93 protein-coding genes and 4 tRNA genes (1 of these 97 cut by a window edge) are annotated in these 91456 nt (G+C 59.8%); 77 read left to right on the top strand and 20 right to left on the bottom strand.

The features are described 5' to 3' along the window. Window positions 1-177: 177 nt before the first annotated feature. From birA to bfr, 50 genes are all read left to right on the top strand, one after another. On the top strand, window positions 178-1134 hold the full coding sequence (gene birA / locus JMN22_RS10590; RefSeq protein ID WP_198796650.1) for a bifunctional biotin--[acetyl-CoA-carboxylase] ligase/biotin operon repressor BirA: 957 nt from the start codon (window positions 178-180) through the stop codon (window positions 1132-1134). Next, window positions 1124-1873: a pantothenate kinase gene (locus tag JMN22_RS10585; RefSeq protein ID WP_198796651.1), complete on the top strand. Its 750-nt coding sequence runs from the start codon at window positions 1124-1126 to the stop codon at window positions 1871-1873. The genes birA and JMN22_RS10585 overlap by 11 nt, the downstream gene beginning before the upstream one ends. A gap of 7 nt (window positions 1874-1880) precedes the next feature. Continuing rightward, window positions 1881-2336, top strand: a complete 456-nt coding sequence (locus tag JMN22_RS10580) for a hypothetical protein (RefSeq protein WP_198796652.1) — start codon at window positions 1881-1883, stop codon at window positions 2334-2336. Between the two features lie 142 nt (window positions 2337-2478). Further along, window positions 2479-2563 (top strand) — tRNA-Tyr (locus JMN22_RS10575). 24 nt (window positions 2564-2587) lie between these two features. Further along, window positions 2588-2661 (top strand) — tRNA-Gly (locus JMN22_RS10570). A gap of 26 nt (window positions 2662-2687) precedes the next feature. Then, a tRNA-Thr gene (locus JMN22_RS10565) sits at window positions 2688-2763 on the top strand. A gap of 84 nt (window positions 2764-2847) precedes the next feature. Further along, entirely contained in the window at window positions 2848-4041 is a 1194-nt protein-coding gene (tuf, locus tag JMN22_RS10560; RefSeq protein WP_003186103.1) for an elongation factor Tu, read from the top strand. 53 nt (window positions 4042-4094) lie between these two features. After that, window positions 4095-4170 (top strand) — tRNA-Trp (locus JMN22_RS10555). A 45-nt stretch (window positions 4171-4215) separates the two neighbouring features. Next, the gene (gene secE / locus JMN22_RS10550; protein WP_024776457.1) at window positions 4216-4584 is read left to right on the top strand and encodes a preprotein translocase subunit SecE; all 369 of its coding nucleotides are present in this window, start codon (window positions 4216-4218) and stop codon (window positions 4582-4584) included. 9 nt (window positions 4585-4593) lie between these two features. Next, a complete protein-coding gene (gene nusG / locus JMN22_RS10545) occupies window positions 4594-5127 on the top strand; it encodes a transcription termination/antitermination protein NusG (RefSeq protein ID WP_010443972.1) in 534 nt (177 codons plus the stop codon). A 117-nt stretch (window positions 5128-5244) separates the two neighbouring features. Beyond that, a complete protein-coding gene (gene rplK, locus JMN22_RS10540; RefSeq protein ID WP_003176435.1) occupies window positions 5245-5676 on the top strand; it encodes a 50S ribosomal protein L11 in 432 nt (143 codons plus the stop codon). Continuing rightward, window positions 5676-6371 carry a 50S ribosomal protein L1 gene (gene rplA, locus JMN22_RS10535; RefSeq protein ID WP_030138521.1) on the top strand — a complete coding sequence of 232 codons (696 nt, stop codon included), beginning with the start codon at window positions 5676-5678 and terminating at the stop codon, window positions 6369-6371. The genes rplK and rplA overlap by 1 nt, the downstream gene beginning before the upstream one ends. A 198-nt stretch (window positions 6372-6569) precedes the next feature. After that, the gene (gene rplJ / locus JMN22_RS10530) at window positions 6570-7070 is read left to right on the top strand and encodes a 50S ribosomal protein L10 (protein ID WP_030138520.1); all 501 of its coding nucleotides are present in this window, start codon (window positions 6570-6572) and stop codon (window positions 7068-7070) included. Between the two features lie 78 nt (window positions 7071-7148). Next, window positions 7149-7514, top strand: a complete 366-nt coding sequence (gene rplL, locus JMN22_RS10525) for a 50S ribosomal protein L7/L12 (protein WP_030138519.1) — start codon at window positions 7149-7151, stop codon at window positions 7512-7514. A gap of 220 nt (window positions 7515-7734) precedes the next feature. Further along, on the top strand, window positions 7735-11808 hold the full coding sequence (rpoB, locus tag JMN22_RS10520) for a DNA-directed RNA polymerase subunit beta (RefSeq protein ID WP_198796653.1): 4074 nt from the start codon (window positions 7735-7737) through the stop codon (window positions 11806-11808). A gap of 64 nt (window positions 11809-11872) precedes the next feature. Next, the gene (gene rpoC / locus JMN22_RS10515) at window positions 11873-16072 is read left to right on the top strand and encodes a DNA-directed RNA polymerase subunit beta' (RefSeq protein WP_181288390.1); all 4200 of its coding nucleotides are present in this window, start codon (window positions 11873-11875) and stop codon (window positions 16070-16072) included. A 216-nt stretch (window positions 16073-16288) separates the two neighbouring features. Further along, the gene (gene rpsL, locus JMN22_RS10510) at window positions 16289-16660 is read left to right on the top strand and encodes a 30S ribosomal protein S12 (protein WP_003186084.1); all 372 of its coding nucleotides are present in this window, start codon (window positions 16289-16291) and stop codon (window positions 16658-16660) included. A gap of 102 nt (window positions 16661-16762) precedes the next feature. Further along, entirely contained in the window at window positions 16763-17233 is a 471-nt protein-coding gene (rpsG, locus tag JMN22_RS10505; RefSeq protein WP_003186074.1) for a 30S ribosomal protein S7, read from the top strand. A gap of 30 nt (window positions 17234-17263) precedes the next feature. Then, entirely contained in the window at window positions 17264-19369 is a 2106-nt protein-coding gene (fusA, locus tag JMN22_RS10500; protein ID WP_030138516.1) for an elongation factor G, read from the top strand. 31 nt (window positions 19370-19400) lie between these two features. Beyond that, window positions 19401-20594, top strand: a complete 1194-nt coding sequence (gene tuf, locus JMN22_RS10495) for an elongation factor Tu (protein ID WP_003186103.1) — start codon at window positions 19401-19403, stop codon at window positions 20592-20594. Between the two features lie 155 nt (window positions 20595-20749). Continuing rightward, window positions 20750-21061 (top strand): 30S ribosomal protein S10, encoded by a 312-nt coding sequence (rpsJ, locus tag JMN22_RS10490; protein ID WP_003186070.1) that lies wholly within the window; start codon window positions 20750-20752, stop codon window positions 21059-21061. Window positions 21062-21141: 80 nt separating this feature from the next. Further along, the gene (gene rplC, locus JMN22_RS10485; protein ID WP_003186059.1) at window positions 21142-21777 is read left to right on the top strand and encodes a 50S ribosomal protein L3; all 636 of its coding nucleotides are present in this window, start codon (window positions 21142-21144) and stop codon (window positions 21775-21777) included. Between the two features lie 12 nt (window positions 21778-21789). Continuing rightward, complete coding sequence (rplD, locus tag JMN22_RS10480; protein ID WP_003186057.1) at window positions 21790-22392, top strand: 50S ribosomal protein L4; 603 nt, start codon at window positions 21790-21792, stop codon at window positions 22390-22392. Next, on the top strand, window positions 22389-22688 hold the full coding sequence (gene rplW, locus JMN22_RS10475) for a 50S ribosomal protein L23 (RefSeq protein ID WP_002555488.1): 300 nt from the start codon (window positions 22389-22391) through the stop codon (window positions 22686-22688). The genes rplD and rplW overlap by 4 nt, the downstream gene beginning before the upstream one ends. 14 nt (window positions 22689-22702) lie before the next feature. Further along, window positions 22703-23527: a 50S ribosomal protein L2 gene (rplB, locus tag JMN22_RS10470; protein WP_003186055.1), complete on the top strand. Its 825-nt coding sequence runs from the start codon at window positions 22703-22705 to the stop codon at window positions 23525-23527. A gap of 16 nt (window positions 23528-23543) precedes the next feature. After that, a complete protein-coding gene (gene rpsS, locus JMN22_RS10465) occupies window positions 23544-23819 on the top strand; it encodes a 30S ribosomal protein S19 (protein ID WP_002555486.1) in 276 nt (91 codons plus the stop codon). A gap of 11 nt (window positions 23820-23830) precedes the next feature. Next, window positions 23831-24163 carry a 50S ribosomal protein L22 gene (rplV, locus tag JMN22_RS10460; RefSeq protein ID WP_003103908.1) on the top strand — a complete coding sequence of 111 codons (333 nt, stop codon included), beginning with the start codon at window positions 23831-23833 and terminating at the stop codon, window positions 24161-24163. Window positions 24164-24176: 13 nt separating this feature from the next. Beyond that, complete coding sequence (rpsC, locus tag JMN22_RS10455; protein ID WP_003176422.1) at window positions 24177-24863, top strand: 30S ribosomal protein S3; 687 nt, start codon at window positions 24177-24179, stop codon at window positions 24861-24863. 12 nt (window positions 24864-24875) lie between these two features. Continuing rightward, entirely contained in the window at window positions 24876-25289 is a 414-nt protein-coding gene (rplP, locus tag JMN22_RS10450; protein WP_003186052.1) for a 50S ribosomal protein L16, read from the top strand. Next, window positions 25289-25480: a 50S ribosomal protein L29 gene (rpmC, locus tag JMN22_RS10445; RefSeq protein ID WP_002555481.1), complete on the top strand. Its 192-nt coding sequence runs from the start codon at window positions 25289-25291 to the stop codon at window positions 25478-25480. The genes rplP and rpmC overlap by 1 nt, the downstream gene beginning before the upstream one ends. A 2-nt stretch (window positions 25481-25482) precedes the next feature. Continuing rightward, on the top strand, window positions 25483-25749 hold the full coding sequence (gene rpsQ / locus JMN22_RS10440) for a 30S ribosomal protein S17 (protein WP_003194644.1): 267 nt from the start codon (window positions 25483-25485) through the stop codon (window positions 25747-25749). Between the two features lie 23 nt (window positions 25750-25772). Beyond that, on the top strand, window positions 25773-26141 hold the full coding sequence (rplN, locus tag JMN22_RS10435) for a 50S ribosomal protein L14 (protein WP_002555479.1): 369 nt from the start codon (window positions 25773-25775) through the stop codon (window positions 26139-26141). Window positions 26142-26152: 11 nt separating this feature from the next. Continuing rightward, entirely contained in the window at window positions 26153-26467 is a 315-nt protein-coding gene (gene rplX / locus JMN22_RS10430; protein ID WP_003186046.1) for a 50S ribosomal protein L24, read from the top strand. Between the two features lie 20 nt (window positions 26468-26487). After that, entirely contained in the window at window positions 26488-27027 is a 540-nt protein-coding gene (gene rplE, locus JMN22_RS10425) for a 50S ribosomal protein L5 (RefSeq protein WP_030140492.1), read from the top strand. A 13-nt stretch (window positions 27028-27040) separates the two neighbouring features. Beyond that, complete coding sequence (gene rpsN, locus JMN22_RS10420; RefSeq protein WP_003186042.1) at window positions 27041-27346, top strand: 30S ribosomal protein S14; 306 nt, start codon at window positions 27041-27043, stop codon at window positions 27344-27346. Window positions 27347-27556: 210 nt separating this feature from the next. Then, window positions 27557-27949, top strand: coding sequence for a 30S ribosomal protein S8 (rpsH, locus tag JMN22_RS10415; protein WP_017848802.1), 393 nt, complete (start codon window positions 27557-27559; stop codon window positions 27947-27949). Window positions 27950-27961: 12 nt separating this feature from the next. Then, window positions 27962-28495, top strand: coding sequence for a 50S ribosomal protein L6 (gene rplF / locus JMN22_RS10410; RefSeq protein WP_003186039.1), 534 nt, complete (start codon window positions 27962-27964; stop codon window positions 28493-28495). A 10-nt stretch (window positions 28496-28505) separates the two neighbouring features. Then, the gene (gene rplR / locus JMN22_RS10405; RefSeq protein ID WP_003186037.1) at window positions 28506-28856 is read left to right on the top strand and encodes a 50S ribosomal protein L18; all 351 of its coding nucleotides are present in this window, start codon (window positions 28506-28508) and stop codon (window positions 28854-28856) included. Between the two features lie 3 nt (window positions 28857-28859). After that, window positions 28860-29360, top strand: a complete 501-nt coding sequence (gene rpsE, locus JMN22_RS10400; RefSeq protein ID WP_003186035.1) for a 30S ribosomal protein S5 — start codon at window positions 28860-28862, stop codon at window positions 29358-29360. 2 nt (window positions 29361-29362) lie between these two features. Beyond that, window positions 29363-29539, top strand: coding sequence for a 50S ribosomal protein L30 (gene rpmD / locus JMN22_RS10395; RefSeq protein ID WP_003186033.1), 177 nt, complete (start codon window positions 29363-29365; stop codon window positions 29537-29539). Window positions 29540-29542: 3 nt separating this feature from the next. Further along, entirely contained in the window at window positions 29543-29980 is a 438-nt protein-coding gene (gene rplO / locus JMN22_RS10390) for a 50S ribosomal protein L15 (protein ID WP_003186032.1), read from the top strand. Continuing rightward, window positions 29981-31309 carry a preprotein translocase subunit SecY gene (secY, locus tag JMN22_RS10385; RefSeq protein WP_030140491.1) on the top strand — a complete coding sequence of 443 codons (1329 nt, stop codon included), beginning with the start codon at window positions 29981-29983 and terminating at the stop codon, window positions 31307-31309. A 30-nt stretch (window positions 31310-31339) separates the two neighbouring features. Continuing rightward, complete coding sequence (rpmJ, locus tag JMN22_RS10380) at window positions 31340-31456, top strand: 50S ribosomal protein L36 (RefSeq protein ID WP_002555468.1); 117 nt, start codon at window positions 31340-31342, stop codon at window positions 31454-31456. Window positions 31457-31586: 130 nt separating this feature from the next. Continuing rightward, window positions 31587-31943 (top strand): 30S ribosomal protein S13, encoded by a 357-nt coding sequence (rpsM, locus tag JMN22_RS10375; RefSeq protein ID WP_003186020.1) that lies wholly within the window; start codon window positions 31587-31589, stop codon window positions 31941-31943. Window positions 31944-31973: 30 nt separating this feature from the next. Beyond that, complete coding sequence (gene rpsK / locus JMN22_RS10370) at window positions 31974-32363, top strand: 30S ribosomal protein S11 (RefSeq protein WP_002555466.1); 390 nt, start codon at window positions 31974-31976, stop codon at window positions 32361-32363. Window positions 32364-32381: 18 nt separating this feature from the next. Then, window positions 32382-33002, top strand: coding sequence for a 30S ribosomal protein S4 (gene rpsD / locus JMN22_RS10365; protein WP_003176404.1), 621 nt, complete (start codon window positions 32382-32384; stop codon window positions 33000-33002). 22 nt (window positions 33003-33024) lie between these two features. Then, window positions 33025-34026 (top strand): DNA-directed RNA polymerase subunit alpha, encoded by a 1002-nt coding sequence (locus tag JMN22_RS10360; protein WP_003186012.1) that lies wholly within the window; start codon window positions 33025-33027, stop codon window positions 34024-34026. Between the two features lie 42 nt (window positions 34027-34068). Then, window positions 34069-34455 (top strand): 50S ribosomal protein L17, encoded by a 387-nt coding sequence (rplQ, locus tag JMN22_RS10355; RefSeq protein ID WP_003176402.1) that lies wholly within the window; start codon window positions 34069-34071, stop codon window positions 34453-34455. A gap of 240 nt (window positions 34456-34695) precedes the next feature. Beyond that, window positions 34696-36144: a catalase gene (locus JMN22_RS10350; RefSeq protein ID WP_030140490.1), complete on the top strand. Its 1449-nt coding sequence runs from the start codon at window positions 34696-34698 to the stop codon at window positions 36142-36144. Window positions 36145-36302: 158 nt separating this feature from the next. Continuing rightward, window positions 36303-36767: a bacterioferritin gene (bfr, locus tag JMN22_RS10345; protein WP_003186005.1), complete on the top strand. Its 465-nt coding sequence runs from the start codon at window positions 36303-36305 to the stop codon at window positions 36765-36767. 96 nt (window positions 36768-36863) lie between these two features. On the opposite strand, the gene uvrA is transcribed toward bfr, so the two are convergent. Next, complete coding sequence (gene uvrA / locus JMN22_RS10340) at window positions 36864-39698, bottom strand: excinuclease ABC subunit UvrA (RefSeq protein WP_198796654.1); 2835 nt, start codon at window positions 39696-39698, stop codon at window positions 36864-36866. 169 nt (window positions 39699-39867) lie between these two features. On the opposite strand from uvrA, the gene JMN22_RS10335 reads away from it, so the two are divergent. Together JMN22_RS10335 and JMN22_RS10330 are read left to right on the top strand one after the other, a co-directional pair. Beyond that, window positions 39868-41265 (top strand): MFS transporter, encoded by a 1398-nt coding sequence (locus tag JMN22_RS10335; protein WP_030140488.1) that lies wholly within the window; start codon window positions 39868-39870, stop codon window positions 41263-41265. Window positions 41266-41274: 9 nt separating this feature from the next. Then, window positions 41275-41790 carry a single-stranded DNA-binding protein gene (locus JMN22_RS10330; protein WP_024778338.1) on the top strand — a complete coding sequence of 172 codons (516 nt, stop codon included), beginning with the start codon at window positions 41275-41277 and terminating at the stop codon, window positions 41788-41790. Between the two features lie 119 nt (window positions 41791-41909). On the opposite strand, the gene JMN22_RS10325 is transcribed toward JMN22_RS10330, so the two are convergent. Next, window positions 41910-42977, bottom strand: a complete 1068-nt coding sequence (locus JMN22_RS10325; RefSeq protein ID WP_030140487.1) for a LacI family DNA-binding transcriptional regulator — start codon at window positions 42975-42977, stop codon at window positions 41910-41912. Between the two features lie 211 nt (window positions 42978-43188). On the opposite strand from JMN22_RS10325, the gene JMN22_RS10320 reads away from it, so the two are divergent. Beyond that, entirely contained in the window at window positions 43189-44505 is a 1317-nt protein-coding gene (locus tag JMN22_RS10320; RefSeq protein ID WP_198796655.1) for an MFS transporter, read from the top strand. After that, window positions 44502-46889 carry a glycoside hydrolase family 31 protein gene (locus JMN22_RS10315; protein WP_198796656.1) on the top strand — a complete coding sequence of 796 codons (2388 nt, stop codon included), beginning with the start codon at window positions 44502-44504 and terminating at the stop codon, window positions 46887-46889. The genes JMN22_RS10320 and JMN22_RS10315 overlap by 4 nt, the downstream gene beginning before the upstream one ends. A gap of 64 nt (window positions 46890-46953) precedes the next feature. Here JMN22_RS10315 and JMN22_RS10310 read toward each other — a convergent pair whose 3' ends face one another. After that, the gene (locus JMN22_RS10310; RefSeq protein WP_198796657.1) at window positions 46954-47520 is read right to left on the bottom strand and encodes a cysteine hydrolase family protein; all 567 of its coding nucleotides are present in this window, start codon (window positions 47518-47520) and stop codon (window positions 46954-46956) included. 97 nt (window positions 47521-47617) lie between these two features. On the opposite strand from JMN22_RS10310, the gene JMN22_RS10305 reads away from it, so the two are divergent. The 3 genes from JMN22_RS10305 to JMN22_RS10295 all read left to right on the top strand — a co-directional run bounded on the left by JMN22_RS10305 (window position 47618) and on the right by JMN22_RS10295 (window position 50791). After that, window positions 47618-48613 carry a GlxA family transcriptional regulator gene (locus JMN22_RS10305; RefSeq protein WP_198796658.1) on the top strand — a complete coding sequence of 332 codons (996 nt, stop codon included), beginning with the start codon at window positions 47618-47620 and terminating at the stop codon, window positions 48611-48613. Window positions 48614-48933: 320 nt separating this feature from the next. After that, a complete protein-coding gene (locus JMN22_RS10300; protein WP_198796659.1) occupies window positions 48934-50043 on the top strand; it encodes a DUF3182 family protein in 1110 nt (369 codons plus the stop codon). Next, a complete protein-coding gene (locus tag JMN22_RS10295) occupies window positions 50033-50791 on the top strand; it encodes an alpha/beta hydrolase family protein (RefSeq protein WP_030140481.1) in 759 nt (252 codons plus the stop codon). Before JMN22_RS10300 ends, JMN22_RS10295 begins: the two co-directional genes overlap by 11 nt. 151 nt (window positions 50792-50942) lie before the next feature. Here JMN22_RS10295 and JMN22_RS10290 read toward each other — a convergent pair whose 3' ends face one another. From JMN22_RS10290 to JMN22_RS10275, 4 genes are read right to left on the bottom strand one after another with little or no spacing between them, the layout of a single operon-like run. Beyond that, the gene (locus JMN22_RS10290) at window positions 50943-51944 is read right to left on the bottom strand and encodes a lysylphosphatidylglycerol synthase domain-containing protein (RefSeq protein ID WP_030140480.1); all 1002 of its coding nucleotides are present in this window, start codon (window positions 51942-51944) and stop codon (window positions 50943-50945) included. Then, complete coding sequence (gene clsB / locus JMN22_RS10285) at window positions 51931-53229, bottom strand: cardiolipin synthase ClsB (RefSeq protein ID WP_198796660.1); 1299 nt, start codon at window positions 53227-53229, stop codon at window positions 51931-51933. The genes JMN22_RS10290 and clsB overlap by 14 nt, the downstream gene beginning before the upstream one ends. Continuing rightward, a complete protein-coding gene (locus JMN22_RS10280) occupies window positions 53226-54044 on the bottom strand; it encodes an endonuclease/exonuclease/phosphatase family protein (protein ID WP_030140478.1) in 819 nt (272 codons plus the stop codon). The genes clsB and JMN22_RS10280 overlap by 4 nt, the downstream gene beginning before the upstream one ends. Next, entirely contained in the window at window positions 54041-54967 is a 927-nt protein-coding gene (locus JMN22_RS10275; protein ID WP_030140477.1) for a DUF72 domain-containing protein, read from the bottom strand. Before JMN22_RS10275 ends, JMN22_RS10280 begins: the two co-directional genes overlap by 4 nt. A 354-nt stretch (window positions 54968-55321) precedes the next feature. On the opposite strand from JMN22_RS10275, the gene JMN22_RS10270 reads away from it, so the two are divergent. After that, complete coding sequence (locus tag JMN22_RS10270) at window positions 55322-57364, top strand: mechanosensitive ion channel family protein (RefSeq protein WP_437127686.1); 2043 nt, start codon at window positions 55322-55324, stop codon at window positions 57362-57364. A gap of 128 nt (window positions 57365-57492) precedes the next feature. Here the strand turns inward: JMN22_RS10270 and JMN22_RS10265 are convergent, their stop codons facing one another. Then, window positions 57493-61806, bottom strand: coding sequence for a DEAD/DEAH box helicase (locus tag JMN22_RS10265; RefSeq protein WP_198796662.1), 4314 nt, complete (start codon window positions 61804-61806; stop codon window positions 57493-57495). Between the two features lie 324 nt (window positions 61807-62130). Between JMN22_RS10265 and JMN22_RS10260 the strand changes: the two genes are divergently transcribed. Both JMN22_RS10260 and JMN22_RS10255 read left to right on the top strand, forming a co-directional pair. Continuing rightward, window positions 62131-63015, top strand: a complete 885-nt coding sequence (locus JMN22_RS10260) for a sugar nucleotide-binding protein (RefSeq protein WP_030140473.1) — start codon at window positions 62131-62133, stop codon at window positions 63013-63015. After that, window positions 63008-63937 (top strand): NAD-dependent epimerase/dehydratase family protein, encoded by a 930-nt coding sequence (locus tag JMN22_RS10255; RefSeq protein WP_198796663.1) that lies wholly within the window; start codon window positions 63008-63010, stop codon window positions 63935-63937. The genes JMN22_RS10260 and JMN22_RS10255 overlap by 8 nt, the downstream gene beginning before the upstream one ends. A gap of 223 nt (window positions 63938-64160) precedes the next feature. Here the strand turns inward: JMN22_RS10255 and JMN22_RS10250 are convergent, their stop codons facing one another. From JMN22_RS10250 to JMN22_RS10230, 5 genes are all read right to left on the bottom strand, one after another. After that, window positions 64161-64859, bottom strand: coding sequence for an OmpW/AlkL family protein (locus JMN22_RS10250; protein WP_198796664.1), 699 nt, complete (start codon window positions 64857-64859; stop codon window positions 64161-64163). Between the two features lie 185 nt (window positions 64860-65044). Next, entirely contained in the window at window positions 65045-65566 is a 522-nt protein-coding gene (locus JMN22_RS10245; RefSeq protein WP_198796665.1) for a DUF3299 domain-containing protein, read from the bottom strand. Between the two features lie 11 nt (window positions 65567-65577). Next, the gene (locus tag JMN22_RS10240; RefSeq protein WP_181288424.1) at window positions 65578-66843 is read right to left on the bottom strand and encodes an ABC transporter permease; all 1266 of its coding nucleotides are present in this window, start codon (window positions 66841-66843) and stop codon (window positions 65578-65580) included. A 1-nt stretch (window position 66844) separates the two neighbouring features. Next, the gene (locus JMN22_RS10235; RefSeq protein ID WP_198796666.1) at window positions 66845-67555 is read right to left on the bottom strand and encodes an ABC transporter ATP-binding protein; all 711 of its coding nucleotides are present in this window, start codon (window positions 67553-67555) and stop codon (window positions 66845-66847) included. Window positions 67556-67730: 175 nt separating this feature from the next. Then, on the bottom strand, window positions 67731-68321 hold the full coding sequence (locus JMN22_RS10230; RefSeq protein WP_198796667.1) for a DUF2796 domain-containing protein: 591 nt from the start codon (window positions 68319-68321) through the stop codon (window positions 67731-67733). Window positions 68322-68441: 120 nt separating this feature from the next. On the opposite strand from JMN22_RS10230, the gene JMN22_RS10225 reads away from it, so the two are divergent. Next, on the top strand, window positions 68442-68792 hold the full coding sequence (locus JMN22_RS10225; protein WP_198796668.1) for a hypothetical protein: 351 nt from the start codon (window positions 68442-68444) through the stop codon (window positions 68790-68792). A gap of 28 nt (window positions 68793-68820) precedes the next feature. On the opposite strand, the gene trxA is transcribed toward JMN22_RS10225, so the two are convergent. The 3 genes from trxA to JMN22_RS10210 form a co-directional block, all read right to left on the bottom strand. Continuing rightward, window positions 68821-69693 (bottom strand): thioredoxin, encoded by an 873-nt coding sequence (gene trxA, locus JMN22_RS10220; RefSeq protein ID WP_030140465.1) that lies wholly within the window; start codon window positions 69691-69693, stop codon window positions 68821-68823. A 186-nt stretch (window positions 69694-69879) separates the two neighbouring features. Then, entirely contained in the window at window positions 69880-70533 is a 654-nt protein-coding gene (locus JMN22_RS10215) for a class I SAM-dependent methyltransferase (protein WP_030140464.1), read from the bottom strand. Continuing rightward, the gene (locus tag JMN22_RS10210) at window positions 70530-70994 is read right to left on the bottom strand and encodes a YbaY family lipoprotein (RefSeq protein ID WP_030140463.1); all 465 of its coding nucleotides are present in this window, start codon (window positions 70992-70994) and stop codon (window positions 70530-70532) included. Before JMN22_RS10210 ends, JMN22_RS10215 begins: the two co-directional genes overlap by 4 nt. Before the next feature lie 127 nt (window positions 70995-71121). Between JMN22_RS10210 and nrdR the strand changes: the two genes are divergently transcribed. The 12 genes from nrdR (at window position 71122) to JMN22_RS10150 (ending at window position 80017) form a co-directional block, all read left to right on the top strand. Next, window positions 71122-71586, top strand: coding sequence for a transcriptional regulator NrdR (nrdR, locus tag JMN22_RS10205; protein ID WP_013694316.1), 465 nt, complete (start codon window positions 71122-71124; stop codon window positions 71584-71586). After that, window positions 71583-72716, top strand: a complete 1134-nt coding sequence (ribD, locus tag JMN22_RS10200) for a bifunctional diaminohydroxyphosphoribosylaminopyrimidine deaminase/5-amino-6-(5-phosphoribosylamino)uracil reductase RibD (RefSeq protein ID WP_030140462.1) — start codon at window positions 71583-71585, stop codon at window positions 72714-72716. Before nrdR ends, ribD begins: the two co-directional genes overlap by 4 nt. A gap of 46 nt (window positions 72717-72762) precedes the next feature. Continuing rightward, window positions 72763-73440 carry a riboflavin synthase gene (locus JMN22_RS10195; protein WP_030140461.1) on the top strand — a complete coding sequence of 226 codons (678 nt, stop codon included), beginning with the start codon at window positions 72763-72765 and terminating at the stop codon, window positions 73438-73440. A gap of 16 nt (window positions 73441-73456) precedes the next feature. Further along, complete coding sequence (gene ribBA, locus JMN22_RS10190; protein WP_030140460.1) at window positions 73457-74548, top strand: bifunctional 3,4-dihydroxy-2-butanone-4-phosphate synthase/GTP cyclohydrolase II; 1092 nt, start codon at window positions 73457-73459, stop codon at window positions 74546-74548. A 315-nt stretch (window positions 74549-74863) separates the two neighbouring features. Continuing rightward, window positions 74864-75340, top strand: coding sequence for a 6,7-dimethyl-8-ribityllumazine synthase (ribH, locus tag JMN22_RS10185; RefSeq protein WP_030140459.1), 477 nt, complete (start codon window positions 74864-74866; stop codon window positions 75338-75340). Then, a complete protein-coding gene (nusB, locus tag JMN22_RS10180; protein ID WP_198796669.1) occupies window positions 75337-75837 on the top strand; it encodes a transcription antitermination factor NusB in 501 nt (166 codons plus the stop codon). The genes ribH and nusB overlap by 4 nt, the downstream gene beginning before the upstream one ends. Before the next feature lie 16 nt (window positions 75838-75853). Next, on the top strand, window positions 75854-76819 hold the full coding sequence (gene thiL / locus JMN22_RS10175) for a thiamine-phosphate kinase (protein ID WP_198796670.1): 966 nt from the start codon (window positions 75854-75856) through the stop codon (window positions 76817-76819). Then, window positions 76816-77319: a phosphatidylglycerophosphatase A family protein gene (locus JMN22_RS10170; protein ID WP_030140455.1), complete on the top strand. Its 504-nt coding sequence runs from the start codon at window positions 76816-76818 to the stop codon at window positions 77317-77319. The genes thiL and JMN22_RS10170 overlap by 4 nt, the downstream gene beginning before the upstream one ends. Before the next feature lie 11 nt (window positions 77320-77330). After that, window positions 77331-78089 carry a substrate-binding periplasmic protein gene (locus tag JMN22_RS10165; RefSeq protein WP_198796671.1) on the top strand — a complete coding sequence of 253 codons (759 nt, stop codon included), beginning with the start codon at window positions 77331-77333 and terminating at the stop codon, window positions 78087-78089. Window positions 78090-78198: 109 nt separating this feature from the next. Next, on the top strand, window positions 78199-78816 hold the full coding sequence (gene ribA / locus JMN22_RS10160) for a GTP cyclohydrolase II (RefSeq protein ID WP_030140454.1): 618 nt from the start codon (window positions 78199-78201) through the stop codon (window positions 78814-78816). Then, complete coding sequence (locus tag JMN22_RS10155) at window positions 78813-79232, top strand: MFS transporter (RefSeq protein WP_198796672.1); 420 nt, start codon at window positions 78813-78815, stop codon at window positions 79230-79232. The genes ribA and JMN22_RS10155 overlap by 4 nt, the downstream gene beginning before the upstream one ends. Beyond that, a complete protein-coding gene (locus tag JMN22_RS10150; RefSeq protein WP_198796673.1) occupies window positions 79232-80017 on the top strand; it encodes a cobalamin-binding protein in 786 nt (261 codons plus the stop codon). Before JMN22_RS10155 ends, JMN22_RS10150 begins: the two co-directional genes overlap by 1 nt. A gap of 136 nt (window positions 80018-80153) precedes the next feature. Here JMN22_RS10150 and JMN22_RS10145 read toward each other — a convergent pair whose 3' ends face one another. The 4 genes from JMN22_RS10145 to JMN22_RS10130 all read right to left on the bottom strand — a co-directional run bounded on the left by JMN22_RS10145 (window position 80154) and on the right by JMN22_RS10130 (window position 85319). Then, window positions 80154-82034: a TonB-dependent receptor domain-containing protein gene (locus JMN22_RS10145; RefSeq protein WP_030140451.1), complete on the bottom strand. Its 1881-nt coding sequence runs from the start codon at window positions 82032-82034 to the stop codon at window positions 80154-80156. A gap of 146 nt (window positions 82035-82180) precedes the next feature. Continuing rightward, complete coding sequence (gene dxs / locus JMN22_RS10140; RefSeq protein WP_030140450.1) at window positions 82181-84079, bottom strand: 1-deoxy-D-xylulose-5-phosphate synthase; 1899 nt, start codon at window positions 84077-84079, stop codon at window positions 82181-82183. 113 nt (window positions 84080-84192) lie between these two features. After that, window positions 84193-85080 carry a (2E,6E)-farnesyl diphosphate synthase gene (gene ispA / locus JMN22_RS10135; RefSeq protein ID WP_198796674.1) on the bottom strand — a complete coding sequence of 296 codons (888 nt, stop codon included), beginning with the start codon at window positions 85078-85080 and terminating at the stop codon, window positions 84193-84195. Next, window positions 85077-85319 carry an exodeoxyribonuclease VII small subunit gene (locus JMN22_RS10130; RefSeq protein WP_198796675.1) on the bottom strand — a complete coding sequence of 81 codons (243 nt, stop codon included), beginning with the start codon at window positions 85317-85319 and terminating at the stop codon, window positions 85077-85079. Before JMN22_RS10130 ends, ispA begins: the two co-directional genes overlap by 4 nt. Window positions 85320-85792: 473 nt before the next feature. Between JMN22_RS10130 and JMN22_RS10125 the strand changes: the two genes are divergently transcribed. The 4 genes in view from JMN22_RS10125 to JMN22_RS10110 are tightly spaced (at most 32 nt apart) and all read left to right on the top strand, a layout consistent with a single transcriptional unit that may run on beyond the window. After that, a complete protein-coding gene (locus JMN22_RS10125; RefSeq protein ID WP_030140447.1) occupies window positions 85793-86581 on the top strand; it encodes a YfaP family protein in 789 nt (262 codons plus the stop codon). Window positions 86582-86613: 32 nt separating this feature from the next. Continuing rightward, complete coding sequence (locus JMN22_RS10120; RefSeq protein ID WP_198796676.1) at window positions 86614-88323, top strand: DUF2138 domain-containing protein; 1710 nt, start codon at window positions 86614-86616, stop codon at window positions 88321-88323. After that, window positions 88308-88967, top strand: coding sequence for a DUF1175 domain-containing protein (locus JMN22_RS10115; RefSeq protein ID WP_198796677.1), 660 nt, complete (start codon window positions 88308-88310; stop codon window positions 88965-88967). The genes JMN22_RS10120 and JMN22_RS10115 overlap by 16 nt, the downstream gene beginning before the upstream one ends. Then, on the top strand, window positions 88964-91456 hold the 5' portion of the coding sequence (locus JMN22_RS10110) for an alpha-2-macroglobulin family protein (protein WP_198796733.1). The gene runs 2076 nt beyond the window's last position; the window shows 2493 of its 4569 coding nt (coding positions 1-2493); it begins with the start codon at window positions 88964-88966; its stop codon lies off the right edge, out of view. Before JMN22_RS10115 ends, JMN22_RS10110 begins: the two co-directional genes overlap by 4 nt.

The raw sequence follows: 91456 nt of genomic DNA, 5'->3' as shown, positions 1-91456 counted from the left end.
GGTAGTGTGGGGTTTCCCCATGTGAGAGTAGGTCATCGTCAAGATTAAATTCCGAAACCCCTATCTGCTGACGCAGGTAGGGGTTTTGTTTTGCCCGCAGGAAAGTAATTTTGTGTTTCTATGCAACCGTCTTGCGCATGGCTATCATGCGGGCCTCATTATCAGGGCGCAGTCCGCATGCTCACGTTGCTAAAACTTCTGAAGGATGGCCGCTTTCATTCGGGGCAGGCGCTGGGTGTTGCGCTGGGCATCAGTCGCAGTGCTGTATGGAAGCAGTTGCAGCACTTGGAGGCGGATTTAGGATTGTCTGTTCATAAGGTCCGGGGTAAGGGGTATCAATTGGCTAACCCCCTATTGCTTTTGGACGCGGCAGAGATTTGCAAAAAAGGCCTTGGTGAATGGTCTGTCCATTTATTCGACTCTATCGACTCCACCAACGCCGAGGCGTTGCGTCTCATCGAGCGTGGTGGGGTGGCACCTTTCTTGGTCCTGGCTGAGCGACAGGTTGCGGGTCGCGGCCGTCGAGGTCGTAAGTGGGTCAGTCCGTTTGCTGAAAACCTCTATCACAGTCTGGTGTTGCGCATTGACGGCGGTATGCGGCAGCTCGAAGGGCTGAGCCTCGTCGTCGGGCTGGCGGTCATGCATGTCTTGCGTGATATGGGGATCGCAGGGGCGGGGCTGAAATGGCCCAATGATGTCTTGGTGGGTGAGAAAAAAATCGCCGGTATTTTGCTTGAATTGGTGGGAGATCCTGCAGACGTTTGCCATGTTGTCCTAGGTGTCGGGATTAACGTGAACATGCAATCGACTGACGAGGTCGACCAGCAATGGACTTCGATGTGTCTTGAGGCTGGCAGGAGTTACGATCGAAATGAGCTGGTGGCACGATTGGGTGCGAAGCTGCAGCGATATCTGGAGCTTCATCATGCGTCAGGATTTGCAGCGCTTCAGTCGGAGTGGGAGCAGTATCATCTTTGGCAGGGGCGAGCTGTATCTCTGATTGCGGGTGTTAATAAGGTCGACGGTATTGTGCTGGGCATTGATCATCAGGGTGCGTTGCGTTTGAAGGTAGATGGTGTGGAAAAGAACTTTAGCGGCGGTGAGCTCAGTTTGAGGTTGCGTGATGATTCTTGAGCTCGACTGCGGCAATAGCTTCATCAAGTGGCGCGTTCTTCGTCCTGACGGGGTGACGCCAGTCGAGGATGGCGTGGTCAGCTCCGATAGCGATCTGCTGGCGAGCCTGAGTGATGCCGAGAAATTCCAGCTCAAGAAATGTCGTCTTGTTAGTGTAAGGACCCAGGCGGAGACGGATTCGTTGGTCGCTTCGCTGGTTGAGTCGTTCGGGGTGTCGGTAGTTCTCGCGGTGCCTGCGCGGGAAATGGCGGGTGTGCGAAATGGCTACGAAGATTACGGGCGATTGGGGCTCGATCGATGGCTGGCCTTGCTTGGTGGGTTCCATCTCGCTTCGGGGGCATGCTTGGTCCTTGATTTTGGTACTGCTGTTACGGCTGACTTTGTGGCTGCGGATGGCGGACATCTCGGAGGGTTCATTTGCCCAGGTATGCCTTTGATGCGTAATCAATTGCGCACCCACACGCGTAAAATCCGCTATGACGATATAGCAGCCGAGCGCGCCCATGAGAGCCTCGCTCCAGGTCGTGCGACTGTCGAGGCGGTGGAGCGCGGTTGCATGTTGATGCTCAGAGGGTTTGTGCTGACTCAGCTTGAATTGGCGCGGCAATATTGGGGAAAGGATTTCGTAGTGTTTCTCACAGGGGGGGATGCCAATCTGGTATCCGGGGTTGTTCCCGATGCCAAGGTGGTTCCAGATCTCGTTTTTGTCGGTTTGGCGATGGCTTGTCCTTTGTCTTGAGGTTCCTATGCGGTGGCTGTTTCTACTATTGCTGGTTTTAAATGTCTTCTATTACGTCTGGCACCAGCAGGAAGCCCCGCTTCGCGCCAAGGATGTCACGCCGTTGAGTTTGTATCGCGGTTCGCAACAGGATATTCATCTCTTGAGCGAAACTGCTGATGCGCTTGTCAGGCGTGATTCAGGCAGGCCAGGTGAGGCCTCCAAAAACTGTGTCTACTTAGGTGGTTTTGTCCGTCCGGAGCTGGCCAGGCAGTTGGAGCAGCGTCTGGCTGCCTCAGGCATTGCAGGTCGTTCGGTAGCGCCGAGCTCGCCGAATGTTCCTGAGGGGGGTGGCTTCTGGGTCCAGGTTCCCCAGGAAAGCGCGGGAAAGGTAAATGAAACACTGCTTCAAAACCTTTCTAAAGAATTCAATGAGTTAAAACATAAAATAATGCCATGCGAAGGGGTTGCACCCGCAGGGTAGTTTGCATAGAATGGCGCCCGCTTCGCAGCGAAGACCTTTAAAGGTAAGCGATACGAAGCGACGTCAACGCAGCTAACCTCAGGTTTTTAATGAGAAAATGCTTGACAGAAGGCTGGCATGATATAGAATGCCGGCTCGCTTAGGAGGGGTTCCCGAGCGGCCAAAGGGATCAGACTGTAAATCTGACGTCTACGACTTCGAAGGTTCGAATCCTTCCCCCTCCACCATTTTTAGCGTGAGCTGCAAGCTCCGCGGGTATAGTTTAGTGGTAGAACCTCAGCCTTCCAAGCTGATGATGCGGGTTCGATTCCCGCTACCCGCTCCAAGTTTGCAGGTTGTGCAAAGTGTTTTGCTCTTGTAGCTCAGTTGGTAGAGCACACCCTTGGTAAGGGTGAGGTCAGCGGTTCAAATCCGCTCAAGAGCTCCATATAACAAGGCAGATATGAAAATATCTGCCTTTGTTTTAATGGCTTGTGTGACTCGCTAAATTCTTCTCCTAGGGGTGATTTCGATGGCTAAGGAAAAGTTCGAACGTAATAAGCCGCACGTCAACGTTGGCACCATTGGTCACGTCGACCACGGTAAAACCACGCTGACCGCTGCTCTGACCCGTGTCTGCTCCGAAGTTTTCGGTTCGGCCAAGGTTGACTTCGACAAGATCGACAGCGCCCCGGAAGAAAAAGCTCGCGGTATCACCATCAACACCGCTCACGTTGAATACGATTCGGCCGTGCGTCACTACGCACACGTTGACTGCCCAGGTCACGCCGACTACGTAAAAAACATGATCACCGGTGCTGCCCAGATGGACGGCGCGATCCTGGTTTGCTCGGCCGCCGATGGTCCGATGCCACAAACCCGTGAGCACATCCTGCTGTCCCGTCAGGTAGGCGTTCCGTACATCGTTGTCTTCCTGAACAAGGCTGACATGGTTGACGACGCTGAGCTGCTGGAACTGGTTGAGATGGAAGTGCGCGACCTGCTGAGCACTTACGACTTCCCAGGTGATGACACTCCAATCATCATCGGTTCGGCTCTGATGGCTCTGAACGGCCAAGACGACAACGAAATGGGCACCACTGCTGTCAAGAAGCTGGTGGAAACTCTGGACAGCTACATCCCAGAGCCAGAGCGTGCTATCGACAAGCCGTTCCTGATGCCAATCGAAGACGTATTCTCGATCTCCGGTCGCGGTACTGTTGTGACTGGTCGTGTTGAGCGTGGCATCGTCCGTATCCAGGAAGAAGTTGAGATCGTCGGTCTGCGCGACACTCAGAAAACTACCTGCACCGGCGTTGAAATGTTCCGCAAGCTGCTCGACGAAGGTCGTGCTGGCGAGAACTGCGGCGTGCTGCTGCGCGGCACCAAGCGTGACGACGTTGAGCGTGGCCAGGTTCTGGTCAAGCCAGGCACCGTCAAGCCGCACACCAAGTTCACCGCAGAAGTCTACGTTCTGAGCAAGGAAGAAGGCGGTCGTCACACTCCGTTCTTCAAAGGCTACCGTCCACAGTTCTACTTCCGTACAACTGACGTGACTGGTAACTGCGAGCTGCCAGAAGGCGTTGAAATGGTAATGCCAGGTGACAACATTCAGATGACTGTTACCTTGATCAAGACCATCGCAATGGAAGACGGCCTGCGTTTCGCTATCCGTGAAGGCGGTCGTACCGTCGGCGCCGGTGTCGTAGCCAAAGTCATCGAGTAAACAGTTGTAATGTCTTTTTCGGGCCGGCATAATGGTCGGCCTGATTTTGTTTTAGGTCAGTAGCTCAATTGGCAGAGCGACGGTCTCCAAAACCGTAGGTTGGGGGTTCGATTCCCTCCTGACCTGCCAGATTCACTCGGTGTGTCTGGCTTTCTTTTCACAGGATCTTCATAGATGACTCCTAAAGCTGAAGCTCAAGGCTCTCGCTTCGATCTGCTCAAGTGGCTAGTGGTAGTCGCTTTGGTAGTTGTTGGCGTTGTTGGCAATCAGTATTTTTCTGCTTCGCCGATCCTGTACCGCGTACTTGCATTGCTTGCTATTGCTGCTGTAGCTGCCTTTGTAGGCCTGCAGACAGCCAAGGGCAAGTCTTTCTTTGTACTCGCTAAGGAAGCTCGCACCGAGATTCGTAAAGTCGTATGGCCGACTCGCCAAGAAACCACGCAGACCACGTTGATCGTTGTGGCTGTTGTTCTGGTAATGGCGTTGCTGTTGTGGGGGCTCGATTCCCTGCTCGGCTGGCTTGTTTCCTTGATTGTTGGCTAAGGGTGTCCCGTGGCTAAGCGTTGGTACGTTGTGCATGCTTACTCGGGTTACGAGAAGCATGTTATGCGCTCGCTGATAGAGCGTGTGAAGCTGGCTGGCATGGAAGATGGCTTTGGCGAGATTCTGGTTCCCACTGAAGAAGTGGTTGAAATGCGTAATGGCCAGAAACGCAAAAGCGAACGCAAGTTCTTTCCGGGCTATGTGCTGGTACAGATGGATATGAACGAAGGGACTTGGCACTTGGTCAAGGATACCCCTCGTGTGATGGGCTTCATTGGCGGTACCGCCGACAAGCCTGCGCCGATCACCGATAAAGAGGCGGAAGCGATTCTGCGTCGCGTCGCTGATGGTAGCGACAAGCCGAAGCCGAAAACGTTGTTTGAGCCAGGTGAGGTTGTACGTGTCACCGACGGTCCATTCGCTGATTTCAACGGCACGGTTGAAGAAGTTAACTACGAAAAGAGCCGGATCCAAGTGGCAGTGCTCATTTTCGGTCGCTCTACTCCGGTAGAGCTGGAGTTCAGTCAGGTCGAAAAGGTCTGATCGAACAGGCATCCCAACCCCGCAGCCCAAGGCTGTGGGGTTTTGTCGTCACTGGGATAAACGCGCAAGCAACCGGGGAGCCTTTCGAGGCGTTCGAACCCGTAATTGGAGTGCCTCATGGCCAAGAAGATTACCGCTTACATCAAGCTGCAAGTGAAGGCCGCTCAGGCTAACCCAAGCCCACCTGTTGGTCCTGCTCTGGGTCAGCACGGCGTGAACATCATGGAATTCTGCAAGGCCTTCAACGCCCGTACTCAGGGTCTTGAGCCAGGTCTGCCGACTCCAGTGATCATCACTGTCTACAGCGACCGTAGCTTCACTTTCGAAACAAAAAGCACCCCTGCTTCTGTTCTGCTGAAGAAGGCTGCAGGTTTGACCAGCGGTTCCGCTCGTCCAAACACCGTTAAGGTTGGCACCGTTACCCGTGCTCAGCTGGAAGAAATCGCGAAAACCAAAAACGCGGATCTGACTGCAGCTGATATGGATGCAGCCGTGCGTACTATCGCCGGTTCTGCTCGTAGCATGGGCCTTAACGTGGAGGGTGTGTAATGGCTAAGCTGACCAAGCGTCAAAAGGCTATCGCCGGCAAAATCGAAGCAGGCAAGGCCTACAACTTTGTAGATGCCGCCGCTCTGCTGGCTGAGCTGTCGACTGTCAAGTTCAGCGAGTCGTTCGACGTTGCTGTGAACCTGGGCGTTGACCCACGTAAATCCGACCAGGTCGTACGTAGCGCTACCGTGCTGCCACACGGCACTGGCAAGACCGTTCGCGTTGCCGTGTTCACCCAGGGTCCAGCAGCTGAAGCTGCTCTGGCTGCTGGTGCTGATCGCGTAGGCATGGACGATCTGGCTGCTGAAATGAAAGGCGGCGACCTGAACTATGACGTCGTGATCGCATCCCCGGATGCCATGCGCGTTGTAGGCCAGCTGGGTCAGATCCTCGGTCCACGTGGCCTGATGCCTAACCCTAAAGTCGGCACCGTAACCCCAGACGTAGCCACCGCGGTCAAGAACGCCAAGGCTGGTCAGGTTCGTTATCGCACCGACAAAAACGGCATTATCCACACTTCCGTTGGCAAGATTGGCTTCGACGCCGTCAAGCTGAAGGAAAACGTTGAAGCCCTGATCGCCGATCTGAAGCGCATCAAGCCAGCTTCTTCGAAAGGTATCTACGTCAAGCGCGTTACCCTGAGCACCACTATGGGCCCAGGTCTGATCATTGATCAGAGCTCGCTCGACGCGTAAGACAAAGGTTGGCGCAAGCGATTGCGCCAGTCGACATATTGGGGTCCCTGCCTGGCGGGGGCTGTCCAAGACCGTAGGCGACGCAAGTCTTAAACCACAAGCCTACGCAGATGGTGCTCCCGGTTCCTTACCGAATCAGACACCAAAACGACATTCGGTTTCGATCGGATGAAACGGTAACAAGCAGGAGTTAAACCCGTGGCAATTAAACTCGAAGACAAGAAGGCCATCGTCGCTGAAGTCAACGAGGCTGCCAAAGCTGCTCTGTCCGCTGTCGTGGCTGATGCCCGTGGCGTAACAGTAGGCGCTATGACCGGACTCCGTAAAGAGGCTCGTGAAGCTGGCGTTTACGTACGTGTAGTACGTAACACCCTGCTCAAGCGCGCTGTTGCTGACACTGAATACAGTGTCCTTAACGACGTGTTCACCGGCCCGACCTTGATTGCGTTCTCCACCCAACATCCTGGCGCTGCTGCCCGTTTGTTCAAGGAATTCGCCAAAGGTCAGGACAAGTTCGAGATTAAGGCAGCTGCGTTCGAGGGCAAGTTCCTCGCAGCTAACCAGATCGACGTATTGGCGACTCTGCCGACCCGTGACGAAGCAATTTCCCAGCTGATGAGCGTGATGCAAGGCGCCACCAGCAAATTGGCTCGTACCCTGGCGGCACTGCGCGACCAGAAAGAAGCTGCCGCAGCCTAAGGCTCGACACCTCTTTTCGCGTTTTTTGTTTATTTCGATGGTCGCGTAGGCCGTCCCCCAATTCAGGAATTTAGTTTCATGACTATCTCTCAAAACGACATCCTCGAAGCCGTTGCCAACATGTCCGTAATGGAAGTTGTTGAGCTGATCAAAGCTTTCGAAGAAAAATTCGGTGTTACCGCTGCTGCTGCTTCCGCTGGTCCAGCTGTTGCTGCTGCCGTTGCTGAAGAGCAAACCGAATTCAACGTCATGCTGACCGAAGCTGGCGAGAAGAAAGTAAACGTGATCAAGGCAGTACGTGAACTGACCGGTCTGGGCCTGAAAGAAGCCAAGGCTGTAGTTGACGGCGCTCCTGCCATGGTTCTGGAAGCTGTTGCCAAAGACGCAGCTGACAAAGCCAAAGCAGTTCTGGAAGAAGCAGGCGCTAAAGTCGAGCTGAAGTAAGCATCGACTTTGCGTCTCCAGCCCGAGCGTTAAGCGACAGGCTGATGGCTGGTGGCTCTTGCCACCGGCCTTTTTCCGTTATTGGCAGCCGACTGGGTCGGTGCTGATCGCGAGCTGTAACCACCCGATGTGGTGGCGCAAACCATGGGGTTTGCACGATTTTCTGGCTGCTCCCGTCGGGAGGGGCCAAACAAGCAGGTGACCAAGCTGGGGAACGCTGATGGCTTACTCATATACTGAGAAAAAACGTATCCGCAAGGACTTTAGCAAGTTGCCGGACGTCATGGATGTGCCGTACCTCCTGGCCATCCAGCTGGATTCGTATCGTGAATTCTTGCAAGCGGGAGCGACTAAAGATCAGTTCCGCGACGTGGGCCTGCATGCGGCCTTCAAATCCGTTTTCCCGATCATCAGCTACTCCGGCAATGCTGCGCTGGAGTACGTCGGTTATCGCCTGGGCGAACCGGCATTTGATGTCAAAGAATGCGTATTGCGCGGTGTAACTTACGCCGTACCTTTGCGGGTAAAAGTGCGCCTGATCATTTTCGACAAAGAATCGTCGAACAAAGCGATCAAGGACATCAAAGAGCAAGAAGTCTACATGGGTGAGATCCCCCTGATGACTGAAAACGGTACCTTCGTAATCAACGGTACCGAGCGTGTAATCGTTTCCCAGCTGCACCGTTCTCCGGGCGTGTTCTTCGACCACGACCGTGGCAAGACGCACAGCTCCGGCAAACTGCTCTACTCCGCGCGCATCATTCCTTACCGCGGTTCGTGGTTGGATTTCGAGTTCGACCCGAAAGACTGCGTATTCGTGCGTATCGACCGTCGTCGCAAGCTGCCTGCATCGGTGCTGCTGCGCGCGCTCGGCTATACCACCGAGGAAGTACTGGACGCGTTCTACACCACCAACGTCTTCCATGTGCAAGGTGAAAACCTGAGCCTGGAGCTGGTGCCTCAGCGCCTGCGCGGTGAAATTGCGGTCCTCGATATCCAGGACGACAAGGGCAAGGTTATTGTCGAGCAAGGTCGTCGTATTACCGCTCGCCACATCAACCAGCTGGAAAAAGCCGGGATCAAAGAGCTGCAGGTGCCGATGGACTACGTCCTGGGTCGCACTTCGGCCAAGGTCATCGTGCATCCAGCCACTGGCGAGATCATCGCTGAGTGCAACACCGAGCTGACCGTCGAGATCCTGGCGAAAATCGTCAAGGCCCAGGTCGTTCGTATCGAGACCCTGTACACCAACGACATCGACTGCGGTCCGTTCATCTCCGACACGCTGAAGATCGACTCCACCGGCAACCAGTTGGAAGCCTTGGTCGAGATCTATCGCATGATGCGTCCTGGCGAGCCACCAACCAAGGATGCTGCCGAGACCCTGTTCAACAACCTGTTCTTCAGCCCTGAGCGCTATGACCTGTCTGCGGTCGGCCGGATGAAGTTCAACCGTCGTATCGGTCGTACCGAGATCGAAGGTTCGGGCGTGCTGAACAAGGATGACATCGTTGCGGTCCTCAAGACCTTGGTCGACATCCGTAACGGCAAGGGCATCGTCGATGACATCGACCACCTGGGTAACCGTCGTGTTCGCTGCGTAGGCGAAATGGCCGAGAACCAGTTCCGTGTTGGCCTGGTGCGCGTAGAGCGTGCGGTCAAGGAACGCCTGTCGATGGCTGAAAGCGAAGGCCTGATGCCACAAGACCTGATCAATGCCAAGCCTGTGGCTGCGGCGGTGAAGGAGTTCTTCGGTTCGAGCCAGCTGTCCCAGTTCATGGACCAGAACAACCCGCTGTCCGAGATCACCCACAAGCGTCGTGTCTCCGCACTCGGCCCAGGCGGTCTGACGCGTGAGCGTGCAGGCTTCGAAGTTCGTGACGTACACCCGACTCACTACGGTCGTGTATGCCCGATCGAAACGCCGGAAGGTCCGAACATCGGTCTGATCAACTCCCTGGCTGCCTATGCGCGCACCAACCAGTACGGCTTCCTTGAAAGCCCGTACCGCGTGGTGAAAGACGCCCTGGTTACCGACGAGATCGTTTTCCTGTCCGCCATCGAAGAAGCTGATCATGTGATCGCCCAGGCTTCTGCCACGATGAACGAGAAGAAAGTCCTGGTCGACGAGCTGGTAGCTGTTCGTCACTTGAACGAGTTCACCGTCAAGGCGCCGGAAGACGTCACCTTGATGGACGTATCGCCGAAGCAGGTAGTTTCGGTTGCAGCGTCGCTGATCCCGTTCCTCGAGCACGACGACGCCAACCGTGCGTTGATGGGTTCGAACATGCAGCGTCAGGCTGTACCTACCCTGCGTGCCGACAAGCCGCTGGTTGGTACTGGTATGGAGCGCAACGTTGCTCGCGACTCCGGCGTTTGCGTCGTGGCTCGTCGTGGCGGTGTGATCGACTCCGTCGACGCCAGCCGTATCGTGGTTCGTGTTGCCGATGACGAAGTTGAAACTGGCGAAGCCGGTGTCGACATCTACAACCTGACCAAATACACCCGCTCGAACCAGAACACCTGCATCAACCAGCGTCCGCTGGTGAGCAAGGGTGATCGGGTTCAGCGTAGCGACATCATGGCCGACGGCCCGTCCACCGATATGGGTGAACTGGCCTTGGGTCAGAACATGCGCATCGCGTTCATGGCATGGAACGGCTTCAACTTCGAAGACTCCATCTGCCTGTCCGAGCGTGTGGTTCAGGAAGACCGCTTCACCACGATCCACATCCAGGAACTGACCTGCGTGGCTCGTGACACCAAGCTTGGCCCAGAGGAAATCACTGCGGACATCCCGAACGTGGGTGAGGCTGCACTGAACAAGCTGGACGAAGCCGGTATCGTTTACGTAGGTGCTGAAGTAGGCGCGGGCGACATCCTGGTCGGCAAGGTCACTCCGAAAGGCGAGACCCAACTGACTCCGGAAGAAAAACTGCTGCGTGCGATCTTCGGTGAAAAAGCCAGCGACGTAAAAGACACCTCCCTGCGCGTGCCTACCGGCACCAAGGGTACGGTCATCGACGTACAGGTCTTCACCCGTGACGGCGTTGAGCGTGATGCTCGTGCACTGTCGATCGAGAAGACTCAGCTCGACGAGATCCGCAAGGACCTGAACGAAGAGTTCCGTATCGTTGAAGGCGCAACTTTCGAGCGTCTGCGCTCCGCCCTGGTCGGCCACAAAGCCGAAGGCGGCGCCGGCCTGAAGAAAGGTCAGGAAATCACCGACGAAGTCCTCGACGGTCTTGAGCATGGCCAGTGGTTCAAACTGCGCATGGCTGAAGATGCTCTGAACGAGCAGCTCGAGAAGGCCCAGGCCTACATCGTTGATCGCCGCCGTCTGCTGGACGACAAGTTCGAAGACAAGAAGCGCAAGCTGCAGCAGGGCGATGACCTGGCTCCAGGCGTGCTGAAAATCGTCAAGGTTTACCTGGCAATCCGTCGCCGCATCCAGCCGGGCGACAAGATGGCCGGTCGTCACGGTAACAAGGGTGTGGTCTCCGTGATCATGCCGGTTGAAGACATGCCGCACGATGCCAATGGCACCCCGGTCGATGTGGTCCTCAACCCGTTGGGCGTACCTTCGCGTATGAACGTTGGTCAGATCCTTGAAACCCACCTGGGCCTCGCGGCCAAGGGCTTGGGCGAGAAGATCAACCGCATGATCGAAGAGCAGCGCAAAGTCGCAGACCTGCGCAAGTTCCTGCACGAGATCTACAACGAGATCGGCGGGCGCAACGAAGAGCTGGACACCTTCTCCGACCAGGAAATCCTGGATCTGGCGAAGAACCTGCGCGGCGGCGTTCCGATGGCTACCCCGGTGTTCGATGGTGCCAAGGAAAGCGAAATCAAGGCCATGCTGAAACTGGCAGACCTGCCGGAAAGCGGCCAGATGCAGCTGTTCGACGGCCGTACCGGCAACAAGTTCGAGCGTCCGGTTACCGTTGGCTACATGTACATGCTGAAGCTGAACCACTTGGTAGACGACAAGATGCATGCTCGTTCTACCGGTTCTTACAGCCTGGTTACCCAGCAGCCGCTGGGTGGTAAGGCGCAGTTCGGTGGTCAGCGTTTCGGGGAGATGGAGGTCTGGGCACTGGAAGCATACGGTGCTGCATACACTCTGCAAGAAATGCTCACAGTGAAGTCGGACGATGTGAACGGCCGGACCAAGATGTACAAAAACATCGTGGACGGCGATCACCGTATGGAGCCGGGCATGCCCGAGTCCTTCAACGTGTTGATCAAGGAAATTCGTTCCCTCGGCATCGATATCGATCTGGAAACCGAATAACACGTGACGCGAATCGAGAGCGGGGCTGTCTTGCCCGCTCTCTGCTCCGCCAGGAGGAAAGGCCTTGAAAGACCTACTGAATTTGCTGAAAAACCAGGGTCAAGTCGAAGAGTTCGACGCCATCCGTATTGGATTGGCCTCGCCTGAGATGATCCGTTCGTGGTCGTTCGGTGAAGTTAAAAAGCCGGAAACCATCAACTACCGTACGTTCAAACCCGAGCGTGACGGCCTGTTCTGCGCCAAGATCTTTGGCCCGGTAAAGGATTACGAGTGCCTGTGCGGTAAGTACAAGCGCTTGAAGCATCGCGGCGTGATCTGCGAGAAGTGCGGCGTTGAAGTCGCGCTGGCAAAGGTTCGTCGTGAGCGCATGGCGCACATCGAACTGGCCTCGCCAGTTGCTCACATCTGGTTCCTGAAATCGCTGCCGTCCCGTATCGGCCTGCTGATGGACATGACCCTGCGTGATATCGAACGCGTTCTCTACTTCGAGAGCTATGTCGTTATCGATCCAGGCATGACCACCCTTGAAAAGGGCCAGCTGCTGAATGACGAACAGTACTTCGAAGCGCTGGAAGAGTTCGGCGACGATTTCGATGCCCGCATGGGTGCCGAAGCTGTCCGCGAACTGCTGCACGCGATCGACCTGGAGCACGAGATTGGTCGTCTGCGCGAAGAGATTCCGCAAACCAACTCCGAAACCAAGATCAAGAAGCTGTCCAAGCGTCTGAAGTTGATGGAAGCCTTCCAGGGTTCCGGCAACCTGCCAGAGTGGATGGTGCTGACCGTTCTGCCGGTTCTGCCGCCAGACCTGCGTCCACTGGTTCCGCTCGATGGCGGTCGCTTCGCGACTTCCGACCTCAACGATCTGTATCGTCGAGTGATCAACCGTAACAACCGCTTGAAGCGTCTGCTCGACCTGTCCGCTCCGGACATCATCGTGCGCAACGAAAAGCGTATGTTGCAGGAAGCGGTCGACGCACTGCTCGACAACGGTCGTCGTGGCCGGGCTATCACCGGTTCGAACAAGCGTCCTCTGAAATCCCTGGCTGACATGATCAAGGGTAAGCAAGGTCGTTTCCGTCAGAACTTGCTCGGTAAGCGTGTTGACTACTCCGGTCGTTCGGTAATTACCGTAGGCCCGACCCTGCGTCTGCATCAGTGCGGCCTGCCCAAGAAAATGGCGCTGGAGCTGTTCAAGCCGTTCATCTTCGGCAAGCTGGAAATGCGTGGTCTTGCGACCACCATCAAAGCCGCCAAGAAAATGGTCGAGCGCGAACTGCCAGAGGTCTGGGACGTTCTCGCCGAAGTGATTCGCGAACACCCAGTGCTGCTCAACCGTGCACCGACCCTTCACCGTCTGGGCATCCAGGCGTTTGAACCGGTACTGATCGAAGGCAAGGCTATCCAGCTGCACCCTCTGGTCTGTGCTGCGTACAACGCCGACTTCGACGGCGACCAGATGGCCGTGCACGTACCGCTGACGCTGGAAGCCCAGCTCGAAGCGCGTGCGTTGATGATGTCGACCAACAACATCCTGTCGCCAGCCAACGGTGAGCCAATCATCGTTCCGTCCCAGGACGTTGTATTGGGTCTGTACTACATGACTCGTGAAGCGATCAACGCCAAGGGCGAAGGTCGTGTGTTCGCGGATCTGCAGGAAGTCGACCGTGTGTTCCGTGCTGGCGAAGCCGCACTGCACGCCAAGATCAAGGTGCGGATCAATGAAACCGTAAACGATCGTGATGGCAACAGCGTGACCAACACTCGCATCGTCGACACCACTGTCGGTCGTGCGCTGTTGTTCCAGGTTGTGCCAAAAGGCTTGTCGTTCGATGTCGTCAACCTGCCGATGAAGAAAAAGGCGATCTCCAAGCTGATCAACCAGTGCTACCGCGTGGTTGGTCTGAAAGAGACCGTGATCTTCGCCGACCAGTTGATGTACACCGGTTTTGCCTATTCGACCATCTCCGGCGTTTCCATCGGTGTTAACGACTTCGTTATCCCTGATGAAAAAGCCCGCATCATCGGTGCTGCCACCGAAGAAGTGAAAGAGATCGAAAGCCAGTACGCGTCCGGCCTGGTAACCCAGGGCGAGAAGTACAACAAGGTAATCGACCTCTGGTCCAAGGCGAACGACGAAGTTTCCAAGGCGATGATGGCCAACCTCTCGAAAGAGAAAGTCATCGACCGCCACGGCAACGAAGTTGACCAGGAATCGTTCAACTCGATGTACATGATGGCCGACTCGGGTGCACGGGGTTCTGCTGCGCAGATCCGTCAGCTCGCCGGTATGCGTGGCCTGATGGCCAAGCCGGACGGCTCCATCATCGAGACGCCGATTACTGCGAACTTCCGTGAAGGTTTGAGCGTACTCCAGTACTTCATCTCCACTCACGGTGCTCGTAAGGGTCTCGCGGATACCGCGTTGAAAACCGCGAACTCCGGTTACCTGACTCGTCGTCTGGTAGACGTGGCGCAAGACTTGGTCGTGACCGAGATCGATTGCGGCACCGAGCACGGCCTGGTCATGACGCCGCACATTGAAGGCGGTGACGTTGTAGAGCCGTTGGGTGAGCGCGTATTGGGTCGTGTCATTGCCCGTGACGTATTCAAGCCAGGTACCGAGGACGTCATCGTTCCTGCCGGCACCCTGGTTGACGAAAAGTGGGTCGAATTCATCGAGCTCAACAGCATCGACGAAGTGATCGTGCGTTCGCCAATCAGCTGCGAAACCCGCTACGGCATCTGCGCCAAGTGCTACGGTCGCGACCTGGCTCGTGGTCACCAGGTGAACATCGGTGAAGCGGTCGGCGTTATTGCTGCCCAGTCCATCGGTGAGCCGGGTACCCAGCTGACCATGCGTACGTTCCACATCGGTGGTGCGGCAAGCCGGACCTCCGCAGCCGACAGCGTCCAGGTGAAGAATGGCGGTACCGTCCGCCTGCACAACCTGAAGCACGTTGAGCGAGTGGACGGCCACCTGGTGGCTGTGTCCCGTTCCGGTGAGCTGGCAATTGCCGACGACTTCGGTCGTGAGCGCGAGCGCTACAAGCTGCCGTACGGTGCTGTGATTTCGGTGAAGGAAGGTGACAAGGTCGACGCTGGTGCCATCGTGGCCAAGTGGGATCCGCACACTCACCCAATCGTTACCGAGATGAAAGGTACCGTGACCTACGTGGGCATGGAAGAAGGCATCACGATCAAGCGTCAGACTGACGAATTGACCGGTATGACCAACATCGAAGTACTCGACGCAAAAGATCGTCCAGCTGCGGGCAAGGACATCCGTCCAGCCGTGAAGATGGTCGACGACAACGGCAAGGATCTGTTGCTGCCAGGCACTGACGTAATCGCTCAGTACTTCCTGCCAGCCAACGCCCTGGTCGGTGTGGCGGACGGTGCGCGGATCGCGATCGGTGACGTAATCGCTCGTATCCCGCAGGAAACCTCGAAAACCCGTGACATCACCGGTGGTCTGCCGCGTGTTGCCGACTTGTTCGAAGCCCGTCGTCCGAAAGAAGCCTCGATCCTGGCTGAAGTCAGCGGCACCATCGCGTTCGGTAAAGAGACCAAGGGCAAGCGCCGCCTGGTTATCACCCCGAACGACGGTAGCGATCCGTACGAAGAGTTGATTCCGAAGTGGCGTCACCTGAACGTCTTCGAAGGCGAACAGGTAAACCGCGGCGAAGTTATCTCCGACGGTCCGAGCGATCCACACGACATCCTGCGTCTGCTGGGTGTGAGTGCGCTGGCCAAGTACATCGTGAACGAGATCCAGGACGTTTATCGTCTGCAAGGCGTGAAGATCAACGACAAGCACATCGAGACCATCCTGCGTCAGATGCTGCGTAAGGTCGAGATCGCTGAATCCGGCGACTCGAGTTTCATCAAGGGCGACCAGATGGAACTGACTCACGTGCTGGTGGAAAACGAGCGTCTGGCGACGGAAGACAAGTTCGTCTCCAAGTTCACTCGCGTGCTGCTGGGTATCACCAAGGCGTCGTTGTCCACCGAATCGTTCATCTCGGCGGCTTCCTTCCAGGAAACCACTCGCGTACTGACCGAAGCGGCGGTAACCGGCAAGCGCGATTACCTGCGCGGCCTGAAAGAAAACGTGGTCGTGGGTCGTCTGATCCCGGCCGGTACCGGTTTGGCTTATCACAGCGAGCGCAAGCGTCGCCGTGATGCAGACAAGCCGTTGCGCGTAAGCGCCAGTGAAGTGGAAGCTGCACTGACCGAAGCACTGAACTCGAGCGGTAACTGAGTTCGGCGTTGATTGAGTGCCTGGCCCTGGTCATCCCGTTCGGCGGATCGAGACAAATTGTCGAGATCTGGCGGGCGGGGAGGTCGGGGCCTTGCCTTGACTGGGGACAAGATCCTCTTTAGACTCTTGATCCCCTAAATTTGGCGGGAATTCGTTCCTGCCATTTTGCTTTTCTTGCAAGACAATAGCGTCGCAAGACAACAGTGGAGCTAGTAGATGGCAACTATCAACCAGCTGGTACGTCAGCCGCGTAAGCGTATCGTCGAGAAATCCGACGTGCCTGCGCTGCAGAACTGCCCGCAACGTCGTGGCGTATGCACCCGTGTGTATACCACCACGCCGAAAAAACCTAACTCGGCACTGCGTAAAGTATGCCGTGTGCGTCTGACCAACGGTTTCGAGGTTTCCTCGTACATCGGTGGTGAAGGCCACAACCTGCAAGAGCACAGCGTGGTGCTGATCCGCGGCGGTCGTGTAAAAGACTTGCCAGGTGTTCGTTACCACACCGTTCGCGGTTCTTTGGATACTTCCGGCGTTAAAGGTCGTAACCAGGGTCGTTCGAAGTACGGTACCAAGCGTCCGAAGTAATCGGTCGTTTTGCAGTTTTTCATTTTTATTGAGTCGATAAGAGTAAGGTCGGGCACGCATCTGCTGTCCCGGGCTAACCTGAAGACCGCTTGAGGGCTTATCATGCCAAGACGTCGCGTAGCAGCCAAACGTGAGATTCTGGACGATCCGAAATACGGAAGCCAGATTCTCGCCAAGTTCATGAACCACGTTATGGAAAGCGGCAAGAAAGCCGTTGCCGAGCGTATCGTTTATGGCGCACTGGACAAAGTTAAGGAACGCAAGAACAGCGATCCCCTGGAAATCTTCGAGAAAGCTCTCGACGCCATCGCTCCGCTGGTCGAAGTGAAGTCGCGCCGTGTAGGCGGTGCTACTTACCAGGTTCCGGTCGAAGTTCGTCCTTCCCGTCGTAACGCCCTGGCAATGCGCTGGCTGGTAGACTTCGCCCGCAAGCGCGGCGAGAAGTCCATGGCCCTGCGTTTGGCTGGTGAACTGTTGGACGCTGCTGAAGGTAAAGGTGCTGCAGTTAAGAAGCGTGAAGACGTGCACCGTATGGCTGAAGCCAACAAGGCTTTCTCGCACTACCGCTTCTAATTTTAGCGTCACTCAATTTGCGAGGGCTTTATGGCTCGTACTACACCGATTAACCGCTACCGTAACATCGGTATCGTTGCTCACGTGGATGCTGGTAAAACCACCACCACCGAGCGCGTCCTTTTTTACACCGGCAAAAGTCACAAAATGGGCGAGGTGCATGACGGCGCCGCGACCACAGACTGGATGGTTCAGGAGCAGGAGCGTGGTATTACCATTACTTCTGCTGCTATCACCGCCTTCTGGAAAGGTTCCGAGAAGCAGTACCCGCACGAGCATCGCTTCAACGTAATCGATACCCCGGGCCACGTAGACTTCACCATTGAAGTTGAGCGTTCCCTGCGTGTACTCGACGGCGCGGTCGTTGTGTTCTGTGGTACTTCTGGTGTTGAGCCTCAGTCGGAAACCGTATGGCGTCAGGCCAACAAATACGGCGTTCCACGTCTTGTTTACGTAAACAAGATGGACCGTGCTGGTGCCAACTTCCTGCGCGTGATCGGTCAGATCAAGCAGCGTCTGGGTCACACTCCGGTGCCTATCCAGCTCGCTATCGGTTCGGAAGACAACTTCCAGGGCCAGATCGACCTGATCAACATGCAGGCCGTGTACTGGAATGATGCCGACAAGGGCATGGTTCCTGTTCGCAAGGAAATTCCTGCCGAGCTGTTGGAAGAAGCCGAGCAATGGCGCAGCAACATGGTTGAGGCTGCAGCCGAAGCCAGCGAAGAGCTGATGAACAAGTACCTCGAGGGTGAAGAACTCACCAACGACGAAATCAAGGCCGCTCTGCGTCAGCGCACTATCGCTGGTGAGATCGTTCTGGCTGTTTGCGGTTCTTCCTTCAAGAACAAGGGTGTTCCCCTGGTTCTCGACGCTGTGATCGACTTCCTGCCTGCTCCAACCGACATTCCTGCTATCAAGGGTTCCAACCCTGATAACGAGGAAGAGGAAATGGAGCGTCACGCAAGTGATGACGAGCCGTTCGCGGCCTTGGCGTTCAAGATCGCTACCGACCCATTCGTGGGTACCTTGACCTTTGTTCGAGTTTACTCGGGCGTGTTGGCATCCGGCGACGGCGTGATCAACTCGGTAAAAGGCAAGAAAGAGCGCGTGGGTCGTATGGTGCAGATGCACGCAAACGCCCGTGAAGAAATCAAGGAAGTACGCGCTGGCGACATCGCGGCCTTGATCGGCATGAAGGACGTCACCACTGGTGAAACCTTGTGCAACGCTGACAAGCCAATCATCCTGGTTCGCATGGACTTCCCGGAGCCGGTTATTTCGGTTGCCGTTGAGCCTAAGACCAAGGATGACCAGGAAAAAATGGGTATCGCTCTGGGCAAGCTTGCTCAGGAAGACCCGTCTTTCCGCGTCAAGACTGATGAAGAGACTGGTCAGACGATCATCTCCGGCATGGGCGAGCTGCACCTGGACATCCTGGTTGACCGGATGCGCCGTGAGTTCAACGTCGAAGCCAACATCGGTAAGCCTCAGGTTTCCTATCGTGAGCGCATCACGAAGAGCTGTGAAATCGAAGGCAAGTTCGTTCGCCAGTCCGGCGGTCGTGGCCAGTTCGGTCACTGCTGGATCCGTTTTGCTCCTGCTGACGAAGGTCAGGAAGGTCTGCAATTCCTGAACGAAGTCGTAGGTGGTGTGGTTCCGAAGGAATACATCCCAGCGATCCAGAAGGGTATCGAAGAGCAGATGAAGAACGGCGTTGTTGCCGGCTATCCGCTGATCGGCCTGAAGGCGACCGTGTTCGACGGTTCTTACCACGACGTCGACTCCAACGAGATGGCGTTTAAGGTGGCTGCTTCCATGGCTACCAAGCAACTGGCCCAGAAGGGCGGTGGTGAGTTGCTTGAGCCTATCATGGCGGTAGAAGTCGTTACGCCTGAAGACTACATGGGTGATGTCATGGGCGACCTTAACCGTCGTCGTGGCATGATTCTGGGTATGGAAGATACGGTTTCCGGCAAGGTTATCCGCGCCGAGGTTCCGTTGGGTGAGATGTTCGGTTACGCAACCGACGTTCGCTCCATGTCTCAGGGTCGCGCAAGCTACTCTATGGAATTCAAAAAATACAATACAGCTCCGTCGCATATCGTCGAGACTGTTACCAAAAAGCAAGGCTGATCCAGCCCCTTTAAGCTAGGAGTTAATTGTCGTGGCTAAAGAAAAATTTGAACGGAACAAACCGCACGTCAACGTTGGCACCATCGGCCACGTTGACCACGGTAAAACTACCCTGACCGCTGCTCTGACCCGTGTCTGCTCCGAAGTTTTCGGTTCGGCCAAGGTTGACTTCGACAAGATCGACAGCGCCCCGGAAGAAAAAGCTCGCGGTATCACCATCAACACCGCTCACGTTGAATACGATTCGGCCGTGCGTCACTACGCACACGTTGACTGCCCAGGTCACGCCGACTACGTAAAAAACATGATCACCGGTGCTGCCCAGATGGACGGCGCGATCCTGGTTTGCTCGGCCGCCGATGGTCCGATGCCACAAACCCGTGAGCACATCCTGCTGTCCCGTCAGGTAGGCGTTCCGTACATCGTTGTCTTCCTGAACAAGGCTGACATGGTTGACGACGCTGAGCTGCTGGAACTGGTTGAGATGGAAGTGCGCGACCTGCTGAGCACTTACGACTTCCCAGGTGATGACACTCCAATCATCATCGGTTCGGCTCTGATGGCTCTGAACGGCCAAGACGACAACGAAATGGGCACCACTGCTGTCAAGAAGCTGGTGGAAACTCTGGACAGCTACATCCCAGAGCCAGAGCGTGCTATCGACAAGCCGTTCCTGATGCCAATCGAAGACGTATTCTCGATCTCCGGTCGCGGTACTGTTGTGACTGGTCGTGTTGAGCGTGGCATCGTCCGTATCCAGGAAGAAGTTGAGATCGTCGGTCTGCGCGACACTCAGAAAACTACCTGCACCGGCGTTGAAATGTTCCGCAAGCTGCTCGACGAAGGTCGTGCTGGCGAGAACTGCGGCGTGCTGCTGCGCGGCACCAAGCGTGACGACGTTGAGCGTGGCCAGGTTCTGGTCAAGCCAGGCACCGTCAAGCCGCACACCAAGTTCACCGCAGAAGTCTACGTTCTGAGCAAGGAAGAAGGCGGTCGTCACACTCCGTTCTTCAAAGGCTACCGTCCACAGTTCTACTTCCGTACAACTGACGTGACTGGTAACTGCGAGCTGCCAGAAGGCGTTGAAATGGTAATGCCAGGTGACAACATTCAGATGACTGTTACCCTGATCAAGACCATCGCAATGGAAGACGGCCTGCGTTTCGCTATCCGTGAAGGCGGTCGTACCGTCGGCGCCGGCGTCGTAGCCAAAGTCATCGAATAAGACTCTTTCAGAGTCGGTTCGATGGACAGGAAAGCCCCCGCTTAGCGGGGGCTTTTTTATTGGGTTGACACCTATCAGGGGCGTCTATAGAATTGCGCCTCCTTTTAACGGGCGTATTGCGCCCGGTGGGAATAGCAGCCGGAGTCTGAAATCCAATGCAAAATCAGCAAATCCGTATCAGGTTGAAGGCTTTTGACCATCGCCTGATCGACCAATCCACCCAGGAAATCGTGGAAACCGCGAAACGTACTGGTGCTCAAGTGCGTGGTCCAATTCCACTGCCTACCCGTAAAGAGCGGTTCACCGTTCTGGTCTCCCCGCACGTCAACAAAGACGCGCGTGACCAGTACGAGATCCGTACTCATAAGCGCGTTCTGGACATCGTCCAGCCAACGGATAAAACCGTTGATGCTCTTATGAAGCTCGATCTTGCGGCCGGTGTGGAAGTGCAGATCAGCCTCGGCTAAGACTCGGTCTTAGTCGTGTAACGCTCTGAAATGGGCGGCCATAGCGGGTGAAAGCCCCGTACACTCATGAGGTTTACAACATGACTATTGGTGTAGTCGGTCGTAAATGCGGTATGACCCGTATTTTCACCGAAGAAGGTGTCTCCATTCCGGTCACGGTCATTGAGATCGAGCCGAATCGCGTCACCCAGTTCAAAACTGAAGAGACCGATGGCTATCGTGCAGTGCAAGTCACTGTCGGCGAGCGTCGCGCTTCGCGTGTAACAGCAGCTCAGGCTGGCCACTTCGCCAAGGCGAACGTTGCCGCTGGTCGTACCGTAATGGAATTCCGCCTTGAAGAAGGCGAGTACCAGGCTGGCGATCTGATCAACGCTGAAATCTTCGCCGCTGGTCAACTGGTTGATGTAACCGGTCAGTCCAAGGGTAAAGGCTTCCAGGGTACGATCAAGCGTTGGAACTTCCGCGGGCAAGATAACACCCACGGTAACTCCGTATCCCACCGCGTTCCAGGCTCTATCGGCCAGTGCCAGACTCCTGGTCGTGTATTCAAGGGCAAGAAAATGTCCGGTCATATGGGCGCTGAGCGCGTGACCGTGCAGTCCCTCGAAGTAGTGCGCGTGGACGCTGAACGCAATCTGTTGTTGGTCAAGGGCGCTGTTCCTGGCGCTACTGGCGGCAACTTGGTTGTACGTCCAGCAGCCAAGGCTCGCGGTTAAGGGGAAGCTGACATGCAATTAAATGTAAATGACGCTCAAGCGATCGAAGTTTCCGAACTGACATTTGGCGGCGAATTCAACGAGACGCTGGTTCACCAAGCAGTCGTGGCCTACATGGCTGGCGGCCGTCAAGGTAGCAAGCAGCAAAAGACCCGTTCCGACGTTTCCGGTGGCGGTAAGCGCCCATGGCGTCAGAAAGGTACTGGCCGTGCTCGTGCCGGTACTATCCGTAGCCCAATCTGGCGTGGCGGCGGTACCACTTTCGCAGCTCGTCCTCAGGATCACTCCCAGAAGCTGAACAAGAAGATGTATCGCGCAGCAATGCGTTCCATCCTTGCTGAGCTGGTGCGTACTGATCGTCTGGTCGTGGTTCAGGACTTCGCTGTCGAAGCACCGAAAACCAAAGATCTGCTGAACAAGCTGAACGGCATGGGCCTGACTGACGTCCTGATCGTGTCTGACGCTGTTGATCAGAACCTGTACCTGGCTGCTCGCAACCTGCCACACGTCGACGTTCGTGACGTGCAAGGTTCCGATCCGGTCAGTCTGATCGCATACGACAAGGTGTTGATCACCGTGTCGGCCGTGAAGAAATTCGAGGAGCTGCTGGGATGAACCAGGAACGCGTATTTAAAGTTCTGCTTGGCCCGCACGTTTCCGAGAAGGCTACGGTTCTGGCAGACAAGAAAGGCCAGTTCGTTTTCAAGGTTGCGACCGACGCAACCAAGCTGGAAATCAAGAAGGCCGTCGAAAGCCTGTTCAGCGTGAAAGTAGAGCGCGTGACTACCCTGAACGTTCTGGGTAAAAGCAAGCGCACTGCTCGCGGTCTGGGCAAGCGTAATGACTGGAAGAAGGCAGTTATCTCCCTTCAGCCAGGCCAAGATCTCGATTTCAGCAGCAGTGCTGAGTAAGGAAGGGGTGCATCATGGCAATCGTTAAATGCAAACCGACTTCCCCTGGCCGCCGTTTTGTGGTCAAGGTGGTCAACCAGGAGCTGCATAAAGGCGCTCCTCACGCACCGCTGCTCGAGAAAAAATCGAAGTCTGGTGGTCGTAACAACAATGGCCGTATTACCACTCGTCACATCGGTGGTGGTCATAAGCAGCATTACCGTCTGGTCGACTTCCGTCGCAACGACAAGGATGGCATCGCTGCCACCGTCGAGCGTATCGAATACGATCCAAACCGTACTGCTCACATCGCTCTGCTGCTGTACGCAGATGGCGAGCGTCGCTACATCATCGCCCCTAAAGGCGTGAGCGCTGGCGACCAGCTGATCGCAGGTGCCCTGGCACCGATCAAGCCGGGCAACGCTCTGCAACTGCGTAACATTCCAGTTGGTAGCACCGTACACGGCATCGAATTGAAGCCAGGTAAAGGCGCACAGATCGCTCGTTCCGCTGGTGCTTCGGCTCAGCTGATCGCTCGTGAAGGTGTCTACGTGACCCTGCGTCTGCGTTCTGGTGAGATGCGTAAAGTACTGGCTGAATGCCGTGCGACCCTGGGCGAAGTCTCGAACTCCGAGCACAGCCTGCGTTCGTTGGGTAAAGCTGGTGCCAAGCGCTGGCGTGGCGTTCGCCCAACCGTTCGTGGTGTTGCCATGAACCCGGTTGACCACCCACATGGTGGTGGTGAAGGTCGTACCTCTGGTGGTCGTCATCCGGTATCGCCATGGGGCTTCCCGACTAAGGGCGCGAAGACTCGTGGTAATAAGCGTACCGACAAAATGATCGTCCGTCGTCGCAAGTAAATAGAGGGATACGACAGTGCCACGTTCTCTGAAAAAAGGTCCTTTTATTGATCTTCACCTACTGAAGAAGATCGAAGTGGCGGCGGAAAAGAACGATCGCAAACCAGTTAAGACCTGGTCGCGCCGTTCGATGATCCTGCCACAAATGGTCGGTCTGACCATTGCTGTACACAACGGTCGTCAACACGTCCCAGTTCTCGTTAACGAAGACATGGTCGGCCACAAACTGGGCGAGTTCGCCGGTACCCGCACTTATCGCGGGCACGTGGCAGACAAGAAAGCCAAGCGTTAAGGGGTTAGGAAATGGAAGTAGCCGCTAAGTTGTCGGGCGCTCGAATCTCCGCCCAGAAAGCCCGCTTGGTCGCCGACCAGATCCGCGGGAAGAAGGTGGGCGAAGCGCTCAACCTGTTGGCTTTCAGCAGTAAGAAAGCCGCCGAGATCATGAAAAAAGTGCTGGAGTCGGCCGTAGCCAACGCCGAGCATAACGAAGGCGCAGACGTTGATGACCTGAAGGTCAGCACCGTTTTCGTCAACGAAGGGCGTTCGCTGAAGCGCATCATGCCACGTGCCAAAGGCCGTGCTGATCGCATCGTCAAGCGGTCTTGCCATATCACTGTCAAGGTTGCTGACAAGTAACGGAGTCGAAGAGATGGGTCAGAAAGTACATCCCATTGGCATTCGCCTGGGAATCGTCAAGGAGCACACCTCCGTCTGGTACGCAGACGGTCGGACTTATGCGGACTACTTGTTCGCTGATCTGAAGGTGCGTGAGTATCTCCAAGACAAACTAAAAAGCGCGTCCGTCAGCCGTATCGATATCCATCGTCCGGCTCAGACTGCACGTATCACCATCCACACCGCTCGCCCAGGTATCGTTATCGGGAAGAAAGGTGAAGATGTTGAGAAACTGCGTCAGGACCTGACCAAGCAAATGGGTGTGCCTGTGCACATCAATATCGAAGAGATCCGCAAGCCGGAACTCGACGGTATGCTGGTTGCGCAGAGCGTAGCTCAGCAGCTGGAGCGTCGTGTAATGTTCCGTCGCGCTATGAAGCGCGCTGTACAGAACGCAATGCGCATTGGTGCCAAAGGCATCAAAATCCAAGTGAGCGGTCGTCTCGGCGGTGCTGAAATCGCACGTACTGAATGGTATCGCGAAGGTCGTGTGCCACTGCACACCCTGCGTGCCGACATCGACTATGCCAACTACGAAGCTCACACCACCTACGGTGTGATCGGTGTAAAGGTTTGGATCTTCAAAGGCGAAGTAATTGGTGGTCGCCAAGAAGAACTGAAGCCACAAGCACCAGCGCCTCGTAAAAAAGCTGCTAAGTAAGGGGTACGCCAAATGTTGCAACCAAAGCGTACGAAGTTCCGCAAGCAGATGACCGGTCACAACCGTGGCCTGGCATTGCGCGGTAGCAAAGTCAGCTTCGGCGAGTTCGCGCTGAAGTCTGTTGCTCGTGGTCGTCTCACCGCTCGTCAGATCGAGTCAGCGCGTCGTGCTCTGACCCGTCACGTAAAACGTGGCGGCAAGATCTGGATCCGTGTATTCCCGGACAAGCCTGTCACCAAGAAGCCACTCGAAGTTCGGATGGGTAAAGGTAAGGGTAACGTGGAGTACTGGGTTGCCCAGATTCAGCCAGGCAAAGTCCTGTATGAAATCGAGGGTGTTTCTGAAGAGCTGGCGCGTGAGGCTTTCGCCCTGGCTGCTGCAAAGCTGCCGCTCGCCACCTCCTTTGTTAAACGGACGGTGATGTGATGAAAGCGAATGAACTTCGTGAAAAATCCGCACAGCAGCTGAACGAGCAACTGCTCGGCCTGCTGCGCGACCAGTTCAATCTGCGCATGCAGAAAGCAACTGGCCAGTTGGGGCAGTCTCATCTGCTCTCGCAAGTTAAGCGTGACATCGCTCGCGTGAAAACTGTGCTCAACCAGCAGGCAGGTAAGTGATCATGGCTGAAGCCGAAAAAACTGTCCGTACGCTGACTGGCCGTGTTGTCAGCGACAAGATGGACAAAACCATCACCGTTCTGATCGAGCGTCGCGTTAAGCACCCGATCTACGGTAAATACGTTAAGCGTTCGACTAAGCTGCACGCGCACGACGAAACCAATCAGTGCCACATCGGCGACAAGGTCACTATTCGTGAAACTCGTCCGATGGCCAAGACCAAATCTTGGGCGCTGGTTGATGTTCTCGAACGCGCTGTGGAAGTCTAAGGGCTAGGGGTCGGAGAAATTATATGATTCAGACTCAATCCATGCTCGATGTGGCCGATAACAGCGGCGCTCGCCGCGTTATGTGCATCAAGGTGCTGGGTGGCTCCCATCGTCGTTACGCTGGTATCGGTGACATCATCAAAGTTACCGTCAAGGAAGCAATTCCTCGCGGTAAGGTGAAGAAAGGTCAAGTGATGACTGCTGTTGTAGTCCGCACTCGCCACGGTGTTCGTCGTGCTGACGGCTCCATCATCCGCTTTGATGGCAACGCTGCTGTTCTGTTGAACAACAAGCAAGAGCCAATCGGCACCCGTATCTTTGGGCCAGTGACCCGTGAACTTCGTACTGAGAAGTTCATGAAGATCGTCTCGCTCGCCCCAGAAGTGCTGTAAGGAGATCCGACATGCAAAAGATTCGTCGTGACGACGAGATCATCGTGATCGCCGGCAAAGACAAGGGTAAGCGCGGTAAGGTGCTGAAGGTTCTTGCTGACAACCGTCTGGTTGTTGGTGGTCTGAACCTGGTCAAGCGTCATACCAAGCCTAACCCGATGTCGGGCGTACAGGGCGGTATCGTCGAGAAAGAAGCGCCACTGCACGCTTCCAACGTCGCCATTTTCAACGGCGAAACCAACAAGGCTGACCGCGTTGGTTTCAAAGTAGAAGACGGTAAGAAAATTCGTGTCTTCAAGTCGACCCAAAAAGCGGTTGATGCTTGAACACTGCTAGGTAGAAGACCATGGCACGACTAAAAGAGATTTACCGGAAGGAAATCGCACCGAAACTTAAGGAAGAACTTAAGCTTTCGAACGTGATGGAAGTTCCGCGCGTTACCAAAATCACCCTGAACATGGGTCTGGGCGAAGCGATCGGCGACAAAAAAGTCATCGAGCACGCTGTTGCCGACCTGGAAAAGATCACCGGCCAGAAAGTCGTCGTGACCTACGCTCGGAAATCCATCGCTGGCTTTAAAGTCCGTGAAGGTTGGCCGATCGGCGTCAAGGTGACCCTGCGCCGTGAGCGTATGTACGAGTTCCTGGATCGTCTGCTGTCGATCTCCCTGCCTCGGGTTCGCGACTTCCGCGGCCTGAATGCCAAGTCCTTCGATGGTCGTGGCAACTACAGCATGGGCGTAAAAGAGCAGATCATTTTCCCGGAAATCGATTACGACAAGATCGATGCTCTCCGCGGTCTGGACATTACCCTGACCACCACTGCTCGGACGGATGAAGAAGGTCGCGCATTGCTGCGTGCTTTCAAATTCCCGTTCCGCAACTGATTGGAGTAGGACAATGGCCAAGAAGAGCATGAAGAACCGTGAGCTGAAGCGTCAGCTCACCGTTGCCAAGTACGCCACCAAGCGTGCAGCGCTGAAAGCTATCATCGTTGATCTGAACGCAAGTCCAGAAGCGCGTTGGGAAGCTACCGTAGCACTGCAGAAGCAGCCACGTGACGCGAGCGCTTCGCGCATGCGTAACCGCTGCCGCCTGACTGGTCGTCCGCACGGCGTGTACCGCAAGTTCGGCCTCGGCCGTAACATGCTGCGTCAAGCTGCTATGCGTGGTGACGTTCCAGGTCTGGTTAAAGCCAGCTGGTAAGCACTGTCAAAGTCACGATGTTCGGGGTCGCAAGATCCTGACCATCGGTGGCCTTGAACTTGAATCAAGCCCCTTTTGGGGCTTGATTCATTTCTGGGGTGTGTCTAGAATACCCGGCTCGCCTGAGCCCGTGTTTTTATTGCGCGGATGCGCTCGGCGACACGTACTAGCCGAAAGGCTAATTTTTTGTGTATTAGGAGCGTCTAGCCCATGAGTATGCAGGACCCGTTAGCGGACATGCTAACTCGTATCCGTAATGCCCAGATGGCTGAAAAGTCCGTCGTAAGCATGCCATCTTCTACTTTGAAGGTAGCTGTTGCCAAAGTCCTGAAGGACGAAGGTTACATTGCGGGTTATCAGATCAGCAGCGAAATCAAGCCTCTGCTGTCCATCGAGCTGAAGTACTTCGAAGGCCGTCCGGTCATCGAGGAAGTGAAGCGCGTTAGCCGTCCTGGCCTGCGTCAGTACAAGTCCGTTGAGGATCTGCCGAAAGTTCGTGGCGGCCTGGGCGTGTCTATCGTCTCCACCAACAAAGGTGTGATGACGGATCGTGCTGCGCGCGCTGCCGGTGTCGGCGGCGAAGTTCTTTGCACTGTGTTCTAAGGGGGGATAAGCATGTCACGCGTCGCTAAGAACCCCGTTAAGCTGCCAGCCGGTGTCGAAGTCAAATTCGCAGGCCAACAGCTTTCGGTGAAGGGTGCCAAGGGCACTCTGCAACTGAACATCCATTCGTCCGTTGAGATCGTTGAAGAAGCTGGTGAGCTGCGTTTCGCTGCTCGCAATGGCGATCAACAGACTCGCGCAATGGCTGGTACCACTCGTGCGTTGGTAAACAACATGGTCCAAGGCGTAAGCCAAGGCTTCGAGCGCAAGCTCCAGCTGGTCGGTGTTGGTTACAAAGCGCAAGCAAAAGGCACAGTGCTGAACCTGGCTCTTGGCTTCTCGCACCCAGTGGATTATGAACTGCCGGAAGGCATCACCGCTGAGACTCCTAGCCAGACCGATATCCTGATCAAGGGCATCGACAAGCAGCTGGTAGGTCAAGTGGCCGCCGAGATCCGCGACTTCCGTCCACCAGAGCCGTACAAAGGCAAGGGTGTGCGCTACGCGGACGAAGTCGTCCGTCGTAAAGAAGCCAAGAAGAAGTAGGGCATAGCAAATGACCGACAAAAAAGTTACTCGACTGCGTCGCGCTCGCAAAGCACGCCTGAAAATGCACGAACTCGAAGTCGTGCGTCTCTGCGTGTTCCGCTCGTCGCAGCACATCTACGCCCAGGTCATTTCGGCCGACGGCAACAAAGTCCTGGCAAGTGCCTCGACTTTGGATAAAGAACTGCGTGATGGTGCCACTGGCAACATCGACGCGGCCACTAAGGTTGGCCAGCTGGTCGCTACGCGTGCTAAAGCCGCTGGCGTCTCGCAGGTGGCTTTCGACCGCTCTGGCTTCAAGTACCACGGCCGCGTCAAGGCGCTGGCTGATGCTGCTCGTGAAGCTGGGCTGGAGTTCTAAGTTATGTCAAATAACGACCAAAAGCGCGACGAAGGCTACATCGAGAAGCTGGTTCAAGTTAACCGCGTAGCCAAAACCGTTAAAGGCGGCCGTATCTTCACTTTCACCGCGTTGACCGTGGTGGGTGATGGTAAGGGCCGTGTTGGCTTCGGCCGTGGCAAGTCGCGTGAAGTGCCTGCTGCGATCCAGAAGGCAATGGAAGCTGCTCGCCGCAACATGATCCAGGTTGATCTGAACGGCACCACTCTGCAGTACGCAATGAAGTCCGCCCATGGCGCTTCGAAGGTGTACATGCAGCCTGCTTCTGAAGGTACCGGTATCATCGCTGGCGGCGCTATGCGTGCTGTCCTCGAAGTTGCTGGCGTTCAGAACGTTCTGGCCAAGTGCTACGGCTCGACTAACCCTGTAAACGTGGTTCACGCCACTTTCAAGGGTTTGAAAGCAATGCAGTCTCCTGAATCCATTGCCGCCAAGCGTGGCAAAAGCGTCAAGGAGATCTTCTGATCATGGCTACCGTAAAAGTTACGCTGATCAAAAGCATGACCGGCCGCATCCCTAACCACAAACTGTGCGTTAAGGGTCTGGGTCTGCGTCGCATCGGTCACACTGTAGAAGTCCTGGATACTCCCGAGAATCGCGGGATGATCAACAAGGCTTACTACATGCTGCGTGTCGAGGGTTAATCGATGAAACTCAATGATCTGAGTCCAGCGCCGGGTTCCCGTCGCGAAAAGCATCGTCCGGGCCGTGGTATCGGTAGTGGTTTGGGCAAGACCGGTGGCCGTGGCCACAAAGGTCAGACCTCCCGCTCCGGTGGCACTATTGCTCCAGGCTTTGAAGGCGGTCAACAGCCGCTGCATCGTCGCCTGCCGAAGTTCGGTTTCGTTTCCCTGAAAGCCATGGACCGCGCAGAAGTGCGTCTGTCCGAACTGGCCAAAGTGGACGGCGACATCGTCACCGTGCAGTCCCTGAAGGATGCCAACGTGATCAACCAGAACGTACAGCGTGTGAAAATCATGCTGTCGGGCGAAGTTGCTCGTGCTGTCACCATCGGAAAGGGAATCGGCGCCACCAAAGGTGCGCGTGCGGCTATCGAAGCAGCTGGCGGCAAGTTCGAGGAATAAATGGCTAAGCAAGGTGCTCTCTCTGCGCTCGGCAAAGGCGGTATGTCTGAACTCTGGGCTCGTCTGCGTTTTCTGTTCCTGGCGATTATCGTCTACCGAATAGGCGCACACATCCCGGTTCCAGGTATCAACCCGGACCGACTCGCGGACCTGTTTCGACAGAATGAGGGGACCATTCTTAGCTTGTTCAACATGTTTTCCGGCGGCGCGCTGGAACGGATGAGCATTTTTGCATTGGGGATCATGCCGTACATCTCGGCATCGATCATCATGCAGTTGATGACCGCCGTCAGCCCGCAGCTGGAGCAGTTGAAGAAGGAAGGTGAAGCTGGCCGTCGCAAGATCAGCCAGTACACCCGCTACGGCACTGTCGTCCTCGCTCTCGTTCAAGCCATTGGCATGTCCATTGGCCTGGCTGGGCAGGGCGTATCGTTCACTGGTGACTTTAGCTTCCATTTCGTTGCGGTAACCACGTTTGTGGCGGGCGCAATGTTCATGATGTGGCTGGGTGAGCAGATTACTGAGCGTGGTGTTGGCAACGGTATCTCGATGTTGATTTTCGCAGGTATCGTCGCCGGTCTTCCGAGAGCAATCGGGCAGTCTTTCGAGTCTGCGCGTCAGGGCGATATCAACATTTTTGCCTTGGTTGCCATCGGTTTGCTGGCAGTAGCGATTATCGGTTTCGTGGTGTTCATTGAGCGTGGCCAGCGTCGTATTGCTGTTCACTACGCCAAGCGTCAGCAGGGCCGCAAGGTGTTTGCTGCGCAGACCAGCCACTTGCCGTTGAAGGTGAACATGGCCGGCGTTATCCCGGCCATTTTCGCGAGCAGCATCCTGCTGTTCCCGGCTTCGTTGGGTGCCTGGTTCGGCCAGTCTGAAGGTATGGGCTGGTTGCAGGACATCTCGCAGTCGATCGCTCCTGGTCAGCCGTTGAATATTCTGCTGTTTAGTGCAGGGATTATTTTCTTCTGCTTCTTCTATACGGCGTTGATGTTCAATCCGAAAGACGTAGCGGAAAACCTGAAGAAGTCCGGTGCCTTTATTCCGGGCATCCGTCCTGGTGAGCAGTCTGCGCGCTACATTGATGGCGTTCTGACTCGCTTGACCATGTTCGGTGCTCTTTACATGACGGCCGTCTGCCTGCTTCCCCAGTTCCTGGTGGTTGCGGCAAACGTACCGTTCTACCTTGGCGGGACCTCGTTGCTGATCGTGGTCGTGGTTGTGATGGACTTCATGTCCCAAGTACAATCGCACCTCGTTTCGCACCAGTACGAATCCCTGATGAAGAAAGCCAACCTGAAGGGCTACGGCAGCGGCATGTTGCGCTGAGTAGCGTCCATAAGGTTCGAGGAGTTGGTGATGAAAGTTCGTGCATCGGTGAAAAAGCTGTGCCGTAACTGCAAGATTATTCGCCGCGAAGGTGTTGTTCGGGTAATTTGCAGCGCGGAACCGCGTCACAAACAGCGCCAAGGCTGAGTGTGATTGTGCTTTAAGCCCGGCAGCTAGTGCGCTGCCGGGTTGATTATTTGTTATTACAGCGATATTATCTCGCGCCCTATTTCTTGGCTTCCGGGGCGTAGGTAGCTGTCAATTGGAGTCCCACTGAATGGCCCGTATTGCAGGCGTCAACATTCCAGATAACAAGCATACTGTTATCTCGCTGACCTACATCTATGGTGTTGGTCGCACTACTGCACAGAAAATTTGTGCAGTGACTGGGGTTAACCCAGCGGCAAAGATCAAGGATCTGAGCGACGAGCAAATTGAACAGCTGCGTGGCGAAGTGGCGAAGTTCACCACTGAAGGTGACCTGCGTCGCGAAATCAACATGAAAATCAAGCGCTTGATGGACCTCGGTTGCTATCGCGGTCTGCGTCATCGTCGTGGTCTGCCAGTACGCGGTCAGCGTACCAAGACCAACGCGCGTACCCGTAAAGGTCCGCGTAAGCCGATCCGCAAGTAATCGCCCCAGCGAATCGACAGGAATTTAATCATGGCAAAACCTGCTGCTCGTCCTCGTAAAAAAGTTAAAAAGACAGTGGTTGATGGCATCGCCCACATCCATGCTTCTTTTAACAACACCATCGTGACCATTACCGACCGTCAAGGTAACGCTCTTTCCTGGGCTACCTCCGGTGGTTCGGGTTTCCGCGGTTCCCGCAAGTCCACCCCGTTCGCTGCTCAAGTAGCTGCTGAGCGTGCTGGTCAAGCTGCGCTGGAATACGGCCTGAAAAACCTCGACGTCAACGTCAAAGGTCCAGGTCCAGGTCGTGAATCCGCAGTCCGCGCTTTGAACGGCTGTGGCTACAAGATCGCCAGCATCACCGACGTGACGCCAATCCCGCACAACGGGTGCCGTCCGCCGAAGAAGCGCCGCGTGTAATCCAGGAGATTGTAAAGAATGGCTCGTTACATTGGTCCAAAATGCAAACTCGCTCGTCGCGAAGGCACCGATCTCTTCCTGAAGAGCGGCGTGCGCGCGATCGAATCGAAGTGCAACATTGAAGCAGCACCTGGTATCCACGGCCAACGCCGCGGTCGCCAGTCCGACTACGGCACCCAACTGCGTGAAAAGCAGAAGGTCCGTCGTATCTATGGCGTTCTCGAGCGTCAATTCAGCGGCTACTACAAAGAAGCTGCTGGCAAGAAAGGCGCAACCGGCGAAAACCTGTTGCAACTGCTCGAATGCCGCCTGGACAACGTTGTATACCGTATGGGTTTCGGTTCTACTCGTGCCGAATCCCGTCAGCTGGTATCGCACAAGTCGATCAGCGTTAACGGCCAGACCGTAAACGTTCCGTCCTACCAGGTTCGCGCTGGTGACGTGGTTGCTGTTCGCGAGAAAGCAAAGAACCAACTTCGCATTGTCCAAGCTCTCGATCTGTGTGCCCAACGTGGCCGCGTAGAATGGGTAGAAGTAGACACTGAGAAGAAGTCGGGCGTTTTCAAGAACGTTCCTGCTCGCAGTGATCTGTCCGCCGACATCAACGAAAGCCTGATTGTCGAGCTCTACTCCAAGTAAGGGCTAGAAAATAGGTGCATCCATGCAGATTTCGGTAAATGAGTTCCTGACACCCCGCCATATTGATGTGCAGGTTGTCAGTCCAACCCGCGCCAAGATCACACTCGAGCCTCTCGAGCGTGGTTTCGGCCACACCCTGGGCAACGCGCTGCGCCGCATCCTGTTGTCCTCAATGCCCGGCTGTGCAGTAGTCGAGGCCGAGATTGACGGTGTGCTCCACGAGTACAGCGCCATCGAAGGTGTACAGGAAGACGTAATTGAAATCCTGTTGAACCTTAAAGGTCTGGCTATCAAGCTGCACGGTCGTGACGAAGTTACGCTGACCTTGTCGAAGAAGGGTTCGGGGGTGGTTACCGCTGCCGATATTCAGCTGGATCATGATGTCGAGATCGTTAACCCCGATCACGTAATCGCTAACCTGGCGTCTAACGGCGCCCTGAACATGAAGCTCACCGTAGCTCGTGGTCGTGGTTATGAACCGGCAGACTCGCGTCAGAGCGATGAAGACGAAAGCCGCAGCATCGGTCGCTTGCAGCTTGACTCTTCGTTCAGCCCGGTTCGCCGTATCGCATACGTGGTGGAAAACGCCCGTGTCGAACAGCGTACCAACCTGGACAAGCTGGTTATTGATCTGGAAACCAACGGTACCCTGGATCCTGAAGAGGCTATCCGCCGTGCTGCAACCATCCTGCAACAGCAGTTGGCTGCGTTCGTCGACCTCAAGGGTGACAGTGAGCCAGTGGTTGTCGAGCAGGAAGACGAGATCGATCCGATCCTGCTTCGCCCGGTTGACGATCTGGAACTGACTGTACGTTCGGCTAACTGCCTTAAGGCGGAAAACATCTACTACATCGGCGACCTGATTCAGCGTACCGAAGTAGAGCTGTTGAAGACTCCGAACCTTGGCAAGAAATCCTTGACTGAAATCAAGGACGTTCTGGCCTCCCGCGGTCTGTCCCTCGGCATGCGCCTCGACAACTGGCCGCCTGCAAGTCTTAAGAAGGACGACAAGGCGACTGCCTGATCGTCGTAATCACCGAACGTTGTGTTTGGTAAGGAATGAACCATGCGTCATCGTAAAAGTGGTCGTCACCTGAGCCGCACCAGCTCGCACCGCAAGGCCATGTTTCAAAACATGGCGGTGTCGCTGTTCGAGCACGAGCTGATCAAAACTACACTGCCGAAAGCCAAAGAACTGCGCCGCGTTGCCGAGCCGCTGATCACTCTGGCCAAGACAGACAGCCTGGCTAACCGCCGCCTGGCTTTCGACCGTACTCGTTCGAAAGCTATCGTTGGTAAGCTCTTCAACGACCTGGGCAAGCGTTACGCTACCCGTGAGGGTGGCTACCTGCGCATCCTCAAGTGCGGTTTCCGCGCTGGCGACAACGCGCCTATGGCGTACGTCGAGTTGGTTGATCGTGCTACTGCCGGCGAAGCTGTAAGCGCCGAGTAAGACGACAGTCTGCAACAAAGAACCGGGCCTAGTGCCCGGTTTTTTGTGTGCGTAAGAAAAACAGCTTATTCGTACAAGCTTCCATAGGGCCAAGGCGCCACTATTGCTGTTGGGGTTGTTGGTAGAGATTCTCTATTGATGCGCACAATTTAATAAATTTGTGGCCGTTACATTGTTGATCAATACTCCTCTCCAGCCGATTAGCCGGCAGTCCGAAGACCGACCTAGGAAGAATTGAGCATGAGCCAGATAAAAACGCTTACGACCGCCAGCGGCGCTCCTGTCGCCGATAACCAGAACTCTCGCTCCGCCGGCCCACGTGGCCCGCTGCTGCTCGATGATTTCCACCTGATCGAGAAGCTTGCTCATTTCAACCGCGAAAACATTCCCGAACGCCGCGTGCACGCGAAAGGGTCAGGTGCATACGGCACCTTCACCGTAACCCGTGATATCACCCAATACACCAGCGCGAAGCTGTTCGATTCGGTGGGCAAGCAGACGCCAACTTTCCTTCGCTTCTCCACCGTTGGCGGTGAGCGCGGCTCCGCTGACACCGAGCGCGATCCACGCGGTTTCGCCTTGAAGTTCTACACAGAAGAAGGCAACTGGGACATCGTTGGCAACAACACGCCTGTATTCTTCATCCGCGATCCGCTGAAATTTCCGGACTTCATCCACACGCAAAAACGCTTGCCGCAAAGCAATCTCAAAAGCGCGCAGATGATGTGGGATTTTTGGTCGCACTCTCCAGAGGCGCTGCACCAGATCACCATCCTGTTCTCTGACCGCGGCATTCCTGACGGCTACCGTCACATGCACGGCTTCGGCAGTCATACCTATAGCCTGATCAATGCCCAAGGTGAGCGTCACTGGGTGAAATGGCACTACAAGACCAAGCAGGGGATCAAGAACCTGGCACCGGCCGAGGCCGCTCGCCTGGCGGGTACCGACCCGGATTATGCCCAGCGCGACTTGTTCAACGCGATCGAGCGCGGTGATTTCCCGAAATGGAGCGTTTGCATCCAGATCATGACCGAGGCTCAGGCTGCGGGTCATTACGAGAACCCGTTCGATGTGACCAAGACCTGGTCACAGAAGGAATTCCCGCTGATCGAAGTCGGTGAGCTCGAACTCAATCGCAATCCGCTGAACTACTTTGCCGAGGTCGAGCAAGCGGCATTCGGGCCGAGCAACATGGTGCCGGGTGTGGGTCTTTCGCCTGATCGCATGCTGCAGGGCCGCGTATTTGCCTACGCCGATGCACACCGCTACCGCGTGGGTACCAATCACCAGCAATTGCCGGTGAATGCGCCGCGCAGCCCGGTCAATACCTACCAGCGTGACGGCGCGATGGCGTTCGGCAGCAATGGTGGCGCGGCTCCCAACTACGAGCCTAACAGCTATGTCGAAGCGCCGAAGCAGGCACCGCATTATGCGGAGCCGGCATTGGCCCTCAGCGGTGCGGCGGATCGTTATGATCACCGCGAAGACACTGACTACTACAGCCACGCTGGCGCGCTGTTCCGCTTGATGAGCGACGAGCAGAAAGCGCTGCTGATCAGCAACGTTGCTGGCGCGATGGGTGGCGTTTCGGCGGATGTGGTTGATCGCCAACTGCAGCATTTCTTCAAGGCAGACGCTGCTTACGGAGAAGGTATCGCAAAGGCGCTGGGCGTACAGCTTAACTAAGTCTAAACGAGAAGCAGAACCGCCCTCATTAGGGCGGTTTTTGCGTTATTTAACCTGCTTTTCTTGGATTTTCTTCACTTTTGTTGCGCTAGACGAGTGACCTTGCAGTCTGCTTGGTTCAAACTAGAGCCTTTCAAAGCTTGTGGAGATGTAGGGCGATGCAAGGTCACCCAGACGTAATCGATTACCTCAACACGTTGCTGACCGGCGAGCTGGCAGCCCGTGATCAATATTTCATCCATTCGCGGATGTACGAGGATTGGGGTTTTACCGAGCTCTACGAACGTATCAACCATGAGATGGAAGAAGAGGCACAGCACGCTGATGCGTTGATGCGCCGGATCCTTATGCTCGAAGGCACGCCGCGGATGCGCCCGGACGACCTGGACGTCGGGACCACCGTGCCCGACATGCTCGCCGCCGACCTTCGCCTGGAATACAAGGTTCGCGCCGCGCTGTGCAAAGGCATTGAGTTATGCGAGCAGCACAACGACTACGTGACCCGCGAGATCCTGCGTATCCAGCTCAACGATACCGAAGAAGATCATACCTACTGGCTGGAGAAGCAGTTGGGCCTGATCAAGCTGATCGGATTGGAAAACTACCTGCAGTCGCAGTTCTGATGTGGTCATTGTAGAAGCAAGCTCGCTCCTACAGGAAACGAACAAAAAGCCCCTGCCATCGATGAGATGACAGGGGCTTTTTTGTGCCAGGGAGAATCAGTCCCGATCACGCTCCAGCAGTGGCTTGAGGTAATACCCGGTGTGGGACTGCTTCATCTCCGCCACCTGCTCCGGCGTCCCTACGGCAATGATCTGGCCGCCCTTGGAACCGCCTTCCGGGCCCAGGTCCACCAGCCAGTCAGCGGTCTTGATCACGTCCAGGTTGTGTTCAATGACCACCACGGTGTTGCCGTGATCGCGAAGACGATGCAGTACATCGAGCAACTGCTGGATATCGGCGAAGTGCAAACCGGTGGTCGGCTCATCGAGGATATACAGCGTCTTGCCGGTATCGCGCTTGGACAGCTCGCGCGACAGCTTGACCCGCTGCGCCTCGCCGCCGGACAAGGTCGTTGCCGACTGCCCGAGCTTGATGTACGACAGCCCTACATCCATCAACGTCTGGAGTTTGCGCGCCAAAGCCGGTACCGCGTCGAAGAACACTCGGGCCTCTTCAATGGTCATCTCCAGGGTTTCGTGGATGTTCTTGCCCTTGTACTTGATCTCCAGGGTCTCGCGGTTGTAACGCTTGCTCTTGCACACGTCGCATGGCACGTAGATGTCAGGCAGGAAGTGCATTTCCACCTTGATCAGGCCATCGCCCTGGCAGGCCTCGCAGCGCCCACCCTTGACGTTGAACGAGAAACGCCCCGGGCCGTAACCCCGTGAGCGGGACTCCGGTACGCCGGCGAACAGTTCGCGGATCGGGGTGAACAGCCCGGTGTAGGTCGCCGGGTTGGAGCGCGGCGTACGACCGATCGGGCTTTGGTCGATGTCGACGACCTTGTCCAGATGCTCCAGGCCCTTGATGCTGTCGTGAGCGGCGGCTTCCAGGGTCGTGGCGCCGTTCAGGGCGGTGGCACTGAGCGGGAACAGCGTGTTGTTGATCAGCGTCGACTTGCCGGAACCTGACACGCCGGTGACACACGTGAGCAGGCCAATCGGGATCTCCAGGTCGACGTTGCGCAGGTTGTTGCCGCGGGCACCCTTGAGGGTCAGCGACAGTTTCTTGTTGCGTGGCGTGCGCTTGGCCGGAACCTTGATCTTCACCCGGCCCGACAGGTATTTGCCGGTCAGCGAGTCGGGATGCGCCATGACCTCGGCGGCAGTGCCCTGGGCGACAATGTGCCCACCGTGGACGCCCGCGCCCGGGCCGATGTCCACCACGTAATCCGCCAGGCGAATCGCGTCTTCGTCATGCTCTACGACGATGACTGTGTTGCCGATATCCCGCAGATGCTTCAGGGTCCCGAGCAGGCGGTCGTTATCCCGCTGGTGCAGGCCAATGGACGGTTCGTCGAGGATGTACATGACACCCACCAGGCCGGCGCCGATCTGGCTGGCAAGGCGGATACGCTGGGCTTCGCCGCCGGACAAGGTGTCTGCGCTGCGATCGAGGGTCAGGTAATCCAGCCCGACGTTCACCAGGAATTGCAGGCGCTCGCGGATTTCCTTGAGGATTTTGTCGGCGATTTCGCCACGACGACCGGTGAGTTTCAAGCCGCCGAAATAATCGGTGGCATCGCCAATCGGCAGGTTGGTCACCGCCGGCAGCGTCTTCTCGCCGACCCACACATGCCGCGCTTCTCGGCGCAAGCGGGTGCCGCGGCAATCGGGGCAGGGCTGGGTGCTGAGGAACTTGGCCAGTTCTTCGCGCACGCTGGCCGATTCGGTTTCGCGATAGCGCCGCTCCAGGTTCGGCACGACGCCTTCGAACGGATGCGAGCGCTTGACGATATCGCCACGGTCGTTCAGGTATTTGAAGTCGACATTCTGCGAGCCGCTGCCGTGCAGGATGAATTTCTGCTGGTCGGCGGGCAGCTCGCTGAACGGCTTGTCCAGGCTGAACTTGTAGTGGGCTGCCAGCGACCCAAGCATCTGGAAGTAGTAGACGTTGCGCCTGTCCCAGCCACGAATCGCGCCTTCGGCCAGGGTCAGTTCGCCATTGACCAGGCGCTTGGTGTCGAAGAACTGCTTGACCCCCAGGCCGTCGCAGGTCGGGCAGGCGCCAGCCGGGTTGTTGAAGGAGAACAGCTTGGGTTCCAGTTCGCTGATCGCATGGCCGCAGATCGGGCAGGCGAAGCGCGCGGAAAAGATCATCTCCTCGCCAGGCTCGTCGTCCATCGGCGCCACCAGGGCGATGCCGTCGGCCAGCTTCAACGCGGTCTCGAAGGACTCGGCCAGGCGTTGCTGGAGATCGGCGCGGACCTTGAAGCGGTCCACCACCACATCAATGGAATGCTTCTTCTGTTTATCCAGCTTCGGCAGCTCGTCGAGCTCGCACAATTTGCCGTTGACCCGCGCACGAACGAACCCCTGGGCGCGCAGCTCTTCGAAGACCATCAGGTGCTCGCCCTTGCGCTCGCGGATGACCGGCGCCAGGAGCATCAGCTTGCTGCCTTCGGGCTGGGCCAGCACGAGGTCGACCATCTGGCTGACGGTCTGGGCTTCCAGCGGAATGTCATGATCGGGGCAGCGGGGAACACCGACGCGCGCATAGAGCAGGCGAAGGTAGTCGTAGATCTCGGTGATCGTGCCGACCGTCGAACGGGGGTTGTGGGAGGTCGACTTCTGTTCGATGGAGATCGCCGGCGACAGGCCTTCGATGGTGTCGACGTCGGGTTTTTCCATCATCGACAGGAACTGCCGGGCGTAGGCCGACAGCGATTCGACATAGCGTCGCTGGCCTTCGGCGTACAAGGTGTCGAAAGCCAGCGATGATTTGCCGGATCCGGACAGGCCGGTGATGACGATCAGCTTGTCCCGTGGCAGGGTCAGGTCGATGTTCTTCAGGTTGTGGGTACGGGCCCCACGAATCAGGATCTTGTCCAAAAGTGGCCTCGCTCGGCGGGCGTCGAAAACGTAGGAGTATACGGGTAAATACTGGATGGATACACACTATCAAGTGCCATACATGAAGACTGCGCGGCAAACGGTCGCCATATACCCCCTCAATCGATGGGACTGGTAGAATCCCCGCCGGTTCACACGAGGTTTTTCCATGCACGATCCCCACAGCGAACGCATGAGTAGCGGCGAGACCCGCGCGGCAAGCGGCCTGGCCCTGGTGTTCGCCTTTCGCATGCTGGGCATGTTCATGGTGTTGCCGGTACTGGCGACCTATGGCATGGACCTGGCGGGCGCGACCCCGGCCCTCATCGGGCTGGCGATCGGCGCCTACGGCCTGACCCAGGCGATTTTCCAGATCCCTTTCGGGATCATTTCCGACCGTATCGGTCGACGTCCCGTCATTTACCTGGGGCTTATCGTGTTCGCCCTCGGCAGCGTGCTCGCGGCGAACGCGGACTCGATCTGGGGCGTGATCGCAGGACGGATCCTGCAAGGCGCCGGTGCTATTTCCGCCGCTGTCATGGCATTGCTGTCAGACCTGACCCGCGAACAGCATCGGACAAAAGCCATGGCGATGATCGGCATGACGATTGGTCTGTCGTTCGCTGTCGCCATGGTTGTAGGACCGTTGTTGACGCGGGCTTTCGGTTTGTCGGGCCTGTTCCTCGCGACCGGGGCCATGGCGCTGGTGGGTGTGCTGATCGTTGCGTTCATCGTGCCGCGTTCCACCGGGCCGTTGCAGCATCGCGAATCCGGCGTGGCCCGCCAGGCGCTGGTGCCGACACTCAAGCATCCCGACCTGCTGCGCCTGGACCTGGGCATCTTCGTACTCCACGCCATGCTGATGTCCAGCTTCGTGGCCCTGCCGCTGGCGCTGGTGGAAAAGGCCGGCCTGCCCAAGGAGCAGCATTGGTGGGTGTACCTGACGGCACTGGTTATTTCGTTCTTCGCGATGATTCCGTTCATCATCTATGGCGAAAAGCGACGCAAAATGAAACGAGTTTTACTCGGCGCCGTCGTGACGCTCATGCTCACTGAGCTATTCTTCTGGCAGTTCGGCGACAGCCTGCGGGCCTTGGTGATCGGCACGGTAGTGTTCTTCACTGCGTTCAACCTGCTCGAGGCGTCACTGCCGTCGTTGATCAGCAAGGTTTCTCCGGCGGGCGGCAAGGGCACGGCGATGGGGGTTTATTCCACCAGCCAGTTCCTGGGTTCGGCACTGGGCGGCATCCTCGGCGGCTGGTTGTTCCAGCATGGCGGTTTGTCGGTTGTGTTCCTGGGATGTGCCGCGCTGGCTGCACTTTGGTTGGCCTTTGCTGTTACCATGCGCGAACCTCCGTATGTGACGAGCCTGCGCTTGCCGTTGTCGCCCGAAGCCATCCGCGAAGCAGGCCTGGCCGAGCGCCTCAGGGCCGTCGTGGGAGTAACCGATGCAGTGGTGGTCGCCGACGAGGCGGCCGTGTATATCAAACTGGACACCGAATTATTGGATCGTGCGACGCTCGAGCGCCTGGTGAACAACCCGGCCCCGGCAGCGTGCGAAGCCTAGGAGAACGTTATGGCCCGTGGGGTTAACAAAGTCATATTGGTCGGTACTTGCGGCCAGGATCCAGAAGTTCGCTACCTGCCTAACGGCAACGCCGTGACCAACCTGAGCCTGGCGACCAGCGAACAATGGACCGACAAGCAAACCGGCCAGAAGGTCGAGAAGACCGAGTGGCACCGCGTGTCGATGTTCGGCAAAGTGGCTGAGATTGCCGGCGAATACCTGCGCAAGGGTTCGCAGGTCTACATCGAAGGCAAGCTGCAGACCCGCGAGTGGGAAAAGGACGGTATCAAGCGCTACACCACCGAAATCGTGGTCGACATGCAAGGCACCATGCAATTGCTCGGTGGCCGTCCGCAAGGCGACCAGCAGCAGGGTGGCAACAACTACCAGCAGTCGGCTCCGCGCCAGCAAGCGCCTCGCCCGCAGTCGGCGCCACAGCCACAACGCGAGCGCCCGGCCCCACAACAGGCCGCGCCGCAACCGGCTCCGGATTTCGACAGCTTTGACGACGATATTCCTTTCTAGGACTCAGTGGTATCAGTCGATGAGGCTCCTCGCTCACTGACACTTCAAGTTCGATAAAAAACCCTCTTCGCTGCAAAGCCAGGAGGGTTTTTTTCGCTCTGTGCAAAACCGCGAATCAATCAGTCATAAATAATCTTCTGATAGACCGGCGTCTGCTTGGCGCTGTGCTTGATGCGTCGCACTGAGCTGCCGGTGATGAGTTGGCCACCGAGAAGAAGATTGCCACAAGGCGATCGCGGTTCGAACAGCTGCTGCCTCAAGACCCTGATCGCTTCTGCGCCCAATTCATCGCGGGGCACGTGAAGGGTGGTGAGCGGGATGTCGTTGATGTCGGCCAGGTTGAACCCGTCCATGCTCATCACTGAAACATCCTGGGGAACCCTCAAGCCAGCATTCTGCAGCGCTTTAACGGCCCCGGCCGCCATGAAGTCACCCCCGGCCAGAATGGCAGTCGGTCGGTCGTCAGGTGCGCAGTTTTCCAAGAAGGTCGCTATCCGCGCCTCAGATTCAGCACTGCCGAAACCCTCGGCAACCATCAGGTGTTTTGCTTCGACAAATTCGAGATTTTGCTCCTTCCATGCATCACGAATTCCACGTATTCGCAGATCCATCGTGTACCGCCTGAGGCACTGGAGCGTCAGGACATTTCGGTGCCCCATTTGAAACAGATAATTGATCGAATAGTGGCCGATTAGAAAGTGGTCGGGCGATATCGAGGGCAGGCGCATGCTGCGATCGATGCAGTTGATCAGCACCGTCGGCTTGCTGAGGTCGGCCGCCAGTTGGTGTATGTGCGGATCATCGATACCAATCAGGATCGCCGCACCGGTGTCCTTCTGGTTCATCTTTTCCAGAAACAACAAGGCGTCGCTGTCGACCTCTTCAAGCTCGCAGTAGCGGACGCGAACGTCATGTTGCGCGACCGCCTGCGTGATGCCCTGGATGACTTTGTAATAGAAGATATCAGCGCGTACGTTGAAGGCCCGCGAGGGCGCGAAAATGGTCAGCCCGTTGAGCAGGAAGCGACCATTGGCGAGGTCTTCCAGCACGCCCTGCTGACGAGCCGCCGCCAATACTTTTTCTCTCGTGGCCGGACGGGTATTCGATTTGCCAGCAAGCACTCGCGACACCGTCGCGATGGACAGGCCCGTCTGTGCCGCGATTTCAGCAATGCGTAATTTCCCCATCGCGGCTTATCCATTGAGACAATTTATGTAAAGGCTTTCATAGCAGAAAAGGGCCACCAATCCTAGCGTCCTTGGGTTTCTGCCGAGCTGCGCTGGAGAGGAATGTAAATCCATACATGCTTGCTTCTGTACGAGCCATGAGCAGTGCCATAGCGTTCAAGCCTCAAATAAAAACAACACGCCGGAAAATCCGGCGACAGGCGAAGAATTGATGACTATCGATATCGAACGCAATGCTCGACTTTCGGCCAAGCTAAAATTCATCCCGCATCTGCGTTGGTGGATGCTGTCCCTGTTTTTGCTCGGCGTCACCGTCAACTATATAACCCGCAATTCCCTGGGCATCCTGGCGCCGGAACTAAAGACCACGTTCAGCATGTCGACTGAACAGTACTCGTGGGTGGTCGCCTCGTTTCAACTTGCCTATACCGTTTTCCAGCCCATCTGCGGCTGGCTGATCGATGCGATCGGGCTCAAGCTCGGCTTCGTGGTATGCGCCGTCGTATGGTCAGTGATGTGCCTGCTTCATGCCGGGGCTGCAAGTTGGGTCCATCTGGCGATCCTGCGTTTTTTCATGGGCGCTTCGGAGGCCGCGGCCACACCGGCCAATGCCAAGGCGATAGGGGACTGGTTTCCAAAAAAGGAACGACCTGTCGCTGCGGGCTGGGCGGGGGTTGGCTTTTCCCTGGGGGCGATGCTCGCGCCTCCCATCATCTACCTCGCCCATGTATCCCTGGGCTGGCAGGGCGCATTCCTGATTTCCGGGGGGATCGGCCTGATTTGGGCCGCCGTCTGGGCGTGGCTCTACCACGCCCCTGATATCCATCCGCGCTTATCGCCTGATGAGTTGCTGCATATCCAACAAGACGGCGAAAAAATCGGCCAGCAAATGCCATTTTTCAAGGCGTTGAAGAAGATCGGCCGGGACAAGCGATTCTACGGTATCGCGCTTCCTGCCTTCATGGCAGAGCCGGCATGGGCCGTCATGAGTTTCTGGGTGCCGCTGTATCTGGCCAACGAAAGAGGAATGGACCTCAAGCAAATCGTACTGTTTGCCTGGGTTCCGTTTCTGGCGGCGGATCTGGGCAGTATCGCCAGCGGTTATCTGTCACGCGCTTACCATCGTTTTTTCAAATGCACCCGGGTGAACTCGATCGTCGCCAGTTCAATCACCGGCGCGTTCCTGATGTTTTCGCTCGCCGTGATGACCCAGGTGAAAGACCCCTATGTTGCGATAGCGCTTATTTCGCTTGGCGGTTTTGGCCACCAGATTATTTCCTGCATGTTGAGCGCACTGGTCGTCGAAACGTTTGATCGGGATGAGCTGGCAACGGTGAACGGAATGCGAGGTTCATGCGCCTGGATTGCCAGCTTTCTTTTCTCGCTGATCATCGGTGTCAGCGTGGACAAGATAGGGTTCAACCCATTGTTCATTGCGATGGGGCTCTTTGATTTTATAGGTGCGTTTTTCATGATTTTGTTTATCGCGGACAGAACGTCCAAATCAAAAGCGGTGCGTGCACAATGAAGTCACTTAAAGTCTGGACGCTACAGGCCCAGGAAAAAGGCTACGTCGAGCTCCTGGTCGAGGGACGGCATCTCTTCAGAATCCATATCCTCGAAGACGGTTTGGCGCGTGTCCTGCTCATGCGGGCTGGCACGTTGGCACTGGATCGGACCTGGAGCATCGCGCCCCGGGAGGACGTTGCCTGGGAGGGCCGGGCCCGCGAGTCGTTGGCGGATTTCTCTTTGCCCACGTACCGGGTCGAAGAAGGTCAGGATCGGTTGGTACTCACGACCAAAAAACTACGCATCACGGTGCATCAACCGCTGTGGCTACAGTGGGAATACCATGATGGCCAGGACTGGAGGCCGTTGGTCTCGGATCGGCCCACCGGTGCTTATTTGCTTGATGCTCATGGTGAAGGCCTGGAGCATTACCAGCTTCGCGCGCCGGAACATCGCTATTACGGGCTCGGCGAAAAAACCGGCGATTTGAATCGCGCCGGCAAACGTTTTGAAATGCGTAACCTGGATGCAATGGGTTATGACGCTGCGAGCACCGACCCGCTGTACAAGCATATTCCCTTTGTCATCACGCACCAGGAGCACGCCAGCTTCGGGATGTTTTATGACAACCTGAACACCAGCCTGTTTGATCTGGGGAACGAGCTGGATAACTATCACCGACCCTATCGTCGGTACAAGGCGGATGCCGGTGACCTCGACTACTGGGTACTTGCAGGCCCCCGCGTACTGGATGTGACGAAGGCTTTCGTTCGCCTGACCGGACGCACCTTGTTCCTGCCTAAATGGAGCCTGGGCTACAGCGGCTCAACCATGCGTTATACCGATGCCGATAATGCCCAGGAACAGTTGCTGGAGTTTCTTGATCTGTGCCGTCAGCACGATATTCCCTGTGACTCTTTTCAGCTGTCATCCGGGTACACCTCCATTGGCGAAAAACGCTATGTGTTCAACTGGAACCGTGAAAAGGTCCCGGACCCCAAGGCGCTTGCCCAGGCCTACCGTGATGCCGGCGTCAGGCTGATCGCCAACATAAAGCCATGCCTGCTTCAGGACCACCCGCGCTACGCCGAGGTCGCCCACCAAAAGATGTTCATCGGTGACTCTGAACACGACATGCCAGAGCGGTCGGTCTTCTGGGACGACGAAGGCTCTCATCTGGACTTCACCAACCCGGACGCTGTCGGTTGGTGGCAGTCAAATGTCACATCACAGCTACTGGAACTGGGCATTGAATGCACGTGGAACGATAACAATGAATTCGAAGTGTGGGACGGTGAGGCGCGCTGTCATGGCTTCGGGCGCGAGATAGCGATCAAACATATCCGGCCCGTCATGGCATTGCTGATGATGAGAGCGTCTTTAGAGGCACAACAGCGGTTTTCACCATCAGAACGGCCCTACCTTATTTCACGTTCAGGGTGTGCCGGCATGCAGCGCTATGTCCAGACCTGGAGCGGTGACAACCGGACCCACTGGAAAACACTTCGCTACAACACTCGCATGGGCCTTGGCATGAGCCTGTCGGGGTTGTACAACGTGGGCCACGATGTAGGTGGGTTCTCCGGCAACAAGCCGGATCCCGAGCTGTTTGTCCGTTGGGTCCAGAACGGTGTGATGCATCCACGCTTCACCATTCACTCCTGGAACGACGATGGCACGGTCAATGAGCCATGGATGCATCCTTCGGTCACCGATGCGGTCCGCGACGCGATCAGGCTCAGATACCGGTTGATGCCTTATTTCTACACCTTGCTGTGGCAAGCCAGTCACGAAGACGAGCCCATTCTGCGACCAACGTTTCTCGACCACGAGCATGACCCTCAAACGTTCAAGGAAAACGACGAGTTCCTTCTTGGCCGGGACGTCCTCGTCGCCAGCGTCGTAGAGCAAGGCGCACGCGAGCGCGAGGTATGGCTACCCCTGAATACGACAGGCTGGTGCGACTGGCACACCGGTGACTGGTACGAAGGCGGCCAATACGTTTCCCTGGATGCGCCGTTGGAACGTTTGCCCTTGTTGGTACGAGGGGGCGCTGCGATACCGACCGGTGAATGCCACAAGCTTAACGATCCCGCCCTTGATCGGCGTCGCGAGCTGGTGATTTTTCCCGCACCTTCAGGCACCTCCAGCGGCGTGTTATTTGAAGATGACGGCATCAGTCATGAGTGGAAAGATGGAGGCTGCCTGGTGATCCGATGGACCGTTGAATATGGTCCGGACTTCATTGATTTGACGATCGCTAAAACAGGGGATTTTCGTCCGGCGTGGGAACAGCTTGGGGTGGCCTTGAAGGTTGCGGATGGGAGAGCCTTGAGAGTCAATGGCCATGGTGGCTGCACGTTGACGCTGGTCGACATTCCGGAGCATAGGCCACTTCATTGATGCCCTGGTAAGTCTTGCCCTCCCGATCTGGGAGGGCAAGTAGCCCAATTTTGCTCGCTGTTTATCACTGCGCCTGCGCTTGGCTGTCGCTCAGAAACTCCTCTGCACTCACTACCTTCGCATAGGCAAACCCCAGCGCCGACATGAACGCGGCATGGACTTGTGCGGCCGGGACGACCACGCCGTTGAATTCAAGATCGCGAGTCGCGCACGCATCGTGAATCACCGTGACGCCGTAGCCCAGGTCTGCTGCCGCCCGCACGATGCCATCGATACACATATGGCTCATGCTACCGACCACCACCACCTGCTCAACGCCTTGCTGATCGAGGATCGCCTGCAGTTCGGTCTCGCGAAACGAATTGACGAAATGCTTGAGCACCACCGGCTCATCGGCACGGTTGAGCACCTTGGTATGCAATTGCGCGCCTTCGGAGCCTGGCGTGAAAAAGGGCGCTTCGTCGGAAGTGAATTCGTGGCGAATGTGCACCACCGGGTTTGTGGCCTGGCGAAACGCTTCGATCATTTTGGCGGCGTTTTCGGCTGCAGCCTCGACGCCGACCAATGGCCATTTTCCTTGGGGGAAGTAGTCGTTCTGGATATCGACTACGATGAGCGCTTGCTTGGACATGGGGACTTCCTCGGGTTGATTGCGGTGAAGCCAGTATTGGCCAAGCCCGGCGATGGGAGGATTGGCCGTAACGACAATAGGCGAGGTAAAACTGACAATGGCGCAGGAAAGGGCATTCGCTGAACTTGGCGTGCTGATGTATCCCGGCGCGCAATTGGCGGCGGTGCACGGCCTGACCGATCTGTTCACGGTCGCGGCCAGGATCGCAACCGAGCAGGCCAGTGTGCAGTTGCCGAGGCTGCGGGTGAGTCATTGGCGCACGGAAAACGGTGAGGCGCCGCTGCGGGTGTTCGACAGCGAGGACGCAGCGCCGGGCAAACTGATTGCCTTGCTGATCCCGCCCTCCATTGCCGGCTTCAATGAAAAGCTTGCCACGCCGGTCCTGATGGATTGGCTTCGGGCTCAGCATGCCGACGGCACCGTATTGGGCGGGGTTTGCGTGGGTTCGATCCTTCTGGCCGAAAGCGGCCTGCTCGACGGTCGCAGCGCCACCACCCACTGGACGTCGGCGAAGTCTTTCGCGGCGCGTTATCCGAAGATCAAGCTCAACGCCGACAAACCCATCGTCGATGACGGTGACCTGATCACCACGGCGGGGCTGATGGCCTGGTCGGAGCTCGGGCTGCGGCTGGTGGACCGTCTGCTCGGACCCAGCATCGCCACGCGCACGGCGAAATTCCTGGTGGTCGAGCACAGCGACAGCGCGAGTCAGTGCGGCAGCAATTTCGCGCCGATCCTGGGACACGGTGACGGCGCGATCCTCAAGGTGCAGCACTGGCTGCAGCGCAGCGGCGCGGTGGATGTCTCCCTCGGCGCAATGGCGGAGCAGGCCGGCCTGGAAGAACGCACCTTCCTGCGCCGGTTCCGTGCCGCCACCGGACTCAAGCCCACCGAATACTGCCAGCACCTGCGAGTCGGCAAGGCCCGGGAAATGCTGGAGTTCACCAACGGCACCATCGATCACATTGCCTGGACCGTGGGCTATCAGGACCCCGGTGCCTTTCGCTCGACCTTCAAGAAAATCACCGGGCTGGCGCCGAGTGATTACCGGGCGAGGTTTGGGGTAAGTCCGCCGAGCGCTTCCAAAGGCTGAAACCGACCCGTGGCGAGGGAGCTTGCTCCCGCTGGGTGCGCAGCGCCCCACAGAGAACTTACACCGCGGTGTGTCATTTTAATCGTTAGGGGCTGCTGCGCAGCCCAGCGGGATCAAGCTCCCTCGCCACAGAAAATCCGCAGTGGCGTCGTGCAATTTGCCGGATCCCCACTTCCCGTCGTGCAGAATGAAACAGGCCCCGTGCCACATCATCCGCCATCACCCCCGGTTCCTCGACCGTTCGTCCTCCGCCGTGCCGTTGGCCTGATCTCTGCAATCCTTATGGCTACGGCTATTGAGCGCAGTTTAAAGGACAACGCATGACGTCGATCCATCGTGACAAATTAGTAGTAGCTCACTCGGTCAATCCCCAGGCGCCGCTGCATGAAGTCGAAACCAATCGGGCGCTGGCGCGCTGGTTGGCGAATATCCTTGGCCTGGAATACGGTGGCAGCTACGATAACCAGCAACACGCCGGACGGGATCTGTACCTATTGCCCACGCAAACCCTGATCGGCGCGGAGGCTGCATTGCGCCTGGGCGTCAAGGGGCCGGATGATCTCTGGGGCGGTTACGTCGACCACGATTTCATCTGCACCAAGGCGATCGCCCATGGTCTGTTGAATAAGGACGCGGTTGCGCCGCAGGGCTGGTCGCCGCTGTTCGCCAAGCTGACCCGGGGCGTTGTACTCGACGGCGTCAGCGTGTTCTCCCTCAAGGATGCGCGCCAGGCCGCCGAGCATCTGCTTTACGCCGGACCGATTCGCTTCAAGCCAATCCATGCTTGCGCCGGACGTGGCCAGCGGGTCATCCGAAGCATCGCGCAATTCGACGAAATCGTCGCGGCGCCAGACGCCCAGGCGGTGTTCAGCGAGGGCATTGTGCTGGAGCAGAACCTCAATGAGATCAAGACCCAGAGCGTCGGCCAAAGCTTCATCAATGGCAGGGTCTTGAGCTACTGCGGCGTGCAACACCTGACCCATGACAACGAAGGGCAGGAGGTCTATGGCGGTTCCGACCTGCTGGTGGCCCAAGGTGGCTACATCGAGTTGCTCGGTCTGGAACTGCAAGACGATGTGCGCGAGGCGGTGCGTCTGGCCCAGGTGTTCGATGACGCCGCCAACCAGGCATTTCCGACGTTCTTTGCGTCGCGGCGCAATTACGACATCGCCCAAGGGACGGATACCGGTGGCCAGCCTCGCGGCGGCGTGCTGGAGCAATCCTGGCGTATGGGCGGTGCCAGCAGCGCGGAGCTCGCGGCACTGCAGGTGTTTGTCGAGGATCCTTCGGTCCGCGCGGTCCGGGTGTCCTCGGTCGAAACCTACACCGATCAGCCGCTGCCCCCCGGCGCGACGGAGGTTTATCGCGGCGAGGCAGAAAACGGTGACTTCCTACTCAAATACGTAACGGTTCAATCCTATGACGGCTAGAAGCGAAACCATCCAGATTGCCATCGATGATGAGCATATGAACGGGACCTTCCTGAGCCCAAAATCAAAGGTCCCCGGTGTGTTGTTCGTGCACGGTTGGGGCGGCAGCCAGGAACGTGATCTTGAACGGGCGAAGGGCATCGCCGGCCTGGGCTGCGTATGCCTGACCTTCGACTTGCGCGGGCACACGGGGGGCGCGGGAATTCCGTTGTCACGGGTTACGCGGGAGGACAACCTGCGGGACTTGCTGGCGGCCTATGACCGACTGCTGGCCCACCCCGGCCTGGACACATCGGCGATCGCGGTGGTCGGCACCAGCTACGGCGGTTACCTGGCCTCGATCCTGACGTCGTTGCGTCCGGTGCGCTGGCTGGCCTTGCGGGTTCCGGCGCTCTACCGGGACGAGCAGTGGCACACGCCCAAGCGTGACCTGGACAAGACCGACCTGCTGGATTATCGCAGCACCCTGGTCCACGCCGACACCAACCGGGCCTTGCAGGCCTGCTCGCAATTCACGGGCGATGTGCTGCTGGTGGAGTCCGAGACCGATGACCATGTGCCCCACGCCACCATCATGAGTTATCGAGCGGCGTGCCAGCAGACCCACTCGTTGACCCATCGGATCATCGACGGCGCCGACCATTCCCTGAGCGACCCCGTGTCACAACAGGCCTACACCTCGATCCTGGTGAGCTGGATCACGGAGATGGTGGTGGGCGAGCGGTTGAGCATTATTCAGGAGCGGTAGACATGTGGCGTTCAGGCGGGCCTCTTCGCGAGCAAGCCCGCTCCCACAAGAGACCTGTGTGAACCCGGGCTCAGACTCTCTGCGAATCCCTGTGGGAGCGGGCTTGCTCGCGAAGAGGCTAGCACAAGCACCTCGTGATTCAAGCAACCGCTCACTTGACCCCAGGCTTGACCCGCAACGCCTTGGCCTTCGCCTCGATCACCAGGTACATCACCACCGTGACCAACAGCGGCAGGATGAAATAGATCGCCCGGTAGGCAATCAACCCCGCGATCAAGCTGCCCCGTGACACCTCATGCTGCAACAGCGCGACAAACACCGCCTCCAGCACCCCGAGCCCGGCCGGAATGTGAGTAATCACGCCAGCAATGCTGCTGATCAACAGCACCCCGAGCACCACCGGGTATTCGAGTTTGCTCGGCAACAGCGTAAAGATCACCGCCGCCATCAGCGACCAGTTCAGCGCCCCCAATGCCAATTGCAACACGGCCATGCGCAGCGAAGGCAGGTTGATTTCCATGCCGCGCACCGTCCAGGCCCGGCGCTTGGAGAAACGGCAGGCCAGCAGATAGCCGGCGCTGATTAGCAATAGCAGCACTCCGACGCCTTGCAGCGCATCGCTGCTCAGTTTCCAGCCCGGAGGCATCGTCACCAGGCCACTACTGAACACCACGCCGGCCAAGGTCATATAGCCGAACCAGTTGGTGGCCAGGCTCAAGCCGAGAATCTTGGCGATATTGCCCGTGCTCACCCCCAGCCGCGAATACAGCCGATAGCGCATGGCGATGCCGCCGACCCAGGCGCTGAGGTTGAGGTTGAACGCGTAACTGATGACCCCCACTGGCAATATTTGCCGCCAACCGAGTTTTTGCCGGATGTAAGTGCGCCCGATCAGGTCGAAGCCGGCATAGGTGATGAAGCTGGCGATGGTCAGCGCGGCGGCGATCAGCAAAGTGCGCAGCTTGAAATCCGCCAGGGTCGTGAACACCTCGGACCAATCGATGCGCCGCGCCAGGGCGGTGAACAGCACGATCAGCAGCAGGAAAAAAGCCAGGGTCAGCGGGCGTTTCCAGCGACTCCAGCGCGACTTCGGCTTGGCCTGTTCCGGGGCTTGGGCATCTCTCGGCGCGGTGTGCGCTTCAGAGTGGTTCATGGGGTTCGCTCCGGACCGCCGTCGGCGGCGAAAAAGGTTTCAGACGCGGTTTATGGGCCGGCAACCATCCGGCCCAGGCCGGAAAATGACGCAGGAAGTGGAACACCATGAAACCGATGGTCATGCGCCACAGCCGCCCGCGACGGGCGTGATTTTCGGGCATGACGGTGCAGTGATTGCGGCTCAGGTGATCGAGCCGCTCGAACAGTTCGCGGTTGAACGCCCGGTCGCGGATCAGCACGTTGGCTTCCAGGTTCAGGGACAGGCTCAGCGGGTCGAGGTTGCTCGAACCGACCGTGCTCCAGTCTTCATCGACCAAGGCGACCTTGCCGTGCAGCGGCCGCTCGCAATACTCGTAGATCGTCACGCCGGCCTTGATCAGATAGTCATAGAGCATCCGCGCCGCGAGCTTGGCGATCATCATGTCCGGTTGCCCTTGCAGGATCAGCCGCACCTCCACGCCACGTCGCGCGGCGTTGCGGATCTCGCGCAGCAACCGATAACCGGGGAAGAAATACGCGTTGGCGATTACCACCCGACGCTGGGCGCTGCGCAGCACTTGCAGGTAGACCTCTTCGATGTCGGTCTGATGCTCGTGGTTATCGCGGTAGACCAGGCGCACCTGGCCGTCATGGTCGTTGAAGGCCAACTCGGTGCGGCGGCTGCGGCGACGTTGCCACCAATACTTGGCCCGGGCTGGCCGACCGCTTTGCAGCAGCGCGAAGTGATGGATATCCACCACCGCCGGACCTTTGATTTCCACTGAGTAATCCTGCTTGGCCTCGGGACCGAAGTCGCCCAGGTGGTCAGCGGAAAAGTTGATCCCGCCGATGAAAGCGATCACGCCGTCCACCACCACGATCTTGCGATGCAGGCGGCGGAACCAGTTGGTGCGGATGCCCAGGTGCCGGGGGGCCGGGTCGAACATTTGCAGGCGTATCCCGGCATCGCTCAACGAGGCGAGAAACGCCGTGCTCAGCTCACCGCAACCGAAACCGTCGAGGTTGACGGTGATGCGTACGCCGCGCTTGGCCGCATCGACCAATAAGTCCCGCAGTTCAAAGCCGACCTTGTCCTCGAACAGAATGAACGTCTCCAGGAGAATTTCTTCCTGGGCGCGGCGAATCGCTTCGAAAACCCGTGGGAAATATTCCTCGCCGTTTTCCAGCAGCGTGACGCGGTTGTTGCCGTGCCAGCCGTATTCGACGTCGGCCAGCGCCGGGTTGCGTTCGGTCGGCGGCACCTCGACCTTTTCCACCGTCGCCTTGTCCATCGTCGCGTTCATAACTCGATCTCCACCGACAGCGGTGCGTGGTCGGAAAGGTGCGACCAGGGACGTACATTCAGTACCTTGGCGTGATGGGCCTTGAGGTTGCGCACGTAGATGCGGTCCAGGCGCAGGATCGGCAGGCGCGCCGGAAAACTGCGGGCCGGCTTGCCCCACTGTTCGGCGAATACCTCCCGCAGGCCGCAGGGCGCGAGCAGGTCATTGGCCTTGCCACGCCAGTCGTTGAAGTCGCCGGCAACGATGACCGGTGCTTCGGGGGGCAATTCGCTCAAGCGTTGGCAAAGCAGCTTCAGTTGTTCGACGCGATGGCCTTCACGCAACCCCAAGTGGACGCAAATGGCATGCACGTCCTGTCCACCGTCAGCGTTCGGCAGGCGCAGCACGCTGTGCAGCATGCCGCGGCTTTCGTGGCCGCTGATGGACACGTCTAGGTTGTCGTGGCGGATGATCTGGAATTTCGACAGCAATGCGTTGCCATGGTCGCCCGCCGGATACACCGCGTTGCGCCCATAGGCGAACTGCGGCCAGAGGGTGTCGGCGAGAAACTCATATTGCGGGATGCTCGGCCAGTTGCTGTAGCGCTGGGGATGGTGCTCGTGGGTGCCGTGTACTTCCTGCAGGAACACCACGTCGGCGGACACGCTGCGCACGGCTTCGCGCAGTTCCGGCAGGATGAATCGCCGATTCAGCGCGGTGAAGCCCTTATGCGTGTTGACCGTCAGCACCGTGAATCGATTGACTCCGTCGAGCAGGCGCTGCGCCGAATCGTGCAGCGGCTCGCGAGTGGCTTCGCTGGATTCTGGCGTGCTCATGGCAATACTCCTTCGGCCGGGCGCACACCGGGAGCGGTGGCGAGATGCTTGTCCAGGTCGAAGCGCTCCAGCAGGTGGCGCGCGTCGTAGGGCGCGCGGACTTTGATGTCGTTGTCGAAATAGCAGAACACTTCCCGGCTCTTGCGCGGCCGGGGTTTCTTTTTCGGATCGATCAACTGTGCGTCGCTCGGCTGCGTACCGTGGCTCCAGGCCTCGATCCGGTCGCCCCAGCGCTTGAGCGCTTCGTCGGTGTAGCCGCTGGCGTACAACTCTTCGGCGCCGTGCAGGCGCAGGTAGACGAAATCACTGGTGACGTCCTCGCGATAGGGCCATTTTCCGGCGGTATCGGCGACCACCAGGGCAACGTCGTAGCGTTTGAGCAGGGCGACGAAGCGGGGGTCGATGAAGCTTTCGTGGCGGATTTCCACGGCATGGCGCAGCGCACGCTTTTTATCGGTCTCGGTGCTGGCGTGGCCGTCCAGGCGCGACTCGTGCTCCCGGGCCAGCGCGGCGGCGGCCTGGGTGTCATGGGGCAGTTGCTTGAGGAAGTCTTCGAACAGTTCCGGGTCGAATTTGAAGCTGGGCGGAAACTGCCAGAGGATGGCGCCGAGTTTTTCCTTGAGCTCCAGCACCCCGGACGCGAAGAAATTCGCCAGCGGCTTGTGAATGTCCCGCAGGCGCTTGATGTGGGTAATGAAGCGCGGCGCCTTGACGCTGAACACGAAGTCCGGCGGCGTCTCGGCGTACCACTGGGCATACCGTTCGGGACGTTGCAGGGCGTAGAACGATCCATTGATTTCGATGCTGTTGACCGCTCGAGAGGCGAATTGCAGTTCCCGTTTCTGCGCCAGCCCCTTGGGATAGAAATCCCCGCGCCAGGGCGTGTAGCGCCAACCGGAAATGCCAATGTGGATCGCCGTCATGTATCCCTCCCGTGCCAATGACCTCGTACTGCCTGTGTCTTTTGATGACCGCCGGGCGGGCTGGAAAGTTTCGGTGGTCTTACCGATGGTGGCGCAAACGGTGAAGTACCGTGGCGAGGGGATTTATCCCCGCTGGGCTGCGCAGCAGCCCCAACAGGCGGAGCACATTCAGCCTGACATACCGAGGCGTTAGATTTTGGGGCCGCTTCGCAGCCCAGCGGGGATAAATCCCCTCGCCACGGGATATCAGCGAACTTGCCGGCCCATTGTTGATCAGTTCCTTACCGACCCCGTGCGAAGGAGCCCCGCGTTTTGTCTCGATTGAGCACTGTATTGCTGCTATTGCTGCTGGCCATGACCGGCACCAGCGCCTACGGGACCGCTGCGGTCCCTGGCCTCCCCAAGCCTGCCGAAGCCCCGACCGAGCCCGAACCGCTGGTGCAAGGCGGCTTATTGGGAGCAATCAGTTCCAGCATCGACGATGTCCAGGACAAGCTCGACCTCGACCAGAGCCTGGTGGATGCCTGGCGCCTGCGGGCGGATCGGGCGGCTGACGAGGTCGATCGACTGGTGGACCAGACGTCCCGTTCATCCTGGCGGATAGCGGGCGATTTCCTGTTGCTGTCAGGCGTGTGGCTGGGGACCTTCGCGCTGATCTGGGCCGGTGCGCGCTTGCTGGTGCGACGTCTCGGTCGGCGCCGCTGGCTACGCACTCGCCAGCGGGTGCGGGACCTGCTCGGTTATCTGCTGCCGTACACCTTGCCGGCCGTGGCCTGCCTGCCCTTGACCCTTTACGTCAGCCATTTCCTGCAAGTCTCGGTCGGTCGCGCCCTCGCGCTGTGTTTCGCCTACGCCACCAGCAGCGGCATTGTTTCCACATCGGTGCTGCTCTGCGTGATCGTGATGTTCAACGCCGGCCATAAACGCCGTGCCGTGGCGATCATCCGGCGTTTCAGCCCACGGCCGTTGTTCCTGATCGGTTTCCTGGCGGCCCTCAGCGATGCCCTGACCAGCCCGCAGATCGCCCGCCAACTGGGCGGCAATATCACCAGCAGCGTCGCGGTGTTCACTGGGCTGTCGGCTTCGCTGATCTTCGGTTGGCTGGTGATCCACCTGCGCCGGCCCGTGGCCCACCTGATCCGCAATCGACCGCTGGCCCAGCGCCTCAAGCAACCGGCATTGCAGGAATCACTGCGGATCTTTTCCGGTCTCTGGTACTGGCCGATCCTGCTGATGGTGCTGGTGTCGGCGGTGAGCCTGATCGGTGTCGGCGAAGACAACCAGAAGGCCCTGCGTTGCGCTTTGTTCACCACCCTCCTGCTGATCGCGACGGTGTTCCTCAGCACCGTGTTCCAGCACATCTTCAAATCGCCCAAGGCCGAGGCCATCCAGCGCAACAGCGCCTACAAGGGGCGGTTGTTGAGCTTGCTGCACGCCTTGTTGCGGATCGTCATGGCCGTGGTATTCATCGAAGTGCTCGGACGGATCTGGGGAGTCTCTTTGTTCGAGTTCGCCTCGCGCAACGCCGTGGGACGGGCGATCAGCGATTCCTTGAGCCGCATCGGCCTGATCTTCCTGGTGACCTGGCTGACGTGGGTAGTGCTCGACACGGCGATCCAGGAGGCGTTGAAACCTCCGCTCAACAAGCGCGGCGCCCGGGCACCCAGCACCCGGGTGAAGACCATCCTGCCGCTGTTGCGCAACGCGGCTAAAATCATCCTGGTGGTGATTTGCGCGATCACCACCATGGCCAACCTCGGCATCAACGTCGCGCCATTGCTCGCCGGTGCCGGCGTGGTCGGGCTGGCGATCGGTTTCGGTTCGCAGCAACTGGTGCAGGACGTGATCACCGGGCTGTTCATCATCATCGAGGACACGCTGTCCATCGGCGACTGGGTGGTGCTCAGCTCCGGCCATGCCGGCACTGTCGAAGGCCTGACCATCCGCACCCTGCGCCTGCGCGACGGCAAGGGCTTCGTGCATTCGGTGCCGTTCGGGCAGATCAAGGCCGTGACCAACCAATCCCGGCAATTCGCCTTTGCGTTTTTCTCGGTGCAGTTCACCTACGACACCGACGTGGACCGTGCCATTGAATTGATCCGCGAGGCCGGCGATTCGATTTCCGAGGACCCGTTCCTCAAGTTCAACCTGCAAGGGCCGCTGGATGTGTTCGGCGTGGACAAGATGGACCTCAACGGCGTGGTCCTCACGGCCCAGTTCCGCACGGTCTCGGGCGGGCAGTACGCGGTGAGCCGGGCATTCAACCAGCGATTGAAAAAGCTTGTGGATAACGAGCCGTCGGTGCACTTCGCGCAGACTTATCCACAGCAGGTGGTGTTGCCGAAGCGGTTGGTTGAGGAGAAGGCAGGGGGCGAGCAGGCTGATCAAGCTCAATAATTACTTCAGGTTTGTGGTGAGGCTTATGGCCTCATCGCGAGCAAGCTCGCTCCCACAGTAGGTTTGTGGTGAATGGACAGCCCCCTGTGGGAGCGGGCTTGCTCGCGAAGGGGCCCGGCCAGACACCCTCAATTTTTCTGAATGAGCTTGTTCCTGACCCCAGCCATCCCTTCTGCATCCAACTCCACAAATAGCTGCTGCTTGCCCGCAACCAGCGCCGCCACCGGCAGCCCATCCCGATACACCAGCCGATTACTCGCCAGCGCCGGCACTTTCGCCCCGGGCAACAACGTGCCGGCCAAGTTCAACGGATCAACCCCGCACACCGCCACCAGGCTGCCATCGGTGGGCCGACGCCGTGCTTCGCGCAGCAGCGGGATGGCTTCGGGCAAGGCGAATTGTTCGCCGGCCAGCCCGCTGACAAAGCGCCCGCCTCGAATCTCGCCCCGTGCCTCCAGACGATGAAACGTGCGCAGCAATTCACGCCAGCTCGGCAGCCAATCGGCCTCGCGCTCCAGCAGGCGCCAGAACACCACGCCATAACGGCGCAACAGGGTCAGGGCGATGTGTTCCAGGGTATCGGGCGGTGTGGGCGCGGGCCGGTTGCCGGGTTCTGGCGCGGGCGAACTGCGGCGCAATAAGGCCCAGCGCCCGGCATCGTCCATGCCGCCGACAAACGCCCCGCGTCCGCGCCGGCTGCTACGGGCCTGGCGTTTGCTGGCAGGGGTGATCAAGGCCCGCAGCCCGGCGAAGCTGTCAGCATTCACGAGCCCGGCACCGACCAGTTCCTGCAAGGCGATTTCCAGTTCGCTGCGCAGCAAATGGGCCTCGTGCAGCAATTCATCGAAAAACAACGCGCCATGTTCACTGAGGGCCTGATGGACTTTTTGCGTCTTGAGCGACAGTTCGCTGATCGGTGTCTGCTCGGCCAGGCTGCTCCACAGCGCGACCTTGGCGCGCGGCAGCAACACGATCGGCGTGCTGCGCAAAGCGCTGGAGGATAACTTCTGACGAGCGCTCAGGCGCGTCCAGACGAACTTGCCGCTGCGGCACAGTTCGTCGAGCCAGCTCGGCGAATAATCCTTGATTCGCGCTGGCAAAAGGTCGCTGTCCCAGGCCGAGGCGGCGGCCGGGTAGCCTTCGAACTGGCCGATGATCGACGGCAGCACCGCGTTGCCGCGGCCCTGGCTGGACGGCGACAGATGCTGCCAGTCGAACAGGAAACGCATGAAATCCTGCAACATCACCGGCTCGATTTCCCGGCGCAAGCGCTTGACCGTGTAGCGGTGGATCCGCGCCAGCAGATGCCGTTCGCACCACTCCTCTTGAGCGGTGCCCGGAGTGAAGCGACCGCGCAGCACATACCCCTGTTGTTCGAGCTGGGCCAGGGCCTGGGTCGCTTGCGCCGGCGACAGCCCCAGCGGGTAGGCGATCGCCGTCAACGGCTGCGGGCCAAAGGCACTGAGCCGCGCGCGCAGCACTTCCACCACGGCCTCGTCGCTGTCCCACGGCTCATCGAACCCCGGCAGCGGTGTCAGCGGCGGCTGCCATTGGGCTTGTGGATAAATCGCCTGCAGGCACGTCAGCCGCTCCAGCGGCACCCACAGGCCGCGCTCGTCGCTGATCTGAATGTGGCTGGCGCGACCGCGCTCCGCCAGGGTCCGCAGCCCGTCCAGCCAAGACGGCTCGGCACTGGCTTCGCTGTCGGCGATGCAGGCCAGGCTCATCAGCGCTTCGTGGATTTCATCGACATTGGTCGGCGTCGGCCAGGCCTCTTCCCGCACGGCCTGGATGGCATTGGCGTCCAGCGCACCGAGGTCGTCGGTGGATTGCGGATCGCTCCAGCGCCGGTTGATCACCGCTTGGGTACGGCGCTCCTCCAGCGGCGCGTCGTCGAGAAAGGTGTAAGGCCGGGCGCTGAGGATTTCTGCCGCCAGGGGCGAGGGCGCCGGCAGGTCGCGGCTGACCAGGCGGATCTCACCCGCTTCCATGCGCCGCAACAGCGCCAGCCAGCCTTCGCTGTCCATCGCCTCGTGCAGGCAATCGTCCAGGGTTTGCTCCACCAGCGGATGATCAGGAATCTCTCGCTCGCCGGCGAGGTTTTCCAGGCAGGCGATCTGGTCCGGGAACACGCTGGCGATCAAGTCTTCACTTTTCATGCGCTGGATCTGTGGCGCGACTTTGCGCCCGCCGGTATAGCGCGGCAACGCCAGGGCCACGCCGGCATTCCAGCGCCAGCGCACGCCGAACAGCGGCGCATCCAATACCGCTTGAATCAGGATCTGCTCGGCGCTCTGGCTGTTGAGGTAGCGCCAGACCTCGTCCAGTTCGAAGCTGTGGCTGGTGGACAGCGACAGCACGATGGCGTCCTCGCTGGCGGCGGCCTGCAACTCGAAGTTGAAGGTGCGGCAGAAACGCTTGCGCAGGGCCAGGCCCCAGGCGCGGTTGATGCGGCTGCCGAAGGGCGTATGGATGATCAGTTGCGTGCCGCCGGACTCGTCGAAAAACCGTTCCATCACCAAGGTGTCCTGGGACGGCAGGGCGCCGAAGGCCAGGCGCGCCGGGGCGAGGTAATCGAGGATCTGCTCGGCGCTGGCAAGGTTCAGGTGCAAGGTGCCGGTCAGCCAGTCGAGTGCCGGTTGCAGATTGCCCGGCGTGACGCCGAGCAGTTGATCGAGCTGGGCTTGCAGGCGGGCGACGGCCTGAGACAACTCGGCGCTGCGCCCCGGGGCTTCGCCGAGCCAGAACGGGATGGTCGGCGGTTGACCCTGGGCGTCCTCGACCCGCACGCGGCCGGTCTCGACGCGGATGATGCGATAGGACGTATTGCCCAGTTGGAACACATCCCCGGCGATGCTCTCCACGGCGAAGTCTTCGTTGACGCTGCCGATGTTCAAGCCTTGCGGTTCGAGCAAAACGCTGTAGTCGGCGTTGTCCGGGATGGTGCCGCCGCTGGTCACCGCCGTGAGCTTGCTGCCCCGCCGCCCGCGCAAGGTCCGGGTCACGGCATCGCGGTGCAGGTAGGCGCTGCGCACGCCCTGTCGGCCATTGAGGCCTTCGGCGAGCATTTGCAGCAGGGCCTGGTAATGGTCTTCGTCCAGCTCCGCGTAGGGCGAGGCGCGGCGGAACATCTCCAGCAACGCCTGTTCATGCCATTCCTGGCAACTGACTTCGGCGACGATCTGCTGGGCCAGGACATCCAGCGGCGCCCTGGGGATGTGCAGGATGTCCAGCTCGCCACGGCGCACGCAATCGAGCAGGGCGGCACATTCGATCAAGTCGTCGCGGGTGGTGGCGAACAGGCGCCCCTTGGGCGTGCCACCGACCTGGTGGCCGGAGCGGCCAACCCTTTGCAGGAACGCCGAGATCGAACGGGGCGAGGCGATCTGGCAGACCAGGTCGACATCGCCAATGTCTATGCCCAACTCCAGCGACGCAGTGGCGATCAGTACCTGCAATTCGCCGCGCTTGAGGCGTTGCTCGGCGTCGAGGCGAAACTCCTTCGCCAGGCTGCCGTGGTGAGCCGCCACGGCGTCCTTGCCCAGGCGTTCACTCAGGTGGCGACTCAGGCGTTCGGCCAGCCGTCGGGTGTTGACGAATACCAGCGTGGTTCGGTGCGCCCGGGCCAGCTCGGCGAGGCGGTTGTAGACCAGTTCCCAGACGTCATTGGCCATCACCGCAGAAAGCGGCACCGGCGGCACCTCGATGTCCAGGTCGCGGGGGCGGGCGTGGCCGATGTCGACAATCTCGCAGGCGCGCCCTGCGCCGACCAGAAACCGTGACACCGCTTCGATGGGCTTTTGCGTGGCCGACAGGCCGATGCGCATCAGCGGTTCGGCGCACAGGGCTTGCAGCCGTTCCAGGCTCAAGGCCAGGTGGCTGCCGCGCTTGCTGGCGGCGATGGCGTGGATTTCGTCGACGATCACCGTGCGGGTGCTGGCGAGCATCTGCCGGCCGGAATCGGAGCCGAGCAGCACATAGAGCGATTCGGGGGTGGTCACGAGGATGTGCGGCGCGGTCTTGCGCATCGCCGAGCGTTCTTTTTGCGGGGTGTCACCGGTGCGCACGGCGGTGGTGATGGGCAAGGGCGGCAGGCCCATTCGCTGCAACTGCTCGGTGATACCGGCCAGGGGATTCTGCAGGTTGATCTGGATGTCGTTGCTCAGGGCCTTGAGCGGCGAGACGTAGACCACCAGCGTCGCGTCCGGCAGGCCACCTTGCTCCAGGCCGCGGTGCACCAGGTCATCCAGCACTGCGAGAAATGCGGTCAGGGTCTTGCCCGAACCCGTTGGAGCGGCGACCAGCACCGAACGGCGCTGGCCGATCAACGGCCACGCCCGGGCCTGGGCGGCCGTGACCGCCGGGAATGTCTGGCTGAACCAGGCGCGAACGGCGGGGTGAAAGCCTGCCATGGCGTGGTCGGCTGCAAGGGGCAGATTCATGTGGGCAGTTTAGGCGGGTGGGGTGGGGATGATGCAAGTGGCGAGGGGATTTATCCCCGCTGGACTGCGCAGCAGTCCCTTTAATTAACACCTGGGTGGGTCAGGCTCGCCTCATTTGCTTGGTTGGGGCTGCTGCGCAGCCCAGCGGGGATAAATCCCCTCGCCACAAGAGCTCAGCAACCGCCTTGGAAAACGGCAAACCCGGAGATCTGCACTTTACGGATGACGGTTGCGCACTAAACCCGCAAAATGCAACGATTCCGACGACGCCCTCGGGCGTTGTCGACCAAATTCTTGTGCCAACAGACTGGGCCTGCTGACTTTATGCGAATGCGCCTTATGTTACTGGGCGGCGGAAATGCCCTTGGGCAGGCGCTGATTCGCCTCGGTGCAGAAGAAGACATCGGTTTTCTTGCCCCCCGCCCCCCCGAAGACGGCTGGGATGCCGCGAGCCTGACGCAACTGCTCGACGACACCCGGCCGGACGCCTTGATCAATCTGGCGTACTACTTCGACTGGTTCCAGGCCGAGACTGTCAGTGAGCAGCGCCTGGCCAGCCAGGAGCGGGCGGTCGAGCGCCTGGCGGAACTGTGCCAGCATCACAACATCGTCTTGCTGCAACCGTCGAGCTACCGCGTATTCGATGGCTCCCGCGCCACCGCCTACAGCGAAAAGGACGAGCCCGTGCCGCTGGGCCTGCGTGGCCAGGCCTTGTGGCGAATCGAGCAAAGCGTGCGCGCCACCTGCCCGCAACATGTATTGCTGCGTTTCGGCTGGCTGCTGGATGACAGTGCCGACGGCATCCTCGGCCGTTTCCTCGCCCGGGCCGAACAGCCCGACGAGTTGTTGCTGGCCGATGACCGTCGGGGCAATCCGACGCCGGTTGACGATGCGGCGCGCGTGATCATCTCGGTGCTCAAGCAACTCGATTGTGCGGCGCCGCTGTGGGGCACCTATCATTACGCCGGCCATGAGGCGACCACGCCGCTGGCGCTCGGCCAGGCGATCCTCACCGAAGCCCGCGCCCTGCATCCGCTGGCGATCGAGTCGCCCACGCCCCAGGCCCATGCCGCAAGGCCGGACGCCGCGGAAGAACCGCAACACGCGGTCCTGGCCTGCAAGAAAATTCTGCACACCTTCGGGATCAAGCCCCGCGCCTGGCGCGCCGCGCTCCCGAGCTTACTGGATAGGTTTTATCGCCATGGCTGACGGCCCTGTTCTCATCACCGGCGGCGCGGGTTTCATTGGTTCGCACCTGACCGACGCCTTGCTTGCCAAAGGGCACTCGGTGCGTATTCTCGATGACCTGTCCACCGGCAAGCGCAGCAACCTGCCGCTGGACAACCCTGCGGTGGAACTGATCGAAGGCGACGTCGCCGACGCTGCGCTGGTCGCCCAGGCCATGGCCGGTTGCAGTGCCGTGGCGCACCTGGCGGCGGTGGCCTCGGTGCAAGCCTCGGTGGACGACCCCGTGCGCACCCACCAGAGCAATTTCATCGGCACCCTGAATGTCTGCGAAGCCATGCGCCAGAGCGGCGTGAAACGGGTGCTGTTCGCCTCCAGCGCGGCGGTCTACGGCAACAACGGCGAAGGCCAGTCCATCGACGAAGACACCCCCAAGGCACCGCTCACGCCCTACGCGGCGGACAAACTGGCCAGCGAATACTATTTCGACTTCTATCGTCGCCAGCACGATCTGGAGCCAGCGGTGTTCCGCTTCTTCAACATTTACGGCCCACGCCAGGATCCATCCTCGCCCTATTCAGGCGTCATCAGCATTTTCAGCGAGCGCGCGCAGAAAGGCCTGCCGATCACCGTGTTCGGTGATGGCGAGCAGACTCGGGATTTCGTCTATGTCGAGGACTTGGTGGACGTGTTGGTCCAGGCCATCGAAAAGCCTGAAGTGGAGGTGGGCGCGGTGAATGTCGGCTGGAACCAGGCGACGACGCTCAAGCAGATGCTCCAGGCCCTGGCGGTAGTGGTGGGTGACTTGCCCACCATCAGCCACGGCCCGGCGCGTTCCGGTGACATCCGTCATTCGCGCGCCGACAACGGTCGCCTGTTGGAGCGTTTCAGCGTTCCGAAGCAGACGCCGATGAGCGTGGGGCTGGCGCGATTGTTGGGGCGCTGAGTTTCCGCCATGAAAAAGGCGCCTCTCGAGGCGCCTTTTTTGTCACGGCCTACCACGTTGTGGCGAGGGGATTTATCCCCGTTGGGCTGCGCAGCAGCCCCAAAAGCTGCCACCTCGGCGTGTCAGGCTGATCAAGGTCGACCAGCCAGGGGACTGCTGCGCAGTCCAGCGGGGATAAATCCCCTCGCCACAGGGTGTTGTCAACTCGCGATGGTGCTCAGGCTCAGAACTTGTAACCCAACCCCACCATGTAGACGAACGGATCCACATCAACGTCCACCTTGGCCCGGGTGCCACCGGCCACGGCGTTGTTGTCGACATACGCAGTGGTGTCGATGTCGATGTAGCGGATCTGGCCGTTGATCATGATGTTGTCGGTCAGCATGTAGTCCGCACCGACTTGCCAGGCCATGCCCCAGCTGTTTTTCGCGCGGAAGTTACTGAAGCCGTTGGCGCTGGCTTCGCTGCCGACGTGCTCGTCATAGATCCAGGTGTAGTTGATGCCCGCACCGACATAAGGCTGGAAGGCCGATTTGGCGTCGAGCGGGTAGTAGACCAGGCTCAAGGTCGGCGGCAGGTGCTTGAGGGTGCCGAGCTTGTTGTTGGCGGCGCCAAGGGCGGTGCCTTTGATTTTTACGTCATGCTCGAACGGCGAGGCCGCCAGCAATTCGATACCCCAGTTGTTGGTGAGCATGTAGGCGAAGTTCAAGCCCAGTTGCGTGTCGCTGCTCATGGTCGCCTTGCCGCCCAGGTCGGTGCCGGCCAGCGGGCCACGGTCGACCTTGACGCTGGAACTGTCACCGTCCGGGTTGACGGTGATCGCACCGGCGCGAACGATGATGTCGCCGGCAGTATGGGCCTGGGCGAGTGGGGCGGCGAGGGCGAGCGCGATAAGGGAAGCGCTGAGCAAGGACTTGTTCATTGAGGGCTCCAGAAGGCATCGAAAATTGATGTCCCATGGTACGAAGCCGTCTGGTCCGGTCTTTTGACTCAGCTCAATGAGTCAGGGGGTGTTTAATTGACTCAGCTCAATGAAATGATGATGAGCAAACCTTGAGGGCCCCATCCGACGATAGCTATCTCATCAACAACCCATCACCACCGGATTCACTCCGGCAGCTCATACACATAAATCTTCTCAGCCTCCATCTGATACCCGGCATCGGCCAGTTCACTGGTGGACGGCTTGACCTGCATCGGCCCTTCGACCCAGTACGGCTGATACAACTCGTCGAGCTTGACCCCGACTTCGCTTTTCACATGGACGATCTGGTTCGACGGCGGAGGCGGCACATGGATACAGGCGCCGAAGTACGGCACCAACAAAAAGTCCGTGGTGCGACCTTCTTCGCTGACTTCCAGCGGCACGATGTAACCCGGCAAGCGAATCTGCTGCCCATCGAGCGCCTTGACCACCGGCGCGTTGGGCAGGTCCTGCCTGGCCGCAGGGGCGGATTCGGCAGCCAGGGCATCGCTCATCTTCGACAGGTCGTGCAACGGCGTCATGTTCGGCACTTCCGGTGGCGCGTCCGGCGGGATCATTTCCGACCAGGCCAGGTCCCTCGGCTCGGCCGCCCAAAGGGGCAGGGCGGCGACCAGCATCAACAGCGCAAGCACGGCGCGGGGCATCTTCGGCTTCCTCATAAACGGATCGACAGGCCATCGGCCAACGATTGGCGATAGGCGCGCCAGGCCGGCACGCTGCCCATCAACAGGGCGGCGACCAGGATGCCAGCCAGCAGCGTCCATTCATATTCACTTGGCCAGCCCAGCGGCAAGTACAAGCCATAGGCAGACTGCACGTAACCCTGGGCGGCGGCGATGCCGATGTACAGCAACGCCAGCCCCGCAGTGACGCCGGCCAGCGCCAAGGCGAAGGCTTCGAGCACCAGCAGGCTCGCGATGTGCCACGGCCGTGCGCCCACCGAGCGCAGGATCGCCATTTCCCGGCGGCGCTCGTTGAGGCTGGTGAGAATCGCCGTGAGCATGCCGATCAACCCGGTCAGCACCACGAACAACGAAATCACGAATAGGGCTTTTTCCGCCGTGCCCATCAGGCTCCACAATTCCTGCAACGCCACGCCGGGCAGGATCGCCAGCAGCGGTTCGCCGCGGAATTCGTTGATCTCGCGCTGCAAGGCGAAGGTCGAGATCTTGCTGTTGAGGCCAAGCATGAACGCGGTGATCGCTTGGGGCGTGAGATCCATATTGCGGGCCTGGTCGGCGCTGATGCGGCCATTGCCCTGGGCCGGCACGCCGTTTTTCCAGTCGATGTGGATGGCCTCCATACCGCCGAGGCTGATGTGCAGTGTGCGGTCCACTGGCGTACCGGTGCGCTTGAGAATCCCGACCACGGTGAAGGGCTTGTCGTCATGCTTGACCAGGCTGATCGCCGCGACGCCGTGGGCCAGCACCAGTTTGTCCCCCAGTTTGTAATGCAGCGCCTCGGCTACTTCGGCGCCCAGCACGACTTCGAATGGATCGGTGGCGAACGCCCGGCCATCGGCCAGTTCCAGGTGTTGCTGGCGGCCGTACTGGTAATGCTCGAAATAGGCCTCGGTGGTGCCCATCACCCGATAACCGCGATGGGAATCGCCGAGGGACATGGGAATCGCCCATTTCACTTTCGGGTTCTTGGCGAACTGCTCGAAGCTGTCCCAGCGGATGTTGTTGGTGGCGTTGCCGATGCGAAACACCGAGTACAGCAGCAGGTTCACCGAGCCGGAGCGGGCGCCGACGATCAGGTCGGTGCCGCTGATGGTGCTGGCGAAACTGGCCCGCGCCTCGGTGCGCACGCGTTCCACCGCCAACAGCAGGCACACCGACAGGGCAATGGCAAACGCAGTGAGGATCGCGGTGAAGCGGCGGTTCGCCAGGCTGGCCATGGCTAGACGGAACAAATACATCTCAGACCTCGAGTGGCGTGGCGGCGCGATTGAGATCGGCCAGCGAGAGGTTACGGTCGAACAGCGGCGCCAGGCTCTGGTCATGGCTGACAAACAACAGGCTCGACCCGGCCTCGCGGCATTCCGCAAACAACAGGCGCAGGAAATTTTCCCTAGCGTCGTAGTCCAGGGCCGAAGTCGGTTCGTCGGCGATCACCAGTTCCGGTTGGCCGATCAAGGCGCGGGCGGCAGCGACCCGTTGTTGCTGGCCGATGGACAATGAATCGGCGCGCCGCTCCAACAGGCTTGGATCGGTCAGCCCCAGGTGGGCCAGCAAGGTGGCGGCGGCCTGGTCGATGCTGCCGTGACGCTGGATAGCCCGTTGCGCGCGCAGTTTGGAAAAGTGGCAGGGCAATTCGACGTTTTCGCGCACCGAGAGAAACGGCAGCAGGTTGAACTGCTGGAAGATGTAGCCGGTGTGGTCCACACGGAAGCGGTCGCGGCGGCCGGCGCCCAGTTCGCTGAGTTCCTGGCCGAGCAGGCGGATGCTGCCGCGATCCGGTGTCTGCACGCCGCCCAGCAGCCCCAGCAAGGTGGTCTTGCCGCTGCCGCTCGGGCCCTTGAGGAACACGGTTTCGCCGGCTTCCAGGCGAAACGCCGGGATATCCAGCAAGGGCGGATGCCCGGGCCAACTGAAGCCCAGGTTGGACAGTTCGATGAGTGCTTGGGTCATATCGCCGGTTTTTCAGAGTAGTGGGAGCCCCCCCTGTGGGGGGGGGGGGGGGGGGGGGGGGGGGGGGGGGGGGGGGGGGGGGGGTGCCGCGCTACGGGGGGCCCCGCCCAAGTATTTTTTCTGGGGCCCGCGCTCTCCCCCCCCCCCCCCGCTCCCACATGGGGTTTTCGGTGAGTCAGAATTTCAACGCTGGCGCCTTGGCCGTCACTTCCACGCCTTGCTGGCCGCTCGGGCTGATCAGTTGTACCTGAATTTTCTGGGTGGCCGGGAAGGTTTTGAACAGCGTCGCCAAGTCCAGGTTCTTCAAGGCGCCAGGGGTGGCGCAGGTGAATTGATAGTGGGCGTGGATCTCGCTGTGTTCGCCATGGTGTTCGTCGCCATCGGCGTCTTCGTCATGGTCTTCATGGTCCGGTTCATCACCGAACAACGGGCTTTCCAGTTCCTGCTGGGCCACGGTGCATTTGGCGGCGGCTGGCAGGGTGAACAGCGCCAGTGGTTTTTCCAATTGCGCGCGCACGGCGGCGACCTTGGCCTTGTCGGCATCGCTGGTGGCGGCGTGTTCGAAACCCACCAGGTTCATCGCCGGGCTTTCCAGTTCCAATTCCAGGGTCTGGCCGTCCAGGGCGGCGTTCAGTCGAGCGACGCCGTGTTCATGGGCGCCGAGGCTGCCGTGTTCGTGGTCATGGTCATGGTCATGCTCCACCGCGGCGTGAGCGACGGCCAATGGCAGCAGGGCGAACGGCAAAGCGAGAAGCAGACGACGCATGACGAGTCTCCGAAAAGGTTATGTAATCTTATAACGAAAGTGCGCAGAGTTTGACCGTCTGCTTGGCGTCGCGCAAGGCCCATGGGAGCATGCGAACATGAAATCTTCGGGAGCACGGTAATGTTGCGGATACGCGGAACCGTCGGCGAGTGGCCGGTGGACTTGACGATCGAAATGGATGAGGACGACTGGGCGCAGCTCGGCGCGCAGTTGCAAGTGGCCAAGTCCGAGAGTGCAGTGGCACCTGCGGCCAAACCGGCGAATCAAGATGATGCCCAATGGCAGATCGCCAAGGAGCTGCTGCGCAAGGCCGGCCAACTGAGCGGCCCGGACCTGCTGGAACAACTCGAAGGCCTGACCGGCAGCGCCTCGTCAGGCAAGCGCTTGTTGGTGCGCTTGCGCCACAGCCCGGATGTAAAAGTCATCAGCGGCGGCGACATACCGCTCTACAGCTGGCACGAAACTGCGTAGAAGCTGTGTAGGAGCTCCTACGGTGCAATCAATACAACGCGGCGAACAGCTTGCGCCGATAGGTCGTCACCAGCGGATGGTCGTTGCCCAGCAGTTCGAACACTTGCAGCAAGGTCTTGTGCGGCAGGCCTTCGCTGTAGCTGCGGTTACGCACGAACAGCTTGAGCAGGGCATCGAGGGCCGCTTCGTACTGTTGGCGCGCCAGTTGCTGGATCGCCAGTTGATACACCGCCTCATCGTCCTGCGGATTTTGCGCCAGGCGCGCCTTGAGCTCGGCGGCGTCCGGTAGATCCTTGGCCAGGCCGAGGAACTGAATTTGCGCCTTGGCACCGGCCAGTGCAGCCTTGTGCTCGTCGCTTTTCACCGCGTCGAGGACTGTTTGTGCCTCGCCCAGTTCACCGCGCTCGGTCAGGCAGCGGGCATAGAGAATCAGCGCCTTGGCGTTGGTGTTGTCTTCACCCAGCAGCACCGTGAGCACGGCTTCGGCGTCGGCGAAGCGGCCTTCGTCAAACAGCGCCTGGGCCTGTTCGAGCGGATCGGCGGCGGCTGGCGGCGGCATCTGCACATGGGGTTCGAGCATGGCCCGCACCGCGGATTCCGGCTGGGCCCCGGCAAAGCCGTCGACCGGCTGGCCGTCCTTGAACAGCACCACGGTCGGCAGGCTGCGAATGCCGAAGCGGGCAACGATGTCCTGCTCGATGTCGCAGTTGACCTTGGCCAGCAGCAGTTCGCCCCGATAGCTCTCGGCGATGCCTTGCAACATGGGCATCAACGCCTTGCACGGCGCGCACCACTCGGCCCAGAAATCCACCAGCACCGGTTTGTGGAAAGAGTTGGCGATCACCGACTGGTCGAAATCGGCCGTGGTGGCGTCAAAGATGTAAGGCGTGTCCTGGGTCATGGGAAATCTCGTAGAACGCTTGAATGGGGCAACTATACGGCTTGGTGGGGGGTGGCTGAAAGCGGGGTGGCAGTGAGAGGTGTATTGATTGGCAGGGCCTTATCGCGAGCAAGCTCGCTCCCACAGGAATTTCAAGTGTTCATGCGGGCCCTGTGGGAGCGAGCTTGCTCGCGATGCTTCTATGAGTCAGCGCCGAGCGTGGTACAGGCTCACATGCCGAAACTCCTCCGGCTCGGCCAGGTCCGGCAAGGTCATGGCCTCGAGCATTTCGATGCGCCGGTACAGCGGATGCTGGAAATCCCGCACCCGGGAATCGGCCACCAACGCCTCGCGACCCCGGCTGAGAAACTCATCGAGCAACGGCAGGTTGGCCCGGTCGTAGAGCACGTCGGCGACCAGGATCAGATCAAAGCGATCAGCCTCGGCGAAAAAATCCCTCGAATAACCCAGCTCGACGCCGTTGAGTTCGGCATTCGCCTGGCACGCGCCAATCGCCAACGGATCCAGGTCGCAGGCCACCACTTCCAGCGCGCCGGCCTTGATCGCCGCGATGCCCGCCACGCCGGAGCCGGCGCCGAAATCCAGCACTCGCTTGCCTTCGACCCACTGTGGCTGTTCGGCCAGGTAGCGCGCCATCGCCAGGCCGCTGGCCCAGCAAAAACTCCAGTAGGGCGGTTCGTGGAGGATGCGCCGGGTTTCCTCCGGGCTGAAGGCGCGGTCCATGTTGTCGCCGTCAATCAGCCACAACTTCAAGTCTGTGCCCGGTAGCGGACAGGCCACCAGGCGCGCATCGCCAAGCAACTCGCCCAGCGCTTGTTGCAGGTCCTGCGGTGCCCTCATGGCGCTTTGACGAATTGCAGGACGCCCAGCGCCTGGGTGGTCGGTTGGCTGATGCGTTGCTCCGGCAGGTGCAGGATCAACTGGCCCGACTGGCTGGCCCGGCCGCGCAATTCCACGCGGGCGCCAACGGGGAACGCCTCGGGGTTGAAGCGCAGGTGGAACGGCAGGGCCTGATTGGTGCCGATCAGGCTGGAACTGGCGAGCAGTTGCTGCGGGCGATCCTTGTCATCGATCACCAGCAGCGCCAGTTCCACTTCAGCCCCGGCCGGCACGCCTTGCAAGGTGCCGCTCAACTCGCGCTGATACGCCGGCAGCGGTCCCAGCTCCGCTGCCTGGCGGGCCTTCTCCTGGGCCTGTTTTGGCGCGGGCGTTGGAGCCGGCGCGGCGGGTTTGGGGGCGTCGCTGCTGCACGCCATCAGCAGGCTGAAAAGGCTGAGCAAAACAATGGATCGTAGCGGCATGGGTGGCTCCAGCAAGGTGAATTCCATGGATCTGGCGATAAGCCCGTCTGTATACCGTAAACCCTATGGCTTGTCTTGCCAGTGGGATGCGCTACCATGGCCCTCCCTTTTTTTGTTGCCTGCCACCATGCACTGTCCCTTCTGCGGTGCCAACGACACCAAAGTCATCGACTCGCGACTGGTCGCCGAAGGCGAACAAGTCCGCCGCCGCCGCGAATGCCTGGCCTGCGGCGAGCGTTTCACGACGTTCGAGACGGCTGAACTGGTGTTGCCGCGCCTGATCAAGACCGACGGCAGCCGCCAGCCGTTCGACGAAGAAAAACTGCGCGCCGGCATGCAGCGCGCCCTGGAAAAACGCCCGGTGAGTGTCGAGCGCCTGGAAGCGGCGCTGGTGCACATCAAGCACAAGCTGCGCGCGACCGGCGAGCGCGAGGTCAAGTCCCTCGTCGTCGGCGAGCTGGTGATGGCCGAGTTGCAGAAGCTCGATGAAGTGGCCTACATCCGCTTCGCCTCGGTCTATCGACGTTTCCAGGACCTCAACGAATTCCGCGAGGAAATCGACCGCCTGGCCCGCGAGCCGGTGAAAGAATGACCAGCCCGGCGCAACAAGCCGTCCTCGACGCCCACTACATGGCCCGCGCCCTGGAGTTGGCGCGACGTGGTCACTACACCACCCACCCCAATCCTCGGGTAGGTTGCGTAATCGTGCGGGACGGGCAGGTGGTCGGCGAAGGCTGGCACATCCGCGCTGGCGAACCCCACGCCGAAGTCCATGCCCTGCGGGCCGCCGGTGACAACGCCCGGGGCGCCACGGCCTATGTGACCCTCGAACCGTGCAGCCACCATGGCCGTACGCCGCCGTGTGCCGATGCGTTGGTCAATGCCGGCGTGGCGCGGGTGGTGGCGGCGATGCAGGACCCCAATCCCGAAGTCGCCGGCCGCGGCCTGCAGCGGTTGGCCCAGGCCGGGATCGCCACCGAAAGCGGCGTGCTCGAAGGCGAAGCGCGCAAGCTCAACGAAGGTTTTCTCAAGCGCATGGAGCACGGCCTGCCGTTCGTGCGGGTCAAGCTCGCCATGAGCCTCGACGGTCGCACGGCCATGGAAAGCGGCGAGAGCCAGTGGATCACCGGCCCCGCTGCACGTTCGGCGGTCCAACGCCTGCGGGCCCAGGCCAGTGTCGTGCTGACCGGTGCCGACACGGTGCTGGCGGACAACGCCCGGCTGACCGTGCGCGCCGACGAGCTGGGGCTGGACGCCGAGCAGACCGCGTTGGCCATGAGCCGCCCGCCATTGCGCGTGCTCGTGGATGGACGCCTGCGGGTGCCGCTGAATGCGGCGTTTTTCAAGGCTGGCCCGGCGCTGGTCGCTACCTGCATGGCGGTGGAAGAACAGTACGCCAACGGTCCCGAATGCATGATCGTGGCGGGTGACGACGGTCAGGTCGATTTGCGACGGCTGTTGGTTGAATTGGCGGCCCGAGGCGTGAATGAAGTGCTGGTGGAGGCCGGCCCGCGACTGGCGGGAGCATTTGCCCGGCAAGGCCTGGTGGACGAATTCCAGATTTTCGTCGCCGGCAAGTTCCTCGGTTCCACAGCGCGGCCGCTGCTCGACTGGCCGCTGGCGCAGATGAAAGATGCGCCGCAGCTGAAAATCATCGACATTCGCGCCGTGGGCGATGACTGGCGAGTCATTGCCATCCCCGTTCCGCTGGCGAGCGTATAATTCCCGGCTTTCGCTCAAGCGGCGGCCCGTTCTCGAGGAGGACTCCATGTTTACCGGCATCATCGAATCCATCGGCAGCATCCGCGCACTCACCCCCAAGGGCGGCGATGTGCGGGTCCATGTCGAAACCGGCAAGCTCGACCTGAGCGACGTCAAATTGGGCGACAGCATCGCCGTGAACGGTGTCTGCCTGACGGCCGTCGAGCTGCCGGGCAATGGCTTTCTCGCCGACGTCAGCCGCGAAACCCTCGACTGCACCGCGATGAACGACCTCAAGAGTGGCAGCCCGGTCAACCTGGAAAAAGCCCTTACACCAACCACCCGCCTGGGCGGTCACCTGGTCAGCGGCCATGTGGATGGCGTCGGTGAAGTCGTCTCGCGTACCGATAACGCCCGTGCCGTGGAATTTCGTATCCGCGCTCCGAAAGAACTGGCCAAGTACATCGCCCATAAAGGCTCGATCACTGTCGACGGCACCAGCCTGACGGTCAACGCGGTGGATGGCGCCGAGTTCATGCTGACGATCATTCCCCATACGTTGAGCGAAACCATCATGGCTTCGTACCGGCCAGGTCGCCGGGTCAACCTGGAAGTCGACTTGCTGGCCCGTTACCTGGAGCGCCTGCTTATGGGAGACAAGGCCGCAGAGTCTGACCCTTCACAACGGCGGGCCGGTAACATCACTGAAAGTTTTCTGGCCGCCAACGGCTACCTCAAATCCTGACCCAAGGGGGTGCCGCGTGGCGCTCAATAGCATCGAAGAACTGGTTGAAGACATCCGCCAAGGCAAGATGGTCATCCTCATGGATGACGAAGACCGCGAGAACGAAGGCGACCTGATCATGGCCGCCGAATGCTGCAAGGCCGAGCACATCAACTTCATGGCCAAGCACGCCCGTGGCCTGATCTGCATGCCGATGACCCGCGAGCGCTGCGAACTGCTGAAGCTGCCGCTGATGGCGCCGCGCAATGGCTCGGGCTTCGGCACCAAGTTCACCGTGTCCATCGAGGCCGCCGAGGGCGTGACCACCGGTATCTCCGCCGCTGACCGCGCGCGCACCGTGCAAGCCGCTGCGGCCGCCGACGCCAAGGCCGAAGACATCGTCAGCCCGGGCCATATCTTTCCGCTGATGGCCCAGGCCGGCGGCACCCTGGCCCGTGCCGGCCACACCGAAGCAGCGTGCGACCTGGCGCGCATGGCCGGTTTCGAGCCCGCCGGCGTCATCTGCGAAGTGATGAACGACGACGGCACCATGTCCCGTCGCGCGGAACTGGAAGCCTTTGCCGTCGAGCACAACATCAAGATCGGCACCATCGCCGACCTGATTCACTATCGGATGATCCACGAACGTACCGTTCAGCGGATTGCCGAGCAGCCGTTGGACAGCGAACTGGGCCAGTTCAACCTGGTGACCTACCGCGATTCGGTGGAAGGCGACGTGCACATGGCGCTGACCCTGGGCACTGTCTGTGCTGAAGAACCGACCCTGGTCCGCGTGCACAACATGGACCCGCTGCGCGACTTGCTGATGGTCAAGCAACCCGGCCGCTGGAGCCTGCGCGCCGCCATGGCCGCCGTGGCCGAGGCGGGCAGCGGCGTGGTGCTGCTGCTCGGACATCCGCTCGATGGCGATGTGCTGCTGGCGCATATCCGCGAAACCACCGAACAACAACCGGTGAAAAAACCGACCACCTACAGCATCGTCGGTGCCGGTTCGCAGATCCTTCGCGACCTGGGCGTACGCAAGATGCGCCTGATGAGCGCACCCATGAAATTTAATGCGATATCCGGTTTCGATCTGGAAGTTGTAGAATACGTGCCCTCCGAATAATGGCCCGGGGATTGCGGCATTATCAGGCTTGCTGATTTTATGTGGTGAGGGAGTTTGCTCCCAACGGGTGTAGGAGCTGCCGAAGGCTGCGATCTTTTGATTTTGATCTTTCGCTTGGGACTCAAGTGTCTGGGGAAAGATCGCAGCCTCGTTGCACTCGACAGCTCCTACGACGTGGTTCGGCGGGAGTAAGTGTCCTCACCATAAAAGATGTGCAAGTGAATGAGATGGCGGGATCCACGACCCTGTATTCGTGGCTAATATCACTGAGGAGCGCGTATCGAACGTGCTCCGGCTCTTTAAGAGATCTGACGAATGACCCTGAAGACCATCGAAGGTACCTTCATCGCCCCCAAGGGCCGCTACGCGCTGGTAGTTGGCCGTTTCAACAGCTTCGTGGTTGAGAGCCTGGTCGACGGCGCGGTCGATGCCCTGGTTCGCCATGGCGTGAGCGAAAGCGACATCACCATTATCCGTGCGCCTGGCGCCTTCGAAATTCCGCTGGTTGCGCAGAAAGTCGCTCAAAAGGGCGAATACGCGGCGATCATCGCCCTCGGCGCGGTCATTCGTGGCGGTACTCCGCACTTCGAATACGTCGCTGGCGAATGCACCAAGGGCCTGGCCCAGGTGTCCATGGAGTTCGGCGTACCGGTCGCGTTCGGCGTGCTGACCGTTGATTCCATCGAACAAGCCATCGAACGTTCCGGCACCAAGGCCGGTAACAAAGGTGCCGAAGCTGCCCTGTCCGCCCTGGAAATGGTCAGCCTGCTGGCGCAGTTGGAGGCCAAGTGATTAGCGACGAAAGCGATCGTTTCAACCCGCGCGATCCAAAGCCCGCGGATGCCGGCAAGCCTTCGAAGAGCGTCAAGCGCCGCGAAGCCCGTCAGCTCGCGACCCAGGCCCTGTACCAATGGCACATGGCCAAGCAATCGCTGAACGAGATCGAAGCGCAGTTTCGCGTCGATAACGATTTCAGTGATGTCGACGGCGCGTATTTCCGCGAAATCCTCCACGGGGTTCCGCAGTTCAAGACCGAAATCGACACGGCGCTGACGCCTTGCCTGGACTTGGCCATCGAAGAGCTGGATCCGGTTGAACTGGCGGTCCTACGCCTGTCCACCTGGGAGCTGCTCAAGCGCGTCGACGTACCGTATCGCGTGGTGATCAACGAAGGGATCGAACTGGCGAAAGTCTTCGGTTCCACCGACGGCCACAAGTTCGTCAACGGTGTGCTCGACAAGCTCGCCCCGCGCCTGCGTGAAGCTGAAGTGAAGGCGTTCAAGCGCTGATAGCGCTTGGAATCCCATGGGTGAGTTTGAGCTGATCCGCCATTACTTCGCCGCTGCGCCATGCGCGCAGGGCGGCGAGGGCGTTGCGCTGGGGATCGGCGACGACTGCGCCTTGCTGGCCGTTCCTTCCGGGGAACAGCTGGCGGTTTCCACCGACACGCTCGTGGCCGGTGTGCATTTCCCTGATCCTTGCGACCCGTTCCTGCTCGGCCAGCGCTCGCTGGCTGTGGCGGTGAGCGACCTGGCTGCCATGGGCGCCAGCCCTGTTGCCTTCACCCTCGCCCTGACCCTGCCAACCGTGACCGCCGATTGGCTGCAAGCCTACGCCCACGGTTTGAGCCAGATGGCCCAGGCGTGCGGCGTGGCGCTGGTGGGCGGTGATACCACCCGCGGCCCGTTGAGCCTGACCATGACCGTGTTCGGTCGCGTGCCGGCCGGGCAGGCCTTGACCCGAAGCGGCGCGCAGCCGGGCGATCTGTTGTGTGTCGGCGGCGAGCTGGGCAATGCCGCTGGGGCGTTGCCGCTGGTCCTCGGCCAGCGCAGCGCCGAACCTGAGGTCGCCGGGCCGCTGCTGGCGCATTACTGGTCACCGCAGCCGCAGATCGACCTCGGCCTGGCATTGCGGGGCAAGGCCAGTGCGGCGATGGATATTTCCGATGGCTTGCTGGCCGATTGCGGGCATATCGCGCAGGCCTCGGATGTGGCACTGACTGTTGAACGGGACCGACTACCGCTGTCCAACGCTCTGGTGGCATTGCTCGGCCAGCCGGGCGCCCAACAGGCGGCACTGAGTGGTGGCGACGACTACGTGTTGTTGTTTACCCTGCCGCCGGTCCGATTATCGGCGCTTTTGGCCGAAGGTTGGCCGATCCATGTGGTCGGCAAGGTCTGCGCCGGGCAGGGCGTCATGCTGGCGGACAGCCTCGGACGCGACATCACCCCACAAATACGGGGTTATCAACATTTTCGGGAGACACCGTGACAGATCATCCCAATCAGGTTCCGGCAGAGTTTGTCCCGCCTTCGGTGTGGCGCAATCCCTGGCATTTCATGGCTTTTGGCTTCGGTTCGGGTACTTTGCCTAAAGCACCGGGCACCTGGGGCTCGCTGGTTGCGCTACCCTTCATACCGTTGTGGCAGATGTTGCCGGACTGGGGCTACTGGCTGATGCTCGGCATCACCATGCTGTTCGGCTTCTGGTTATGTGGCAAAGTGGCGGACGACCTGCGGGTGCATGACCATGAAGGTATCGTCTGGGACGAGATGGTCGGCATGTGGATTACCTTGTGGCTGGTGCCGGAAGGCTGGTACTGGTTGCTGACGGGTTTCCTGGTGTTCCGCTTCTTCGATATCCTCAAGCCATGGCCCATCCGCTGGATCGACAGGCATGTACACGGGGGTGTCGGCATCATGCTCGACGATGTCCTGGCCGGGGTGTTTGCCTGGCTCGCAATGCAAGGGTTGGTGTGGTGTTTTACCTGAGGGAACCAGGCATGGGCGTAAGCCGCGCACTACTGCTGTTGCTGTGTTTAGGGGCGCTGCTCGGTGTTCCGGCGGCCGAATCGGGGCCGCTGCCCGGCAAGATCCGTGCGGCCAGCGAAGAGTGGGCCGACTACACCCAGGCCGATGGCCAGGGCATGGGCTGGGACATCTTGCGGGCCGTGTTCGAGCCTGAAGGCGTCAAGCTGGAGACCCGCAGCGTGCCCTACACCCGCTCGATCGGGTTGGTGCAACGTGGGGAGGTGGATGCACAGGTAGGCGCCTATCGCGATGAAACCGAAGGGCTGCTGTACCCGCATTGGCATTACGACGTCGATCATATCTATGCCCTGGGGCTGGCCTCCAAGCCGTCACCGACGCTGGCGACGATTGGCAACTATCGACTGGTGTGGATGCGCGGGTACGAATACAACAACTACCTGCCCAACATCCGGCGTTTCAATGAAATTCACCGCGCCGTGGGTATCTTGCCGATGCTGGCCCATGATCGTGCCGATTTTTATATCGATGCGTTGATGGAAATCCAGGATGTGCTCGCCAAGGCTGACGATCCCAAGCAATTCAAACTTTCGCCGCTGATCAATCTGCCGCTGTACCTGGGGTTCGCCAATAACGAAAACGGCCGTACGTTGCGGGCGCTGTTCGACCGCCGTATGGAAGTGCTGGTGAAGAGCGGCGAGTTGAAACCGATTTTCGAACGCTGGAAGCAACCCTATCCGTTTGACGAGAATGGCAAGCCACCGAAGCCGTGATCAAACTTTTCGATGCTAATAGGCAGTAATTCAGCCTAAGCGTCCCTCGGATCGTGCTGTTACAATGCCCGCCTCTGCGAATCTTCAGTACTAGATCAGGAGCACACCGGTGCCTGTCGTTTTTGTTGCCGCTTCCAAGCTGCCAACGCCCTTTGCGCAATTCACCATGCATGGTTTTCTCGATGAAGCCACCGGTCGCGAGCACGTTGTGCTGAGCCTGGGTGATTTCGCCGACGGCGCTCCGGTACTCGGCCGCCTGCACTCCGAATGCCTGACGGGCGATGCCCTGTTCAGCCAGCGCTGCGATTGCGGCTCGCAACTCGAAGCGGCATTGCAGGCCATCGCCCGTGAAGGTCGTGGCGTGTTGCTGTATTTGCGCCAGGAAGGGCGTGGCATTGGCCTGCTGAACAAGATCCGCGCCTATGAGCTGCAAGACGGCGGTGCGGACACGGTGGAAGCCAACGAGCGCCTCGGCTTTGCCGCCGACTTGCGCGACTACAGCATCTGCTTGCCGATGCTCGAGCACCTGGGTATCAAGTCCTTGCGGTTGATGACCAACAACCCGCGCAAGGTCAAGGCGCTGACCGACATGGGGATCGTAGTGGCCGAGCGCGTGCCGCTGCACACCGGTCACAACCCGCACAACAAACTCTACCTGGCAACCAAGGCCAGCAAGCTCGACCACATGATGGGCAACGAGCACCAGGGCGAGGTCGACCGGGCGTGACGCGCGGCCAAGTCCGGCGGCGCCTGGCCGTCAGCTGGTGGCAGTACCTGGCGCTGGCCTTGCTGCCGCTGTTCGTGATCAACGCGGTATTCGGCCAGGGCGAGGCTATCCTGCCAGTGCTGGCGATGCCGCTGTTCATTGCGGGCGTGGCGTCGATGTTTGTCAGCCTGCGGTTCTTCGGCGGCTATAAAAACGCCCTGGTCGCCACGCAAAAGTCCCTCGATACACCTGAAGAACCCCAAGCCTGGATCACCCTGGCGGCGCGACGGCGCGCAGCCTTCCTGGTGGCAGGCCTGCCAGCATGGATTGGCGCCCTGGCGGTGTTCGTTGGCCTCGAAGCGGTGCCGTTGATGCTCCTGGCGTTATCCACCGCCGTGTTGTTCTACCTGTATCGCATCCCGCGTCAGCTCGGTTGATGCGTCTTTGGCTGGCGGTCCTGCTGCTGGCCACCAGCGCCTCGACGATGGCGGCGACCCGTGTGGTCAGCCTGGCGCCCTCGCTCTCGGAAATCGTTGTCGAGCTCGATTCCGCCGACCTGCTGGTGGGCGTGTTGGATGGCGGTGAACGTCCGACGGTCCTGAAGGATCTGCCTTCGGTTGGGCGTTACGGCCAGCTGGACATGGAGCGTCTGCTCAGCCTCAAGCCTGATTTGCTCCTGCTCTGGCCGGGCAGCGTGGGTCCGGGGCAGCGCGCGCAACTTAAAGCGCTGGGCATTCCGATCTACGTCGCCGAACCCCACAGCCTTGACCAGCTCATTACACAAATTCAAGACATCGCCACCCAGCTCGGCCGTCCGGAACGGGGCGTGCAGCGAGCGGCGCAGTTGGGCGCACGTCTTGAGGCGCTGCGACAACGCTATCGCCGGGACATGCTGGTGCCGGTGTTCTATCAGGTCTGGGACCGGCCGTTGTACACCGTCGGTGGCGGGCAGATCATCAGTGATGCGCTGGCCGTGTGCGGCGCCCACAACGTTTTTGCCGACCTCGATCTGCCAGCGCCGCAGGTGAGCGTGGAGTCGGTGTTGCAGCGCCAACCGCAGATGATCCTGGCCACGGACCAGGCGCAGCTAGACGCCTGGAAAACCTGGCCGGTGGCGCAGGGGAGGTTGCTGTTGGTCAATGACAAAGGGCTGGAGCGGCCCAGCGGGCAGATGATCGAGGCGACTGCGCGGTTGTGCGAATTGATTGCGCCAGATCGGTAGACCGCGGCGCCTGCAATCGCGAGCAAGCTCGCTCCCACAGGTTTTGTTGTGAACACAAAACCTGTGGTCACTGAAGATCAACTGTGGGAGCGAGCTTGCTCGCGATGAGGCCAGTCCAGACGCTACAGGTTCTGGATCAGAGCGCCGGGGTCCAGGTCACCCCAAACAACCAGGCCCGACCTTCCTCCCGATACCCATGCTGCTCACCGTCATGGCTGTACAGCGCCCGGCTGTAACTCTGGTCCAGCACATTATCCACCTTCATCTCCAGCTTCACTTCCCGGCTCAGCGCCCAACTGCCGCGCAACCCGAGCAGGGCATAGCCGCCCAAGGCATTGCGGTTGTTTTCATCGTCATAGCTACTGCTCACCGCTTGCCAGGTGGCGCCGAGGCCCAGGCGATCGAATTGCCGATCCAGGTCCAGGTTCAGCGTCCGTCGGGCGCGGCGGGCGAGGGTATGGCCACTGTCGCGATCGCGCGGGTCGATGATGGCCAGGCCCAGGTTGCCCTGCCAGCCAAACAGTTCCTGCCGGTAGGCCATCTCGAAGCCGTTGATCCGCGCCGAAGCGACGTTCTGCGGACGTGAGTCGCGGCCAAAAATGATCGCGTCTTCCAGGTCGGTGCGGTACAGCGAAGCCTCGACGCTGGCACGGTCGCTCAGTTGGCTGCGCCATTGCAGTTCGTAGCTCCTGGCGGTCTCGGGTTTCAGGTCGGGGTTGCTGTAGTCCGGGTAATACAGGTCGTTGAAGGTCGGCGCGCGGAAGCTTTCGCTGTAGGTCAGCAACACGTCGTTATCCGGGTTGACCGGCAGGGTGAGCGTGCCGCTCCAACTGTTCTGGCCGCCGAATTGCTGGTTCTGGTCGCGACGCAGGCCCAGTTCAGTGGAAAACGTATCGGCCCGGAAGCGGTGCTGGATAAACGCTGCGCGATTCCAGCGACTGTCCTCATCGAACGGTGTGCTGCTGTTGACCCGGTCCTGATACCCGTCGCCACCCACGATCAGGCTGTTGCGCTCGTCGAGCGTCACATCGTTCTGCCAGGTCAGCGAATCACGATAGGTATTGAAGGTCTCGCGCACATCGCTGAGCTTGTCGTAGGTGTTCTCGCGGTTCTCGCTGTGGCCCAGTTCGAAGCGGGATTGCCAGGCATCGTTGATTCGCCCGTCCACGTAGGTGCTGAAGCTGCTCACGGCAAATTCGCTATAAGGCTGCTGGGGCAGGGACTCGAAGGTGTTGGGGTCGAAACGGCCGAACGGGTTGTCGTATTCGCTCTTGCCGCGGTTATCCAGCAGGTTCACGCCGATTTCCAGGTCATCGCTGAGCGCATGGCTCAGGCTCAGGCTGAAGGACTGGTTGCGGTTCGCGTCGTCGTCGCGGTCGCTGGCGTAGGACTCGTGGGTTCGATTGCCTCCTGCGGTTTCGTCCAGGCTCGCGCCCAGGTTGAAGCGGGTCTGCCTGTCGCCACCGGACAGGCCAAGGCTGCGCTCCCACGTCCGGTGGCTGCCAACACCCAGGTGCAGGCGTGGTTGCAGGCCTTGTTCGGTACCGCGTCGGGTAAAAATCTGAATGACCCCGCCCACGGCATCGGCGCCATAGATGACCGATCGCGAGCCGCGCAAGACTTCCACCCGTTCGATCTGGTTGATGTTCAGGCGTTGCAGGTTACTGTCGCCGGAGGTGGCGTTGCCGATGCGCTGGCCATCCACCAGCACCAGGCTCTGGGCAGACTTGGTGCCGCGGATATAAATCCCCGGCAGGCTGCCGCGCCCGCCCAGTGGCGCAACCTGCACACCCGGCACGCGGCTGAGCAGGTCGGTGACGCTGGCCGGTTGCAGGCGTTCGATGTCGTCGCGGGTGAAGATCGTGTTGGCGGCGCTGCTGTCATTGCGGGCCTCGACCTGGCGGTTGGCGCTGATCAGGATATCGGGCAGCGTCAGTGCTTGATCGCGTTCGAAGGTGTCGGCCTGCAGGTCGGGGATGGGGAGCAGGGCGAGCGTGAGGGCGAGACGGCGTTTCATGGGTGTTCCAATCATGCTTGATTCACACAAAACCAATCGGGGAGCGAGCTTGCTCGCGATAGCGGTTTGTCAGCCAATGGGTTAATTGACTGATCTTCCGCTATCGCGAGCAAGCTCGCTCCCACAGGGGCTTGTGTGGGCTGAACTTACAGGCCCAGCAGTTGCAACCGCAGCCGAACCGCCGCTTCGATCCCAGTCTCGTCCAGCCCGCATTCGGCCAGCATCTGCGCAGGCTTGGCGTGTTCGACATAGATATCCGGCAGCCCAAGGTGCAGCACCGACTTGAGGATGTTTTCCCGCGCCAGGAATTCGCTGACCGCTGCGCCGGCGCCGCCCATGATGGCGTTCTCTTCGACGGTCACCAGCAGTTGGTGGCTGGCGGCCATCTCGCGGACCATGGCTTCGTCCAGGGGTTTGACGAAACGCATGTCCACCACGGTGGCGTCGAGTGTCTCGGCGACTTTCAGGGCCTCGGCCAGTTGTACGCCAAACACCAGCAGGGCCGTTTGCTTGCCCTGGCGACGGATCACGCCTTTGCCGATCTCGATCGGCTCCAGTTCGCTTTCGATCGTGGCGTTCGGGCCGGTGCCGCGCGGGTAGCGTACCGCCGCCGGACCATTGAACAGGTGGCCGGTGGTGAGCATCTTGCGCAGCTCGTTTTCATCGCTGGGCGTCATCACCAGCATGCCGGGAATGCAGCGCAGGTAAGACAAGTCGAAGCTGCCGGCGTGGGTCGGGCCGTCTTCGCCTACCAGCCCGGCGCGGTCGATGGCGAACAGCACGTCGAGGTTCTGCACGGCTACATCGTGGACGAGCTGGTCATAGCCGCGCTGCAGGAACGTCGAGTAGATCGCCACGACAGGCTTGGCGCCTTCGCAGGCCATGCCGGCGGCGAGGGTCACGGCGTGCTGCTCGGCAATCGCCACGTCGAAATAGCGCTGCGGGTAGCGCTCGCTGAAGGCCACCAGGTCCGAGCCTTCCTTCATTGCCGGCGTGATGCCCACCAGGCGCGGGTCGGCGGCGGCCATGTCGCACAGCCATTGGCCGAACACGCCGGAATACTTCGGTCCGCCAGCCTTTTTCGGTGCGGCCGCCGGAGCGTCCAGGGGTTCGAGCTTGGTGATCGCGTGGTAGCCGATCGGGTCGACTTCCGCCGGGGCGAAGCCTTTGCCTTTCTTGGTGACCACGTGCAGGAACTGCGGGCCCTTGAGGTCGCGCATGTTGCGCAGGGTGGCGATCAGCGTGGGCAGGTCGTGGCCGTCGATGGGGCCGATGTAGTTCCAGCCCAGCTCTTCGAACAGCGTGCCGGGCACCAGCATGCCCTTGGCGTATTCTTCGGTGCGGCGGGCGATTTCCCAGGCGCCGGGCAGGCGCGACAGGACCTTCTTGCTGCCTTCGCGCATGCTCGCGTAGGTGCGGCTGGAAAGGATCTTCGCCAGGTAGTTGGACAAGCCGCCGACGTTGCGCGAGATCGACATGTCGTTGTCGTTGAGGATCACCAGCATGTTGGCGTCGACTTCCGGCGCGTGGTTCAGCGCCTCGAAGGCCATGCCGGCGGTCAGTGCGCCGTCGCCGATCACGGCAATGGCCTTGCGTTCGCTGTTTTGCAGGCGGGCGGCAATTGCCATGCCCAGGGCGGCGCTGATGGAGGTGCTGGAGTGGCCAACGCCGAAGGTGTCGTATTCGCTCTCGGAACGGCGCGGGAAGGCGGCGATGCCGTCCTTCTGGCGCAGCGTGCCCATGCGGTCGCGACGTCCGGTGAGGATTTTATGCGGGTACGCCTGGTGCCCGACGTCCCACACCAGCCGGTCGTCCGGGGTGTCGAAGACGTAATGCAACGCGATGGTCAGCTCGATGACGCCAAGGCCCGCGCCGAAGTGCCCACCGGTCTGGCCGACCGTGTAGAGCAGTTCCAGGCGCAACTCATCGGCCAGGGTTTCCAGCTCGGCTTCACCCAGGCGACGCAGGCCGTCCGGCGTGTTGGCGCGGTCCAGCAGGGGCGTGGTCGGGCGCTTGCGGGGAATCTCTTGGAACGTCGTGGGCATCAGGCGAATCGTTATAGGTATAGAAAGAGGCGGCAGTTTACCTTATGCATCGCAAGCTGCCCACGCGTCGGCCGGAACTTGGCCGATACGCACTTAAATGGGTTGACCGTGTATCAGCTGCGTCGTTCGACGATATAACGCGCCAGATCGCGCAACGGTTCGGCCGCCGCGTCAAAGGGTCGCAGCGCGGCCAGGGCCTGGTCGCGCAGTTCCAGGGCGTAGGCCTTGGCGGCATCGAGGCCGAGCAGGGCCGGGTAGGTTGGCTTGTCCCGCGCGATGTCGGCGCCTTGGCGCTTGCCCAGGGTCTGGGTATCGCTTTCGACGTCGAGGATGTCGTCCTGCACCTGGAACGCCAGGCCGATGGCTCGGGCGTAGGTCTGCAAGGCCTGCAGTTGTGCGGGCGTGGCCCGGCCGCTGGCCAGGGCGCCGAGCTTGACGCTGGCTTCGATCAGCGCGCCGGTCTTGTGCCGGTGCATGTATTCCAATGCGTCCTGATCGAGCTTCAAGCCCACCGAACCGAGGTCGATGGCTTGGCCTCCGACCATTCCGGCAGGGCCTGCCGCCAATGCCAGGGCGCTGACCATGTCCAGGCGAACCTGCGCCGGGCAATCGCTCAGGGTCGGGTCCAGCAGCGCACTGAAGGCCAGGCTCTGCAGGCCATCACCGGCCAGGATCGCGCAGGCTTCGTCGAATTTTTTGTGAGTCGTTGGCTGGCCGCGACGCAGGTCGTCATCGTCCATGGCCGGCAGGTCGTCATGCACCAGGGAATAGGCGTGAATCAGCTCAACCGCGCAAGCCGCGCCGTTGGCCTGCTCGGCCGCGCCGCCAAGGGCTTCGCACGCGGCATAGGCCAGCAGCGGACGTACCCGCTTGCCGCCGTTCATCACGCTGTAGCGCATGGCTTCGTACAGCCGCGCCAGTTCCGGGCTCGGGGCGCTGAACAAGGTATCCAGTGCAGCATTGACCCGGGCCTGGCTGCTGGCCTGATACGCGCCGATCATTCAGGCTGTTCCGCGTCGAACGGTTCTTCGGTCGACTCGCCGTCGCGCTCGAGCAACAATTGCACCTTCTGCTCGGCCTGGGCCAATGCCGCCTGGCAGTCGCGAGTCAAGCCGATACCTTGCTCGAAAGCCGTCAGCGAGTCTTCCAGCGACAATTCGCCGTTCTCCAGCCGTTCGACCAGTGTTTGCAGGTCGGCCAGAGATTGTTCGAAATCCAGTGCAGCTTTTTTGCGGGCCATGGCGGCTATTCCGGTTGACTGTTAAACCGGCGCGACACTAGCAGACATGGGGTTTTCGGGCAAATCAGGGTGGGGTAACGCGGGCTGTGGTCCAGTGCTTTTGTGGCGAGGGAGCTTGCTCCCGCTCGAGCGCGCAGCGGTCGCAAACTGGATCAACCCGGCGGGTTTGGGGCTGCTGCGCAGCCCAGCGGGAGCAAGCTCCCTCGCCACGGGATTTCGTCAGAAGTGACGTCGGGTTCCGTATTCGGCTCATTTCGTGAGCCGAATAAATTCTCTATTCGGCTCACGCCACGTTCGATACGTGATTTCCCACACAGAATCGCGCGTTTCCCGATTGTGAAAAAACTGTCAAATGGCTACTCTTCGCGCCATCTTCGGCCCCTTGTAACGGGGCCTTCAGACGAAACCCGAATAATGACAAACAGCGCCCCGGGAAGGGTGTCGGGTTGCGTCGTGCATGGCAGGAGGCTTACGTGCGTTTTCTTTCTTTATTGATCGTATTGCTCGGTGCGCCGCTGGCGTGGGCCGGGCCTTCGGCTGAAATGTCGGAGCCGGTCGGCGGCTGGCGCTACAGCGGCTTGCTCGATCGCACGGAAAACCCCCAGGTCGCCTATCCCACGCCGCCCATAGACCGCGGCATCCAGCGCAATCGCACGATGATCGAAGGCCGGATCAAGGACATGGGCACGGCGCGTCAGCCCCACAGCCTGTCGGTCAACGGCAACCCGCTGAATCTCTACACCGATGAAGAGGGGCGTTTCGCCCGGCCATACGCCTTTGGCGCTGGCTCCAACAGCGTCGAAGTGCGCAGCTCCGAAGGCCAGTCCCTCAAGCGCGTGCAATTCTACGAAGCCAATAACTTGCGCACCCCGGCGCAGATCCGCGTGGTGCTGGGCTGGGACGATCCAAACGCTGAACTCGACCTGCATATCGTCACACCCGACGGCCAACATGCCTTCTTTGGCCAGCCGGCCCTGAGCAACGGCGGCGGCCTCGACCCGGACGGGGTCGACGGTCCCGGTCCCGAAATGTTCACCATGACCGCGCCGATGCACGGCACCTACCTGGTCTACGTGAACTATTGGGGCAACTACGGCGACGGCGGCTACAACTTCGATGAAACGAGCAACCAGAACGAGGTGATTACCTCGCAGATCAACCTGGTGCTCAACGAAAACACCGTCGATGAAAAACGCGAGACCTTTGTCGTGCCCCTGCGCGCCATTGGCGATCTGTTGCTGGTAAAGACTTTCAACTACTAATCCGGTCCACGGATGAACAGGCCCTTGTGAATATGAGCGACAACACTGCTTCCCCGACCACGCCGACACCTGTCGCCAAACCTGGACGCCGCTGGCCGGTGATTCTGCTCGGGCTGTGCCTGGTGGCCGGCGCGGCCGGTGGGTTGGGCTGGTTCATGACCAAGCCCAAGGCGCCGCCCATGGAGCTGGCGTTGGAAAAACTCGGCGTGAGTCGTCCCGACGGCTTGATCGAGGCCCATTCCCTGAGCCAGTTACCCAAGGATCTCCTGGCGGTGCCGTTCCTCAAGGCCACCCTCACCGAGGACTTCGTCTTCTATTACGAAGCCCACGCCGACCGCCTCGGCCTGATCGGCAGCCTGCGCCGGATCATCTACGAGCATGACCTCAAGCTGCAGGACAGCCTGATCGAGCAGCTTTTCGACCAGCCGGCGGACGTGGCGTTGTGGCGCGGGGCGGACGGTCGTCTCAAGGATTTCCTGCTGGTGATGGATCGCGGCGGGTTGGCCAAGGTTCTGGAGCCGCTGGCGAAAGTCGCCCTGGATGACACTCAGTTGAGCAAACTGGGTGACTTGAAGGTGAGCGGCGATGAAGTCGCGCTCTACCAGCTCAGCTATAACGCGAGCAAATCCCTGGTCTTCGCCTCCCATGGCGACAAGTTGGTCGTGCTGTCCAACCCGACCAAGCTCTACGACCAAGGCCATGGCCCTACCGACGAACGTGGCATGGTCTCGACCCAGGCCCTCGAGGCGCTGCTGGCCGGCGAAAAACTCTTCCCCGAAGCCTTCGGCCTCACGGCCAAGGCCCCGGAGGTCAAGCAGCGCATCTCCGTCAACGCCAGCGTGCTCGCCATGGGCTACCAGCGGTTCATCCCGAACTTCGCCGGCTTGCGTTTCGACATGGACGACAAGGGCTGGCACAGCTTCCTGGCCATGGATGAATTGGAAAACCAGCCGGACTTCGACTTCAAGCCGATCTGGCAAGCCATGCCCATGGGCGCCAGCGCCTGCGTGGCCTTGCCCCTGGCCGCCGAGCAACAGAAACCGTTGCTGGTCAAACTCGGCGCCGAGGAAAAAGCCGCCCAGGCCATGGTCGACCACGTGGCGGGCGCGGCAGGCCTGTGCTGGTACGCCGATTCCCGGCTGTACACGCCGCTGCTGGTGGCGAGCCTGAACGAAGACGACGGCAAGCTCGATGCCGACCTGGGCAACCTGTTCGGTTCGATGGTCGGCGCCTATGAAAACAACGTTGCCGAACATGCATTTCCGGTGGTGGAGAAGCAAGAAGGTTCGACGCACCAATGGCAACGCCAGGTCAGCTCCAACTTCGGTCCCTATTCGGCCAAGGAAGCGCAGCAGCCCGAGGCGATCACCGGCAAGGCGTTCATGCGCGTCAGCCTGGCGCGCCACGGTTCGACCTTGCTGTTCTCCCTCGATGACAAGTTGGTCGACAAGGCCCTCGGCACCCTCGACAAACGCTTCCCGCCCATGGCTGACGTGGTGCCCAAGGATCTGCTGATGCCGGTCTACTTCGGCCCGGATTCCATGGCGCAACTGATGCAGCGCGAAACCCTGGACAGCCTGCCCCAGGACATGGAACCGGTGTTCTACAACGCCGCGCAAACCTACCTGATCCCGAAACTGCGCACCCTTGGCGGCTACGGCAAATACGCCCTGACGTTGCCAGCAGGCAGCGAGCCGGACGGCCATTGGCAGTGGCTGCCGCTGGAATGGAAAGCGCTGTGACAGGACAGATCCGCAACCGCGCGTATGGGTTGCTGCTGGCGGCGCTGCTCGGTGGGCCTGCGCTTGCCGTCGAGGCGCCGGCGCTGGACGCGCAGCAGTCCCAGGTATTCCGTGCCTGGTTCGTGCGCATCGCCCAGGAACAACTGACCAAAGGCCCGAGCCCACGCTGGTATCAGCAGGATTGCGCCGGGCTGGTGCGTTTCGCCGCCAACGAAGCACTGAAGGTCCACGATGAAAAATGGCTGCGCAGCAATGGCCTGTCCAATCGCTACCTGCCGCCGGAGCTGCCGCTCAGCGATGCACAACGCAGCCTCGCCCAGCAATGGCAGCAGGGCGGCGGCAAGGTCGGGCCCTACGTCAACGCGATCAAGCTGATCCAGTTCAACAGCCGCCTGGTGGGCCGGGATGTCACCCAGGCCCGGCCTGGCGACCTGATGTTCTTCGACCAGGGCGACGACCAGCACCTGATGATCTGGATGGGCCGCTACATCGCCTATCACACCGGCACGACCACCCCAACCGACAACGGCATGCGCTCCGCAAGCCTGCAACAACTCATGAACTGGAAGGACACCCGATGGATACCCGACGCAGCCAACCCCAACTTCATCGGCGTCTATCGACTCAACTTTCTCACCCAATGACCGGTGCCCGCATGCTGCGCTTGTGTTCAAAACTGCCCCTGCTGTTCGCCCTGTTGCTGGCGCCCCTGGTGAATGCCGAAGACACCGTGGAGCCCAGCGGTTATACGCCGGTGTCCGGTGAAAGCTTTTTCCTGCTGGCCGACAGCAGCTTCGCCAGCGACGAGCAAGCCATGGTCCGCCTCGAAGCACCGGGGCGCGACTACCGCCGGTTCCGCATGGAGCCCTACGGCGGCGCTGATATCCGCGTCTATCGGATCGAAAAACCGCTGGAGTTCCTCAAGCGCCAGAAGAACCTGCACCGCGTGGTCAGCGACGGCCAGTTCAAGGGCGAGGGCCTGTCGAACACCTTGGCGTACCTGTGGGACAACTGGTACCGCAAATCCCGTCGGGTGATGCAACGGGCGTTCTCCTACGAGTCCCGCCAGCAGGTCACCGAAGAAGTGCCGGAACTGAAGATCGGCGACGCCCTGGTTGCGCCGACGCCGTACGACGCGCCAGCGCAATTCGCCTTGATCCCCGGTTTGCCAGTGGTCAGCCAGTTCCGCTATCCGCTGTGGCAGGCCAAGCCGATCCAGCCGCCGGCGGGCGTCAACCTGGCCGGTTCGTCCAGCGAGTTCGTCAGCGTCGCGCCAGGCAACGTCTATGTGCCGCTGGGCCAGTTGAAGCCGGGCCTGTACCTGGTGGAAGCACTGATCGGCAAATACCGCGCGACCACCATGGTCTTCGTGTCCAACACCGTGGCCGTGAGCAAGATCGCCGGTGATGAATTGCTGGTCTGGGCCGCGCGCAAGCATGAAGGGCGCTCGGTGCCCAAGGTCAATGTGCTGTGGACTGACGGCCTGGGCGTGATGAGCAGCGGGGCCACCGATGAAGACGGCCTGCTGCGCCTCAAGCATGTCAGCCCGGAGCGTTCGTTCGTCATCGGCGAAGACGAGGAGGGCGGTGTATTCGTCTCCGAAAACTTCTATTACGACAGCGAGATCTACGACACCAAGCTCTACGCCTTCACCGATCGGCCGCTGTACCGGCCGGGGGATTGGGTATCGCTGAAAATCGTCGGTCGCGAGTTCAAGAACGCCCGTGACTCGGTGCAGCCAGCGGCCGCCGACGTCAACGTCAGCGTGCTCGACGCCACCGGCACCGCGCTGCAAACCCTGGCCCTGAAGCTCGATTCCAAGGCCGGCACCCAAGGCCGTTTCCAACTGCCGGAAAACGCCGTGGCCGGTGGCTACGAGCTGCGCTTCAGCTACAAGGACCAGCTCTACAGCAGCGCCTTCCGCGTAGCCGAATACATCAAGCCGCACTTCGAGATCGCGCTGAACCTGGCCAAGCAGGACTACCGCACCGGCGAGCCGGTCAAGGGCAACCTGGTGCTGCTGTACCCGGACGGCAAGCCGGTGGCGAACGCCAAGGTCAGCCTGAGCCTGCGCGCCCAGCAACTGTCGATGGTCGATAACGAGCTGCAATACCTGGGGCAATTCCCGGTGGAGCTGACCAGCAGCGAAGTCACCACCGATGCCAAGGGCAACGCCAACCTCGACCTGCCGGCCGCCGACAAGCCGAGCCGCTACACGCTCACCGTGTTTGCCAGCGATGGCGCGGCATATCGGGTCAAGACCACCAAGGAAATCCTCATCGACCGCGGCGCGGCGAATTTCCGCCTGGGCGCGCCCCGCCGTTTCAGCGCAGCCGGCGAGAAAGTCGCGTTCAGCTACGCCAACGAAGGCGGCAGCGAACAAAGCAAGGCCGTGACACCGGGCAGCTATGGCTGGGTCCGTCTGGAAGACCAGACCACCGGCGAAGGCAAACTGGCCGCCAAGGACAAAGGCTTCAGCCTGACCTTCGACCGCCCCGGCACTTACAACCTCACGCTCAAGGACGACCATGGCCGGGTCATCGGCGCGACCAGCCATGCGGTGACCGGCGAAGGCATCAAGGCCGTGCCGGGCACGGTCGAAATCGTCCTCGACAAAACCGAATACAAGACCGGTGACGAAGCCCTGGCGCTGATCACCTTCCCCGAGCCGGTCAGCGATGCGTTGCTGTCGCTTGAGCGGGACAAGGTCGAGGCCACCGCGATGCTCTCCAAGGGCGCCGACTGGCTGAAAATGGAGAAACTCAGCGACACCCAGTACCGCGCACGCATTGCCGTGAAGGATAATTTCGCGCCGAACCTGACCTTCTCCGTGCTGTACACCAAGGGCGGCCAATACAGCTTCCAGAACGCCGGCATCAAGGTCGTTGCGCCGCAGATCGACGTCGCGATCACCACCGATAAAGCCACCTATCGCCCGGGCGACACGGTGACCGTCGACCTGGGGACCCAGTTCGCCGGCAAGGCGATTCCCGCGCACCTGACCGTCAGCGTTGTCGATGAAATGGTCTACGCGCTGCAACCGGAAGTCGCACCGACCATCGACCAGTTCTTCTACCATCCGCGCCGCAACAACGTGCGCACCAGCGCCAGCCTGTCCTTCATCAGCTACGAC

The sequence above is a fragment of the Pseudomonas sp. HB05 genome (assembly GCF_016756915.1).
Lineage (GTDB): Bacteria > Pseudomonadota > Gammaproteobacteria > Pseudomonadales > Pseudomonadaceae > Aquipseudomonas > Aquipseudomonas alvandae.
Note: the sequence above shows the minus strand (reverse complement) of the source record. Positions and strands in the feature narration are given on the sequence as shown.

What these genes read in the sequence shown, in the direction of transcription:
- rpsL (WP_003186084.1), top strand. Translation starts at nt 16,289, where the DNA reads ATGGCAACTATCAACCAGCTGGTACGTCAGCCGCGTAAGCGTATCGTC.
- JMN22_RS10150 (WP_198796673.1), top strand. Translation starts at nt 79,232, where the DNA reads ATGCGTCTTTGGCTGGCGGTCCTGCTGCTGGCCACCAGCGCCTCGACG.
- rplC (WP_003186059.1), top strand. Translation starts at nt 21,142, where the DNA reads ATGACTATTGGTGTAGTCGGTCGTAAATGCGGTATGACCCGTATTTTC.
- rplA (WP_030138521.1), top strand. Translation starts at nt 5,676, where the DNA reads ATGGCTAAGCTGACCAAGCGTCAAAAGGCTATCGCCGGCAAAATCGAA.
- JMN22_RS10115 (WP_198796677.1), top strand. Translation starts at nt 88,308, where the DNA reads ATGGAAAGCGCTGTGACAGGACAGATCCGCAACCGCGCGTATGGGTTG.
- rpmJ (WP_002555468.1), top strand. Translation starts at nt 31,340, where the DNA reads ATGAAAGTTCGTGCATCGGTGAAAAAGCTGTGCCGTAACTGCAAGATT.
- JMN22_RS10310 (WP_198796657.1), bottom strand. Translation starts at nt 47,520, where the DNA reads ATGTCCAAGCAAGCGCTCATCGTAGTCGATATCCAGAACGACTACTTC.
- rpsK (WP_002555466.1), top strand. Translation starts at nt 31,974, where the DNA reads ATGGCAAAACCTGCTGCTCGTCCTCGTAAAAAAGTTAAAAAGACAGTG.
- rplB (WP_003186055.1), top strand. Translation starts at nt 22,703, where the DNA reads ATGGCAATCGTTAAATGCAAACCGACTTCCCCTGGCCGCCGTTTTGTG.
- JMN22_RS10210 (WP_030140463.1), bottom strand. Translation starts at nt 70,994, where the DNA reads ATGCCGCTACGATCCATTGTTTTGCTCAGCCTTTTCAGCCTGCTGATG.
- JMN22_RS10240 (WP_181288424.1), bottom strand. Translation starts at nt 66,843, where the DNA reads ATGTATTTGTTCCGTCTAGCCATGGCCAGCCTGGCGAACCGCCGCTTC.
- rpmC (WP_002555481.1), top strand. Translation starts at nt 25,289, where the DNA reads ATGAAAGCGAATGAACTTCGTGAAAAATCCGCACAGCAGCTGAACGAG.
- JMN22_RS10195 (WP_030140461.1), top strand. Translation starts at nt 72,763, where the DNA reads ATGTTTACCGGCATCATCGAATCCATCGGCAGCATCCGCGCACTCACC.
- JMN22_RS10145 (WP_030140451.1), bottom strand. Translation starts at nt 82,034, where the DNA reads ATGAAACGCCGTCTCGCCCTCACGCTCGCCCTGCTCCCCATCCCCGAC.
- clsB (WP_198796660.1), bottom strand. Translation starts at nt 53,229, where the DNA reads ATGAACGCGACGATGGACAAGGCGACGGTGGAAAAGGTCGAGGTGCCG.
- rpsE (WP_003186035.1), top strand. Translation starts at nt 28,860, where the DNA reads ATGTCAAATAACGACCAAAAGCGCGACGAAGGCTACATCGAGAAGCTG.
- JMN22_RS10275 (WP_030140477.1), bottom strand. Translation starts at nt 54,967, where the DNA reads ATGACGGCGATCCACATTGGCATTTCCGGTTGGCGCTACACGCCCTGG.
- JMN22_RS10265 (WP_198796662.1), bottom strand. Translation starts at nt 61,806, where the DNA reads ATGAATCTGCCCCTTGCAGCCGACCACGCCATGGCAGGCTTTCACCCC.
- JMN22_RS10165 (WP_198796671.1), top strand. Translation starts at nt 77,331, where the DNA reads ATGGGCGTAAGCCGCGCACTACTGCTGTTGCTGTGTTTAGGGGCGCTG.
- JMN22_RS10270 (WP_437127686.1), top strand. Translation starts at nt 55,322, where the DNA reads ATGACCGGCACCAGCGCCTACGGGACCGCTGCGGTCCCTGGCCTCCCC.
- JMN22_RS10280 (WP_030140478.1), bottom strand. Translation starts at nt 54,044, where the DNA reads ATGAGCACGCCAGAATCCAGCGAAGCCACTCGCGAGCCGCTGCACGAT.
- rpsM (WP_003186020.1), top strand. Translation starts at nt 31,587, where the DNA reads ATGGCCCGTATTGCAGGCGTCAACATTCCAGATAACAAGCATACTGTT.
- JMN22_RS10230 (WP_198796667.1), bottom strand. Translation starts at nt 68,321, where the DNA reads ATGCGTCGTCTGCTTCTCGCTTTGCCGTTCGCCCTGCTGCCATTGGCC.
- JMN22_RS10250 (WP_198796664.1), bottom strand. Translation starts at nt 64,859, where the DNA reads ATGAACAAGTCCTTGCTCAGCGCTTCCCTTATCGCGCTCGCCCTCGCC.
- tuf (WP_003186103.1), top strand. Translation starts at nt 2,848, where the DNA reads ATGGCTAAGGAAAAGTTCGAACGTAATAAGCCGCACGTCAACGTTGGC.
- rplF (WP_003186039.1), top strand. Translation starts at nt 27,962, where the DNA reads ATGTCACGCGTCGCTAAGAACCCCGTTAAGCTGCCAGCCGGTGTCGAA.
- rplL (WP_030138519.1), top strand. Translation starts at nt 7,149, where the DNA reads ATGACTATCTCTCAAAACGACATCCTCGAAGCCGTTGCCAACATGTCC.
- JMN22_RS10290 (WP_030140480.1), bottom strand. Translation starts at nt 51,944, where the DNA reads ATGAACCACTCTGAAGCGCACACCGCGCCGAGAGATGCCCAAGCCCCG.
- rplW (WP_002555488.1), top strand. Translation starts at nt 22,389, where the DNA reads ATGAACCAGGAACGCGTATTTAAAGTTCTGCTTGGCCCGCACGTTTCC.
- dxs (WP_030140450.1), bottom strand. Translation starts at nt 84,079, where the DNA reads ATGCCCACGACGTTCCAAGAGATTCCCCGCAAGCGCCCGACCACGCCC.
- rplX (WP_003186046.1), top strand. Translation starts at nt 26,153, where the DNA reads ATGCAAAAGATTCGTCGTGACGACGAGATCATCGTGATCGCCGGCAAA.
- thiL (WP_198796670.1), top strand. Translation starts at nt 75,854, where the DNA reads ATGGGTGAGTTTGAGCTGATCCGCCATTACTTCGCCGCTGCGCCATGC.
- rpsH (WP_017848802.1), top strand. Translation starts at nt 27,557, where the DNA reads ATGAGTATGCAGGACCCGTTAGCGGACATGCTAACTCGTATCCGTAAT.
- JMN22_RS10330 (WP_024778338.1), top strand. Translation starts at nt 41,275, where the DNA reads ATGGCCCGTGGGGTTAACAAAGTCATATTGGTCGGTACTTGCGGCCAG.
- rplN (WP_002555479.1), top strand. Translation starts at nt 25,773, where the DNA reads ATGATTCAGACTCAATCCATGCTCGATGTGGCCGATAACAGCGGCGCT.
- nrdR (WP_013694316.1), top strand. Translation starts at nt 71,122, where the DNA reads ATGCACTGTCCCTTCTGCGGTGCCAACGACACCAAAGTCATCGACTCG.
- rplV (WP_003103908.1), top strand. Translation starts at nt 23,831, where the DNA reads ATGGAAGTAGCCGCTAAGTTGTCGGGCGCTCGAATCTCCGCCCAGAAA.
- JMN22_RS10350 (WP_030140490.1), top strand. Translation starts at nt 34,696, where the DNA reads ATGAGCCAGATAAAAACGCTTACGACCGCCAGCGGCGCTCCTGTCGCC.
- rplQ (WP_003176402.1), top strand. Translation starts at nt 34,069, where the DNA reads ATGCGTCATCGTAAAAGTGGTCGTCACCTGAGCCGCACCAGCTCGCAC.
- rpoB (WP_198796653.1), top strand. Translation starts at nt 7,735, where the DNA reads ATGGCTTACTCATATACTGAGAAAAAACGTATCCGCAAGGACTTTAGC.
- rplP (WP_003186052.1), top strand. Translation starts at nt 24,876, where the DNA reads ATGTTGCAACCAAAGCGTACGAAGTTCCGCAAGCAGATGACCGGTCAC.
- ispA (WP_198796674.1), bottom strand. Translation starts at nt 85,080, where the DNA reads ATGATCGGCGCGTATCAGGCCAGCAGCCAGGCCCGGGTCAATGCTGCA.
- rpsJ (WP_003186070.1), top strand. Translation starts at nt 20,750, where the DNA reads ATGCAAAATCAGCAAATCCGTATCAGGTTGAAGGCTTTTGACCATCGC.
- JMN22_RS10300 (WP_198796659.1), top strand. Translation starts at nt 48,934, where the DNA reads ATGACGTCGATCCATCGTGACAAATTAGTAGTAGCTCACTCGGTCAAT.
- JMN22_RS10225 (WP_198796668.1), top strand. Translation starts at nt 68,442, where the DNA reads ATGTTGCGGATACGCGGAACCGTCGGCGAGTGGCCGGTGGACTTGACG.
- secY (WP_030140491.1), top strand. Translation starts at nt 29,981, where the DNA reads ATGGCTAAGCAAGGTGCTCTCTCTGCGCTCGGCAAAGGCGGTATGTCT.
- JMN22_RS10215 (WP_030140464.1), bottom strand. Translation starts at nt 70,533, where the DNA reads ATGAGGGCACCGCAGGACCTGCAACAAGCGCTGGGCGAGTTGCTTGGC.
- rplK (WP_003176435.1), top strand. Translation starts at nt 5,245, where the DNA reads ATGGCCAAGAAGATTACCGCTTACATCAAGCTGCAAGTGAAGGCCGCT.
- rplD (WP_003186057.1), top strand. Translation starts at nt 21,790, where the DNA reads ATGCAATTAAATGTAAATGACGCTCAAGCGATCGAAGTTTCCGAACTG.
- JMN22_RS10130 (WP_198796675.1), bottom strand. Translation starts at nt 85,319, where the DNA reads ATGGCCCGCAAAAAAGCTGCACTGGATTTCGAACAATCTCTGGCCGAC.
- rplE (WP_030140492.1), top strand. Translation starts at nt 26,488, where the DNA reads ATGGCACGACTAAAAGAGATTTACCGGAAGGAAATCGCACCGAAACTT.
- JMN22_RS10120 (WP_198796676.1), top strand. Translation starts at nt 86,614, where the DNA reads ATGAGCGACAACACTGCTTCCCCGACCACGCCGACACCTGTCGCCAAA.
- JMN22_RS10335 (WP_030140488.1), top strand. Translation starts at nt 39,868, where the DNA reads ATGCACGATCCCCACAGCGAACGCATGAGTAGCGGCGAGACCCGCGCG.
- rpsN (WP_003186042.1), top strand. Translation starts at nt 27,041, where the DNA reads ATGGCCAAGAAGAGCATGAAGAACCGTGAGCTGAAGCGTCAGCTCACC.
- JMN22_RS10325 (WP_030140487.1), bottom strand. Translation starts at nt 42,977, where the DNA reads ATGGGGAAATTACGCATTGCTGAAATCGCGGCACAGACGGGCCTGTCC.
- JMN22_RS10305 (WP_198796658.1), top strand. Translation starts at nt 47,618, where the DNA reads ATGGCGCAGGAAAGGGCATTCGCTGAACTTGGCGTGCTGATGTATCCC.
- rpsG (WP_003186074.1), top strand. Translation starts at nt 16,763, where the DNA reads ATGCCAAGACGTCGCGTAGCAGCCAAACGTGAGATTCTGGACGATCCG.
- JMN22_RS10585 (WP_198796651.1), top strand. Translation starts at nt 1,124, where the DNA reads ATGATTCTTGAGCTCGACTGCGGCAATAGCTTCATCAAGTGGCGCGTT.
- birA (WP_198796650.1), top strand. Translation starts at nt 178, where the DNA reads ATGCTCACGTTGCTAAAACTTCTGAAGGATGGCCGCTTTCATTCGGGG.
- ribH (WP_030140459.1), top strand. Translation starts at nt 74,864, where the DNA reads ATGACCCTGAAGACCATCGAAGGTACCTTCATCGCCCCCAAGGGCCGC.
- rpmD (WP_003186033.1), top strand. Translation starts at nt 29,363, where the DNA reads ATGGCTACCGTAAAAGTTACGCTGATCAAAAGCATGACCGGCCGCATC.
- secE (WP_024776457.1), top strand. Translation starts at nt 4,216, where the DNA reads ATGACTCCTAAAGCTGAAGCTCAAGGCTCTCGCTTCGATCTGCTCAAG.
- rpsD (WP_003176404.1), top strand. Translation starts at nt 32,382, where the DNA reads ATGGCTCGTTACATTGGTCCAAAATGCAAACTCGCTCGTCGCGAAGGC.
- rplO (WP_003186032.1), top strand. Translation starts at nt 29,543, where the DNA reads ATGAAACTCAATGATCTGAGTCCAGCGCCGGGTTCCCGTCGCGAAAAG.
- JMN22_RS10245 (WP_198796665.1), bottom strand. Translation starts at nt 65,566, where the DNA reads ATGCCCCGCGCCGTGCTTGCGCTGTTGATGCTGGTCGCCGCCCTGCCC.
- JMN22_RS10255 (WP_198796663.1), top strand. Translation starts at nt 63,008, where the DNA reads ATGGCTGACGGCCCTGTTCTCATCACCGGCGGCGCGGGTTTCATTGGT.
- JMN22_RS10235 (WP_198796666.1), bottom strand. Translation starts at nt 67,555, where the DNA reads ATGACCCAAGCACTCATCGAACTGTCCAACCTGGGCTTCAGTTGGCCC.
- bfr (WP_003186005.1), top strand. Translation starts at nt 36,303, where the DNA reads ATGCAAGGTCACCCAGACGTAATCGATTACCTCAACACGTTGCTGACC.
- JMN22_RS10260 (WP_030140473.1), top strand. Translation starts at nt 62,131, where the DNA reads ATGCGAATGCGCCTTATGTTACTGGGCGGCGGAAATGCCCTTGGGCAG.
- rpsC (WP_003176422.1), top strand. Translation starts at nt 24,177, where the DNA reads ATGGGTCAGAAAGTACATCCCATTGGCATTCGCCTGGGAATCGTCAAG.
- rplR (WP_003186037.1), top strand. Translation starts at nt 28,506, where the DNA reads ATGACCGACAAAAAAGTTACTCGACTGCGTCGCGCTCGCAAAGCACGC.
- trxA (WP_030140465.1), bottom strand. Translation starts at nt 69,693, where the DNA reads ATGACCCAGGACACGCCTTACATCTTTGACGCCACCACGGCCGATTTC.
- fusA (WP_030138516.1), top strand. Translation starts at nt 17,264, where the DNA reads ATGGCTCGTACTACACCGATTAACCGCTACCGTAACATCGGTATCGTT.
- ribD (WP_030140462.1), top strand. Translation starts at nt 71,583, where the DNA reads ATGACCAGCCCGGCGCAACAAGCCGTCCTCGACGCCCACTACATGGCC.
- JMN22_RS10580 (WP_198796652.1), top strand. Translation starts at nt 1,881, where the DNA reads ATGCGGTGGCTGTTTCTACTATTGCTGGTTTTAAATGTCTTCTATTAC.
- JMN22_RS10295 (WP_030140481.1), top strand. Translation starts at nt 50,033, where the DNA reads ATGACGGCTAGAAGCGAAACCATCCAGATTGCCATCGATGATGAGCAT.
- JMN22_RS10315 (WP_198796656.1), top strand. Translation starts at nt 44,502, where the DNA reads ATGAAGTCACTTAAAGTCTGGACGCTACAGGCCCAGGAAAAAGGCTAC.
- JMN22_RS10320 (WP_198796655.1), top strand. Translation starts at nt 43,189, where the DNA reads ATGACTATCGATATCGAACGCAATGCTCGACTTTCGGCCAAGCTAAAA.
- rpsQ (WP_003194644.1), top strand. Translation starts at nt 25,483, where the DNA reads ATGGCTGAAGCCGAAAAAACTGTCCGTACGCTGACTGGCCGTGTTGTC.
- JMN22_RS10360 (WP_003186012.1), top strand. Translation starts at nt 33,025, where the DNA reads ATGCAGATTTCGGTAAATGAGTTCCTGACACCCCGCCATATTGATGTG.